Consider the following 115,343-nt stretch of genomic DNA (forward strand, 5'->3'; position numbering starts at 1 on the left):
AAGTCGTCGCCGACGGCCACCTCCTGGTCCTTGAGCGCGGTGAACGTGGCGACCGTCCCGCCGATGGTGGCCTCGACGGTCTCGCGCGTGACCTTCGGTCGGCGCTCGGTGACCGTGACCTCGCCCGTCTCGGGGTCGGTCTCGGTGAGGGGCTCGCGGGGCTCCTCGAGGGTGACCTCGAGGAGGGACGCGCCCGCCTGGACCACGTCGCCCGGCTTGGCGAGCACCGCCGTGACCACCCCGCGCTGCGTCACCTTCTGCGGAGCGGCCGGGTCGGCGACGACCTGCCCGGTCAGCTTCACGGTGTTGGTGACGTCTCCTGTGGAGACGGCCACGCGGGGTTCCACGAGCTCGGCCGTGGGGAACGCGGGGTCGGTCGCGGGCTCGGGTGCCGAGCGGAACGCGATCACGGCGAGCAGGGCGGCGATCGCCGCCCAGATGACGATGCGGAGGGCGGGGAAGACGATCCGGCGGGTGATACCCACGTGCGGGCTCCTGGGACGACGGTGGCGGGACGGCGAGCGGGCGCTCCTGGCGGGGCCGACGACGGCCCGGCCCGAGGCTAGGGCGGCGACACGGACGGTGTCGTCATCCCTGGGGAGGAGTTCTGCCGCGGCTTCGTCACTGACGGGTCACCGACCGGTCAGGTCGACGTGACCACGTGGGGCGGGCGTGCGCTCCCGGCGGACAGCAGCGCTCTGCCCGGGCAACGGGGGCGGCGTCGCAGGTCAGGGGTATCGCGCGCGAGATGTGGGCAGGGCGGAGCGGCGGCGATGCCACGACACGATCCCCCTCACCGGCCCGACGGCCGTCCCCCCGGACGAGATGCGGGCGAGACTATACCGTGGCGCGCGGAAAAGACAGGAAAAGGACGGTGAAAGACCGGCTGACGTCCGCAGGCCGCGCGTCAGACGACGGTGACCCCGAGCGACCGCCCCGCGAGCCCGCGGGGCCGGCGCGCGAGACCCGCGGCGACGTCGCGCAGCGCGGCGGCGGCGGGGGAGCCCGGGTCGGAGAGCACGACCGGGGTGCCGCCGTCGCCCGCCTCGCGCAGCGACACGTCGAGCGGCACCTGGCCGAGGAGAGGGACGGTGGTCCCCGTGGCGCGCGACAGGTTCGCCGCGACGCGCTCGCCGCCGCCCGCGCCGAACACCTCGAGGCGCGACCCGTCGGGCTGCTTGAGCCACGACATGTTCTCGACGACGCCGACGACGCCCTGCTGGGTCTGCGTCGCGACCGACCCGGCGCGCTCGGCGACCTCCGCGGCGGCGACCTGCGGCGTCGTGACGACGACGATCTCGCTGCCGGGCAGGAGCTGCGCGACCGAGATCGCGATGTCGCCCGTGCCGGGCGGGAGGTCGAGGAGCAGCACGTCGAGGTCGCCCCAGAACACGTCCGCGAGGAACTGCTGGAGCGCGCGGTGCAGCATCGGGCCGCGCCACACGACGGGCTGGCCCGGGGGCACGAACATGCCGATCGAGACGACCTTCACGCCGTGCGCGATCGGCGGCAGGAGCATGTTGTCCACGCGCGTGGGCTGCCGGTCGACGCCGAGCATGCGCGGGATGGAGAACCCGTAGATGTCGGCGTCGACGACGCCGACCTCGAGGCCCTGCGCGGCGAGCGCGACCGCGAGGTTCGCGGTGACCGACGACTTGCCCACCCCGCCCTTGCCCGACGCGATCGCGTACACCTTCGTCAGCGACCCGGGCTTGGCGAAGGGGATCTCGGGCTCGCCCACGCCGCCGCGCAGCATCGTGCGCAGCTCGGCGCGCTGCTCCGCGGTCATGACGCCGAGGTCGACCCGGACGTCCGCCACGCCGTCGACCGCGCGCACCGCGGCGTCGACGTCGCGCGCGAGCGTGTCGCGCATCGGGCACGTGGCGACCGTGAGGTCGACGCCCACCGTCACGACGGCGCCCGGCGCGCCGGGCTCGACGTCGACCGAGCGGATCATGCCGAGGTCCGTGACGGGGCGGCGGATCTCGGGGTCCAGGACCGTGGTGAGGGCCTGCCGGACGGCGTGCTCGAGCGGGTCTGCGGCGGGGTCGGGCATGCCCCCATCGTAGGCGCGGCCGGAGCCCGGTCGGCCGGGTCGGAGGTCCCGGACCGGACGTGAGCCCCGTCGCACGACGAGCGCCGCGGATCGGCGCTACCGTGCACGGATGGACGCCCTGGCCTCCCTCGCGCGGGACAGCGAGCTGTTCGGCGACGCCGTGCGCAGCGCCCCGCCCGACGCGCGCGTGCCCGCGTGCCCCGAGTGGACGGGCGCCGACCTGCTCTACCACCTCGCCGAGGTGCAGGACTTCTGGGCGCGCGTCGTCGGCCCGGCTCCCGGGGAGGGGGTCGACGGCGACGAGGTCGAGCCGCTCGCGCGGCCGGCGTCCGACGCCGAGCTGCCCGCGCTGCTCCAGCGCTCGACGAGCCGGCTCGTCGCGGCGCTCACCGGTCGCGACCCCGACGAGCCGTGCTGGTCGTGGCACGACGACGGCCGGCACGTCGGCTGGGTGCTGCGACGCCAGGCGCACGAGGCGCTCGTCCACCGCGCCGACGCGGAGCTCACGGCCGGGCGCGACGTCACGCCCGCCGACCCGGCCGTCGCGGCAGACGGGGTCGACGAGGTGCTGTCCGTCATGGTCGACGGGGTGCCCGGGTGGGGCGTCTTCACGCCCGACGGCGCGACGGTCTCCGTCGTCGTCGACGGGCCGGGGGAGCGGCCGCGGAGCTGGGAGCTCGCGTTCGGCCGCTTCACGGGGACCGGTCCGGAGTCGGGGACGGCGTACGACCTCGACGTCGCCCAGCTCGTCGACCTGCCCGGCTCGACGACCACGCAGGTGGCCGGCCCGGCCTGGGCGCTCGACCTGTGGCTGTGGGGCCGGGGCCCGGCGGACGGGCTCGCCGTCGCGGGCGACCCCGCCCTCGCCGAGCGGCTGCGCCGGGTCGCGGCGGAGGGCACGCAGTAGGGCCCCGAGGTCAGCGGTCGGCGACCTCGTCGTCGGGCTGACGCGCCGCCTTCTCCTCCAGCTCCTCGAGCAGGTTGCGGATCTCGGACCGCACGAAGTCGCGCGTGGCGACCTCGCTCAGCGCGATGCGCAGCGCGGCCATCTCGCGCGCGAGGTACTCGGTGTCCGCGAGGTTGCGCTCCGCGCGCTGGCGGTCCTGCTCGGCGGTGACGCGGTCGCGGTCGTCCTGCCGGTTCTGCGCGAGCAGGATGAGCGGCGCGGCGTACGACGCCTGGAGCGAGAGCATGAGCGTGAGCGCGGTGAACCCGAACTCGGCCGAGTCGAAACGCAGCCCCTCCGGGCCCCACGAGTTCCACGCGATCCACAGCGCGCAGAAGACGGTGAGGTAGACGAGGAACCGCGGGGTGCCGAGGAAGCGCGCGATGCCCTCGGTCGAGCGGCCGACGGCGTCCTGGTCGACCCTGACCCGCGGGAAGAACGTGCGGCGCGCGGTCTTCGGGGTGTCGAGACGGTCAGCCACGGGCCACCCCCGCGGTGCCCGGACGGCCGGGGGTGCCCGCGGTGGGCGTGCGCCCGCTCGCGACGGCCCGGCGCGCGGCCTCGGTGTCCTCGTCGTCGGTCTCGCGCCAGTCGTCGGGCAGCATGTGGTCGAGCACGTCGTCCACGCTGATCGCGCCGAGCAGGCGTTTCTCCGCGTCGAGCACGGGCACGCACAGCAGGTCGTAGGTCGCGAGGATGCGGGTCACGCGCCCGAGCGGCGCGTCGGGCGTGACGCCCTCGACGTCGGAGTCGAGCACCGAGCCGACGGCCGCGTGCGGGGGCTCGCGCAGCAGGCGCTGGAAGTGCGCGACGCCGAGGAACCGGCCCGTGGGCGTCTCGAGCGGCGGGCGCGCGACGAACACCATCGACGCGAGCGCGGGCGCGAGGTCCTTGCGGCGGATCTGCGCGAGCGCGGTCGCGATGGTGGTCTCCGGGCCGAGCACGACCGGGTCGGACGTCATGAGCCCGCCCGCGGTGTCCTCGGCGTATGACAGGAGACGGCGCACGTCGCGCGCCTCGTCGGGCTCCATGAGCTCGAGGAGCTGGGCGGCCTGGGCCTCGGGGAGCTCGTGCAGCAGGTCGGCCGCGTCGTCGGGCTGCATCGCCTCGAGGACGTCGGCGGCGCGGTCCGTGTCGAGCCCGGAGAGGATCGCGACCTGGTCGTCCTCGGGCAGCTCCTCCAGCACGTCGGCGAGCCGCTCGTTGTCGAGCGCGCCCGCGACCTCGAGCCGGCGCGTGTCGCCGAGGTCGTGGATGACGTCGGCGAGGTCGGCGGGCTTGAGGTCGTCGTAGGCGGCGAGGAGCATCGCGGCGCCCTGCGCCTCGGTGCTCCCGGCGAGCCCGGTCACGGCGTCGACGTCGACGACGAGCGCGTCGCCCCGTCGGCGCAGCCCCAGCGTCCCCTTGTGCTGCGCCTGCCGGCGCACGTACAGCTTGGTGACGAGCCAGTCGCCCGTGCGCTGGCGCTCGATCGCGAGGTCCTCGACCGTCGCCGAGCCCGACCCGTCGACGAACTGCACCGTGCGCTCCAGCAGCTCGCTGACGGCGAGCGTCTCCATCGCGCGCTGCTCGAACCGGCGCATGTTGACGAGCCCGGTGGAGATGACCTGGCCCGCGTCGATGCTCGTCACGCGCGTCAGGGGCAGGAAGACCCGACGCCGGCCGGGCACCTCGACGACCAGGCCCACCGCGCGCGGGGCTCCCTTGGGCCGGATGAGCACGACGACGTCCCGCACCCGCCCGACCTGGTCGCCGATGGGGTCGAACACGCTGGTCCCGGCCAGGCGCGCGACGAAGACGGTGGTGGCTGCACTCACGCCGCCAGCCTACGCACGCGCCCCCGTCGCCGCGCTCCGTCCCGGCAGGTGGCGGGCGTCACCGGTCGCCTGCCGGCCGTCCGTCGCGGGCCGGGGACGGGGACGGCCCTCGCGCGCTCCGCCCGGGTAGGACAGACTGGGCGAATGAGCATGTCACGCCCGGGCGCCGTCCCCCGTGTCCCCACCCCGCCGCGCGGCGAGGAGGTGGCGTCGTACGCGACCTACCTCGAGGCGCAGAAGGCGGTCGACTTCCTCTCGGACAACAAGTTCGCGGTCGAGCTCGTGACGATCGTCGGCACCGACCTCAAGATGGTCGAGCGCGTGACGGGCCGTCTCACCTACGGTCGCGTCGCGATCGCGGGTGCCGCGTCCGGCGCGTGGTTCGGCCTCTTCGTCGGCCTGCTGCTCTTCATGTTCTCCGGCCAGGGCGGGTTCGTGCTCACCGCCGTCGGGATCGGCGCCGGGTTCGGCCTGCTCTTCTCGGTGCTGTCGTACGCGCTGACGCAGGGCAAGCGCGACTTCACGTCGCAGAGCCAGATCGTCGCCTCGTCCTACGGCATCCTCTGCGCGCCCGAGCGGGCGGGCGAGGCGCGCCAGCTCCTGGGCCGCATGCCCGAGGGCGCGGGCGGTGTCCGCGGGCCCGCCGCCCCGGCCAACCCCGGCTGGGGCACCCCCGGCACCCCACCCCCCGCCGCTCCGCACGCGCCGGCCCCGGAGCCCTCGGCGGGCGTCCCCGCGCCGACCCCTCCGGCGGCGCCCCCGACCCGCACGCCCGACCCGCGCTGGACGACGCCGTCGGGCGAGCCGCGCTACGGCGCGATGCGGCCGGCGTCGGACCAGCCGACCGACGCGCCCGCGCCCGACGCCGCACCCGGGCAGGCACCCGCCCCCGGTGCGCACCCCGACCAGCCCGAGCGCCCGGCCTGACGCACCGCTCGCGGGGCGACCGGGACGTCTCTCGGAGGAGACGACGAGGGCCGGCCGTCGGACGTCGTCGTCCGTCGGCCGGCCCTCGGCGGAAGCGCCGCTAGCGCTTCCGCGACTTCACTGCGGTCTCGGCAGCCCTCTCGCGCTTCTGGGCGCGCTTCTCCTTGATGGACATCGACGCTTCCTTCTTGATGCTCTTCGCCACGTGAGTTCACCTCCCCTCACCGGTGGATGAACGGGCCACCATAGCCCAGTTCCTCCGCCGGTGAGCCGGGCCCGCTCAGCCGCGCAGCCGCGCCATCCAGGCCTCGACGTCCTCGGGCCGACGGGGGAGCGCGGCCGACAGGTTCTCGTTGCCGTCGGCGGTGACGAGGACGTCGTCCTCGATGCGGACGCCGATCCCGCGGTACTCCGCCGGGACGGCCAGGTCGTCCGCCTTGAAGTACAGCCCCGGCTCGATCGTGAAGACCATGCCCGGCTCGAGCACCCCGTCGAGGTAGAGCTCGCGGCGCGCCTGCGCGCAGTCGTGCACGTCGAGGCCGAGGTGGTGGCTCGTGCCGTGCACCATCCAGCGGCGGTGCTGCTGGCCCTCGGGCGAGAGCGACTCGGCGGCGCTCACCGGGAGCAGGCCCCACTCCTCCAGGCGCGCGGCGATGACCTCCATCGCGGCGGCGTGCACGTCGCGGAAGCGCGCGCCCGGCACCGCGACCGCGAACGCGGCGTCCGCGGCGTCGAGCACGGCCTGGTACACGCGGCGCTGGACGTCGGTGAACTCGCCGTCGACGGGCAGCGTGCGCGTCACGTCGGCCGTGTAGAGCGAGTCGACCTCGACGCCCGCGTCGAGCAGCACGAGCTCGCCGGTCCGCACGACGCCGTCGTTGCGGATCCAGTGCAGCGTCGTCGCGTGCTCGCCGGCTGCGGCGATCGTCTCGTAGCCGACGGTGTTGCCCTCGAGGCGCGCGTGGGCGTCGAACGTCGTCTCGATGACGCGCTCGCCGCGACGGTGCCCGACGGCGCGCGGCAGGCTCCGCACGACCTCCTCGAAGCCCGCGATCGTCGCCGCGACGGCCTCGCGCACCTGCTCGACCTCGTGCGCGTCCTTGACCAGGCGCAGCTCGGAGACCGCCTCGACCAGCGCGGCGTCCGTGCGGCGGTACGCGGCCTCGGCGCGCGCGAGCCACTCGGCCTCGGAGAGCTGCTGGTCCTCGGCGGACGCGGCCGCCTCGACGTCGTCGACGCCCGCCTCCGCGCGGATCGCCTCGACGAGCGCCTCCACGGCCTCGTCCGCGCCCGCGACGACGAGGAGCGTGACCCCGCCGGCGCCGACGTCCTTCGCGAGCGCGTCGCGCAGCTCGTCGACGTGCCGGGCCTCCACGCCGGTCGCGGTCGTGACGTCGTCGAGCGACGGGCGGGCGCCGACCCAGAACTCGCCGTACCGTGCGTCGGCGTAGAACTCCTCCGTGTCGCGTGCGGCGAGCGGGCGGACGTACAGCACGGCGTGGTGGTCGGACCCGGCGTCCCCGGTGCCCGGCTCCACGGGGTGCAGCACGAGCACGGCGTCGGGCTCCTGGTCCGTGCCGTAGCCGGTGAGGTGCGCGAACGCCGAGTGCGGGCGGAAGCGGTAGTCCGTGTCGTTCGAGCGCGTCTTCAGCGGGCCGGCGGGCACGACGAGGCGCGCGCCCGGGAACCGGGCCGACAGCGCGGCGCGGCGTGCGACGGTGAACGGCGCGGCCGGCAGGGGCTCGACGTCGAGCGCGGCGCGCGGCGCCCAGCCGCTCGTGATGAAGGCCTTGAACGCGTCGGAGTCCGGGCGCTGGGAGCGGTTGCTGCCGCGCGCGGCCAGGTCCTGGGTCTCGCCGGGGCCGGCGTGCTCGGCGGCCTGGTCGGGCGTCTCGGACAGGGGCGCGGGCGTGACGGGGGTGGCGTCGGTCATGCCCCCAGTCTCGCACCGCGCACGCGGCCGAAGTCCGCGAGCGCGCGCCCGAGCACGCGGTTGAAGGCCTCGGGGGCCTCGCTGTTGACGTCGTGGCCGGCGCGCGGCACGACGACGAGCGCCGCGTCCGCGGCCGCGGCCAGGTAGCGCTGCTCGTCGAGGCGCATGTGGTCGCGCGCGCCGTTGACGAGCCACACCGGGACGTCGACGTCGCGCACGTGGGCGAGCCACGAGCGGCCCGCGAGCTGGGTGAGCGCGTCGGTGACGACGTGCCAGCCCGGCGCGACCGGCGTCGGCGGCCCGGCGTCGGCCGGCCCGGCCAGCGCGTACGACGACGCGGCACCGCCCGGCAGGCCGCGCCCGCCGCGGGCGATCGTGCCCCACGCGGTCGCGGTCGTGCGCGCGGCCCAGCGCGCGCCGCGGCCGACGGCGCCGCCCCCGGCGACGACGAGGCGCGCGACGTCGCGGTACAGCGCGACGGGCTTGCCCTTGGGGTCGGACGTGCAGGCCGCGGCCACCACGCCCGCGAGGTTCGCGGGGCGTCGGGCCGCCCAGGCGAGCGACGTGTAGCCGCCGAGCGAGAGGCCGACGAGCGCGACCCGGCGGTCGGGGCCGAACGACGCGGCCGCCTCGTCGAGCACCTCGAAGGAGCGGTCGAGCGTGAAGCGCTCGTGCGCGCGGGCGCCGTGCGCGGGCAGGTCGACCGCGACGGCGTCGTGCCCGAGGGCGCGCACGTGCTCGACCTGGCGGTCCCAGATCGCGCCCGAGGTGCGCATGCCGTGGACGAAGACCACCGCGGGCGCGGCCTGCGCAGGGTCGGGGGACACCGGCGTCGAAGGGGTCGAGGGGGAGGTCGGGGCGAGGGCTGCCGTGGGGGGCGTCGTGAGGGTCATCGCTCCCGACTCTGGCACCCCAGCCTGGGACGACCGTGGGGAGGGGCCGCGCCCCGTGTGGACATCGTGTGGGGGTCCCGTGCCGCCGCCTCGGTGCGTCGTCACTATCCTGGTCCCCGTGCGCATCGACCTCCACACCCACTCGACGGCGTCCGACGGCACGGACGCCCCGGGGGCGGTCGTCGAGGCCGCCGCCGCTGCCGGGCTCGACGTCGTCGCGCTGACCGACCACGACACGACGGCGGGCTGGGCGCAGGCGACGGACGCGGCGCTCGCGCACGGGGTCGCGCTCGTGCGCGGCGCGGAGATCTCGGCCCGCTCCGGCGGCATCAGCGTGCACGTGCTGTCCTACCTGCACGACCCCGCGCACGCCGCCCTCCTCGCGGAGCTGGACCGCACGCGCGACGCGCGCACGAGCCGGGCCCGGCGGATGGTTGACCTCATCGCCGAGGACTACCCGATCACGTGGGAGGATGTGCTCGCCCAGACCGTCGTGGGGACGACGATCGGGCGACCGCACATCGCCGACGCGCTCGTCGCGGCCGGGCTCGCGCCCGACCGCTCCGCCGCGTTCGCGACCATCCTCGCCACGGACACCCCGTACTACGTGCCCCACTACGCGCCCGACGCCGTCGTGGCCGTGCGCGGGATCCGCGCCGCGGGCGGCGTGCCCGTCTTCGCCCACCCGGGCGCGGACGGTCGCGGCCGCGTCGTGGCCGACGCCGTGATCGAGGAGATGGCCGAGGCGGGGCTCGCCGGGCTCGAGGTGTTCCACCGCGACCACGACGAGCGTCAGCGCGCACGGCTCGAGGACCTGGCCCGGACCCTGGGCCTGTTCGTCACCGGGTCGAGCGACTACCACGGGGCCGGCAAACCGAACCGGCTCGGGGAGAACACGACAGCACCGACCGTGCTGGAGCAGATCGAGGAGCTGGGACAGTTGGACGTGATCCGATGATCGGACGATGAGCGAGTTCTTCGACGTCCGGCTCTTCACGGAGGTCTTCGTCACCCTGTTCGTCATCATGGACCCGCCCGGCACGGTGCCGGTGTTCCTGGGCCTGACGAGCGCGATGGGCGCCAAGCAGCGCAACCAGGCGGCGCGCACCGCGATCCTCGTGGCGTTCGGCGTGATCGTCGCGTTCGCGGTGTTCGGCCAGCAGATCCTCAGCTACATGCACATCTCGCTGCCCGCGCTCCAGACGGCGGGCGGCCTGCTGCTGCTCCTCGTGGCGATGGAGCTCCTCACCGGCAAGATGGAGGAGCCGCAGCCGTCGGGCAACAAGGGCGTCAACGTCGCGCTCGTGCCGCTCGGGACGCCGCTGCTCGCCGGCCCGGGCGCGATCGTCGCGACGATGGTCTTCGTGCAGCGCGCGGGGGAGCGCGGCGGGGGCGTCGCCGAGTGGGTCGCCATCGCGGCGGGCGTCGTCGCTGTGCACGTGTGCCTGTGGCTCTCGATGCGCTTCGCGAACGTCATCAACCGCGTCCTCGGCGACTCGGGCACGATCCTCGTGACCCGCATCGCCGGTCTGCTGCTCGCAGCCATCGCCGTGCAGCTCGTCGCCGACGCCGTGATCGAGTTCGTCCAGACCGCCTGACCTCGCGTCCCGCCGTCCGGGGCGACCGGCGTCCGAGGGCGAGGCCCCCCGGACGCCGGTCGCGTGCGCGGTGGTGACCCGCTCGTCAGGGCCAGTACGCGTCGAAGCTCCGGGAGAACTCGCCGCCGTTGAAGCGGTCCCAGTTGATCGACCACGTCATGAGGCCGCGCAGCCCCGGCCAGCGCCCGTGGGTCCGGTACGACCCGCAGCCCGTGCCCTTCGTGAGGCAGTCCAGGGCCTGGGCGACCTGCGCGGGCGGGGTGTGGCCGTTGCCCGCCTGCGTGCTGGCCGGCAGGCCGATCGCGACCTGGTCGGGGCGCAGCGGGGGGAACATCTTCGTCGTGTCGCGCGCGACCGGGAAGCCGGTGAGCAGCATGTCCGTCAGCGCGACGTGGAAGTCCGCGCCGCCCATCGAGTGGTACTGGTCGTCGAGCCCCATGATCGGCCCCGAGTTGTAGTGCTGGACGTGGAGCAGCGTCAGGTCGTCGCGCAGGGCGTGGATGACCGGCAGATAGGCGCCGCAGCGCGGGTCCTGGCCACCCCACGGGCCGGAGCCGTAGAACTGGTAGCCGTTCTGGACGAAGAAGGTCTCCGGCGCCATCGTCAGCACGAAGTCGTCGCCGTACCGCGCCGTGAGCGACTTGAGCGCGGAGATGAGGTTGACGATCACGGGGGTGGTCGGGGAGCGGAAGTCCGTGTCTCCCGGGTTCAGGTACAGGGAGTGCCCCTCGAAGTCGATGTCGACCCCGTCCAGCCCGTAGGTGTCGATGATCGAGCTCACGGAGGCGACGAACGCGTCCCGCGCGGCGGTCGTCGTCAGCTGGACCTGGCCGTTCTGCCCGCCGATCGACAGGAGCACCTTCTTCCCGGCCGCGCGCTTGGCGGCGACGGCGGCCTTGAACTCCGCGACCGACTCCACGTTCGGGCACTCGGTCCGCGGGCAGAGGCTGAACCGGATGTCGCCGGACGTGACGCTCGTCGGCTCGCCGAACGCGAGGTTGATGACGTCCCACGAGTCCGGGACGTCCGCCATCCGGACGTAGCCCGAGCCGTTGGCGAACGACGTGTGCAGGTAGCCGACGAGCGCGTGCGCCGGCAGCCCGGCGCCGGGTCCGCCCCCGGTGCCGCCGGTCGCCGTGGTGACGGCGACGGCGGCGGAGCGGGGCGACTCGCCCGCGCCGTTGGTCGCGGTGACCTGGAAGGAGTAGGCGGTGGCGGCGGTGAGCCCGGAGACGGTGGTGGACGGGGCCGTGGTCGTGGCGACGCGCGTGCCGTCGCGGTAGACGGCGTAGCCGGTGGCGCCGGCGACGGCGCCCCAGGTGAGGGGCACGCTGGTGGCGGTGGGCGTCCCGGCGGTGAGGCCGGTCGGGGTCGCGGGCGGCTGCGCCGCGCCGCCGCCCGGGCCCACGAGGCTGACGTCGTCGACGACGTAGGCCGGCTGGCCGTACCAGCCGTGCACGAAGACGGTCGCGGACGTCGCCGTCGCGGTCGTCGTGAAGGTCACGCTGAGCCGCTGCCAGGTCGCGGCCGAGGGCGTCCAGGTGGTGACGTCCTGCGCCGTCGCGCCGCTCGCCCCGAGGTACGCGTAGGAGCCCTGGACCCACGCGCTGAGCGTGTAGGTCGAGGAGGGCCGGACGGCGACGGTCTGCGAGCAGCGCGCGGTGTCGGTCCCGGCGGGCGTGGCCCGGAGCGCCCCGCTGCCGGTGCGGACCGGGCTCGTGACCTGCTGCCCCGTGGAGCCGGAGCAGGTCCACCCGGACAGTCCGGACTCGAACCCGCCGTTGACGGCGAGCTCGGTGTCCGCGGCCGCGGCGGTCGTGGTGCCGGTGAGGAGCGTCCCGACGAGCGTGGCGGAGGCGACGAGGGCGAGGAGGGCGAGGAGGCTGCGCAGTCGTCGGCGTCGTGACGGGGTGGGGTCCATGGTGGTCTCGCTTTCGTCGTCGAAGGAGCGGTCCTGTCGCAAGGTCCTCGCGGTGCCGCGCGCTGGTCAACCCCCGTACGCGAGACCCCGTACGCCCCGTCTCGTCACCGAGCCAAACAGGGGATGTTAGGTTCTTTCGGTGGACCAGCCGATCATCCCTCCCCGCAAGGTGTCGGAGCTCGTCGTCGAACGGCTCATGCAGCGCGTCGAGCGCGGGGAGTGGCCCGTCGGCACCCGCATCCCGGCCGAGCCGGAGCTCGTCGCCGAGCTCGGCGTCGGGCGCAACACCGTGCGCGAGGCCGTGCGCGCGCTCGAGCACGCCGGGATCCTCGAGCCGCGGCGCGGCGACGGCACCTACGTGCGCGCGGCCGACGGGCTCGACGCCGCCCTGACCCGGCGGGCCCGCACCACGGACGCGCTCCACGTGCTCGAGGTGCGCGAGATCCTCGAGCGCGGCGCGGCGCGCGCCGCCGCGGGACGGGCCGACGCCGACGCGCTCCACCGTCTCGACGCGGCGCTCGCCGCCCAGGTCGCGGCACGCGACGGTGACGAGCAGGCCTTCCAGGCCGCCGACGTCGCCTTCCACGGCGAGGTCGTGCGCGCCGCGGGCAACCCCCTGCTGGCCGACCTCTACGACGGCCTCGACCACGCGCTCGTCCGCACGCTCCCGTCCGGCGGGCAGCGTCGGCACCACCGCGACGTCCCCGGCCACGAGGAGGTCGTCGCGGCGGTCCGGGCGGCCGACGCCGACGCGGCCGAGGCTGCCGTCGTCGCGACGATCGACGCCGTGCGGGCGCAGCTCGTCGAGGCCGCCGCGGCCGGTCGCGGCGACGCCGACGCCGGCGAGGTCGAGGCGTGAGCGGGCTGCGCCGTCCGCTGGGGCTGGCCGCCGTCGTCGCGATCGTCCTCGCGGCGCTCAACCTGCGGCCCGCCGTCGTCGCGATCTCGCCCGTGCTCGGCGAGATCCGCACGGACCTGGGCCTCAGCGCGACGGCGGCGGGCGTGCTCACGACGCTCCCCGTCCTGTGCTTCGGGCTCCTCGCGCCGCTCGCGCCCGTGCTCGCGCGGCGCTGGGGGCTCGAGCGCGCGCTCTTCGTGAGCCTCGTGCTGCTGTGCGTCGGCTTCGGGCTGCGCCTCGTGCCCTCGACCGCGGGGCTGTTCGCCGGGACGGTCGTCGCGGGGTGCGCGATCGGGCTCGGGAACGTGCTGCTGCCCGCGCTCATCAAGCGCGACTTCGCCGACCGCATCGGTCTCATGACCGGCCTCTACTCGATGGCGCTCTCCGGCGGGGCGGCGCTCGCGGCGGGCCTGACCCTGCCCGTCGCGTCCGCGGCCGGCCTCGACTGGCGCGGCGCGCTCGCGACCTGGGGCGTCCTCGCCGTGCTCGGGGCGATCGTCTGGGTGCCGCGCGCGCTGCGGCCCGACCCCGCCGGCACGGTGGCGTTCGGACCCGGCACGGGACCGGCCGCCGCGCGGTCGGTGGTGTGGCGCTCCCCGCTCGCCTGGGCGGTCACCGTCGTCATGGGCATGCAGTCGCTGTCGTTCTACGCGGTCAACGCCTGGCTGCCCGAGATCATGGTCGCGCTCGGCCGGACGCCGGAGGCGGGGGGCTGGCTCCTCGCGCTGTGCAACCTCGCGGGGATCGTCGGCTCGTTCGTGACCCCGGTCCTCGCCGGGCGCATGCCGCGCCAGCGCGGCATCGGCCTCGTGCTCGTGGTCCTCGTCGGCTCGGGGCTGCTCGGGCTCGCCGTCGCGCCCGGCGCAGCGGCGCTCTGGGTCGTGCTCGTCGGCCTCGGGCAGGGCGGCGGGATCAGCCTCGCGCTCACCCTCATGGCGCTGCGGGCGCGCGACGCCGCGCACACGTCCGAGCTCTCCGGCATGGCGCAGAGCGCCGGCTACCTGCTCGCCGCGACCGGCCCGCTCGGCCTCGGGCTCGCGCACGACGTCACCGGCGCGTGGACCCTCCCGCTCCTGCTCCTCGTCGCCGCGGCGGCCGTCCAGGGCGCCGCGGTGTGGTTCGCCGGGCGCGACGCGCACGTGCACTGACCCCGGACGCGACGGACCCCGGGTCGCGTCCCCCACGGTCCGGTGACCGTGAGGGCGCGACCCGGGGTCCGGCGTCGGGCCGTGGAGCGACTACTCGGCGGGCTGGGCGGTCGCCTCGGCGCCGCCGCCCTGCTGCTCGACCGGGCGGCCGCCGCGCGTGCGGCGACGGCTGCGGGACCGACGGCGGCGCTCCCCGCCCTCGGTCGCCGGGGCGCCCTCGGCCGCCTCGGTGCGCTCGCCCTCGGCGCGAGCGCCCGTGCGCTCTGTCTCGCCGCGACGCCCGCCCGAGCGGCCCTGGCCCCCGGACCGGCCCCGCTCGCCCTCGGAGCGGCCACGGCCGCCGTCGGACCGGCCGCCCTGGCGACCGCGCGACCCGCCCGCGGGCGTGTGCCGCTTGCCGGTCTCGCCGAGGTCCTCGATCTCCTCCGCCTCGAGCCCCGCGAGCGTGCGGCGCTCCTTGGGGAGGCGGCCCTTCGTGCCCTCGGGGATGTGCAGGTCGGTGTACAGGTGCGGCGAGCTCGAGTACGTCTCGACCGGCTCGGGGATGCCGAGGTCGAGGGCCTTGTCGATGAGCGACCAGCGGGGGATGTCGTCCCAGTCGACGAACGTCACCGCGGTGCCCTTGTTGCCCGCGCGACCGGTGCGGCCGGTGCGGTGCAGGTACGTCTTCTCGTCCTCGGGGCACTGGTAGTTCACGACGTGCGTGACGTCCTCGACGTCGATGCCGCGCGCCGCGACGTCGGTCGCGACGAGCACGTCGATCTTGCCGTTGCGGAACGCGCGCAGCGCCTGCTCGCGTGCGCCCTGGCCCAGGTCGCCGTGGATCGAGCCGGCCGCGAAGCCGCGGTCGACGAGCTCGTCCGCGACCTTCGCCGCGGTCCGCTTGGTCCGCGCGAACACGATCGTGCGCCCTCGGCCCTCGGCCTGGAGGATGCGCGCGAGCATCTCGACCTTGTCCAGCGCGTGCGCCCGGTAGACGACCTGCTCGATGTTCTTGACCGTCTGGCCGCCGTCGTCCGGGTCGTTCGCGCGGATGTGCGTCGGCTGCTTCATGTAGCGGCGCGCCATCGAGACGACGGCGCCCGGCATGGTCGCCGAGAAGAGCATCGTGTGCCGCTGCGCGGGCGTGCGCGCCAGGATCTTCTCGACGTCCGGGAGGAACCCGAGGTCGAGCATCTCGTCCGCCTCGTCGAGGACGACGGTCGCGGCGCGCGTGAGGTTGAGGTGGCCCTGGTTCATCAGGTCGATCATGCGGCCGGGCGTCCCGACGACGACCTCGACGCCGCGCGTCAGCGCCTCGACCTGCGGCTCGTAGGCGCGACCGCCGTAGAGCTGGACGATGCGCACCGAGCGGCGCTTCGAGGCCGTGGTGAGGTCGTTCGCGACCTGGACGGCGAGCTCGCGCGTCGGGACGACGACGAGCGCCTGCGGCTTGCCGGGGGAGGGCAGCTCGTCGAAGCCGGGCTCGCCCGGGGCGACGACGCGGTGCAGGAGCGGCACGCCGAAGCCGAGGGTCTTGCCGGTGCCGGTCTTGGCCTGGCCGATGATGTCGTGGCCGGACATGGCGACGGGGAGCGTCATCGCCTGGATGGGGAAGGGCTGGACGATGCCCGCGTCGGAGAGCGCGTCGACGATCTCCTGGCGCACGCCGAAGTCCGCGAAGGTCGTGTTGTCCGCGTGGACGCTCGCGGCGACGGACGTCGCGTCCGCGCTCACGTCCGGCGTCGCGTCGGTGGTGGTGGCGTCTGTGGTGGTCACTGGTGCCTCTGTCTCGTTCGGGCACGCGCGACCGTCGGCGGGCCGTCGGGGCCCGGAGCCGGGGAGGTTCCCGGTCGCGGTCGTGCGCACCTCGTGGCCGGCAGCCGATCGTGGGATGTCGTGGCCAGGCCCGCGCTGCGGACCGTGCCGTGCCGTCGTCGTACGCGTGACGAGCGTGAGGTCTGGACGACCGGGCAACCGATGTACGTCGGCCATGATATCGGAGAACTATCCTGGCCCGATGAGCGACGCCGAGCACGCGAGCCCCACGACCCTGCCCCCGGCGGACCACACCGACGCGGTGGAGCTGCTCGGCCTCGTCGCGTACACCGAGCTCGCGAGCTTCGGGCGCCTCGCGGGCGACGCCGCGCACGCGCCCACGCTGCGCCAGCGCCAGGCCCTGTCCCGCCTCGCGGCCGCGATGCTCGACCGGCAGGAGCGCGTGCTCGTGCGCGTCGAGGAGCTGGGCGGCGACCCGGCGGACTGCATGAGCCCGTTCGACGGCCTGTTCGACGACTTCGACGCGCGCACGAAGCCCAGCACGTGGTGGGAGGGCATCCTCAAGGGCTACGTGGGCCAGGGCGTCGCGGACGACTTCTGCCTCCTCGCGGCCCAGGGTCTCGACGAGCGCTCGCGCGACGTCGTCGTGGAGGCGCTCACGCACGACACCCCGTCGCAGCGCTACGCCCCGGTCATCGCCGAGGTCGCCGCCGAGGACCCGGTGCTCGCGTCGCGCCTCGCGCTGTGGGGTCGGCGCCTCGTCGGGGAGGCGCTCGGCGTCGTCGGCGACGTGCTGTCCAGGCGTCCCGCGCTCGCCCGGCTCGTGGCGGCGGGGGCCGAGCCGGTCGCCGCCGGCGGCGGGAGCGGGCCCGCGCCCGCGACGCAGTCCTGGGTGTTCGCGCGCCTCACGGCGGAGCACTCCCGGCGGATGGACCGCCTGGGCCTCGCGGCATGACGAAGCCGCCGCCGCGCCCGGGGGCGCGACGGCGGCACGTGACGGTCGGGGCCCCGAGGGTCGCCCGACGCTCGGACCTGCAGGCTCAAAGCGAGCCGAAACCGACCCGGCGCTGCTCCTCGGTGCCGATCTCGACGTAGCCGAGCGACGCCGTCGGGACGATCACGCGGCGACCGCGCGAGTCGGTGAGCTCGAGGGCGGGGGCGCCGCCGAGCGCGTCGGCGACCGCCGTGGCCACGGCCTCGGCGGTCAGGTCCGTGTCGACGACGATCTCACGGGCCAGGTTCTGCACACCGATCGTGACTTCCACTCAGCTCTCCTCACAGCGGCTGCGCCAGGCGCAGCGACGACGGGCCTCGGGCCGCCGGCGGGCGTCCCACCGGCGACAACGCGATCGATAGTAGTCAGATTCCCGTCGCCGACCCGCCGGGCGCGCTGGGGGCGCCCGACAGCGGCCGCCGCAGCATGCCGCGCACCCCGCGCCACACGAGGCGCGGCACGAGCCGGGTGACGTCGTCGGCCGTCGCGCCGCCGTCCGGGCGCACGACCTCCGTCGCGGCGGCCCGCCCGACGGCGGTGCACGTCCGGGCGACGACGAGCGCCTCGTCGGTGTCGAGGTCCGTGATGCGCACGAGCACGTCGGCGAACGCGCCGGCGATCGTCGTGTCCGGCGCGAGCACGCGCGCCCGGACGACCGGGTCCCGCATGACGTCGGACTCGAAGAGCAGCGCGGCCGAGCGGCCCGCCGCGCGCGCGTACGCGACGTAGGCCCGCACGATGCCCTCGATCACGGCGAGGCCGTCGACCGCGAGGGCGTCGAGGTCGCCCGCGCGGTTCCCCGGCGCGGGCTCGCGGAACGGGTCCAGCGTCGCGTGCACGGCTCCCACGAGGCGTTCGCCCTGGTCGTCGACGATCGCGAGGTAGAGGTCGAGCTTCGACGGGAAGTGCCGGTACAGCACGGGCTTGCCGACCCCGGCACGGTCGGCGATGTCGTCCATCGAGATGTGGTGGTAGCCGTGGGAGGCGAAGAGCTCCTCGGCGATCGTGAGGAGCTGCGCGCGGCGCTCGTCGCGCGGCATCCGGGTGCGCAGTCCCGGGGGAGCGGCGGCCGCGCCGCGCGTGCGTCCCTCGGTGGCTCCCATGGGGGGAGGATACGGAAACCGCGGTTCGTGTCGACCTCGCGTCGCGAGGAGTGGGACGATGGGCGGGTGCCCGACAGACATACCCCCCCGAACCGCCTCTCGACCGCCCGTGCCGGGGGTCGCGCGACGGGTCTGCGGCACGGGGCCGCGGTCGCCGCGTGCCTCGTCGTCGGCCTCGGCGGCGGTGCGGCGACGGCGGAGGTCTGGGACCTGGGCGGGGCGGCGGGCACCGCGGCCGCTCCCGCCGCAGACGTCCGCGTGGAGCCGCCGGCCCCGGAGCGCGACGAGTCGGCGGCCGTGAGCCGGTCGTCCGTCGAGCGCGCGGGCGCCGTCGAGCGGGGCCCGGGCCTCCTCGGCCCGATCGCGCCGCGCCCGGACGCGGTCACCGCGCCCGAGCCCGTCCCGACGACGGCGCCCGAGCCCCTCGCTGAGCCGGCACCCGTCGAGTCGCCCGAGGCCCCGGTCGCGGAGCCGGGCTCCGGCCTGCTCGGGACGGTCGTCGTCGCGCCGGACCTCGGCGGCTCGCTCGTCGTCGTGCCGGGGGAGAGCCCCGCGCCCGGGACGGGCACCGTCCGTTCCGTCCGGGTCGAGGTCGAGGCCGGGCTCCCCGTCGACGGCGACGTGTTCGCCGCCGCGGTGCTCACGACGCTCAACGACCCGCGCGGCTGGTCGGTCCCCGACGGCGTGACGTTCTCGCGGACGGCGGCCGAGGACGCGTCGATCCGGGTCGTGCTCGCGAGCCCCGCGACGACCGACCGCCTGTGCGCCCCGCTGGCGACCGAGAGCCGCTACTCGTGCGGGAACTCGGTCACGGGTGCTGCCGTGCTGAACTTCGAGCGCTGGGTCCTCGGGGCGCCCGACTTCGGCGACGACCTCGCCACGTACCGGCAGTACCTCGTCAACCACGAGGTCGGGCACGTGCTCGGCCACGGCCACGAGGACTGCCCCGCGCCGGGCGCCGTCGCCCCGGTGATGGTCCAGCAGTCCATCTCGGCCCAGGGCTGCCTGACGAACGGCTGGCCCGTCCCGTAACCGCCCGGCGCCACGCCACGCCGGGCGCACGACGGTGTGGGTGGCGCGTGATGGGATCGGGTCCGTGCCCCGGACGACGACCGCCCCCCGCCTCGTCGCGCGGCCTCGCGAGCTCGAGGCCGACGCGGTGCTCGACGACTCCCAGCGCGCGGCGCTCGCCGCCGCGGCCGGCCCCGGGGCCACCCTCGTGGTGGGCGCACCCGGGACGGGCAAGACCCTCGTCGCGCAGGAGGTCGTGCTCGCGGCCCTGCGCGACGGCGTCGCGCCCGAGCGCGTGCTCCTCCTCGCCGCGTCGCGCCGCGCCGCCGCCGCGCTCCGTGACCGCCTGTCGGCCCGCGCGCGCCGCACGGTCGGCGCGCCTCTGGTGCGCACCGCCGCGTCCGCGGCCTTCGCCGTCCTGCGCGAGCGCGCGGCCGCGCTGGGCGAGCCCGCCCCCACGCTGATCTCCGGCCCGGAGCAGGACCTCGTGCTCGCCGAGCTCCTGGAGGGCCACCTCGACGGCGGCCTCGCGCACCTCGGCACCCCGCTCGCGCTGCCCGCGGGCCTGCCCGAGGAGGCGCTCGGTCTCCGGGGGCTGCGCCAGGAGCTCCGCGACCTCCTCATGCGCGCGGCGGAGCGCGGCCTGACCCCGGCCGACCTCGCCGCCCTCGGCGAGCGCTACGACCGCCCGGAGTGGTCGCTCGGCGCCCAGCTCTTCGCGGAGTACCTCGACGTCACCGCCCTGCGCACGGGCACGCCCGACGCCGGGTCGCGGTTCGACCCGGCGATCGTCGTCGACGAGGCCGCGGAGGCCCTGCTCGCCTGGGACGACGAGGTGCCCGACGCCGCCCGGCCGCGCTGGGACCTCGTGGTCGTCGACGACTACCAGGAGGCGACGGTCGCGACCGCGCGCCTCCTGCACGTGCTGCACGACGACGGCGCGCGCCTCGTGCTGCTCGGCGACCCCGACGCCGCGGTGCAGACGTTCCGCGGCGCGAGCCCGGGGCTCGTGGGCCGGGCGTCCGCCCCGGCACGGCGGGACGGCGTGCGCCGGGGCGAGCTGGGCGCGCGCGTCGCCGTGCTGGGCACCGCCTGGCGCCAGAGCGCGCCGCTGCGCGAGGTGACCCGCCGCGTGACCGCGCAGGTCGGCACCGTCGCCGGGGCGGTGCACCGTGGCGCCGCGCCGCGCGCCGCCGACGGGCGTCCGGGCGAGGCGGCCGACGTCGGCCCCGGCGCCCCGCCCGTGCAGGTCGCGGTGCTCTCGGCCGTCGCGCAGGAGGCCGCGTTCGTCGCCCGGGAGCTGCGTGCGGAGCACCTGCTGCACGGCACCCCCTGGCACCGGATGGCCGTCGTCGCGCGCACGGGGACGCGGCTCGCGGCGCTGCGCCGCGAGCTCGTCGCCGCCTCGGTCCCCGTGACGCTGCTCGGCTCCGACGTCCCGCTGCGCGACGAGCCGGCGGTCGCGCCGCTCCTCGCGGCCGTGCGCGTGTGCGTCGCCGACGCGGAGGACCCCGAGGCCCTCGACCCGTTCACCGCGGCGGCGCTGCTCACGTCGCCCGTGGGCGCGCTCGACGTCGTCGCGCTGCGCCGTCTGCGCCGCGCGCTGCGGGCCGAGGAGCTCGAGGGCGGGGGCGGGCGCTCGTCCGACGCGCTGCTCGTCGAGCTGCTCCTCGACCCGGCGCGCGCCGCGACGCTGCCGCCCACGGTGCGCCGCGGGCCGGTCGCGGTCGCCCGGGCGCTCGCGGCGGGGCGGGCTGCGGCGGCCGAGCCCGGCGCGACGGCGCAGACGGTCCTGTGGGCGGTGTGGGCCGCGACCGGTCTCGCGGAGCGCTGGCGCTCGGCGGCGCTCGACGGCGGCCCCGCCGGGGCGCGCGCGGACCGTGACCTCGACGCGGTGCTCGCGCTGTTCCGCGCCGCGGAGACGTTCGTCGACCGCATGCCGGGCGCGCCCGCCGGGGCGTTCGTCGAGTACCTCGCCTCGCAGGACCTGCCCGCCGACTCGCTCGCGGCGAGCGCGAGCGGGGCCGACGCCGTCGCGGCGCTCACCCCGGCCGGTGCGGCCGGGCGCGAGTGGGACGTCGTCGTGGTGGCGGGCGTCCAGGACGGCGTGTGGCCCGACCTCCGGCTGCGCGACTCGCTGCTCGGCTCGCAGGCGCTCGTCGAGCTCCTCGCCGGCCGCGCCCAGGACGCGCACGGGGTCGGTTCGCAGGCGCGCGCCCAGGTGCTCGCCGACGAGCTGCGGGCCTTCGTCGTCGCGACGTCGCGTGCGACGCGTCGCCTCGTCGTGACGGCCGTGCAGGACGCCGAGGAGGCGCCGTCGGTGTTCTGCGACCTCGTCGTGCCGCCGTCGGCGCCCGAGGGCCCCGACGGCACGGACGGTCCCGACGGGCGTGGTCCCCAGGACGGCCCGGGCGCACCCGCGGCGGGCGCCGGCCCGGTACCCGCCGGTCCCGCGGCGAGTTCTGGTCCGGCGCCGGTCGGACGCGCACCCGTCGGCCCGGGGCTCGCGGACGTCGGGGGCGGGCAGGTCGAGCCCGCCGAGCGGAGGCACGTGCGCGTCGGGGCGCCGCTCGACCTGCGCGGGCTGGTCGCCGCGGCCCGTGGCGTCCTCGTCGAGGCCGCGGCGCGCGAGGCCGGCGGCGCCGGAGCGTCGGGGCCGGACGAGCGCGCCGTCGCGGCGGCGACGCTCCTGGCGGACCTCGGTGCGCTCGGCGTCGCGGAGGCCCGCCCGGAGACGTGGTACGGCGTGGCGGGCGTGTCGAGCACGGCGCCGCTGCGCGGTGCGGAGGAGACCGTCACGGTGTCGCCCTCGAAGGTCGAGACGGTCTCGACGTGCCCGCTGCGGTGGTCGCTCGAGGCGGCCGGCGGGACGGCGCCCGACGCGACGCACCAGAGCCTCGGCACGCTCGTCCACTCGATCGCCGAGACCCACCCGTCCGGGTCGCTCGCCGAGCTGCGCGCGGAGCTCGACCGCCGGTGGGCGGAGCTCGCGCTGCCCGACGGCTGGCCCGCGCGCCAGCTCCGGCGCCGGGCCGAGCGCATGGTCGAGAAGCTCGCGGCCTACGTCGCGCAGGCGGGCGAGCCGCTCCTCGTCGAGCCGTCGTTCGACGTCACCGTCGGCCGCGCCCGGCTGCGCGGCACGATCGACCGGGTCGAGGCGGCGGGGGAGGGCTCGGTGCGCGTCGTCGACCTCAAGACCGGTCGGCGCACCGCGACGAAGGCGGAGGGCGCAGAGCATCCCCAGCTCGGTGCCTACCAGCTCGCGGTCGAGGCGGGCGCGCTGGACGTGCCGGAGGGCACGCGCAGCGCGGGCGCGCAGCTCGTCTACGTCGGGAGCACCCACGTGGGCCCTGCCGTCGTGGCCCAGCCCGCGCTGGAGCCGGAGCCCGACGGGTCGAGCTGGGCGCGCGACCTCGTGGAGGAGGCCGCCGGCACCATGTCGGCGGCGACGTTCACCGCCCGCCAGAACGGGCTGTGCGAGATGTGCCCCGTGCGCCGGGCGTGCCCGGTGCAGCCCGAGGGCAGGAGGGTGGTGGCGTGAGCAGCGAGCTGTTCGAGCTCCCGGAGGCGGGCGCGAGCGGGCCGACGGTGCGTCTCGTCGCGGCCGACGGCCTCCCGGTCGAGAGCGCCGACGCCCCGGGCGACGGGCACCGGGCGGCGGAGCCGCCGCAGCCGACGCTCTCCGCGACGCGGATCGCCGACCTCCTCGGACGTCCCCGCCCGACCCCGGAGCAGGTCGAGGTGATCGAGGCGCCGCTCGAGCCGACGCTCGTCGTCGCCGGGGCCGGCTCGGGCAAGACGGAGACGATGGCGGCGCGCGTCGTCTGGCTCATCGCGAACGAGCTCGTCCCGCCGGACGCGGTGCTGGGCCTCACGTTCACGCGCAAGGCGGCGGGGGAGCTCGCGGAGCGCGTCCAGGTGCGGCTCGCCCAGCTCGCGCGCGCCCGGGGCGGGGCGGCGTCGGCGCTCTCGCTGCTCGACCGGCCGACCGTCGCGACGTACAACGCGTACGCCGCGTCGCTCGTCGGCGACCACGGGCTGCGCGTCGGCGTCGAGCCGGGGGCCCGCCTCCTCGGCGAGGCGCAGCAGTGGCAGCTCGCGTCCGAGGTCGTGGAGTCCTGGGACGACGACCTGGGCACCGACCGCGCGCTGAGCACGGTCGTCGCGGCGGTGCTCGGCCTCTCCGGCGCGCTCGGCGAGCACCTCCTCGACCCCGCCGAGGCGCGGGACCGCCTGGCCGAGATCGTCGAGCAGCTCGACGCGCTCCCGCTGGGGCCGCGGCAGAAGGCCCGGACGAAGGAGGTCGAGAAGCTCGTCGGCGACGTCGCGGAACGGGTCCGCCTGCTCGACGTCGTCGCGGAGTACCGCCGCCGCAAGCGCGCGACCGACTCCCTCGACTTCGGCGACCAGGTGGCGCTCGCGGCGCGGCTCGCGCGCGAGGTGCCTGTGGTGGGGGAGACCGAGCGCGCCCGCTTCCGCGTCGTCCTCCTGGACGAGTACCAGGACACGTCGCACGCGCAGGTCGAGCTCCTCGCGGGGCTGTTCGGCGGCGGGCACCCCGTGACGGCCGTGGGCGACCCGCACCAGTCGATCTACGGGTGGCGCGGCGCGAGCGCGGGCGGCCTCGCGCGGTTTCCCGACCGCTTCCCGCGCGCGGGCGGCGACCGCTCGGCCGTGCGCTTCCTCTCGACGTCGTGGCGCAACGACGCCGCCGTCCTCGCGGCGGCGAACGTCACGGCCGGTCCGCTGCGCGGTGCCGTCGCCGGCGGCCGGGGCGACCGGGTCGAGGTGCCGCCGCTCGCCCTGCGCCCCGGCGCGGGCCCGGGCGCGGTCGCCGCGCACGTGGCGGCGACCGCCGAGGAGGAGGCCGCGGCCGTGGCCGAGCGCGTCGCCGCGCGCTGGCGCCCGGCGAGCGCGCCCGGGGGGCGCGTCACCGCGGCCGTGCTGTGCCGCAAGCGCAGCCAGTTCGCGGCGGTCGAGGTCGCGCTGCGGCGGCGTGGGCTCCCCGTGGAGGTCGTCGGCCTCGGCGGACTGCTCACGACGCCCGAGGTCGTCGACGTCGTCGCGCTGCTCGAGGCCGTGCACGACCCCTCGCGCGGCGACGCGCTCGTGCGTCTCCTCACCGGGCCCCGGCTCAACCTCGGCGCCGCCGACCTGCACGCGCTCGGGAGCCGCGCGGCGGACCTCGCGCGGCTCGAGGGCGCGCTCGGCTCGCGCCGTCGCACCCCCGCCGCGGAGGACGCCGAGTCGGGGCTCGTGGTCGTCGAGGGCGACGTGGCCGACCACCGCTCGATCGTCGACGCGCTCGACGACCTCCCGGACCCGGGCGAGCCGGCGGCGGACGGGCGCACGCTCTCCGCCGAGGGTCACGCGCGGCTCTCGGCGCTCTCCCGGACCCTGCGCGCGCTGCGCGGTCTCACCTACCTGTCGCTCCCGGAGCTCGTCGTCGAGGCGGAGCGGGCCCTGGGGCTCGACGTCGAGGCGGTGACGAACGAGGCGCTGCTCGCGTCGCGGCGGCTCGTCGACCCGGAGGCGGTGAGCGACCGGGCCCGCGAGCACCTCGACGCGTTCCGCGACGTCGCCGCGACGTTCACGCAGACGGCGGACGTCGTGACGCTCGGGGCGTTCCTCGCCTGGCTCGGGGTCGCCTCGACCCGGGAGAACGGGCTCGACCTGCCCGTGCGCGAGCCCGACCCGGACGCGGTGCAGGTCATCACCGCGCACGCCGCGAAGGGCCTCGAGTGGGACGTCGTCGTCGTGCCCGGGCTCGTGGACGGCGTGTTCCCGACCACTGCGCAGTCGTCGTCGGGGGTGCGCGCGGACAGCGGCTGGCTCACCGACGTGAGCCAGCTCCCGTACCCGCTGCGCGGCGACGCCGCCGACCTGCCGGAGTTCCGCTTCGACCTCGCCGCGGACACGAAGGAGCTCGTGGCGCGGCGCGACGAGTTCCGCGCGGCGAGCGGGGAGCACCAGCTCGCCGAGGAGCGACGGCTCGCCTACGTGGCCTTCACGCGCGCGCGGCGCGAGCTGTACCTCACGGCGTCCTGGTGGCAGACGGGATCGCGGCCGCGCGCGCTGTCTCCGTTCCTCGTCGAGCTCGTCGAGGCGGGGGTCGTGACGGCCGACGGGTGGTCGGCACCTCCCGGCCCCGACGACTCCAACCCGCTCGAGGACGTCGAGGTGACCGGGACGTGGCCTGTGCCCGACGACGCTCCCGGCGGGTCGGCGCGGTCCGTCCTGCGGGACACCGCGGCGGCCGTCGAGCGTGCGGCGGCCGAGCGTGCGGCAGCCGAGCGTGACGCGGCAAGGCGTGGCGCGGCGGACCGTGCCGCGCACGCCGGGGCCGGGGCGGTCGACGCCGTGCCCGGGAGGGCGAGCGTGGCCGGCACGGGCGGCCCCGCCGGGCTCACGGCGCCCTCCGGGGTCCTCGTCGACGCCGAGGGCCGCGACCTCGTCGCGCTCGCGCGCGTCCTGCTCGCGGAGCGTGCCGAGCGCTCGGGCCGGGAGGTCGAGCTGCCGGCGCACGTCTCGGCGTCGAGCCTCGTGCGGCTCGCGGCGGACCGCGACGAGTACGCGCTCCACCTGCGCCGCCCGGTCCCGGTCGAGCCCACGGTCCACGCGCGCCGGGGCACGCGGTTCCACCTGTGGGCCGAGCGCTACTTCACGACGTCGTCCCTGCTCGACGTCGAGGACCTCCCCGGGGCGGACGACGACGACCTCGACCCCGACGCCGACCTCGAGACGCTCCAGCGGACGTTCCTGGCCTCGGAGTGGGCCACGCGCACGCCGGTCGCGGTCGAGGTCGACGTCGAGACGCCCGTCGGGTCGACGGTCCTGCGGTCGCGCATCGACGCGGTGTTCCCCGAGCTCCCGGAGCACGCGGGCGGGGCGCGCGACGCGGTCGTGGTGGTCGACTGGAAGACGGGGCGTGCGCCGTCCGACCCGGAGGCGCGCAGCGTGCGCGAGGTGCAGCTCGCGGTCTACCGGCTCGCGTGGTCGCGCTGGACGGGGGTGCCGCTGGAGAAGGTGAACGCGGCGTTCTACTACGTCGCGTCCGACGAGACCGTGCGTCCGCGCCGCCTGCTGGGCGAGGCCGAGATCGAGGCGCTGCTGGTCGCCGACTGAGCCGGCGACGCCTCAGTCGTCGGCGTCCTGCGTCGCCTCGTCGAGATCGGCCAGCATGTCGAGGGCGTCGGCGACCACGTCGTCGAGCCCGTTGCGCACGCCGTGCAGGAGCCAGCGCGCGAGCGCGAGCTCGCCGACGAGGAGCGCGCGGTCGAGCAGGTGCTTGTCGGTGAGCTCGGTACGGCGCAGCTGGTACGCCTCCATGATCGAGTCGACGGCCTCGGGCGGTGCCGAGACGAGCAGCCACGCGAGGTCGTCGGCGGGGTCCGCGACGCGCGCGCTCGCCCAGTCCGTCACCGCGACGACGCGTCCGCGGGCGACGAGCACCTGCTCCGGGCCCAGGTCGCCGTGCACGACGACCGGCTGGAACCGCCACAGCGAGACGTCCTCGAGCGCGGTCTCCCAGCGGCGCAGGAGCGTCGGGGGGACCTTGCCCGTGGCCGCGGCCTCGTCGAGCTCCGCCATGCGGCGCGCGCGGTACTCCTCGACCTCGTAGCCCGGCAGGCCGGCGTCGTCGACGATCGCGCGCGGCAGCTCGTGGACCGACGCGAGCACGCGGCCCAGGTCGGCCGCGAGGCCCGGTCCGGGCCGCAGGCTGTCGACGTCGAGCGGCTCGCCCTCGAGCGCGGGGTGCACGACGGCCCGCCCGCCCTCGGGCAGGAGCGCGGTGCCGCTGACGCGCGGCACGGCGAACGACAGCACCCCCGACTCGGCGTAGTGCTGCAGCGAGCCCAGCAGCTCCGCCTCGGCCTCGAGCGCGGCGCCGGCCTGGAGGCTGCGGGGTGCGCGCACGGTCCAGCGGGCGCCGTCGGCGTCGGTCACGACGGCGGTGTCGTAGTCGCCCGGGTCCTCGACGGGCCGCGCGCTGCGGGCGTCCAGGCCGGGCACGGCGGCGGTCGCGAGCGCGGCGAGGGTCAACGGAGAGCGAGGCACGCGACCACGGTAGTCGGTCCCCGCACGCGCCCGGTCGACCCACGCCGTCCGACGCCGCACCCCGCCCCGCGGCGCCGCGCGCAGGCGGGTGGCTCGGCCGGGGGTGGCCTACGGTCGGGGGGTGAGCACCCCTGCCGCCCGGCCGTCGTCGGGCACGAGCGACCCCGCCGCCCCGGACCGACCCACGCCCGCGCCGACCAGCACCCCGGCCGACACCGGGACCGGCACGGCCACCGGGCCGGGCACCCTGCCGCGCACCCCGCTGGACCGCCTCCCGCTGCCGCTCGACGGCGCGTTCGTCGACCGCGCGGAGCACCGCCGCGCGGAGCCGGACCTCGTGCGCACGCTGCGGTCGCAGCCGACGACGCGCGTCCTGCTGGTCCACCGCGGCCGGCTCGCGCTCGGCGGCCCGGGCGCGGCGGACGGCGTCGCCCTCCTGGACCCGGCCGAGCTGCGCGACGTCGACCCGGCGACCGACGACGACCAGGGCCGCTGGCTCTTCCTCGGCGAGGGCGACGGCACGGCGTACCTCGCGCTCGTCCTGCCCGACGACGCCGACGCCGAGGAGGTCGACATCGAGGGCGTGGACGCCTCCGAGCCGTTCGCCGTGCTCGCGCGCGAGCGGACGTGGTCGGGGCTGCGGGACCTCGTCGGCGAGGTCGGGGCGCCCGTCGCGGGGCTCGCGACGGAGGCGGTCGCGCTCGCGGCGTGGCACGCGAACCACCCCCGGTGCCCGCGCTGCGGCGGTCGGACGACCGTCGAGAAGGGCGGCTGGACGCGCCGCTGCGTGGCCCAGGGCGTCGAGCTGTACCCGCGCACGGACCCGGCGGTCATCATGACGGTCGTGCACGGCGAGGGGGCCGACGAGCGCCTGCTGCTGGGGCACGCGGCGCACTGGCCGGAGCGGCGGTTCTCGACCCTGGCGGGCTACGTCGAGCCCGGGGAGTCGCTCGAGAACGCGGTGCGGCGGGAGGTCGCGGAGGAGGCGGGCGTCGTCGTCGGCGACGTGGCCTACCGGGGGAGCCAGCCCTGGCCGTTCCCGGCCTCGCTCATGCTCGGGTTCTCGGCGCGCGCGCTGACGACCGAGCTGCACGTGGACGGCGTCGAGCTCACCGACGCGCGCTGGTTCACGCGGGCCGGGCTCGCCGACGCCGTCCGGTCGGGCGAGGTGCTGCTGCCGGGCCGGTCGTCGATCGCGCGTGCGCTCGTCGAGGACTGGTTCGGCGCGCGCCTCGCCGACGACTGAGGGTGGCTCAGGGCCGCTCAGGGCCGCTCAGGGAGGCGGGTGGCGAGGAGCGGCGCGACGCACGCCGTTGCGACGGCTGCTCGGGGACGCGGAAGGGCCCGGTCCGGACGTCCGGACCGGGCCCTCCTGCGGCCGCGTCAGGCGGCGAGGCGCTTCTTGACCTCCGCGAGGGACGGGTTCGTCGCGGCGGAGCCGTCCGGGAAGACGACGGTCGGCACGGTGCGGTTGCCGTCGTTGACGGACTCCACGAACTCGGCGGTGCCGGGCGTCTCCTCGATGTTGACCTCGGTGTAGCCGATGCCCTCGGAGTCGAGCTGCGTCTTGAGGCGGCGGCAGTACCCGCACCAGGTCGTCGAGTACATGACGATCGAGCCGGCGTCGGGAAGGGTCGGGGCGGTGCTCATCGAGGGCTCTCCTGCTGCGGTTCCGGGCGGCGTGTGCCGCGGGCGGTCGGGTCGTGACGGTAACACCGGGGGAGCGCGGGCTGTTCCCCGCCCGCGTGTCACCGGGGGCTGCGAGAATCGCGGGTGATGTCCACGCCACCGGTCTCACGCCCGCTCGCCCACCGCTCCGCCGACGAGATCCTCGACGCGCTCGACCCCGACCAGCGCGACGTCGCGGTCGCGCTGCGCGGGCCTGTGTGCGTGCTCGCCGGCGCGGGGACGGGCAAGACACGCGCGATCACGCACCGCATCGCGTACGGGGTCCGCACGGGCGTGTACGTGCCGACGAGCGTGCTCGCCGTGACGTTCACGGCGCGCGCGGCGGGCGAGATGCGCACGCGGCTGCGCGAGCTCGGCGCGACGGGCGTCCAGGCGCGCACGTTCCACGCGGCCGCGCTGCGCCAGCTCGGCTACTTCTGGCCCAAGGTCGTCGGCGGGGCGCCGCCGCGCATCCTCGAGCACAAGGCGCCCGTCGTCGCGGAGTCGGCGCGGCGGCTCGGCGTCGGGGTGGACCGCGTCGCGGTGCGGGACCTGTCGTCCGAGATCGAGTGGGCCAAGGTCTCGCTCGTCACCGCCGACGACTACGTCCGGGCGTGCGAGGCGATCGACCGCGAGCCCCCCGCCGGCTACGACCACCAGACCGTCGCGCGCCTCCTCACGGCCTACGAGGACGTGAAGACCGAGCGGTCGGTCATCGACTTCGAGGACGTGCTCCTCATGCTCGGCGACATGCTCGCGACGCAGGGCACGGTGGCCGACGAGGTGCGGCGCCAGTACCGCCACTTCGTCGTCGACGAGTACCAGGACGTGTCGCCCCTGCAGCAGTTCGTGCTCGACCAGTGGCTCGGGGGGCGCGACGAGCTGTGCGTCGTCGGGGACCCGTCGCAGACGATCTACTCGTTCACCGGCGCGACGCCGCACCACCTGCTCACGTTCTCGCGCACGCACCCCAAGGCCCAGGTGATCCGCCTGGTGCGCGACTACCGCTCGACGCCGCAGGTGGTGAACCTCGCGAACCAGCTCCTCGCGCGCGCGGGCCGCGCGGGCGGCGCCCACCAGGCGCTCGAGCTCGTCGCCCAGCGGCCGGCCGGGCCGCCCGTCGCCTTCACCGCGTACGACGACGACGAGGCCGAGGCGAGCGGGATCGCGCAGCGCATCGGGCGGCTCCTCGCCGCGGGCACGCGCGCGAGCGAGATCGCCGTGCTCTACCGGACCAACGCGCAGTCCGAGGCCTTCGAGTCGGCGCTCGCCGACGCGGGCATCGGCTACCTGGTACGGGGAGGGGAGCGCTTCTTCCAGCGCAAGGAGGTGCGCGACGCGATCGTCCTCCTGCGCGGCGCGGCGCGCTCCGCCGACCCGGACGTCCCCATGCCCGAGACGGTGCGCGACGTCCTGGCCGCCGCGGGCTGGGCCCCGGCGCCGCCGGCGGCGCGGGGCGCGGCGCGCGAGCGCTGGGAGTCGACGCAGGCGCTCGTCGCGCTCGCCGACGACGTCGCGGGGCTCGCCGCCGCGTCCGACGCCCCGGCCCCGACCGTCGCGGCCTTCGTCGCCGAGCTCGACGAGCGCGCCGCCGCGCAGCACGCCCCAACGGTCGAGGGCGTCACCCTGGCGTCGCTGCACGCGGCCAAGGGGCTCGAGTGGGACGCCGTCTTCCTCGCGGGGATGAGCGAGGGGCTCATGCCGATCTCCCTCGCCGAGACGGACGAGGCGGTCGCGGAGGAGCGCCGGCTGCTCTACGTCGGCATCACGCGGGCGCGCGAGCACCTCGAGCTCTCGTTCGCGCGCTCGCGCAACCCGGGCGGCCGGGCGACGCGCCGGCGCACGCGCTTCCTCGACGGGCTCTGGCCCGACGAGCCCGGCGCGCGCGGGACGCGGCGTGCTCGCGCCGGGCAGGCGAAGGTCCGGCTCACGGGGGAGTACGACCAGGCGCTGTTCGAGGAGCTGCGCGAGTGGCGTCGCCAGGTCGCGCAGGAGACGGACAAGCCGGCGTTCACCGTGCTCGTGGACTCGGCGCTCGCCGCCATCGCCGAGACGCGCCCCACGAGCCCGGCCGGGCTGGCGCGCATCAACGGTCTGGGGCCCGCGAAGATCGAGCGGTACGGGGCCACGATCCTCGAGATCGTGCGCCGCGCGGAGGGCTGACGAGGCGCTCTGCCCGGCCCTCGACGAGGGTCGGGTGAACTCGTCGAAGAAATTCCCGTAAATAAGTTGTGCCTCCTGCGAAGGGCGGCATATGGTCGACGAGTCCTGTTGGGAAGGGGCGCGCCGAGAGGCGGGCGCCTGATGGAGAGAGGGGGTGGGAGAGCTGATGAACAACCAGATCGCCATGGCGAACCTGCTGGATCACGCGTCCGTGTACACGGGCACGCCAGGAGAGCTCCGTCCGCGTGCCATCGCGCACCGCGGCGGCACCTTCATCGCCCGCCCCGCTCCCGACTCCGCCCCCAGGACGAACCCGGTCTGACCGACCGGAACCTTCCAGGCCGCGGAGTCCCTCTAGGACCCGCGGCCTTCGTGTTCTCCGAGCACGTCCGCCGATGAGGATCACCGGCACCACCCGTCTCCACGAGACGGGGCCGCTGTCCTCAGGGTCCTGTGACGACGACGTTCACACCCACGACAGGACATCACTGGAGGACATCGTGCGGCTCACCGCGCTGCTCGACAACATCACCGCTCAGGGGGGATCCGGCCCCTGGGTCCCCCACCAACCGCTGGCCACGCCGCTCGGCGAGAACGACTCCGCGGAGTTCGACCGCCTGCTCGCGGGCCTGCTGCCCTGCCGCACCAACGACCCGGAGCTCTGGTTCGCCGAGCGCACCGCCGAGGTCGAGGAGGCCAAGGCCCTGTGCCGCACCTGCCCGCTCGTCGAGGGCTGCCTCGCCGGTGCGGTCGAGCGCCGCGAGCCCTGGGGCGTCTGGGGCGGCGAGGTCTTCGTGGACGGCGTCGTGGTCGCGCGCAAGCGCGGCCGCGGCCGTCCGAGCAAGGCCGAGGTGCTCGCCCGCGAGGCCGAGCGCCAGGCCCACGAGGCCGCACGGACCGAGGCGTCAGTCGGCGCCTCGACGGCGGCCTGACATGGGCAGCGGCGCCCCGTCCGGGGGCGTGCGCGCCAGCTCGCCGCACCCGCAGCGCGGGTGGCGGCTCGACCCGCGCAGCCGCGGCACGGCATCGGGAGCAGGAATCTCGATGCCGGCCGTGGCTGCGCGGGGCACCAGCCCGTCCAGGGCTGCCAGGACCTGACCGAGTGCGACGGCCGCCGCCGACGCCGCGAGGAGCGTCTCCTCGCCCCGGTGCACCGACGCCTCGCGCAGCTGTCGCGCGACCTGCGGCCAGCAGGGGTCCACGTCCGCGCGGTGCAGGTCCGCGCACGTCAGGCACGGGTCGAGCCCCGGTCGGACGAACGGCCCGACCACGACGTCGGCCTCGCGCACCACGACCGACAGGTGCGCGACCCCTGCACCCACCAACCTCCGGACCCGGACCGGGTCCGCGGCTCCGTGCTCGACCACGACGACGACGTCGGGCGCGGGTGCCCGTGCCTCCTCCGGCGTGACCGGGGTCGAGGCCGTCACGACGCCCGGGGCGACCTCCTCGACGATCCGCCGCACTGCGCCCTCGCGCGGCGACCCGACGTCCCGCAGCCGGTACGCCCCGCCTCCGACGTCCGTGGCGAGCACGGTGCCCGGGTCGTCGAGCACGAGCACGCCCACCCCCGCGGTCGCGAGGTGGACGGCGAGCGCGGCACCCACCCGGCCGAGCCCGACGACCCCGACGGTCGCCCGGGCGCGCGCCGCGAGGACGCGGTGCCCCGCGCCGTCGGGCAGCAGGGCCGACAGCACCGCGAGATCCGCCGCGCCGTGGCCCGGGGCGGGCGACGCCGGCCGGCGCCGACGCGCCGCCACGAGGAGGTGCGCCTCGTCGAGCAGGCGGACGAGCGCGGCGCGGCGCGTGCGCTGCGCCGGGGAGCCCGGGACGTCGGGTGCGTCGCCGCGCCGAGCGGGCCCGGCGAGCGCGCGCAGCCAGCGCTCGTCGTCGGCATCGAGCCCGGTGAGTCGCACCGACCACCGGGGGTCGGAGCCGACCTGCACCTCGCCGGGGCCGCGCCGCAGGAGCGGCGCCTCCGGTCGCAGCACACGTCGTCGCTGCACGGCTCCTCCGTCCGTCGTCGTCCGGGCGCCCGACCGGACGCCCGCCGTCAGCCTGGCACGGCCCCGAGGCGCGCCGACGGTTGTCCACAGGCTCCTCGCGATGGTCCCGCGGGGAGGATTTCTTTGCCGTCGCCACAGGTCTCCACGTCGTCCGCTCGACCGAACGTCGCGGGAGAGCGCGCCACTCCGGGCGCGCCCCTGCCATTTCGTGGCGAGAACCACTACGGTCTGAGGCGTGGTCCGGGAGACGATCGTGGAGGTTCGGCGCAGCCGCCGACGCAAGAGCACGGTGAGCGCCTACCGCGACGGCGAGCGCACGATCGTCGCGATCCCGGCGCGGTTCACGCGCGCGCAGGAGCGCGAGTGGGTCCAGCGCATGCTCGACCGCCTCGCCGACTCCGAGCGTCGGCGGCGGCCGTCGGACGCCGAGCTGGCGCGCCGCGCCGTCGAGCTGTCCGACAAGTACCTGGACGGCCGCGCCCGCCCCACGAGCGTGCGGTGGGCGGGGAACCAGGACCGCCGCTGGGGCTCGTGCACGCTCATCGACGGCACGATCCGCATCTCGACGCGCGTCCGGGGGATGCCGTCCTGGGTGCTCGACTACGTGCTCCTGCACGAGCTCGCGCACCTGCTCCACGCCGGCCACGGCCCGGGGTTCTGGAAGCTCCTCGAGGCCTACCCGCGTACCGAGCGGGCACGAGGATTCCTGGAGGGCGTGTCGTTCTCGCGCGACGCGGACCTCGAGCCGGACGACGCGGACCTCGAGCCGGGCGACGTCGAGGCGGGGGACGGTGCCGCGGGAACCGCGGCACCGCCCGCGGACGCCGGGAACTGACGCCCAGGTCAGGTCAGCGCGGCGCGCCGCCCTGGCCGGTCGCCTCGCCCGTCCCGCCGTCGTCCGTCGGTCCGGCCGCGTCCGGGTCGTCCGCGGACCCGTCGGTGACCGGGGCGTCGTCGTCCGAGCCGTCGGCCGTCGCCTGCGCCGACTCGGTGGTGGGTGACCCCTCCGCGGCGCGGAAGATCTCCTCGAGCGCGCGGTCGACGTCGGCCTCCTCCGCGCGGGTCGCGGCGCGCCGGCCCTCGTAGCCGGACGGGTCGTCGAGGTCGGTCCCGTCGGGGAGCAGGTCGGGGTGGTCCCACACCGCGTCGCGCGCACCCGCGCCGGACTGCGCCGCGATGAGCGCCCACAGGGCGGCCGCGTCGCGCGAGCGCCGCGGGCGCAGCTCGAGGCCGACGAGCGTCGCGAACGTGTGCTCCGCGGGCCCGCCCGCCGCCCGACGACGGCGCAGCATCTCGCGCAGCGGGACGGCGTGGGGCAGGTGGGGGAGCGCGGCGACGGCGGTCACCTCGTCGACCCAGCCCTCGACGAGCGCGAGCGTCGTCTCGAGGCGCAGCAGGGTCGCCTGCTGCTCGGGCGTGTTCTGCAGGCCGAAGACGCCGCCCGACAGCGCGCGCTGGAGCGCGTCGGTGTCCGCGAGGTCGACGTCCGCGAGCTGCGACTCGAGCGCGGAGAGGTCGATGGTGATGCCGCGCGCGTAGGCGTCGACGAGCCCGCGCAGGTGCCCGCGCAGCCACGACACGTGCGTGAACAGGCGCGCGTGGGCGGCCTCGCGCAGGGCGAGGAAGAGGCGGACCTCCTCGGCGGGGGCGTCGAGGCCCTCGGCGAACGCCGCGACGTTCGTGGGCAGGAGGACCGTCGCGGGCCGGTCGAGCAGCGGCAGCCCGACGTCGGTCGCGCCGAAGACCTCGCGCGAGAGCGTCCCGGCGGCCTGGCCCACCTGCATGCCGAACACCGCGGAGCCGAGGCGCCGCATGAGCGCGGCCGGGTCGCCCGCGGGCAGCCCGAGCGCACCGGCCGGCAGACCGGGCAGCGTGAACCCGACGCCCGGCAGGGCCGAGGTGTCGTCCCCCATGCCCTCGGGGAGCTGGTCGCGCAGGACCGTGGCGAGCGCGTCCGCGACGGAAGCGGCGACCGGGGCGACGAGCTCGTTCCACGCGGGGAGCGTGTGCTCGACCCACTCGGACCGGCTCCACGCCTGGCTCTTCCCGCCCGACGGCGGCAGGTCGGTGACGGCGTCGAGCCAGAGCTCGGCGACGGACAGCGCCTCGGTGACCGCGCGCTGCTGCGCCGGCGAGATCGACGGGTCGCCCTCGGCGACGGCGACCTGGCGCGCGACGTCGTGCGAGACGTCGGTGTTGACCGGGCCGTCGCTCGGCGTCGAGAGCATGCGCTGCACCTGCGCGAGGACGTGCTGGAAGAGCTGTGGGTCGGCCGCGCCGCCTGCAGCGAGCGCCTGCGGGTCGAGCCCGCGGGCGCGCAGCTCGCGCAGCGCCTCGTCGGCGTCGGGCCCGAGCATCGAGCGGAGCAGCTCCTCGAACCGCGGGTCGAAGGGCGTGTCGTCGTCCGGTCCGGGCGTGCGGTCGGGGGGAAGGCTGCTCATGGCGACTCCTCACGGTAGCGTCGGTGATCACCGTAACCACGATCGAGCGCCGAGAACGGGGGCTGGGCCATGTCCGAGGGCCGGGTTCGCTCACGGCGCAGCGAGGCGCTCCCCGCGGCGGGCGAGCCCCCGGCCGGTCCGGGGGAGGACCCCACGGCGAGCGCGGTGACCGCCCCGGCGGACGAGGTCGCCGATCCCGACCCGGTGGTGGTCGTCGGCGTCGGGCAGGTCGCGGACGCGGTGCGCGCGGGCCTGGGCGCCGCCGAGGCGTCGCCCGTGGACGCGCTCGTCTGGCCCGCCGGGGCGCGACGGCTCGTCGTGGTCGCGCCCGCGGGGGAGTTCGGGACGCCGCGCGCACGGACGGACGCCGAGCAGCGCGCGCGCCTCGCGCTCCTGGGCCGTCGTGCGGGGGAGGCGGCGGTCGCGGCCGGGATCGAGCACGTCGTCGCCGTGTCGTCGGCCGCGGTGCACGGCGCGTCGCCCGAGCGGGGCGTGATCGACGACGACGACCCCGTGGCCGCCGACGACGGGCCCGGCTTCGCGGGCGACCTCGTCGCGTTCGAGGACGCGCTGCGCGACGCGCTCGACGGGGTGCCGCTCGCGCTCGTGCGGCCGGCGGTCGTCGTCGGGCCGGGCGTGGACACCGTGCTCACGCGGCACTTCGAGGCCCCGCGCCTGCTCACGGTGCGCGGCGGCGGCCGCACGTGGCAGCTCGTGCACGTCGACGACGTGGTGGGCGCGGTGCGCGTCGCGCTGGACCAGGGTCTCGTCGGCGGACTGACGGCCGGGCCGGTGCGCGACGGCGAGCCCGACGCGCTCGACTCGGAGACGGTGGCCGCGGCGGCCGGGATGCGCACGGTCCAGCTCCCGCCCGCGACGGCGTTCGGCACCGCCGAGCGGCTGCACCGGGTCGGTGCGCTCCCGTCCCCGGCGAACGACCTCGCGTTCGTCGTGCACCCGTGGTCGGTCTCGGCGCGGCGCCTGCACGACGCCGGGTGGCGCCCGGAGTGGTCGGGCGCCGCGGCGCTCGAGGTGCTCCTGGCCGAGGTGCGCGGCCGCACGGGTGTCGGGGGCCGCCGGTTCGGCGGCCGGGACGCCGCGGCGCTCGGCGCGGCCGGGGCGGCCGTCGCGGTCCTGGGCACGGCCGCCGTCTGGCGGCAGGCCCGCTCGCGCCGCCCGTAGGGGCGGCCCGCGGGCGGCGTCCACGCCGCCGGCAGGGAGATCCCAGCAACCTCGGGGATGATGTCCCGGTGAGCGACGCCCCCTCCTTCGACGCCCTCCTCACCGAGGACGAGCACGACCCGCCGCCCGTGACCCGGCGGTCGCTGACGTTCGGCATCTCCCTGCTCGCGACGACGCTGCTCGTCGCGGGCCTCGCGATCCTGCCCGCGCCGTACGCGGTGCGGTCGCCGGGCCCGACGGAGGACACGCTCGGCCAGCAGGACGGCACGCCCCTCATCTCGATCACGGGCGCCGAGACGTACGACTCGACGGGCGAGCTGCTCCTGACGACCGTGTCCGTCGCCGGCGGCCCGGGCTACCCGGTGAACCTCGGCCAGGTGGTGCAGGGCTGGTTCGACCGGTCGCGCAGCGTGCGCCCGGTCGAGGAGGTCTTCCCGACGGGCCGCACCAAGGAGGAGACCGAGCAGCAGGGCCAGGCCGAGATGATCAGCTCGCAGGAGAACGCGACGGTCGCCGCCCTCACCGAGCTGGGGTACGACGTGCCCGCGACGCTCACGGTCGAGGGGACGGTGCCGGACAGCGGGTCCGACGGCGTCGTCGAGCCGGGCGACGTCATCGTCGCGCTCGACGGCGCGCCCGTGCGGACGTACCAGGACCTCATCGACGGGCTGGCCGCGGTCGACCCGGGCGACGACGTGACGCTGCGCGTCCAGCGCGACGGCGCGGAGACGGACCTCACGGTCGCGACGACCGACGGCGGCGACACCGCGCTGCTCGGTGTGTTCATCGACCCCGCGTTCGACTTCCCCGTCGACGTCGAGATCCAGATCGAGGACATCGGCGGCCCGAGCGCGGGCACGATGTTCGCGCTCGGGATCGTCGACCAGCTCACGCCCGAGGACGAGGCGAACGGCGTCGTCATCGCGGGCACGGGCACCATGAGCGTCGAGGGCGACGTGGGGCCGATCGGCGGCATCCAGCAGAAGCTCTACGGCGCGCTGCGCGACGGCGCGACGTGGTTCCTCGCCCCGCAGGCCAACTGCCCCGAGGTCGTGGGGAACGTGCCCGACGGCCTGCACGTGGCGGCGGTCTCCACGCTCGCCGACGCGCGCTCGGCGATGGAGGCCATCGGCGCGGGCGAGGGCGACTCGCTGCCCACGTGCGAGGCGCGCGGCTGACGACGCCGCGCGCCGTCAGTCCTCGAGCGTCGCGCGCAGCGCCTCGACCAGCCCCGGCACGAGGTCCGGTCCGCCCGCGACGTCCGTCGCCGAGTCGTGGGCGCGCGAGCGGACGGCGCACCACGTGGTGCCGTCGCGCAGCACGCCGACGGCGAGGCGCACGTCCTGCCGGTCAGGGTGGTTCGTGAGGTAGTCGAGCGCGGCGTCCGGGTCGTCGGGGACGCCCTCCTCGGCGGCCGGCGGCAGCACGATCCGCTCGACGACGAGCGCGGCGCCGTCGACCGTCGCCGGCCACGCGACGCGGGCGAGCCCGTCCTCGAGGTCGCCGTCCACGGCGAAGCCCTCCTGCTCGATCGACAGCAGGTGGTGCGGGTCCGCCTCGGCCGCGGCCACGACGTCGGGCGGGAGCCGGTCGGCGAGCGTCGGGTCGGCGCCGAGGGCGCCCGCGGTCCCGACGAGCGCGAACAGCCGGGGCGGGACGTCCCAGCCCGCGTCGGCCGCGTGCGACTCGATCTCGTGCACCGCGAGCGCGAGGGCGTGCTGCGGGGTGGGGCCGCCGGGCGCGACCGGGTCGGGACCGGGCGCGGGGGTGGTGGCGTCGGGACCGGGGGCGGCGTCGTCAGGCTGGGGCATGACCCCATCGTCCCTCATCGGCGCCGCCCCGCGCCGCCGCGGGCCGGGTGCCGGCCGTCCCCCACGAGGCGCCGGACCGTGGGAACCTTGGGGGAGGACCGGGCGTTGACCCCGGTGCACGCCCGAGCCACGACCGAAGAGGTATACCCACCGTGTCATTCGCCGCAGCGCCCCGCCGGCCGTCCTCCGGGGGGCGGCCCGCCCGGCGCCGGAGCCCGATCGGGATCGCGATCGCCGTCGTCGGCGCCCTCGTCGTCCTCCTGCTCCTGCTCGCCCAGTTCTGGACCGAGGTGCTGTGGTTCCAGCAGCTCGACTTCGCGAACGTCCTGTGGACCCAGTGGGGCGCGCGCATCGCCCTTTTCGTCGCGGGCTTCCTGGTCATGGGCGGCCTCGTCTTCCTGTCGTTCTCGCTCGCGTACCGGTCGCGGCCCATCTACGCGCCGTCCACCCCCGAGCAGGCGACCCTCGACCAGTACCGCGAGGCGATCGAGCCGCTGCGCAAGGTCGTCATGGTCGTGGCCCCGGCGCTCGTCGGCTTCTTCGCCGGCGCGGCGGCGTCCTCGCAGTGGCAGACGGTCCTCCTGGCGCTCAACTCCGTCCCGTTCGGCACGACGGACCCGCAGTGGGGCATCGACCTGTCCTTCTACGTCTTCACGCTGCCCGCCCTCCGGTTCGTCGTGAGCTTCCTCATGGCGGTCGTCATCATCGCGGGCATCGCCGCGGTCGCGACGCACTACCTCTACGGCGGCCTGCGGATCGGCGGCGGCTCCGACGCGGGCCCGCGCACGACGACGGCCGCGCGCGTCCAGCTCTCGGTGATCGCGGCGCTGCTGCTCGTCCTCATCGGCGCGAACTACTGGCTCGACCGGTACTCGATCCTCACGTCGGGCGGCGCGAAGTTCGACGGCGCGTCGTACGCGGACGTGCACGCGGTGATCCCGTCCAAGGCGATCCTCACGGTCGTCGCGCTCTTCGTCGCGGCCCTGTTCGTGGTGACCGCGGTGCGCGGCAACTGGCGCCTGCCGGCCATCGGCGTGGGCCTCATGGTGGTCTCGGCCATCGCGATCGGCGGGATCTACCCGGCCGTCGTCCAGCGCTTCCAGGTCACGCCGAACGCGCAGGACTTCGAGGAGGAGTACATCCAGCGCAACATCGACGCGACGAAGGCCGCCTACGGCATCGACAACGTCGAGACCGAGCAGTACAACGCCAAGACCGAGGCCGAGGCCGGCGCCCTGCGCGAGGACGCGGACACGACGGCGTCGATCCGCCTCCTGGACCCGGAGATCGTCAGCCCGTCGTTCAGCCAGCTCCAGCAGAACAAGCAGTACTACCAGTTCTCGAGCTCGCTGTCGGTGGACCGCTACACGATCGACGACGAGAGCCGCGACACCGTCATCGCGGTGCGCGAGCTCAACCAGGACGGGCTCGGGGCCGACCAGCGCAACTGGGTCAACGACCACACGGTCTACACGCACGGTTTCGGCGTCGTGGCGGCGTACGGCAACCAGATCGGCCCCGACGGCAGGCCCGCGTTCTACGAGGGCTCGATCCCGTCGACGGGTGCGTTCACGGACGCGGGCGGCTACGAGCCGCGCATCTACTTCTCGCCCGAGGCGCCCGAGTACTCGATCGTCGGTGCGCCCGAGGACCGTGAGCCGTGGGAGCTCGACTACCCGGTGGACGACGCGGGCGGACAGGTCAACAACACCTTCCCCACCGACGAGGTCGCGGCCGGTCCCAGCGTCGGGTCGTTCGTGAACAAGGTGCTCTACGCCCTGAAGTTCGGTTCCGAGCAGATCCTGTTCTCGGACCGCGTGACGAACGAGTCGCAGATCCTCTACGACCGCAGCCCGCGCGACCGCGTCGCGAAGGTGGCGCCGTTCCTCACGCTCGACGGCCGCGTGTACCCGGCGGTCGTCGACGGCCGCGTGAAGTGGATCGTGGACGGCTACACCACGTCGAACGCCTACCCGTACTCCACGTCGGAGTCGCTCGAGGACTCGACGCGTGACTCGCTCGTCGCGGCCAACTCGGTCGAGGCGCTCGCGCCGCAGCAGGTGAACTACATCCGCAACTCGGTCAAGGCGACCGTCGACGCGTACGACGGCTCCGTCGACCTCTACGCGTGGGACACGGAGGACCCGGTCCTCCAGGCGTGGACGCAGGTCTTCCCGAACGCCGTGCAGCCGCTGTCCGAGATCTCGGGCGACCTCATGAGCCACCTGCGCTACCCCGAGGACCTGTTCAAGGTGCAGCGCACGCTCCTCGCGAGCTACCACGTCGACGACGCGAACGAGTTCTTCTCGGGCCAGGACTTCTGGCGCAGCCCGGAGGACCCGACGGCGAGCGGGGACAACAAGCCGCTCCAGCCGCCGTACTACCTCACGCTGCAGATGCCGAGCCAGGAGGCGCCGACCTTCTCGCTCATGTCGACGTACATCCCGGGGGGTGGCTCGGACCGCAACATCCTCACCGGCTTCCTCGCGGTCGACGCGGAACCGGGCAGCGAGGCGGGCGTGCGGTCGGAGGACTACGGCACGCTGCGGCTCCTCGAGCTGCCGCGCAACGCGACGGTGCCCGGACCGGGTCAGGTGCAGAACAACTTCAACACCGACCCGACGGCGGCCGACGGCCTGCTGGCACTGCGCCGCGGTGACTCGACGGTCATCAACGGCAACCTGCTGACGCTGCCGGTCGGTGGTGGCCTGCTCTACGTCCAGCCGGTGTACGTGCAGTCGACCGAGGGCACGCGGTTCCCGCTGCTGCGCAAGGTGCTCGTCTCCTTCGGTGACGAGATCGGCTTCGCCGACACGCTCGACGAGGCGTTGGACCAGGTGTTCGGCGGCGACTCGGGCGCGAACGCCGGTGACGCGGACGGCGGCGTCGAGACCGAGGTCCCGGACCAGCCGGCCGACGGCGAGTCGCCGGACGCGGGCACGACCGACCCGGGCACGACCGACCCCGGCACCGAGCCCCCGGCGACCGAGGAGCCGGCCCCGCCGGCCGACGGCGGCACGGTCGACGGCGGCGCGCGCGCCGAGCTCGACCAGGCGCTGCGCCAGGCGCAGCAGGCCATCGAGGACGGCCAGGCGGCGCTCGCCGAGGGCGACTTCGCGGCCTACGGCGAGGCGCAGGACCGCCTGCAGCAGGCGCTCGAGTCGGCCCTCGCGGCCGAGCAGGCGCTCGACACCGAGTCGTCGGCGGGCTGACGCACCGGTCGCGCGAGCGACGCAGCGCCACGGACGGGCGGGGACACCAGCGGGTGTCCCCGCCCGTCCGTCGTCTGCGGCCGTCCGGGACGGAGTTGTCATTTCCCGGCCCGGGCGGGAGGATCGCTCCTCGTGACTTCTGCAACGGTTTGCAGCAACGCTTTCAGCGCGGCGGGCGACGACACCACGACCGTGCCGGCGGTGCGGCTGCACCACACGTCCGGCGCCGAGCTCGTGGTCGCGCTGCGTGGCGCCGCCGTCCTCGCGTGGCGCGCCCCCTGGCGCGGCGCCGACGGCATCGAGCGCGTCGAGGACCTCGTCGACGGGTACGCCGACGAGGCGGAGGTCGCCGCGCACGACGCCGCGCGGTCGGCGCTCATGGCGCCGTTCGTCAACCGCCTCGCGGGCGGCGAGTACGTGTTCGACGGCGTCCGGCACCACGTGCCCCCGGTGCTCCCCTGGGAGCCGCTCACCATGCACGGGTTCGCGCGCACGCTCGACTGGGCGGTCGTCGAGGATGCGGGGGAGGGCGGGGTCGCTGCGCGCGACGCGGTGACCGCCGGCGGGGCGGAGCGCGAGTCCGTGACGCTCCGGACGGTCGTGCACCCCGACGCGCACGCCGGCTACCCGTTCGCGCTCGTGCTGGAGGTCCGGTACGTCCTGGGCGCCGGATCCCTCGACGTCACGCTGCGCGCCCGCAACGTCGGGACGACCGCGGCCCCCGTCTCGCTCGGCTGGCACCCCTACCTCCGGGTACCCGGGCACGGCACGGTCGACGCGCTGGAGCTCACGGTGCCGGCCCGCCGCGCCGTCGTGACTGACGCGGGGATGCTCCCGCTCGCGGGGGAGGCCGCGTTCGGGGCGACCGACGGCGTCGGCCCGCTGCCGCTCGCGGGCGTGCGCCTCGACCACGCGTTCGCCGACCTCCGGGCCGACGCCGACGGCCGCGCGCGCACGGTCGTGCGCGACCCCGCCACCGGGCAGGGGCTCGCCGTCTGGCAGGAGCGCGGCCTCGTGCACGTCTACACGGGCGACGGCCTGGCACGGCGCGGTCGCGCGGCGATCGCGGTCGAGCCGGTGGAGACGCTGACCGACGCGTTCAACCGGGCGGACTGCGCCGCCGACGTGCGGCTCGAGCCGGGGGCCGTCCGCGAGTTCGCCTTCGGGGTCGAGGTCCTGGCGTGACCCACGTCTCGTCCACCCGATTTGGCCTGGTCCGGAACCTCACGTAGAGTAGTGATCACCGACGCGGGGTGGAGCAGCTCGGTAGCTCGCTGGGCTCATAACCCAGAGGTCGCAGGTTCAAATCCTGCCCCCGCTACTCCTGAGAGGCCCTCGGTCAGCAGAATGCTGACCGAGGGCCTCTTGCTTTCTCCCGTGCACGGGCGGTGCCCTCGTGCTGTGACGCGCCCCACCCGGCCGAGGCGCGGGCGGGGGAAGCCACGGCCCACGGCCCGGCGTTATCGTCAGTGGCCGGCGCCCACCACTCCCGCGGGCGCCCGACACCCGGAAGGTCACCATGCGCCGTCTGCGTCCCCGTCCCGCCGTCCTGACCGCCGTCACGGCGGTCGCCGCGCTCACGCTGGCGGCCTGTTCGTCGGGTGCCGACGACGGCGGCGACGCCGCGAGCCCGAGCGAGAGCGCGTCGGGTGACGCGCAGTGCGAGCCCGGTGCGCTCCCGACGCTCACCGACGGCGTGCTGACCGTCGGTGCGGGCGAGCCGTACTCCCCGTGGTACGTGGGGGAGCAGGACTCGGGCGAGGGCTTCGAGTCGGCCCTGATCTACGCCGTCGCGGACCGCCTGGGCTACGCGGCGGACGACGTGGTGTGGGAGACGGTGACGTTCGAGCAGATCATCAGCCCGGCGGTGAAGCCGTTCGACGTGGCGGCGTACCAGACGTCGATCACGGACGAGCGCAAGCAGGCCGTCGACTTCTCGAGCCCGTACCTCACGACGCGCCAGGGCGTCATCGTCATGGAGGACGGCCCGTACGCGGGCGCGACGACGCTGGCCGAGCTCGACGGCGCGCGCATCGGGGTCACCGCCGCCCAGACGAGCCTCACGCTCGCCGAGGCCGCGTGGGGCGAGGACGCCGACATCTCGCCGTACAGCGCCGCGGGCGACGGCATGCAGGCGCTGCAGTCCGGCACGATCGACGCGATGGTCATGGACGTCGACCAGGGCGTCGCCGCCTCGACCGAGTACTTCCCGGACTCCGTCGTCATCGGCACCCTGCCCGACGAGGGCGTCGTCGAGCAGTACGGCCTCGTCCTGGACCTCGGCTCGGAGCTCACGGACTGCGTGTCGCAGGCCGTCGACGACCTGGAGGCGGACGGCACGCTCGCCGAGCTGCGCACGACATGGCTCAAGTCGGACGACATCCCCGTCCTCCAGTGACCCTGCCATGACCGTGCCCGACGACGCGCGCCCGCCCGGAGGCGTCGGGTCGCCCGACGCCGTCTCGGCCGCCGCGTGGTCGCCGTCGCCGCTCGCGCTCGACCGGGCTGCGTTCCGGCGTGCGCAGCGGCGGCGGTCGCTCCTCGTCGCGCTCGTGAGCACGGTGCTCGTCGTCGCGGCGGTCGTGCTCGTCGTCGTCAACGCGCCGGGCTGGGAGCGGGCGCGGACCGCGTTCTTCGACCCGGCGATGGCGTGGGAGTCGCTGCCCGCGATCCTCGAGGGGCTGTGGCTCAACCTGCGCGTGTGGGTCGTCGCGGGCGTCGTCGGCACGGTGCTCGGGCTCGGTCTCGCGGTCGCGCGCACGAGCCGCATCCCGGCGCTGTTCCCGCTCCGGGCGTTCGCGACGGTGTACGTCGACCTGTTCCGCGGCGTGCCGCTCCTGCTCGTGCTGCTGCTCGTCGGGTTCGGGCTGCCGGCGCTGCGGCTGGAGTGGCTGCCGACGTCGGGCGCGTTCCTCGGCGCGCTCGCGATCGTCCTCACGTACACCGCGTACCTCGCGGAGGTGTTCCGCGCGGGCATCGAGTCGGTGCACCCGTCGCAGGTCGCGGCGGCGCGCTCGCTCGGGCTCACGCGCGCGCAGACGACGCGGCGCGTCGTGCTGCCGCAGGCGGTGCGCAACGTCACCGCGCCGCTCGCGAACAACCTCGTCTCGCTGCAGAAGGACTCGGGCCTCATCTCCGTCCTCGGTGCCGTCGACGCGATCCGCGCCGCGCAGATCGCGACGACGGGCAGCTACAACTTCACGCCCTACGTCGTCGCGGGGATCCTGTTCTTCCTCGTGTCGTTCCCGCTGACGCGCGCGGTCGACGCGTACCAGGCGCGTCGCGGCTGGGGCCGGTCGCTCGCGACGGTGAGCGGGGCGGGGGACATCCGATGAGCGCGTCCGCGACGTCCGGCGCGATCCCCCAGGACGCGCGTCACCTGCTGTCCCTGCGCGGCGTGCGCAAGACGTACCCGGCCGCGGGCGCCCCGGGCGGGCGGCGGGTCGTGCTCGACGGCATCGACCTCGACGTCGACGCGCACCGGTGCGTCGTGCTCGTCGGGTCGTCCGGCTCGGGCAAGTCGACGCTGCTGCGCGTCGTCAACCTGCTCGACGAGGTCGACGACGGCCAGATCCTGCTCGACGGCGAGGACGTCGCCGACCCGCGCCTCGACGCGAACCGCGTGCGGGCGCGCATGGGCATGGTCTTCCAGGCGTACAACCTCTTCCCGCACCTCACGGTGCTCGACAACGTGACCCTCGCACCCCGGCTCGTGCACCGGCGCTCGCGCGACGAGGCCGAGGCGGCGGCGGTCGAGATGCTGGGTCGCGTCGGGCTCGGTCACAAGGTGACGTCCTATCCTGACCAGCTCTCGGGCGGCGAGCAGCAGCGCGCGGCGATCGCGCGCGCCCTCGTCAACGGCCCCGAGCTGCTCCTGCTCGACGAGGTGACGTCCGCGCTCGACCCCGAGCTCGTGGGCGAGGTGCTCGACCTGCTCGCCGAGCTGCGCGCGGAGGGCCGCACGATGCTCGTCGCGACGCACGAGATGGGGTTCGCGCGCCGCGTCGCCGACGAGGTCTGCTTCCTCCACGAGGGCCGCGTCCACGAGCGCGGCACGCCCGAGCAGGTGCTCGGCGACCCGCAGCGCGAGCGGACCCGCGCGTTCCTGCGCCGTCTGCACGCCTGACCGCGCCCTCGGGACCGCGCCGAGCACCGCTCGACCCGGCCCGGACCCCGGTCAGCCTCGCAGCACGAGCACGACCGTGGCAGCGATTGACGCGCAGGCGACGAGGACGTACGGCCACGTCCACGTGCGCTGCCCGGCGACACGCAGCACCACGGCCACCGCGAGCGCGGCCAGGCCGAGCACGGGACCGTCGACGAGCGGGGCCAGGTCGACCGAGACACGCAGGGTCTCCAGGAGCTGTGGCGGCAGGGGGACGAACGGCTGGCTCTGGCGGGCCGCGCCGTCGGGCACGAGCCACAGCGTGCGCAGCACCGCCAGGACCGCGAGGACGCGCGGAAGGGCCCGCAGGAGCGCGCCTCCGACCCGAGAACGGTCCCAGGACGACGACGCGGCGGGTCGGACGGGACGTGCGGACCGCGCGGCGGACGCCGGGGCCGCCTCCTGGCGCGGCCCCGGCGTGGCCGCGGACGTGCCGGCGGCGCGCGGGGCCGGGGCGCTCGCGACCGCCGCACCGGTGATCCGCGGCCGGACGGACTCCGGACGCACGGCGGGCGACGACGGCGTCGGGCCGAGGTGCCGGACGGGGCTCCGGCGCGGCGGGACCGACGGCGGGACCGGCCGGCCGACCTGCGTGGCGACGAGGTCGGGGGAGTCCATGACGCGGGTCCGTCCGACGGCGGGCGGGACCGGCTCCGGCCGGGGCCGCCCCGACGGACCACGACCCAGCGTGGAGACGCGCTGCACGGGCACCGGCCAGGGACGCGGGTCCGGGGAGCCGGACGCCGGCACCGGGACGGGGCCGTCCGTCCGCGCCCGCGCGGCCCGGGCCACGGGCTCGGCGCCGGAGCCCGGCACGGCGAGCATCGGGTGCGTCGGGCGACGGTACGCGCGCCATCCGCGGAGGGTGTCGGCGTGTCCCGCGGGCGGTGCCGCGGCCTGCCACCGCATCGCCTGCCAGAGCCAGTCCTTGAGCTCCGCCGGGGTCCGGCCGTCGGCCACGTCTGCGCCGATGCTCGCGACGTGGTCCGCGATCACCTCGGCGGCCGCGCCGTCGAACCCGTCGCCGTGCACCTCGGCCAGCACGCTCATCAGCGTCGCGTCGTAGACCAGGGCGTGCCACGGCTCCCGGACGCGGGCCGCGTCGGCCGCCCTGCCGACCGGCGTGACCTCCGCCGCCCGCTCGGCCCGGACTGGTGCGCCGGTGGCGGCGGCCAGCCCGGCGACGGGGCCCAGCGCGCGCTCGGCCGCGGTGGCGCCGTCGGCCACGATCCGTGACGTGAGGAGCAGGGTGTCGTCGGGGGCCTCCCCGGCGAGCCGAGCGCGCAGCACCGCGACGACGCTCTCGAGCGCGGGGCGGTGGTTCGGCTGGTAGCGGGTCGCCGACAGGATCAGGTCCTGGAGGTGGGGGTCGATCTCGGGCAGCTCGGCCGGGGACGGGGCCGGCTCCGTCCCGGCCGGCACCCCGACCAGGTCGTCCGGGACCTCCCGCACGAGGTCGCCGGCCTCGAGGTCGCGGCCGAGGAAGTTGAGGTCCGCCGGCACGACCCCCGTCGTGGCGAAGATCAGGAGCAGGCCGAGCGCGTACACGTCCGAGCGAGGGTGCACGCGACGGGCGAACAGCTCCGGCGCCATGTACGCGAGCGTCCCGACGGGCTGGGTGGACGTCGCCGTGTCGAACAGCTTGGCGATGCCGAGGTCGATGAGGACCGCCCGGTCGCCGTCGACCATGATGTTGGCGGGCTTCAGGTCGCGGTGCACGCAGTGCTGCTCCTGCAGCACGAGCAGGGCCTCCGCGACGTGCGACGCCAGCCGCAGCGCCTGCCGTCCGTCCAGCGGGCCCGACGCGCGGACCTGCTCGCGCAGCGTGGTGCCGGGGACCAGCTCCATGGCGAACCACGGCTGGTCGTCGTCCAGGCCCGAGCGCACGAACGCGGGGAAGCCGCGCCCGCCCACGGCCTCCAGCAGCCTCGCCTCCTGCGCGAAGCGCTCGCGGGAACCCTCCTGGAGACCCGTGAGCACCTTCACGGCGACCTCCGCGCCGTCGGCGTCCGTCGCGCGGTAGACGTGCGCGAACCCGCCGTGCCCGAGCACGTCGGCGAGGGTGAACGGGCCCTTGCGGTCACCGCTCGCGGGCACCTGGCGGACGGGCCGGCGGGGCAGCGGCGCGGGGCCCGGCCCGGCGTCCGGATCGGCGGCAGGTCGGACGGAGACGTCGGTCGCCACCGCGAGGGCGGGCTGCTCGGGGCCGGGCATGGGCGCAACGTTACAAGCGCGCCGCTCCAGGACGGAGCAGACAACTCCGACGGCCCGGGCCGCGAGCGGCGCGTCGACCTGGGAGGCTGGACGTCATGGTCAACCGCCTCGCCGCCGCCGTGAGCCCGTACCTGCGCCAGCACGCCGGCAACCCGGTCGACTGGTACCCGTGGGGCGCCGAGGCGTTCGCGGAGGCGCGCCGCCGGGACGTGCCGGTCATGGTCTCGGTCGGGTACGCCACGTGCCACTGGTGCCACGTCATGGCGCGCGAGAGCTTCTCGGACCCGGACATCGGCGCGCTCCTCGCGCGCGGGTTCGTCGCGGTGAAGGTCGACCGCGAGGAGCACCCCGACGTCGACGCGAGCCTCCTCGCCGCGGCGAGCGCGTTCACCCCGGACCTGGGGTGGCCGCTCACGGTGTTCACGACGCCCGACGGCGCCCCGTTCTACGCGGGCACGTACTGGCCGCCCGTCCCCGTGGCCGGACGCCCCGCGTTCCGGGACGTGCTCGACGCCGTCGCGCAGGCCTGGGAGCAGCGGCGCGACCAGGCGGTCGAGACGGGGGAGGCGATCCGCGCGGCGCTGCGCGACGCGGCGGCGGGCCGCCGGACGGGCGTGCCGCGCGCGGCCGCGACGGCGGTCGACGGCTCGGGAGCGTCCGCCGGCGCGGACGCCGGGCCGGTCGCCGACCCGGCCGAGCACGCCCGACGGGTCGTCGAGCGGCTGGAGGCGGCGGAGGACCGCGTGCACGGCGGCTTCGGGGGCGCTCCCAGGTTCCCCGTCGCCCCGACGCTCGAGCTCCTGCTCGACGTCGCGGCGTCGTCCGTCGTCGACCCGGAGGTCGCGCGGCGCGCGCTCGTCCTGGCGGGGCGCACGGTCGACGCGATGGCGGCGAGCCCGCTGCGCGACGTCGACGGCGGCTTCTTCCGGTACGCGACCCGGCCGGACTGGTCGGAGCCGCACTACGAGCGGATGCTCTACGACAACGCGCAGCTGCTCTCGGCCGCGACGACGCTGGCCGTGCTGCGCCGGACCGGGCCCGTGGACGGACCGCTGCGCACGCCCGCCGAGGCGCCCGGCACGCCCGACCCGGGCGAGGACACCGCCGAGGTGGCGGGCGACGTCGGGCGCTTCCTCCTGCGCGTGCTGCGCCTGGCCGACGGCGCGTTCGCGAGCGCACAGGACTCGGAGTCCGTCGTGGACGGCGAGCGCGTCGAGGGCGGGTACTACCTGCTCCCGCCGGGCGAGCGCGCGCACCACGAGCCGCCGCCGCTGGACACGAAGGTGCTCACCGGGTGGAACGGGCTCGCGATCGAGGCGCTCGCCCGCGCCGGGCACCACCTGGCGCTGCCCGACCTCACCGACGCCGCGCGGGCGGCCGCCGACCGGCTGCTCGCGACCCACGTCCGGGCCGACGGGTCGCTCGTGCGCGCGTCGGAGGGCGGGGTCGCCTCGGACGCCGTCGCGACGCTGGAGGACCACGGCGCGCTCGCCACGGCGCTCCTCGTGCTCGGAGGCCTGACCGGGGATGCTAGGTACGTGCGCGAGGGCCTGCGCGTCGTCGACGCGACGGTCGGCCCGGGCGGCGACCTCACGCCCCCGCAGGGCACGGACCCGGTGCTCACCGACCTCGGGCTGGCGGCCGGGGCGGCGGCCGACCCGTCGGAGGGCGCGGTGCCCTCGGGCACGACGGCGGCCGCCCGGGCCGCGCTGCTCGCCCACCTCGCGACGGGCGAGCCGCGGTACCGGGACGCGGCGCTCGCGCACGCCGCCGCGTCCGCTGCGGCGAGCGAGCACCCGCTCGGCGCGGCGGGGGTGCTGCGCGTCGCCGTCGGGCTCGCGGAGCCGCCCCACCAGCTCGTGGTCGTCGCCGACGCCGACCGGCACGCGGGGTTCCTCGCCGCCGCGCGCGACTGGTACCACCCGGGTGCGCTGCTGCTCGCCGCGACGCCCGACGACGCCGCGACCCTCGCCGCCGACGGCGTCGCCCTGCTCGCCGACCGCGGGCCGGGCGCCTACCTCTGCGCGGACTTCGTGTGCCGGCTCCCGGTGCACGACCCCGCGGCGCTGCGGGACCAGCTCGGCGCCCGGACACCCTGAGACCGGGGGTGCAGCGCACTCCCGGCGGTCGCATGATGGAAGGACGGTGCGGCACGAGGAGGAGCCATGAGGGCATCGGTCGGGGACAGGATCGTGACCGCCTCGGGCGTCGTCGGCGGGGCGGTGCGCGACGGGGTCGTGGTCGAGCTGCGGCACGAGGACGGCTCGCCGCCGTACCTCGTCGAGTGGGCCGACACGGGCGAGCGGACGCTCGTCTACCCGGGGTCGGACAGCTACGTCGAGCACGTCCCGGGAGCGGAGACGGGCGACGGCACGGACACCACGAAGGTGTGGCGCGTGCAGGTGAGCGTCGTCGAGTCGGAGGGCCGGACGACGGCGGAGGCGGTCCTCGTCGCGGAGACGCCGGAGCACGTGCGGACCGTCGGGCGGGCGCGGCGCGACCCGCACGACCGCGACGTCCCGCTCATCGGCGACGAGATCGCCGTCGGGCGGGCGCTGCGCCGGCTCGCGGACCGGCTGCTGGACGACGCCGAGTCGGACATCGCGTCGTCGACGGGCGCCCCGGCGCACGTGCACCAGTGACGCGCCCGGGGGAGGGCGCGGCGCCCGGTGCCGCGGACGCCGCCGTGCGAGCGCGCGTGCACGGGCGCGTGCAGGGCGTCGGCTTCCGCTGGGCGACGCGCGAGCGGCTCGCCAGGCTCGGCCTCGACTGCACCGCGACCAACCGGCCCGACGGCACCGTCGAGGTCGTCGCGTCCGGGGCGCCGGACGCCGTCGACCGCCTCGTCGCCTGGCTGCGCGACGGCCCCACGCCGGGCGACGTCACGCACGTCGACGTCGAGCGGGCGCACGCCTCCTGAGGACGCGCCCCGGCGCTCCCGGGGTCCCCGGCGCGACCGGCGGCGGGCTCAGCCGTCCGCGCGTGCCAGCACGGACTCCCAGTGCCAGGGCTCGGGCACGCGCCCGTCGGGCTCGGCGAAGTCGGGGTGCGTCCAGCCGTAGGTCTCGGCGTGCTGCTTGAGCCACTCGTACTGCGGGGTGCCGAACGCCTGGACGCCGCCGCCCAGGTCGACGGCGAACCCCAGCCCGTGGTTCGAGCACCCGGGCGGCGCCGCGATGGGCGACGACGGGTCGTACAGGCCCTGCTGCTCCTCGAAGGTCCGGTAGGAGGAGTTGATCGTCAGGTGCACGCCGAACCGCTCGACGTACGCGGCGTCGAGGGCGACGAGCCCGTCCAGCACGTCCGCGCGCACCCGGTCGCCGGGCGACCACGGGATCGGCGCGAGAGCGGCGTCGGGCACGCGGCCGCCGTCGGGGTCCCACACCTGGTCCGGCGCCGGGCACGAGACGGCGTCCTGCGCGACCGACGTCTCCTCCGTCGACGTGCGCACGACCCCGAGGCCCGCGCCCAGGTCGAGCACCGCCTGCTCGAGCCTCGCGAGGTCGTCGCCCGCGAGCCCCGCGTCGGCGGCGGCGTCGGCCGCGGCCGCGGTGTCCAGCGCGTCGCGCAGCCGGGCGCGGACCGCCTCGTCGGCGCCGAGCCCCTCCGTCGCGGCGTAGATCTTCTCGCCCAGCGCGCTGGCGGTCGCCAGGCTCGCGCGCGCCGCGGTCACCTCGCTCCGCGCGTGGTCGAGCATCGAGGCGTGCACGGCGTCCGAGGCCGACACGAGCGACCGGTCCGTCGCGTCCGTGCCCGTGGTCATCCGGTCGAGGAACGGCGCCGCGAGCAGGGCGCGGGCGTCGTCCACCTCGGTCGTCAGCGCGGTCCGCACCGCCGGGTCCGCGACCTTCCCGTCCGACGCCGCGAGCAGGTCCTCGGCGGTCGCGGTCCGGTCGGCCAGCGCGTCGTACTCGGTGTCCCGGTACCAGGCGAACGCGCCGCCGCCCCCGCCCAGCACGAGCACGAGCGCCACGACGGCCGCGATCCACGCAGCCCGGTGCCGACGCTGCACGCGTGCGTGCCGACGCTCCCGGCCGCCCGGCGGGTGGTCCGCGGGGCCGGCGGGCGGGGCGGTGCTCGTGGCGGTCACACCGCCAGAACCTACGGCACGACGGCGACCCTCCCGGACGGATCCGGGGGTGCGCACGGACACGCTCACGGCTTGCTCACGAACCCCGACCGGTCCGTGCGTCGGCGGGCGCCGTCGTGCATCAGCCGGGGCGCGACGACCCTCCCCAGATGGTGTCCCCGACGCGCCGCCGGGGGCGGATCGAGGAGGGACCATGAAGCGGCTGGTGCTGTGCTGCGACGGCACGTGGAACTCGCCGGTGAACGCGAGCGTGTCGAACATCGAGAAGATCGCGCGCTCCGTCCGCACCGGGATCGGACCGGACGGCGTCCAGCAGATGGTGTTCTCCGTCGAGGGCGTCGGGGCGCAGGGCTACCTCGTCGACCGGCTCCTCGGCGGGGCGTTCGGCTACGGCCTGACGCGCAACGTCGTCGCGGGGTACCGCCACCTCGCGCTCAACTACGAGCCCGGCGACGAGGTCTACGTGTTCGGGTTCAGCCGCGGGGCGTACACCGCGCGCAGCGTGGTCGGGATGGTCGCGACCGTCGGCCTGCTCACCCAGGACGCGCTGGCGCGCGACCACCTGTGCGAGGCGGAGGAGGTCTACCGCGATCGCGACCCTGCCCGCCGCGCCGAGCGTGCCCGCACGTTCCGCGCCGCGTACTGCCACGACCACGTGCCGGTAGCGTTCCTCGGGGTGTTCGACACGGTCGGCGCGCTCGGCGTGCCGGGCCTGTCGCGCCGCCGGAGCCGGTTCCACGACCTGCGCCTGTCGACCGACGTGCGGTGCGCCCGCCAGGCGCTCGCCATCGACGACCGCCGCATCACCTTCGAGCCGTGCCTCTGGGACGTGCCCGTGGCCATGGCGCCCCGGGTCAAGCAGGTCTGGTTCCCCGGCGGGCACAGCGACGTCGGCGGCGGCGCGCGGGCGCGCGCCCTCTCGGACACCGCGCTGCTGTGGATGCTCGGCGAGGCCGTCGCGCGCGGTCTCGTCGTCGACGAGGAGCGCCTGCGTGCGCAGCTCCACCGGGACGACGAGCTCGTCTGCCGCGTCCGCCCCGGGCTGCTGTTCGGCGCGCTCAACCTCGTCAAGCGCCTGCACCACCGCCCGCGCTTCCGCGGCGCGCTGCGCGTCCTCGCGGGCGTGCCCACCCCGCCCGAGACCGTCGACGCCGTCTACCTCGCCGAGACGGCGGTGACGCTCAGCGCCGACCCCGCGTCGGTCTACGCGCGCCACGCGCGGAACCTCGCCTGGTGGCGCGACAGCGTGGGCCCGGACCTCGCGCGTCTCGTGGAGCCCGTGCCGGGCGCGGCCCAGGAGACCCGGCCGCTCGTGCTCGCCTGACCACGGGCGCCGCGCCCGTGCCATGCTGGGCGGCGTGAGCGAGCAGACTCCCGACCGCGTCCCGGCCGAGCAGCTCGTCCCCGCCGACGCGCACGTCCTCGGGGACCCGGCCGCGCCCGTCACCATCGTCGAGTTCGGCGACCTCGAGTGCCCGTACTGCGCCGCCGCCGCCCCGGTGCTGCGGCAGGTCGTCGAGTCCTCCGGCGGCCGGGTGCGTCTCGTGTTCCGCCACTTCCCGCTGTTCGAGATCCACCCGCACGCGCTGTCGGCCGCGCTCGCCGTCGAGGCGGCCGCCGCGCAGGGCCGGTTCTGGGAGATGCAGGCCGCGCTGTTCGCGCACCAGGACCAGCTCGGCGAGGCCGGGCTCGCCGAGCGGGCCGAGGAGCTCGGGCTCGACGGCGCGTCGGTCGTCGGGGACGCGGCCCAGCAGTACGCCGCGCCGGTGCAGCGCGACTACGCCGACGCGCTCGCGGTCGGCGTGCAGGGCACGCCGACGCTCTTCGTCGAGGGCGTCCGCTACCGCGGGCGCGTCACCGCGGAGGGCCTGCGGGCCGCCGTCGCCGCCGCCGCGCGGCCGTAGGGCGCTCGCGGGGTCGGGGCTCCCGGGCGGCGACCACGCTCGTACCCGTGGGGTGCCGTGCCGTGCGCTCGGGCGCGCGGTCACGTGGTCGCGGGCGGGTGCCAGGGGAGCGGCGGGAGCTCGGGCGGCGGACCGTCCGCGCCGGGCGAGCACAGGGGCCAGCGCTCGCCGAAGAGCCGGAGAGCCACGGACCCGAGCACGGCGGCGACGAGCGAGCCCGCGAGGATGCCGATCTTGGCCTGCTCGACGAGCGCCTCGTCGTCGAACGCCAGCTCGGCGATGAAGAGCGAGATGGTGAACCCGATGCCGGCGAGGATCGCCCCGCCGAGCAGGTGGGAGTACCGCACGCGCCCCGGCAGGTCGCCGAGGCCGAGGCGCAGGGCCAAGGTCGCGGCCCCGAAGATGCCGACGGCGTTGCCCACGACGAGCGCGACGGCGACGCCGATCGTCACGGGCGACGTGGCCGCCGCGCGCAGCGACTCGCCGTCGAGCTGCACCCCCGCGTTCGCGAGGCCGAAGACGGGCACGACGACGTACGCGCTCCACGGGTGCAGCACGCGCTGGAGGCGCTCGCTCGTGGGCACGGCCGCGCGCGCCGCGAGCTCGGTGAGGTGCTCACGCTCCGCCGTCGTCTCCTGCGCGAGCCGCTTGGCGTACTTCGGCACGACGGCGACGTCCACGGGCCGCGACGAGCGCGACGGCACGAGCAGTCCCACGAGCACGCCCGCGAGCGTCGCGTGCACGCCCGACGCGTAGACCGCGCCCCACAGCGCGATCCCGGCGAGCGCGTACGGCGCGAGGCGCCAGACGCCGAGCCAGCGCAGCACGAGGATCACGACGACGAGCGCGGCGGCGACGAGGAGGCCCGGGAGCCAGAGGTCGTCGGTGTAGAAGAGCGCCATGACGGTGATGGCGCCGATGTCGTCGACGACGGCGAGCGTGAGGAGGAAGAGCCGGAGCTGGTCGGGGCAGCGCGGCCCGAACAGGGCGAGGATGCCCACGAGGAACGCGGTGTCCGTCGACATGACGATGCCCCACCCGTGCTCCGCGGGAGACCCCGCGTTGAACGCGACGTAGATGAGCGCGGGGACCGCGAGGCCGCCCAGCGCACCCAGCGCGGGGACGGCGACGGTGCGGCGGTTGCGGAGCTCGCCGCTCGTGACCTCGCGGTTGATCTCGAGGCCGATGACGAGGAAGAACACGGCCATCGCGGCGTCGTTGACCCAGTGGTGCAGGTCCATCTCGAACGCCCACGGCCCGACGCGCCAGCCCGCCTCCGTGGACCAGAGCGCGTCGTAGGCGCCCGACCACGCGGAGTTCGCCCACACGAGCGCGACGACCGTCGCGGCGAGGAGCAGGACGGCGCCGCCCGCCTCGGTCGCGAGGAACGAGCGCAGCGAGGGCGCCACGGGGCGGAGCTGGAAGCGCAGCGGCGGGCCCGGTCGGGCGGGGACGCGGACGACGGGGAGGGACGACGGCGGAGCGGGCTCGGTCACTGGGCCTCCGGGTGGGTCGGGACGGGGCGACGCCCCGGGCGTCGGACCTGCGCTGGGACAACTCTTCCGGGCGGCAGATCCTTCCGCAACAGTCCTCGCGGGGGGCTCCGGGCGCGGACCCCCGGTGGCTTCGTCCATATCGTGGAAAAGTTCTTCCGAAACCCTTGTGGCGTCCGTCACGCGCTGCTAGCGTCGAGCGTGCCAACGGCGGGCCCGGGCCGAGCGACACGCTCGGTGGTCGACACGTTCGATCCGACACCGGCAGCTACCTACCAGGCGGACGTGACAACTCGCCTGCAGCGGCCCGCCGGCCGCCTCCTCCCGGCTCACCGACGAGCCCGGACGCCGGAGGCGGAGCACCCGGCGTCGCTGCCCGAACCGTGGAGACTCACCATGGACACTCTTGTCGTGGACACCGCACACCTGGACCGAGCCGTCGCCCTCGCGGTCGACAGCGTCGCGCACGCCGGAGGACCCTTCGGCGCCGTCCTCGTCACCGCCGACGGGCGGGTGTTCGAGGGCAACAACCGGGGCACGCAGGACAACGACCCGACCGCGCACGCCGAGGTCACCGCGATCCGGCGCGCGTGCGCCGCGCTCGGCACCTTCGACCTCACGGGCGCGACGCTCTACTCGAGCTGCGAGCCGTGCCCCATGTGCCTCGCGTCCGCCCTCTGGGCGCGCGTGCACGCCGTCCACTACGCCGCCGACCGGTACGACGCCGCGCGCGCCGGCTTCGACGACGCCGCCTTCTACGACTTCTTCGACGCCGACCCGGCCGACCGGGTCATGCAGGTCGTGCACGAGCGCACGGCCACCGCCACCGCGCCGTTCGACGCCTGGCGCGCCCTCGAGTCCCGGGTCGAGTACTGACCGGCCGCGCGGCCGGTCAGTACCTCAGGAAAGGGACAAGGACGTGACTCTCCTCGGCATGCGGCGGGAGACCGCCGGGAACGACGACGCACGCGGCACCGGACCGGCCCCCGGCCGGCTCGACCGCTTCTTCCGGATCACCGAGCGCGGCTCGACCACCGGGCGCGAGCTCCGCGGCGGGCTGGTGACCTTCTTCGCGATGGCGTACATCGTCATCCTCAACCCCCTCATCCTCGGCGGGACGAGCGCCGAGAACGCGCCCGTCGACGTCGCGGGCGGGTGGCTCCAGACGGCGCAGGTCGGCGCGATGACCGGCCTCGCCGCCGGTGGTCTGACCATCCTGTTCGGGCTCGTCGCGAACCTCCCGTTCGCGCTCGCGGCCGGGTTGGGCATCAACTCGTTCCTCGCCGTCGCCGTCATCGGCGACGTCACGTGGCCCGAGGCGATGGGGCTCGTGCTGGTCAACGGCCTGCTCATCGTGCTGCTCGCCGTGACGGGCGCGCGGTCGGCGATCTTCAACGCCGTCCCGCGCCAGCTCAAGGCCGCGATCACGGTCGGCATCGGCCTGTTCATCGCGTTCATCGGGTTCGTCGACGCGGGGTTCGTCACGCGCACCCCGGGCGGGCCGCCGGTGCAGCTCGGCGACGGCGGGTCGATCACCTCGGTCCCGACGCTCGTGTTCGTCGTCGGGCTGCTCACCATGGGCGTCCTCGTGGCGCGCAAGGTCAAGGGCGGGCTGCTCATCGGGCTCGTCGCGACGACCGTCGTCGCGATCGTCGCCGAGTCCGTGCTGCACCTCGGCCCGGCGTCGGAGACGAACCCCGGCGGCTGGCACCTCACCGTGCCGGCGATGCCGAGCTCGCTCGTCTCGGTGCCCGACCTCAGCCTGTTCGGGCAGCTCTCGTTCGGCGCGTTCGACCGGATCGGGGCGCTCGCGGCGACGATGCTCGTGTTCACGCTGTTCTTCACGAACTTCTTCGACGCGATGGGCACGATGACGGGGCTCGCCAAGCAGGGCGGCCTCGCCGACGCGGACGGCAACTTCCCGCGCATCAAGTCGGCGCTCGTCGTCGAGGGCGTGGGGGCGGTCGTGGGCGGCGCGACGTCGTCGTCGTCGAACACGGTGTTCGTCGACTCCGCGGCGGGCGTGGGCGAGGGGGCGCGGACGGGCCTCGCCTCGGTCGTCACGGGCGGCCTCTTCCTCGTCGCGATGTTCCTCACGCCGCTCACGGCGGTGGTGCCGATCGAGGTCGCGAGCGCGGTGCTCGTCGTCGTGGGCGCGATGATGATGGGCCAGATCAAGGAGATCGACCTCACCGACTTCACGGTGACGCTGCCGGTGTTCCTCACGATCGTGACGATGCCGCTCACGTACTCGATCGCGAACGGCATCGGCATCGGGTTCGTCACGTGGGTCCTGCTGCGGACCGCGTGCGGGAGGGCGCGCGACGTCCACCCGCTGCTGTGGGTGGTCGCGGCCGGGTTCGTCGTGTACTTCGTGCGCGGTCCGCTCACCGCGGCCGTGGGAGGCTGAGCCTCGACATCGACCGCACGGCCGACGGGTCGCCCGCTCCTGGGGGTGGCCCGTCGGCGTGCGGGGAGCGGGAAGGCGAGGCATGGCAAGAACAGCACGGGTGAGCGTCGACGAGCACCGCGCGGACGTCGCGGCCCTCCTCGCCCCCCTCGTGGACGCGGCCCGACGCCGCGCCCGCACCCAGGACGTCGACCTCGCCGACGCGCTCGGCCGGGCCCTCGCGGGAGACCTCGTCGCGCCCGTCGCCGTCCCGCTGTTCCGCAACGCGCAGATGGACGGGTACGCCGTCCGCGCCGCGGACGTCGCCGGCGCGCGGACGGAGGCTCCCGTCCGGCTGGCCGTGGTCGCCGAGATCGCGGCGGCGCCGGGCGTCCCGCCCCGGCTCGCGCCGGGCACGGCTGCCCGCATCATGACGGGCGCGCCCGTGCCCGAGGGGGCGGACGCCGTCGTGCCCGTCGAGGACACCGCGACCGGGACGTTCGCCCGCACGCCCGCAGGCACGGCGCGGGAGGGTGCCACCGACCCGGTTGCCGGACAGGCCTCCACGACGCCGGCCGACCCGGAGTCCGTCGAGGTCCGGGTGCCGCGGGCGGCGGGCGACTTCGTGCGCGAGGCGGGCTCCGACGTCCGCCCGGGCGACGTCCTGCTGACCGACGGGACCGTCCTCGCGCCGCACCACCTCGCGGCCGCCGCGGCGTGCGGGGTCGGGCGCGTCCGGGTCGTCGCACGCCCACGGGTCGCGGTCCTGTCGACCGGGTCGGAGCTCGTCGGCCCGGGGGAGGCCCCGGGGCCCGGGCAGGTCTTCGACGCCAACGCCGACGCGCTCGGCGCCGCCGTGCGGCGCACGGGGGGCGACGTGGTGCTCACGGCCCGCTGTGGCGACGACGCCGAGCGGTTCGCCGCCGTGCTCGCCGAGGCCGCGGCGGTCGCGGACCTCGTCGTGACGTCGGGAGGCGTGTCGCAGGGCGCGTACGAGGTGGTCAAGGACGTCCTCGGCGGTGGTGCGTCGTCGGACGTGACGTTCCGCTCCGTCGCGATGCAGCCTGGCGGGCCGCAGGGGTTCGGCACCGTGCACGGGACGCCCGTGCTCACGTTCCCGGGCAACCCGGTGAGCGCGCAGGTGTCGTTCGCGATGTTCCTGCGCGTGCCGCTCGAGCGGGCCGCGGGGCTGCCCGGCGTCGAGCGCGTGCGCACGGCGGTGCTCGCCCAGCCGCTGACGTCGCCCGCGGGCAAGCGGCAGCTCCTGCGAGGCGCGACCGGCCCCGGGGGCACGGTGCGCGTCGTCGGGGGAGCGGGCTCCCACCTGGTCGCGTCGATGGCGCGCGCGGACGTGCTCGTGGACGTCCCGGCCGACGTGACAGAGTGGGCCGCCGGAACCGAGGTGGAGGTGCGGGAGCTGTGACGCAGACGACGGACGGCGGCGCGCCGCCCACGGACCCCAGCCGTGTGACGACGGACGTGCTCGACGACGCCGTGTCGCGCGCGGTCGAGGACGCCGTCGGGGGCCCCGAGTGCGGGGCCGTCGTGACGTTCCGCGGTGTGGTCCGCGACGTCGACGGCGGCCGGGGCGTGACGCGGCTCGACTACGAGGCGCACCCCGACGCCACGGCCGTGATCCGGCGCTGCGTCGCGGACGTGGCGGCCGAGACGGGGCTGCGGGTCGCCGCGGTCCACCGGTACGGCAGCCTGGGGATCGGCGACGTCGCGCTCGTCGCGGCGGCCGCCGCGGGCCACCGCCGGGAGGCGTTCGAGGCCTGCTCGCTGCTCGTCGAGCGCATCAAGGCCGAAGTGCCGATCTGGAAGCGTCAGCACTTCGACGACGGCGTCTCGGAGTGGGTCGGGCTGTAGGACGCGACCCTGGACCGCCCGCGAGACGACGAGAGGCGAGAAGTGGCCCCCGGCCGGAGCCGGGGAGGGGCCACTTCTCGCCTCTCGTGAGTTCCTTCTGATCCGCCGGGCGACGACGATGTCGGGCGGGGACCCGGCGGTGCGGGCCGGGAGGGGAGGTCGGGTCAGCGCTCGGCGGGGCGGTTGTCGAGCAGCATGCCGATGCCGAGGCCGACGGCGGTGCCGAGGACGAGGCCGAACCAGCTGAGCACGACGACCCCGACGACGGCGCCGACGGCCGCGCCCAGGACGCTCTTGGTGCCGGCCTTCCAGGCGGCGGAACGCTCGTCGGTGCGGTAGATCGGGAGCGCGGACGCGGCGTTGTCCGGGGTCGTCGAGGACGCGCCGGAGATCGAGGAGGAGGGGCGGTTGGTGGGTGCAGGAGAGATCGTCGTCACGACATCCATGGTAGGAAGAGACGGCTGCTCTGACCTGGGCTGATGCACCGAGGTGACCGGCTTCACCCTATGATCTGCGCCACCGCCGGCCGCCCGCCTCAGCCGCCGATCGCGCCCATGCTGCGGGTCGTCGCCGCGAAGGCGTCGGCGGCGAGCGTCGGGGCGTCGCTGCCGTGCGCGAGCGGCTTGCGCCACATCGCGCCCTGCCACGCGCGGGCGAGGGCGTCGTCGCGCTCGTCCTCGGCGAGGTCCGCAGAGCGCAGGATCGCGCGCAGGTCGGTCTCGTCGTCGCCGAACAGGCACGAGCGCACGGTGCCCTCGGCGGTGAGCCGGGTGCGGTCGCACGCGCTGCAGAACGAGCGCGTGACGGAGGCGATGACGCCGACCGTCTGGGGTCCGCCGTCCACGAGCCACTCCTCGGCGGGCGCCGACGGGTCGTCGCGCCCGACCTCGAGCAGGTCGAAGCGGGTGCCCAGCACGGCCAGGAGGTCCGTCGCCGACACGAGGTCGTCGCGCGTCCAGCGCCCGTCGGCGTCGAGCGGCATCTGCTCGATGAACCGCAGGTGGCAGCCGTGCTCGACGGCCCACGCGAGGAGGTCGGCCGCGCCCGCCAGCGTCTCGGGCATGAGGACGGCGTTGAGCTTCACCGGCGCGAGGCCGGCGTCGAGCGCGGCGCGGATCCCGGCGAGCACGTCGGGGAGGCGGTCGCGCCGGGTGAGGCGCGCGAAGTGCGCGCGGTCGACCGAGTCGAGGGAGATGTTCACGCGGTCGAGCCCGGCGTCGACGAGCCCGCGGACGCGCTTGTCGAGGCCGATCGCGTTGGTCGTCAGCGAGAGGGACACGCTCGGCGCGGCGGCGCGCGCGACGCGCAGGATGTCGGCGAGGTCGTTCCGCAGGAGCGGCTCGCCGCCGGTGAACCGGACGTCGGTGATGCCGAGCCGCTCCACCGCGACCCGCACGACCCGGCCGATCTCGTCGGGCGTGAGCAGGTCCTCGCGGGGGATCGCGGGCAGCCCTTCGGCGGGCATGCAGTACGTGCACCGCAGCGAGCACTTCTCGGTGATGGAGATGCGCAGGTCGCGCGCCACGCGGCCGTACCGGTCGACGAGCGCGTCGGTCGCCGGGCGGGCCGGGTCCAGGTCTCCCGGGGCGCCGGAGGGCACGGCGGGCCGCACCCTGGGCATCCCGAGCGAGACGGCGGTCATGGGCCGATCGTAGTCGTCCGTCGCTCCGGGACGGTGACCTGCGCCTCACCGCGTGCTAGCGTGGAGTCCGTCGAATGGAACTGCAATTCCATCAGACGGAACTTCTCTCCGTGAGTCGGAGGGGGTCCACGGCGGATTCAAGCCCTGTGTTTCGGGCGCGTCACAGCGGACGCGGGCCAGGACACGCAGGGGACTCACCGCAAGGGTTCACTGGAAGGACGCCGGTACGCCGGCACCCTGCGGAAGCGAGGCCACGATGCTCCACATCGTCGACCGGCTCGCCCCCTGGCTCGGTCCGGGGCAGCCGCCCTTCGCCGTGGCGACCGTGGTCGCCGCGTCGGGGTCCGTGCCGCGCCCGGTCGGCACCGCGATGGCGGTCCGCGCCGACGGCGCCGTGCTCGGCAGCCTGTCCGGCGGGTGCGTCGAGGGCGCCGTCCACGCCGCGGCGCTCGACGCGATCGCGTCCGGCACGAGCCACCGCGAGACGTTCGGGTACAGCGACGACGACGCGTTCGCCGTCGGGCTGAGCTGCGGCGGGACGCTCGACGTCCACGTCCAGCCCGTGCTCCCCGACGACGACGCGACGCGCGCCCTGCACGCGCTCGCGGCGCGAGCCGAGCCCGCCCCGCCCGTGGCGCTCGTCCGCCGCATCGACGGCGGCGCGCGCACGGCCGTCGTCGTGGACGGCCCGGGCGCCGCCGACGAGGCGGCGGTCGCCCGGGCGCTGCGCGGCCTCGTCGGGCCCGACAGCCTGGCCGCCGCCGCGGCGCAGGTCGTGGCGGTGCTGCGCGCGGGCGGCACGGCGACCGTGCACGCGGCGCACGGCGGCCCGGGCGCGTCGCCGTCGGCGGGGCGCGCCGCCGCACCGGCCCCGGCAGGAGCAGCCGCCGATGCGTGCGACGCGGCCGAGCCCGTCACGCTGCTCGTCGAGACGCGGCTGCCCGCGCCGCGCTTCCTCGTGTGCGGGGCCAACGACTTCGCGGGCGCGCTCGTGCGGCACGTCCGGCTCCTCGGCTACCGCGTGACGCTCGTCGACGCGCGCGAGGTGTTCGCCGACCCGCGCCGCTTCCCCGAGGCGGAGGTCGTCGTCGAGTGGCCCGACCGCTACCTCGCCGCCGAGGCCGCAGCGGGGCGGCTCGACGCACGGACCGCCGTCGCCGTCCTCACGCACGACGCGAAGTTCGACGTGCCGCTCCTGCGGCTCGCGCTGGACCTCCCGCTCGCGTACGTCGGCGCGATGGGCTCGCGCCGCTCGCACGCCCAGCGCGTCGCCGCGCTGCGTGCCGAGGGCGTGGGCGAGGCCGCGCTCGCGCGCCTGCGGTCGCCCATCGGGCTCGACCTCGGCGCCGTCACGCCGGAGGAGGTCGCCGTCTCCATCACCGCGGAGCTCGTCGCCACCCGCCACGGGCGCTCCGCCGTCGTCCCGCTCAGCAGCAGCTCGGGCCCGCTCCACGCGGAGCCCGCAGCACGACCGGACGGTGCACCGACGCACCGCCCCCACCCCGAGGAGGCCCCCTGATGGACCTGGGCACCGTCACCGACCTCGTCCCGACCGCCGACCCCGCCGACTGGCGCGAGGGCGACGCGTGGCTCGCGGGCGGGACCGTCCTGTTCTCCTACGGCAGCGAGACGCTCCGGCGCCTGCTCGACCTGACGAGCGCGGGGTGGCCCGCGCTGACCGTCTCCGACGAGGGCCTCGAGATCGCCGCGACGTGCACCGTCGCCGAGCTGTGGGCGTTCGAGGAGAGCGCGCAGGCCGCGTCCGTGCGCGACCGGTGGCGCGCGCTGGACCTCGTGCGGCCGTGCTGCGACAGCTTCGTCGCGTCGTTCAAGATCTGGAACGCGTCGACCGTCGGGGGCAACGTCTGCACGTCGCTGCCGGCCGGGCCGATGATCTCGCTCACCGCGGCGCTCGACGGCGTCGCGGAGGTCTGGGGGCCGGGCGGCACCCGCCGGGAGCAGCCCGTCGTCGACCTCGTCACGGGCGAGCTGCGCAACACGCTCGCGCCCGGGGAGCTCCTGCGCGCGATCCGTCTGCCGGACCACGCGCTGCGCTCGCGCACCGCGTTCCGCCGCCTGTCGCTGTCCAACCTCGGGCGCTCCGGCGTGCTGCTCGTGGGCCGGGTCGACCCGCCCGACGCCGGGGGCGCGTTCGTCCTCACGGTCACCGCCTCGACGCGCCGGCCTGTGCAGCTCCGCTTCGCGGCGGACGCGCTGCCCACCGCCGCCGACCTCGTCGCCACGCTCGACGCCGCGGTCCCCGCCGACCTCTACCACGACGACATCCACGGGCTGCCCGAGTGGCGCCGGGACATGACCTACCGCCTCGGCGAGCAGATCCGCGCGGAGCTCGTCGACGGCACGACCTCGGACGGAGGCCTCCGATGACGACGACGCCCGCCCCCCACCCGGCCCCGCCGGTGACGATCGACGGCCGCACGGCCCGCACCGAGCCCCGCGCGGGCCAGTGCCTGCGCACGTACCTGCGCGAGCAGGGCGCGCTCGGCGTGAAGAAGGGGTGCGACGGCGGCGACTGCGGCGCGTGCACCGTGCACGTCGACGGCGTCCCGGTGCACTCGTGCGTCTACCCCGCGCGGCGCGCGGCGGGCCACGAGGTGACGACGATCCAGGGGCTCGCGGCGACGTCGTGCCGGGGCGGTGCCGCCGGGGACGAGGCGGCGGGCACGTGCGACCACGACCCCCACGGGCCGCAGGACGCGCTGCACCCGGTGCAGCAGCAGTTCCTCGACGCGCAGGGCTTCCAGTGCGGGTTCTGCACCGCCGGGATGATCATGACCGCCGCGACGTTCGACGACGCGCAGCGCGAGAACCTGCCGCGCAACCTCAAGGGCAACCTGTGCCGCTGCACGGGGTACCGCGCGATCGAGGACGCCGTGCTCGGGCGCGGCGACACGACCGGGACCGCGCCGGGCACGGGCGAGCGTGCGCCGTCGGGCGGCGACCGGGCCTCTACCTCGCCGGACCGGGGCTCTACCTCGGGGGACCAGGGCTCTGGCGAGGCGGGCCGGGCGTTCGGGCGCGACGTGCCCGCGCCCGCGGGCCGGGGGATCGTCACCGGGACCGTGCGGTACACGCTCGACGTGGACCCGGCCGACTACCCGGGCCTGCTCCACCTCAAGCTCGTGCGGTCGCCGCACGCGCACGCGCGCGTCGTCGCGATCGACACGACGGACGCGCTCGCGGTGCCCGGCGTGCACGCCGTGCTCACGCACGAGGACGCGCCCGCGACGCGGTTCTCGACCGCGCAGCACGAGCTGTTCACCGACGACCCCGACGACACGCGGATCCTCGACGACGTCGTGCGGCACGTCGGCCAGCGGGTCGCGGCCGTCGTCGCCGAGACCGTCGCCGCCGCCGAGGAGGGGGTGCGCCGGGTCCGCGTCGAGTACGCGCCGCTGCCCGCCGTCGTCGACCCGGAGGAGGCCATGGCGCCGGGGGCGCCGCTCGTGCACCCCGAGCTCGACGCCGCGGCCGCGCGCGTCTCGCGGCCGGAGGCGAACGTCGTCGCCGAGGTGCACAGCGAGCTCGGCGACGTCGAGCGCGGGCTCGCGGAGGCCGACGTCGTGCACGAGGCCACGTACCGCACCCACCGCGTGCAGCACGCCGCGCTCGAGACGCACTGCGCCGTCGCGTCCCTCGACGACGACGGGCGGCTCGTCGTGCGGTCGTCCACGCAGGTCCCGTTCCTCGCGCGCCGCCACCTGGCGCGCGTCCTCGACCTCGACCCGGAGCGCGTGCGCGTGCACTGCGAGCGCGTGGGCGGCGGGTTCGGTGGCAAGCAGGAGGTGCTCACGGAGGACGTCGTCGCGCTCGCGACGCTGCGGCTCGGCCGGCCCGTGCAGCTCGAGCTCACGCGCCGCGAGCAGTTCGTCGGCACGACGACGCGCCACCCGTTCCGCATCCGCGTGCGCGCGGGCGCGCGCCGCGACGGCACCCTCACTGCGCTGCACCTCGACGTCCTCAGCAACACCGGGGCGTACGGGAACCACGGCCCGGGCGTCATGTTCCACGGGTGCGGCGAGTCCCTCGCCGTCTACCGGTGCGACAACAAGAAGGTCGACGCCCACTGCGTCTACACGAACACGGTGCCCGCGGGCGCGTTCCGCGGGTACGGGCTGTCGCAGATGATCTTCGCCGTCGAGTCCGCGGTCGACGAGCTCGCGCGGCAGCTCGGCATGGACCCGGTCGAGCTGCGGCGCCGCAACGTCGTGCGCGACGGCGACCCCATGCTCTCCACGCACCCGACGCCCGAGGAGGACGTGCTCTACGGCAGCTACGGGCTCGACCAGTGCCTCGACCTGGCCGCCGACGCGCTCGCGCGCGGCCGGGCGCGCGACGTCGCCGCGTACGGCGCGGGCGCCGGGTCGGGTCCGGACGTGCTCCCGGACCTCGGCCCGGAGTGGGGCGTCGGGGAGGGGACGGCGCTGTCCATGATCGACACCGTCCCGCCCCGCGGGCACTACTCGCACGCGCGCGTGCGGCTGCGGCCGGACGGGGTCGTCGAGGCCGAGGTCGGGACCGCCGAGTTCGGCAACGGCACGACGACCGTCCACGCCCAGCTCGTCGCGAGCGCGCTCGGGCAGGACGCCGCCGACGTCGTCGTGCGGCAGTCCGACACCGACCTCGTCGAGCACGACACCGGGGCGTTCGGGTCCACCGGCACGGTCGTCGCGGGCAAGGCGTCGCTCGCCGCCGCGCAGGACCTGGCCGAGGCGGTGCTCAAGGTCGCGGCCGGGGTCGCGGGCGCCGCGCCCGGCGACTGCCGGCTCGTGCCCGGCGGCGTCGACTGCGCCGGGACGGTGCTGCCGCTGGCCGACGTCGCGCGCGCCGCCGACGACGCCGGGATCGCGCTCGTCGCCGAGGGCCGCTGGGGCGGCACCCCGCGCTCGGTCGCGTTCAACGTCCACGGCTTCCGCGTCGCGGTGCACCGCGGGACGGGGGAGATCCGCATCCTCCAGTCCGTCCAGGCCGCCGACGCCGGGGAGGTCGTCAACCCCCGCCAGTGCCGCGGCCAGGTCGAGGGCGGCATCGCCCAGGCCCTCGGCGCGGCGCTCTACGAGAACGTGGTGGTCGACGAGACGGGCCGCGTGACGACGGACATTTTCCGCCAGTACCACCTGCCCACGTTCGCGGACACCCCGCGCAGCGAGGTCTACTTCGCGCGGACGTCGGACACGGTCGGCCCGATGGGCGCGAAGTCGATGAGCGAGAGCCCGTTCAACCCCGTCGCACCCGCGCTCGCCAACGCGATCCGCGCCGCGACGGGCGTGCGGTTCACCGAGCTCCCGCTCGCGCGCGACCGCGTCTACCTGGGCATCAAGGCCGCCGCCTCCACCCGCTGAGTGCGGGAAGCAGTCCCGTCCGACGCCGGTCGGCGCGACTGCTTCCCGCACTCAGCGGGGCGTGGGGTCGTCCAGGAGGTCGAGGTCGGCCGCGGTGTCGAGGTCGCGGCCGTCGCCGGGGTGGTCGACGACGTCGACCAGGTCGGCGTGGGTGCGCAGGAAGTCACGTGCTCCGTGGTCGCCGCGGGCGCTCGCGGCGGCGGGCGCCGCGAGCGTGGCGTCGAGGACGAGCGGGTGCGCCCACCGAGGGCGGTCCGCCCCCGCAGCGTCCTCCGCGGCGCCCCCGGCGAGCCACCGCGACGCGGTCACGCGCCCGGGGCGGTGCGCGGCGAGGAGGCGCGCGACGTCGTCGGGCCCGACGCCGGGCTGGTCCACGTGCGCCACGACGACCCGGGCGGGGACGAGGTCGAGAGCGGCGGCGACGCCGACGCGCAGGGACGACGCCATCCCGGTGGCCCAGTCGGGGTTGTCGACGACGCGCACCCCGGGCCCGTCGAGCGACGACCCGGCCCGCACGCGCGCGGCCTCGGCGCCGAGCACCACGACGACGGCGTCGCACCCGCCCGCGAGCAGGGTCGCCGTCGCGTGCTCGACGAGCGCCGCGCCACGGTGGGGGAGCAGCGCCTTGGGCCCGCGCCCGAGGCGCGTCCCGGCCCCCGCCGCGAGGAGGACGGCGACGGTGGGTGTCGCGGGCGCGGTCGTCGGCGGCTTCGGCACCTGGCCAGGATAGGTCGCCGCCGACCCGGGGTCGGCGGCCACCGCGATCCGGCGGGACGTCGAGCGCGACATCGGCGGTGACGAGCAGCGGGCGGCGTCGGTCCGCACCGCGTACGCCGACGTGATGTTCAAGCTCGTGCTCCTGCCGCTGCGGGTCGCGACGTACGTCTACGCGGGCAGGCAGTGGCAGGTGATGGTCAAGGCGAACACGGGACAGGTGGTCGGGCGGCGTCCCTACAGCGTCGGCAAGATCGTGCTCGCGGTCGTCGCGGGCCTGCTCGTGGTCGCCGCGCTCGTCTGGTGGTACCTGCGCTCGCAGACGTGAGCTGGTCAGTCCCGGCGCGCGTCGTACGCGCGCTGGGACGCCGACACCTCGTCGACCGCGCCCTCGAGGACGTCGATGAGCCCCGAGAGGCTGTCCGCGACGCGGCGCCCGAGGTCGGTGAGGGAGTACTCGACGTGGGGCGGGATGCTCGCCCGCACCTCGCGCACGACGATGCCGTCGCGCTCGAGGGACTGGAGGGTCTGCGCGAGCATCTTCTCGCTGACTCCGTCGATGCGGCGGCGGAGCGCGTTGAAGCGCACCGCGCCGTCGCGCAGGCCGGCGACCGTGAGCACGCCCCAGCGCCCGGTCACGGCCTCGAGCACGTGGCGCGAGGTGCAGCCGCGCTGGAAGACGTCGGCCACCATCGCGTCGGTGGGTCCGGTGTCCTCCGCGGGGCGGGCGTCGGTCGTCATCGCCCCAGGATACGGTGCGCTCGTGCGGACAGCACTGTGAGATAGGTCGCACTCACTCATGGTTGGCACTTACGAAAAGTAAGTGCATGCTGGTGGTCGTGCGGCCGACCGGCCGCGCACCCCGCACTCGAAGGAGCCCGCGCATGTCCATCGCCGTCACCGGAGCCAGCGGCCACCTCGGCCGCCTCGTCGTCGAGTCCCTCCTCGCCCGCGGGGCCGACGCGTCCCAGGTCGTCGCGCTCGCGCGCACGACCGCCAAGGTCGCGGACCTCGCCGACCGCGGCGTCGAGGTCCGCGAGGCCGACTACGCACAGCCCGAGACGCTCGCCCCGGCGCTCGCCGGGGTGGACGTCCTCGTGCTCGTCTCCGGCTCCGAGGTGGGGCAGCGCGTCGAGCAGCACCGCAACGTCGTCGACGCCGCGCGGGCCGCCGGGGTCGCGCGCGTCGTCTACACGAGCGCGCCGCACGCGACGACGTCCGCGCTCGTCCTCGCGCCCGAGCACAAGGCGACCGAGGAGCTCCTCGCCGCCTCGGGTCTCGCCACGACGGTGCTGCGCAACAACTGGTACACCGAGAACTACGTCGGCGACGTGCTCGGCGCGCGCGAGTCCGGCGAGATCGTCGCGAGCGTGGGCGACGGCCGCGTCGCGAGCGCGAGCCGCGCGGACTTCGCCGAGGCGGCGGCCGTCGTCGCGCTCGCCGCGCACGAGGACGCGTCCGCGCACGCGGGCGCCGTGTACGAGCTGAGCGGTGACGTCGCGTGGACGTACGACGACCTTGCCGCCGCGGCTGCCGAGGTGCTCGGGCGCCCCGTCGTCTACCGGCGCGTGTCGCCCGACGAGCACCGCGCGCTCCTGCAGGGCGCCGGCCTGGACGAGGGGACGGCGGGGTTCGTCGTCGCGCTGGACGGCAACATCCGCGACGGCCTGCTCGCCGAGGTCACCGAGGACCTGCGCCGGCTCCTGGGTCGCCCGACGACGCCGCTCGTCGACGGGCTGCGCGCCGCCGTCGCGCAGGGCTGAGCCGGACGGCGCGGCCGTCCGGGCGACCGGGCGGCCGCGCGACGGCGTCCGTCAGTGGGACGCCTTGACGACGAGCACGGGGACGGGCGAGTCCAGCAGGACGCGCTGCGTGGTGCTGCCGAGCAGGAACTTGCCGACGGGTGAGCGCTTGCGCGCCCCCACGACGACGAGGTCGGGGGTCGTGCGCTCGGCCTCGTCGATGATCGCCTCGGCCGGGTCGCGGTGCTCGGGGCGGTACGACACCTCGGGGCGCGCGACCTGGGCGGGGAGCGTGTCGAGCAGGTGGGCGAGGCTCGCGGGGACGCCCGCGTCGGCGTCCTGCGGCGTGAGCACGAGGACCGCGAGCGCGGTCGAGCGGTGGACCGCCTCGGCGACGGCCGCCCGGAATGCGGTCTCGCCCTGCGGGGAGTCGTTGTACGCCACGAGGACGGTCATCGCGCGGGCCCTTCCGTCATTCCGTCGTGCTGCGGTTGAACTCTCTCACAGCGCGGCGTCCGTCGCCGGTCGGCGGGTCGCCCCGTCGCCGGAGCCGCGGAGCACCGCGTCGGGCACCGCCAGGGTCGGGGGCAGCAGGGGCGGCACGACCTCCCGCAGGACCGTCTCGATCTCCCGCCGCCGTCGGGGGCCGAGCCGCTCGGCGGGCGCCGTGACGCTCACGGCGGCGACCGGCTGCCCGGCGCGCAGGACCGGGACGGCGACGCAGCTGATGCCCGGCTCGTTCTCCTCCGTCTCCGTGGCGAACCCCGTCGCGCGCGTGGCCTCGCACGTCGCCCGCAGCGCGGCGGGCGTGACGGGGTGGTCCTCGGGCGCGGCGGCGGCGTACCAGGCGAGCGCGCCGTCGTCGAGGGTCCGCTGGGAGAGCAGCGCGCGCCCGAGCGCGGTGGTCGCCGCCGGGCGGCGGCGCCCGACGGCCGACCAGACGCGGACGGCGCGGGCCGGCTCGACCTTGTCGAGGTAGACGATCTCGGTCCCGGCGAGGGTGCCGAGGTGCACGAGCTCGTCGGTCGCGCGGCACACCGCGACGAGCACCGGGTGCAGGAGCGCGGGGAGGTTCTCCTCGCCGAGGTAGACCGTCGCGAGCGCCGTCGCCGCGGGGCCGAGGCGGTAGTCGCCGGTCGTCGCGTCCTGCTCGGCGTACCCGCGGAACCGCAGGGCCGCGAGCGTGCGGTGCAGCGACGCCTTGTGCAGCCCGAGCGAGCGCGCGAGGTCCCCGAGCGCGACGCCCTCGGGGCCCGCCGAGGCGAGCGCCTCGAGTGCGACGAGCGCCTTGTCGACGCTGCCGAGCGGGCTCTCCGCCGACCCCGCGGTGCCCGACGGCGCACGGCCGGCTTCCGCCATGGTGACTCCTTCGCCTAGAGTGCGTTCCGTAGTGAACAACAGGTGTTCACCATAGCGAAACGGAGCCTGGATGTCATCCCTGGGACCCCTGGAGGGGATCGCCCGTGCCCGCGTCGTGCCGGTCGTCGTGGTCGACGACGCGGCGCAGGGCGTCCTCGTCGCGAGCGCGCTGCGAGACGGCGGTCTGCCCGTCGCCGAGGTCACGTTCCGGACCGCCGGGGCGCGCGCGGCGATCGAGGCGATCGCGCGCGAGGTGCCCGACGTGCTGGTCGGGGCGGGCACCGTCGTCACAGCCGCCCAGGTCGACGAGGCCGTCGACGCCGGGGCGCGGTTCCTCGTCTCGCCCGGCCTCTCCGCCGCGGTCGTGCGTCGTGCCCAGGAGCTCGGCGTGCCCGTCGTCCCGGGCGTCGCGACGCCGTCGGACGTCATCGCCGCGCTCGACCTCGGCCTCGACGTCGTCAAGCTGTTCCCCGCGAACGTCGTCGGCGGGCCTGCCGCCGTCAAGGCGTTCTCCGCGCCGTTCCCCGGCCTGCGGTTCGTGCCGACCGGCGGCGTGAGCGCCGCCAACCTGCTCGACTACCTCGCCCTGCCCGCCGTGCTCGCCGCCGGCGGCTCCTGGATGGTCGACGCCGCGCTCGTGCGCGCGGGCGACACCGTCGAGATCACCCGCCGCACGCGCGAGGCCGTCGCGCTCGCCGCGACCGCCCCCCACCCCGCCGAAGGAGCCTGACCCATGACCGACACGACCACCGCCCGCGCCCCGCTCGCCGTCCGCCCCGCGGCCGACTGCGCCTACGACGTCGTCGCGCTCGGCGAGGTCATGCTGCGCCTCGACCCGGGGGAGCGCCGCATCAAGACGGCCCGCCGCTTCGACGTGTGGGAGGGTGGCGGCGAGTACAACGTCGCGCGCGGTCTGCGCCGCGCGTTCGGCCTGCGCGGCGCGATCGTCACCGCGCTCGCGGACAACGAGGTCGGGCGCCTCGTCGAGGACCTCATGCTCACGGGCGGCCTCGACACGCGCTGGGTCCGGTGGCGCGAGGACGACGGCATCGGCCGCACGGTGCGCAACGGGCTCAACTTCACCGAGCGCGGCTTCGGGGTGCGCGGCGCGGTCGGCGTCTCCGACCGCGGCAACACCGCGATCGCGCAGCTCCGGCCCGACGACGTCGACTGGGACGCCGTGTTCGGCAGCGGCGTCCGGTGGTTCCACACTGGGGGGATCTTCGCCGCGCTGTCGGAGTCGTCCGCCGACGTCGCGGAGGCGGCGATGGCCGCCGCGCGCCGCCACGGCACGGTCGTCTCCTACGACCTCAACTACCGCCCCTCGCTGTGGAAGGGCATCGGCGGCGTCGAGCGCGCGCAGGAGGTGAACCGCCGCCTCGCGCGGTACGTCGACGTGATGATCGGCAACGAGGAGGACTTCACCGCGTCGCTCGGGTTCGAGGTCGAGGGCGTCGACGAGAACCTCACCGACCTCGACACGTCCGCGTTCCGCGCGATGATCACGCGCGCGGCCGAGGAGTACCCGAACTTCCAGGTCGTCGCGACGACGCTGCGCGGCGTGCGGACCGCGACGGTCAACGACTGGGGCGCGATCGCGTGGTCGCGCGTGCAGGGCTTCGCGGAGGCGACGCACCGCCCCGGCCTGGAGATCCTCGACCGCGTGGGCGGCGGCGACTCGTTCGCGTCGGGCCTCGCGTACGGGCTCATGGAGCTCGGCTCGATCCAGGAGGCCGTCGAGTACGGCGCGGCGCACGGGGCGCTCGCGATGACGACCCCCGGCGACACGTCGACGGCGTCGCTCGCCGAGGTCCGCAAGCTCGCGTCGGGCGGCAGCGCGCGCGTGCAGCGCTGAACCGTCGGCCTCCCGTCTCCCGCCGTGCCGGGCCGCACGTCCAGGGTTAGTGTGGGCGCGCTGTCGGCGGGAGGCGGGAGGTACGGCGTGGTTGGTGGGGCCTTCGTGCCCGGGCTGCCCCGCCGCGGCGCCGAGGAACCGCCGGACCTGGGCCGAGCCCTGGAGCACGCGCGCATCCTCCGCGCGGCGGGAGACCCGGCCGGTGCCGCCCAGGTCCTGGACCGGGCCTTCGCCGCCGAGGGCGTGCGGACCCGCACCGTCGCCGAGCGCGTCCGGTTCCGCGCCCTGGTGCTCCGTGCCGACCTCGCGCTGGCCCTGCACGACGACGCGGCCGCCGCACGGTTCCTCGAGGGCGTGGAGTGGTTCCGCGCCGGGGCCGACTTCCTCCCGCGCGTGGCCGACGCGCTCGCCGCCCTCGACGACGAGGTGCACCTCGCGGACGAGCTGCGCGACCGCCTCGCGAGCGAGCGCCGCACGGGCTGAGCCGCACCGGCAGACCTGCCCGGCCGGGAACCGCTCGCGCGGGAGCCGCGTTGGACTGCGCAGTACCGGTGCGGGCGCCGACCGCGCCCGGCCCATCTCGCGAGGAGGCAGACATGCTGTGCCCCACCGACCAGACCGTGCTCGTCATGACCGAGCGCAAGGGCGTGGAGATCGACTACTGCCCCACGTGCCGCGGCGTGTGGCTCGACCGCGGCGAGCTGGACAAGATCATCGACCGCTCGGTGGAGAGCGAGATCGCCGCCGAGGCCGCGGGGCCGGCCGCCGCCGTGCCGCCCGCCCCCGCCGCGCCCGCCCCGACGTCGTACCCGCCGGCCGCCGCCGTGGACTACGGCAGCCCCGCCCCGCGCTTCGGGGAGCGGTACGGCGACCGCCGCGAGGACGACCGCGACCGCTACCGCGACGACCGGTACCGCGACGACCGCTACGACGAGCGCTCGCGCGACGACCGGTACCGCGACGACCGGGACCGCCGGTACGACGGCCGCGACGGCTACGACCCCCGCTACCGCAAGCGCAAGAAGAAGGAGTCGTGGCTCGAGGACCTCTTCGACTTCTGACGCGCCCCGTGGTCGACTGTCCCGCGTGACCGTCCTCGACTCGTTCTCGCTCGTCGGCCGCACGGCCCTGCTCACCGGCGGCAGCCGCGGCATCGGCCGCGCCGTCGCCCGCGCGCTCGGCGAGGCGGGGGCGCGCGTCGCGGTCACGGCGACCACCGCGGCGGCGGCCGACGAGGCCGCCGCCGCGCTCCGGGACGCCGGCACCGACGCCCGCGGCTACGTGCTCGACGTCACCGACCGCGAGCAGGTGGACGACGTCGTCGCGCGCGCCGCCGCCGACCTCGGCACGGTCGACCTGCTCGTCAACAACGCGGGCGTGTCGATCGGCGGCGCGGCCCTCGAGATCGGCGACGACGTGTGGCACCGCACGCTCGCCACCAACCTCGACGGCGTCTGGTACTGCTCGCGCGCCGTCGCCCGGGAGCTCGTCGCGCAGGACCGGCCGGGGACGATCGTCAACGTCGGCTCGATGTCCGCGTCGATCGTCAACCGGCCCCGCTGGCAGCCCGCGTACCTCGCGTCCAAGGCGGCGGTGCACCAGCTCACCAAGGGCCTCGCCGCCGAGTGGGCGCCGCACGGCATCCGCGTGAACGCGGTGGCGCCCGGGTACGTGCGCACCGAGGCGTCGCCGGTCGACCAGCCGGAGTACTACGACGACTGCGTCGCGCCCGCCGCGATGCAGCGCTGGGCGGAGCCGGAGGAGATCGGGCCGCCCGTCGTCTTCCTCGCGAGCGCGGCGTCGAGCTTCATGACGGGCGCCGTCGTCACGGTCGACGGCGGCTACACGCTGTTCTGACCGGGCGGGTGCCGTCCCGGGTCGTGCGCCGGGCTAGGCTCGGTCCCCGTGCGCGCAGTCCTGGGCAGGTGGGTCGACCCCTTCGTCGTGACGCTGCTCGTGGTGCTCGTGCTCGGGCTCGTCGTGCCCGTGGGGCCGGGCGCGCAGCGCGTGGTCGACGCCGCCGCGGACGTCGCGGTCACCGTCCTCTTCCTCGTCTACGGCATGCGTCTGTCCACGCGGGAGGTCTGGGCCGGGCTGCGCAACTGGCGCCTGCAGGGCGGGATCCTCGCCGCGACGTACGTCGTCTTCCCGGTGCTCGGGCTCGTCACGGCGTGGGCGATCGAGCCGCTCGTCGGGGCGCCGCTCGCCGCCGGCATGCTCTACCTCTCCCTGCTCCCGTCGACCGTGCAGTCGTCCGTGGCGTTCACGTCCGTCGCGCGCGGCAACGTCGCCGGGGCGATCTGCGGCGCGACGGTGTCGAACGTCGCGGGCATGGTGATCACCCCGCTGCTCGTGCTGTGGCTCATGACGGGGACCGGCGGGGGAGCCGACGGGCCCACGGGCGGGCTCGGCGGCCTGCGCACGGTGCTGCTCCAGCTGCTGCTGCCGTTCGTCGTCGGGCAGCTCCTCCAGCCCTGGGCGGGGGACTGGGTCCGGGCGCGGCGCTGGCTCACGCTCGGCGTCGACCGCGGCACGATCCTCGTCGTGGTGTTCGGCGCGGTCGCGGCGGCGTCCTCGGCGGGCGTGTGGTCGAGCGTGTCCGGGTGGTCGATCGTCGCGCTGCTCGTGGTCAGCGCGATCGTCCTCGCCGTGATGCTCGCGGCCACGTGGTGGGGCGGCGCGGCGCTGGGGCTCTCGACCGAGGACCGGGTCGCGCTGCTCATGTGCGGGTCGAAGAAGTCGCTCGCGACGGGCCTGCCCATGGCGAGCGTGCTGTTCCCCGTCGCGGTCGCCGGCGTCGTCGCCGTGCCCGTGATCGTCTTCCACCAGCTCCAGCTCGTCGTCTGCGCCGTCCTGGCGCGGCGCCTGGCCCTCCGCGACTGACGCCCCTGGCCCGCCTACCGAGCTGACCATGCGGAGGCGTCCCGTCGTGGCGGCCGGGCGGGCGACGACCACATGCTCGGCGGGTTCGGAAGGGGCCTCCCGTCAGCCGCGGGCCGCGACCTGCTCGCGGACCTGGCGCTTGGCGCGCGTGAGCATGCCGTTCATGCCGCCGATGCGCAGCGGGCTCACCGCGCGCGTCAGGCCGATCGACATCGGGAAGTCGTCGGGCACGTCGAGCACCTCCTGCACCGTCAGGCCCGAGAGGCCCTGCGCGAGGATCGACGCGAAGCCGCGCGTCGTGGGGGCCTCGGCCGGGGCGGTCGCGTAGAAGTGCACGACGCCCGCGTCGTCGACCTCCGCGAAGGCCCGCACCGGCGACTGGCACTCCTCGATCCGCTCCAGCAGACCGGGCGCGCTCGCGTAGCGCTCGGGGAGGTCGGGAAGCTCGTTCGCGAACTCGAGCAGCAGCTGGAGGCGCTCGCGCTCCGGCATCGCGAGGAAGTCCTCGCGGATCTCCGCGAGCGTCGCGGGCAGGTCGGGCGAAGCGTCGGAGGGGGAGCTCATGGGGGCGATCCTCGCATCGGGGCCGGGGCGGCGGGACGGTAGTCCCACCGTGCGGAACGCTCCGCGGACGCGTCGTATGCCCGCGGCACGCCGACGGCGCGCGGCCCGTCGTGGAGGACGGGCCGCGCGCCGTCGGGCACGCTCGCGCGGGACGCGGGTCAGTTGAGCGACGCCGGGGCCTCGCCGGGCTCCTCGCCCTTGACGATCGGCACGCGCACGGCGTTGCCCCACTCGGTCCACGAGCCGTCGTAGTTGCGGACCTTGTCGAAGCCGAGCAGGTACGTGAGCGCGAACCACGTGTGGCTCGACCGCTCGCCGATGCGGCAGTACGTGACGACCTCGTCGTCCGTCGCGAGGCCGAGGCCGCCCTCCTGGTAGATCGCCTCGAGCTGCTCGCGCGACTTGTAGGTGCCGTCCTCCGCGACCGCCGTCGCCCACGGCACGTTGCGCGCCGTCGGGATGTGGCCGCCGCGCAGCACGCCCTCCTCCGGGTAGTCCGGGATGTGCAGGCGCTCGCCCGTGTACTCCTGCGGGGAGCGGATGTCGACGAGCGGCCCGTTGCCGATGTGGGCGAGGACGTCCTCCTTGAACGCGCGGATCGTCACGTCGTCGCGCTCGACGACCGGGTACTCGACCGCGACCGGCTCGGGGACGTCCGTCGTGACCTCGCGGCCCTCGGCGATCCACTTGCCGCGGCCGCCGTCGAGCAGGCGCACGTCCTCGTGGCCGAACAGCGTGAAGACCCACGCCGCGTAGGCCGCCCACCAGTTGTTCTTGTCGCCGTAGACGACGATCGTCGTGTCGCGCGCGATGCCCTTGCTGCCGAGGAGCTGGGCGAAGCCCTTGCCGTCGATGTAGTCGCGCGTGTCGGGGTCGTTGAGGTCGGTGTGCCAGTCGATCTTCACCGCGCCGGGGATGTGCCCGGTCTCGTAGAGCAGCACGTCCTCGTCGGACTCGACGACGACGACGCCCGGCTCGCCCAGGTGCTCGGCGAGCCAGTCGGTGCTCACGAGGCGGTCGGGGTGGGCGTACTGCGTGATCTTCTCGCTGGTGTCGAGCGGTGCGGGCATGGTGTCCTCCGGGCGCGTGGTGGGCGTTCGCTCGTCAGGCTAGGTCGGCCGTCCGCATCACGGAAGGCTCGTGACGCATGCTGAGACGGTGTAAACGCACGCTGCGGACGCTCGCTTCGGTGGCCACACTGGACGGGTGACCGCCACCGTCCCGGAGCGCGTGCGGCGGGCCGTGGCGCTGCTCGACCTCCGCGGCGACGAGGCCGTGCTCGAGATCGGCCCCGGTCCCGGGGCGGCTGCCGAGCTCGTGCTCGCCACCCACCCCGGCGTGCGGTACGTCGCGCTCGACCGGTCCGCCGTGGCGGTCGCCCGCACGACCGCGCGCAACCGGGTCGCTGTCGACGACGGCCGCCTCGTCGTGCGGCGTGGGGAGCTCGCGGCGACCGGTGGTCCGAACGTCTCCGGCGGCCCGTTCGACGTCGCGTTCGCGGTGGACGTCAACGTCTTCTGGACGCGCGTGGGCCATGCCGAGGCGAGCGCCCTCGCCGCGCTGCTCGTCCCGGGCGGAGCGCTCTGGCTCGTCCATCAGACGCCGGACGGAGGCGACGACCGGGTCCTCGACGGCGTGCGCGCGTCGCTCGACGTCCCCGCGCTGGGCCCGGTGACGGTCGTGCGCGACGGGGTGCTCGCCGTCGGCGCGCGACGGGTGGCCGACCCGCCCGGGTGACCGGCGGTCAGCCCAGGAGCTCGCGCGTCGCGTCGCCGAGGGCCTGGTCGAGCAGCTCGAGGCCGAGGTCGAGCTCCTCCTCGCTCACGGTGAGCGGCGGGGCGATGCGGAACACGCCGCCCATGCCGCGGAGCTGCACGACGTTCATGTGGAGCCCGAGCTCGAGCGCCCGCCGGGTGACGAGCGCGCCGAGGGCGTCGGCGCCCTCCTTCGTCTCGCGGTCGAGCACGAGCTCGATGCCCTGGAGCAGCCCGCGCCCGCGGACGTCGCCGATCGTCGCGTGGCGGTCCTGGAGGTCGAGCAGCCCGGCGCGCAGCCGGTCGCCGAGCACCCGGACGCGCGCGTCCATCCGCTCGGCCTGGAGCACGTCGAGCACGGTGGTGCCGACCGCCGCGACGAGCGGGTCCGAGACGTGCGTCGTGAAGAAGAGGAAGCCGCGCTCGTGCGCGCGCGCCTCGATCTCGGCGCTCGTGACGACGGCGGCGAGCGGGAGCCCGGCACCGAGGGTCTTGGAGAGGGTGAGGATGTCCGGCACCACGGGCTCCTCGCCGTCGCGCCCCTCGAACGCGTACCAGGAGCCGGTGCGGCACAGCGCCGTCTGCGCCTCGTCGAGGATCAGGAGCATCCCGCGCTCGTGGCACTTGTCGCGCAGCGCCGCGAGGTAGCCCGGTGGGAGCTCGACGATCCCGCCCGAGCTGAGGATCGGCTCGACGAGGCACGCCGCGAGGCTGCCCGTCGACTGCACGTCGACGAGGTCGAACGCGAGGTCGAGCTGGCGGCGCCAGTCGTGCGTGCCGTCGGGCGCGAGGTGGTCGGGCCGGTACGCGTTGGGGACGGGGACGACGAGGTTGCCGGGCGCCGTCGGGCCGTAGCCGCGGCGGCCCGCGCTGTACGTCGCGGCGGCCGCGGCGTGCGTCATGCCGTGCCACGACCCGGCGAGCGAGACGACCTCGTGCCGTCCCGTGACGAGCTTCGCCATCCGGATCGCGGCCTCGTTCGACTCGGCCCCCGTGGTCAGCAGAAGCACCTTCTCGAGCGGGTCGGGCAGCGTGTCCGCGAGCCGGCGGGCGAGGTCGACGACCGGGCGCGACAGCATCCCGGAGAACAGGTGGTCGAGCGTCCCGACCTGGCGGCGCACCGTCTCGACGATCGCCGGGTGGCTGTGCCCGAGGATCGCGCTCATCTGACCGGACGTGAAGTCGAGGACGCGGCGCCCGTCCGTCGTCGTGACGAAGCTGCCCGCCGCGCTCTCGACGATCTCGGGCGTGAACGGCCCGCCGTACCGCACGAGGTGGCGGTCGGCGTCGGCCCAGAACCGCGCGGCGTCGTCCGCGGCGGCCCGGCCCCCACCGGGGGACGGGGCGGACGGCGGTGCGGGCGCGGGGGAGGGCGGGAACGTCATCCTCCGAGCGTAGGGACGCGCCGCTGTGCGCGACCAGCGCGAGTCTGCGTACAGTCTGTGCGGAGAAACCGCACAGAGAGGAGCGCACGTGCTCAATGCGGCCCGGCTGCAGATCCTCGCGCGGCTCGAGAGCCTCGGGACCGTGCGCGCCGTCGGGACCTCGCTCCACCTGAGCCCGTCCGCCGTCTCCGCGCAGCTCGCCGCGCTCGAGGCCGAGACCGGCGCGCGCCTCCTGGAGCGCACGGGTCGACGCGTCCGCCTCACGCCCGCCGGCCGCACGCTCGCCCGGCACGCGCGCGTCATCCTCGACCAGATGGCGCTCGCCGAGGCCGAGCTCGCCCACCCCGACGGCGAGCCGGCCGGCGTCGTGCGCGTCGCCGCGTTCTCGAGCGCGGTGCGCGCGCTCGTCATCCCGCTCGCGACGCGGCTCGCCGTCGAGCACCCGCGCGTCGAGGTGGAGGTCGACGAGCTCGACCCGCGCGAGAGCGGGCCCGCGCTCCGGCGCGGGGACGTCGACGTCGCGGTGACCGCCGACCTGCTCGACGGCGCGCTGCTCGCCGGGCCCGACGTCGCGACCGTCCCGCTGCTCGAGGACCCGGTCGTGCTCGTCACGGCGCGCGGCGACCGGGCCCCCGGCGAACCGGTCGACCTCGCGCGCCTCGCCGACGCGCCGTGGGCGGCCGACCTCCCCGGGCGCTACCTGTCCACGCTCGTCGAGAGCGCGTGCCGCGAGGCCGGCTTCGAGCCGCGCGTCGTCGCCCGGCTGCCCAGCTACGAGCTGCTGCTCGCGCACGTCGAAGCCGGGCTGTCCGTCGCGCTGCTGCCGGGCCTCGCCGTCGACCCGCGGTACGCCGTCGACGCCCGCCCGCTCCGCGCGCCCCGGACCCGCCCGGTGTACGCGGCCGTGCGCCGCGGGGCCGCGCCGACGGCCGCGACCACCGCCGTCCTCGGCGCCCTGCGCCGCGTCGCGCGCGAGGTCGCCGGTCCCGCGCCGCCCGGCACCGACTGACGCCCGCTCGCGCCGGATCCCGCGCGACCTACACTGGCCCCAGCACCGCACGACGACGTGGAGGTCCCGTGCCGCGCACTCCCGCACCGCCGCCCCGCTCCGAGGAGCACCCGCGCCGCCCCGACGCGCGCCGCGACCCGCGCTCCGTGCGCGCCGCCTACCGTTCGTTCCTCGACCACGGCGTCCTCCCGCGCGGCGTCCACCCGCTCGTCGCCGACTCGTGGCGCCGGTCCGTGCACAGCGGTGTCGACCCGGAGGCGCCCCGCACCGACTCGGGCCTCGCCCACGACGACCTCGTCGCCTACCGCGAGGCGCACCCGCTCGCGGGCGTCATGCCGGTCGTGCGCGAGCTCGTCGTGGACGCCGCCGCCGACGACGGCCTCGTCGTCGCCGTGTCCGACGACGCGGGCCGCCTCCTGTGGGTCGAGGGTGACCGGGCGCTGCGCGACGCCGTCGACCGCGTCGGGTTCGTCGAGGGGTCGGTCTGGCGCGAGGAACGGGTCGGGACGAACGCGCCCGGCACCGCGCTCGCGACGCGCAGCCCCGTCCAGGTCCTCGGCGCCGAGCACTTCTCCCGGCCCGTGCAGGCGTTCAGCTGCACGGCCGTGCCCGTCCACGACCCCGCGAGCGGGCGCGTCCTCGGGGTGCTCGACGTGACGGGGCGCCAGTCCGCCGCGTCGGGCGTCGTGCTCTCGCTCGTGCGCGCGACCGTGCTGAGCCTCGAGCGCGAGCTCGCCCAGCGCGCCGCGGCGACGGGTCCCGACGACGGCCCGGGCCGGCTCCCGGGACCGCCCCGCGACGGCGCGCCCGAGCTGCTCGTGCTCGGCACGGCGCCCGTGCTGCGCTCGCCGGACGGCCTCGACCACCGCCTCTCGCTGCGCCACGCCGAGATCCTCGTGCTCCTCGCGACGCACCCCCGCGGGCTGTCCGCCGACGAGCTCGCCGTCCTCCTGCACCCCGGCGAGCTCTCCGACGTGACCGTCCGCGCCGAGGTGTCGCGCCTGCGGCGCGTCGCGGGCGCGCTCCTCGCGGGGTCGCGCCCCTACCGGCTCGCGCGACCCCTGCGGACCGACGCCGACGTCGTGCGCGACCACCTCGCGGTGGGCGACGTCCGCGGCGCCGTCGCCGCCTACCGCGCGCCGCTCCTGCCGCGCTCGGGCGCGCCCGCCGTCGAGCACCTGCGCGCGGAGCTCGCGGCCGAGCTGCGCACCGCCGTCGTGGCCGCGGGCGGCGCCGACGTGCTCGACGCGTGGACGCGCACCGACGACGGCGCCGAGGACCACGCCGCGTGGACGCGGCTGCAGCGCGTCGCGGACCACGGCAGCCCGCTGTGGCTGCGCGCCCGCGCCCACCTCGACCTGCTCGACGACGAGCTCGCCTGAGGTCCGGGGGAGCCGCCCGCTGCAACGGTCCTGCAACCCTGCGCCGCCTACCGTCGGCCGCACGGCGCGACGAGGCGCCGGGCCGCGCACCGGCGTCGGACGCTCCCCGCCCGACGGCGACCTCCCCCAGGGCGCGGCGAGGACCAGCACTGCGAGTCAGCACTGCGAGGAGGCAGACGATGACGGTCTACGCAGCCCCCGGCACGGACGGGGCGATCGCCGAGTACAAGGCCCGGTACGACCACTGGATCGGCGGCGAGTACGTGGCGCCGGCCGGCGGGCAGTACTTCGAGAACCCGAGCCCCGTGACGGGCCGGACCTTCACCGAGGTCGCGCGCGGCACCGCCGACGACATCGAGCGCGCGCTCGACGCCGCGCACGGCGCAGCCCGGTCGTGGGGCCGCACGAGCGCGACCGAGCGCGCCAACGTCCTCAACAAGATCGCCGACCGCATGGAGGAGAACCTCGAGCGGATCGCCGTCGCCGAGTCGTGGGAGAACGGCAAGCCCGTCCGCGAGACGCTCGCCGCCGACATCCCGCTCGCGATCGACCACTTCCGCTACTTCGCGGGCGCGATCCGTGCGCAGGAGGGGTCGATCTCCGAGATCGACGAGGACACCATCGCGTACCACTTCCACGAGCCGCTCGGCGTCGTCGGCCAGATCATCCCGTGGAACTTCCCGATCCTCATGGCCGTGTGGAAGCTCGCCCCGGCGCTCGCGGCGGGCAACTGCGTCGTGCTCAAGCCCGCCGAGCAGACGCCCGCGTCGATCCTCTTCCTCATGGACATCATCGGGGACCTGCTGCCGCCCGGGGTGGTGAACGTCGTCAACGGGTTCGGGGTCGAGGCGGGCAAGCCGCTCGCGTCCAGCCCGCGCATCCGCAAGATCGCGTTCACGGGCGAGACGACGACCGGCCGCCTGATCATGCAGTACGCGAGCCAGAACATCATCCCGGTCACGCTCGAGCTCGGCGGCAAGTCGCCGAACATCTTCTTCTCCGACGTCGCCGACGCGCGCGACGACTTCTACGACAAGGCTCTCGAGGGGTTCACGATGTTCGCCCTCAACCAGGGCGAGGTGTGCACGTGCCCGTCGCGCGCCCTCATCCAGTCGTCGATCTACGACACGTTCCTCGGCGACGCGATCGAGCGCACGAAGGCCGTGCGGCAGGGCAACCCGCTCGACACCGAGACGATGATCGGCGCGCAGGCGTCGAACGACCAGCTCGAGAAGATCCTGTCGTACATCGAGATCGGCAAGGCCGAGGGCGCGAAGGTGCTCACGGGCGGATCGCGCGCCGAGCTCGGCGGCGACCTCGCGGGCGGGTACTACGTGACGCCCACGATCTTCGAGGGCAAGAACTCGATGCGGATCTTCCAGGAGGAGATCTTCGGGCCCGTCGTCGCGGTGACCGACTTCTCCGACTTCGACGACGCCATGACGATCGCCAACGACACCCTGTACGGGCTCGGGGCCGGCGTCTGGTCGCGGTCGGGCAACACCGCCTACCGCGCGGGCCGCACCATCGAGGCCGGGCGCGTGTGGACGAACTGCTACCACGCGTACCCCGCCGCCGCCGCGTTCGGCGGGTACAAGGGCTCCGGCGTCGGGCGCGAGAACCACAAGATGATGCTCGACCACTACCAGCAGACGAAGAACCTCCTCGTCTCCTACTCGGCCCAGAAGCTGGGCTTCTTCTAGACCAACCCCACCCGCCCTGCCCGCCTACCGACCACGGGCTCGGCCCCCTCTCCCCCCCGGCCGCCGAGCAGGTGTTCCTGGCTCGTCCGGCCGTCCGGACGGACCAGGACCACCTGCTCGCGGCGCCGGGATCGCCTGGTCGGCCTGACACGTGGAGGGTTTCGTGGTCGACGACGTCCCCTCGGTCCGTCCGGTGGGCGCGCCACCCGCGCGGGTCGCGCTCACCGACGACGCCGCGGCGCTGCTCGCGCGGCTGCGGACGGTCCACGGCGAGCTCATGTTCCACCAGTCCGGCGGGTGCTGCGACGGGTCGTCGCCCATGTGCTACCCGCAGGGCGACTTCCTGCTCGGCGACGCCGACGTGCACCTCGGCGATCTCGTCGTCGACGCGCCCGGTCCCGGCGCGCCCCGTCCCGGTGCGGGCGGCCCTGCCGCGGACGGCCCCGCCGCGGCGGACGGCGCAGCGGGGCGGTTCGTCGTGCCCGTGTGGATGAGCCGCGCGCAGTTCGAGTACTGGAAGCACACCCACCTGACGATCGACGTCGTGCAGGGTCGCGGCGCCGGGTTCAGCGTCGAGGCACCCGAGGGCGTGCGTTTCATCATCCGGTCGCGCCTGCTCACCGACGACGAGTGGGCGGCGCTCGACGCCCTCGCGGGTCCCTAGAAAGTCCAGGCGTCCTCGACCGTCGTGTAGACGACGTCGACGTGGTCCCAGTCGAGCGAGACGTTCATGGTGAGGTCGGCCGGGTCCGTGACTCCGAACCCCTGCTTCCAGGTGATCGACTGCCCTGGGAGGACCGGGGCCGTGGGCGCGCCGCCGTAGCCCTGGCCGGAGTCGAACACCTCGTCGCCTGCGGCGCCCCCGCTCGTGACCTGGGTGTACCCCGACGAGGACCAGGTGGTGGCCGTCCCGTTGGTGACGGTGAACGTGAAGCTGAGGTAGGTGGGGAAGTCCCCGACGGCCGCCCACTCGCTCGGGGTGAAGTAGCCGTCGTTGGTGACGGTGAGCGTGAGACCGTCCTCCCACTCCATGGGCGTGCCGAACGACGTCACGGGGTTCTGGTGCGCGGCCTCGGCTTCGTCCTTGCCGGTGGAGTAGCCAGCCTCGTAGCCGTCGTTGAACTCCTCGGTCCGCTCGGCGAGGAAGTCGGCACCCGCGCGCGCGCCCGTCGTCGACCCATGCTCGTACCCGAGGTCGTAGCCCTCCTGGTACGTGCCGGTCAGGGTGGGTTCGGCGCCGGTCGGCTCGGCGGAGGTCGATGACGCGGCCGGGGTCACCTCCGGGCCCACCGGCGCCGCGAGACCGCACGCAGTGACCGACCCGACGAGCGCGAGGGCGGCGGCGACCGCGCGAGCGCACCGCAGCGGGGGCACGGACAGGGGATGGCCGTACGGGGACATGGTGCTCCTTCGGTTCGGCACGGTGTCGATGGGTCGGGGCGCGCTCAGTGGCGGGGGAGGTGCAGGAGGTTGTCGGTCTCGCGTCCGTTCGCGACGGACGTGATGTAGCGGGTCCCACGCGGGCTTACGCGGGCGACGACGTCGGCCTGGTTGTGCGTGCGCTCGTCGAACGTGCGGAAGCGCTCGCCGCGGCGGATGGCGGCGTGCACGGCCTCCCGGGTCCCGGCGCGGAGCGGTCCGGTCGTGGTGGTCGAGTAGCGGACCTCGACGACGTGCTCGTTGGTGGTGCCCGGGTGCGCGACCCGGACGGAGCGGATGAACGGCACGGTGATCTCCTTCTCGTGTGGTGCGGGTGCGTTGTGACGGTGGGCGACGGAGCTCAGTCCTCGTCGGCGTCCGGCTTGGTCGCGGCGCGGTCGCTGGGCGGGGTGAGGGACACGCAGTGCGGGCACAGTCCGCGTCCGTCGCGGAGGGGGTACACGCACCCGCACCGGCACCTCACGTGGCTGATCGGGGTCATGCGAGCTCCTTCGCCTGTGCCGGCCTGCGGTGGCCGGTCATGGAGGAGCGTCCTCGATGCGAATGCCAGCGGACGACGTTGTAGGCGATAAGAGGGGTTATCGAAAGAAGCGCGAGCAGCGAGCCGGATCGCGATAGTGTTCGGGACCTCGATGACGAACACGACGAGGAGGTGCCTACCGTGACGACGTCTCCCGCGATCCCCGCGCCGCGGCCGCTGCTCGCGGACCTGCGCCTCACGCTCGCCGACGTTGCCGAGCTCGCCCACGTACGACGTCCAGTGGTGTCGGTCTGGCGCCGGCGCCACGCCTCCGGCCCCACGCCGTTCCCCGCGCCGGTACGGCGGGCGGTCGCTGTCGCGGGTCGAGCGGGCTCCGACGCCCTGCTGTTCCGTGCGTCGGACGTGGCGGACTGGGTCGAGACGAGCGGCCTCGGCAACAACCGCGCGTTCCGCGCGGACGTCGCGCTGCGGGCGGTGCTCGACGACGAGTCCGGCCCGGACCGCGACGTCGCCTTCGCCGGGCTCACCGCGCTCCTCCGCCTCAAGGACTACGTGTCCGAGCCCCTCGCGTCCCTCGACGCGGACGAGGTCCTCGACCTGGCGGACGAGCTCGACCCGGACGACGACGTCCTCTATGCGGAGATCGAGGCGCTCGGCCAGCATCTCGACCGGTTCGCCGCCCTCGCGGATCTCGCCGCCGGGTCGGCGTACACGCCCGGTGCCGCCGTGGAGGCACTGCTTGCCGACCGGTTCCGCACGGGCCGTGATGAGCTCTCCCGATCAGCGCTCGCACCCGCCGCGCTTGCGCTCATCGCGGACCTGGCGGGTGCCGTCGGGGGCGACCACGCGGCGTCGGGTGTGACGGTGGAGCGTGCCGTCGCCGACCCGTACCCGGGCTGCGGAGACCTCCTGGCCGCCGTCCTCGGCCGCGGCGAGGTCGTCGAGTCCCCGACGGCCCACGTGCCGACGGGCGACGCCCACCGCCTCGTGCGGCGTCGGCTCGGCGCGCACGGCTGGTCGGTGCGGCCACTGGAGGCCGAGCCCGTCGCCGGTGCTCCCGGGTCGTGCGAGCTCCCGCTCGTGGTGACCCAGGTCCCTCCCGTCGGCTCCGGTGTGCTCGACGACGTCGCCGTCCTCGACCTCGTCGACAACCTTGTCCTCGGCCTCGCCGATGGCCAGTTCGCGCTCGTGATCGGGCCTGCGAGCGCGCTGATCGATGCGTCGTCGTCCCACGAGGCGGAGTCGGTGCGCTCGGCCCTGCTGCGACCGAACCGCCTGCGCGCGGCGGTGCTCCTCCCCGTCGGCCTCCTCGTGGAGCGCTCACGTGAGCGCCTCGCGCTCTGGGTCCTCCGGGGCGGCGACCCCGACCCGGACCTCGACATCGCGGACCGCTGGACGACGGTGGCCGACCTCTCGGGGGTCTCGCCGGTGCGCGGTACCTTCTCGCCGGGGGTGGTCGAGGACCTCGTGACCGACGTCGTCGCAGCCCTCGGCACGCGGGACGACGTGGCGCGGCACGCCTTCCGGTTCTCCCGGTTCGTGCACGTCCGCGAGCTGCTCGCCGCCCGGGGAAGTCTCGTCGAGGTCGTCCGACCGCTGGCACCGGTCGCACGTGACGACGGCGGTGCTGCCGCCGCGCGCGCCGCCGAGCTGGTGGGCGTGCTCGACGGTGTCGAGCGCCCGGCGCTCGACGTCCGGGTCGATCGCGGAGACGCCGCGCCGGTGCGGCGGGCGCGGTTGGGAAGCCTCGTCGACGGGGGTGTCGTGTGCCGCGTTCCCGGCAACCGGCTCGACGGCGCCGACGTGCGTGCGCCCGGCGGCGACCCGGCGGGTGAGTCGCGGGTCCTCGGTGTGCCTGAGCTGCTCGGCGACCTTGAGGTCGGGGCACGTGTCGTCGACCGGCTCGGGTTCGCCGCCCGGTATCCGGCGGGACGTCTCACCGAGCCGGGCGACGTCGTGTTCTGCACGACGCCGCGCCCCGCCGCGATCGTCGACACCGCGGGCTTCTCCGTGGTCGCCTTCCCGGCCCGGGTACTGCGCCTGCGGGCACGCGGTCCTGCCGAGCCGCGCGGTGCGGTCGGGGCCGACGTGCTGCTCGTGCCCGAGGTGCTCGCGCGCGACGTCGCGGCGCAGGCCCGGGGGACCCGTTGGCGGTCCTGGGACGTGCGGCTCGTCCCGGCCGACCAGGCGGACGACGTCGTCGCGGCGCTCGCGCGGGTGCGTGCACGCCGCGCCGCGGCACGCGCCGAGCTGGCGCGGCTAGAGGAGCTGGAACGGGTGCTGGTCGACGGCGTCACGACCGGTGTCGTACGCATGCGCAAGGATGAGCCCGGCTCGTGAGCAGGGCTGTTCACGAGGACCATTCGAGGAAGCGAGCAGAAGTGCCCCCGAGGACGAAGCAGGCGGTGGCGACGCCGAGCACGGCGACCACCATGAAGGAGCTCAAGGACACGCTGTGGAAGGCCGCGGACAAGCTCCGCGGCTCCATGGACGCGAGCCAGTACAAGGACGTGGTCCTGGGGCTCGTGTTCCTCAAGTACGTCTCCGACGCGTTCGAGGAGCGGCGCGGCGCGATCCTCGCCGAGTGCGTCGCGGACGGCCTGAGCGAGGAGGACGCGCAGCCGTTGCTGGAGGACCAGGACGAGTACCGCGGTGCGGGCGTGTTCTGGGTCCCGACGCGCTCGCGCTGGGCCTACCTCGCGCGGCACGCCAAGGGGCGGGCGGCCACGCCCGAGGAGCCCGGTGCGACGATCGGCGAGCTCGTCGACGACGCGATGGTGCACATCATGGGGTCGAACCCGGCGCTCGCCGCGACGCTCCCGACGATCTTCAACTCGAACAGCGTGGACCAGCGTCGCCTCGGCGAGCTCGTGGACCTGTTCAGCTCGGCGCGGTTCACCGGCGTCGGCGCGATCCGGGCCCGCGACGTGCTCGGCGAGGTGTACGAGTATTTCCTCGCGAAGTTCGCCGCCGCCGAGGGCAAGCGCGGCGGCGAGTTCTACACGCCCCCCGGCGTGGTGCGCGTGCTCGTCGAGATGCTCGAGCCGTACGCGGGCCGCGTGTACGACCCGGCGTGCGGGTCCGGTGGCATGTTCGTCCAGGCCGAGAAGTTCCTCGAGCGGCACGGCGCCGACCCGCAGGCGATCTCCGTGTACGGGCAGGAGCTCAACGAGCGCACCTGGCGCATGGCGAAGATGAACCTCGCCGTGCACGGACTCACCGGCCAGCTCGGCGCGCGCTGGGGCGACACGTTCGCGCGCGACCTGCACCCCGACGTGCAGATGGACTACGTCATGGCCAACCCGCCCTTCAACATCAAGGACTGGGCCCGCGCTACCGACGACGCCCGCTGGCGCTACGGCGTCCCGCCCGCCGGGAACGCCAACTACGGCTGGATCCAGCACATCCTGTCCAAGCTCGCGCCCGGGGGGTCCGCGGGTGTGGTCATGGCCAACGGGTCCATGTCGTCCAACTCTGGCGGAGAGGGCGAGATCCGCGCCCAGCTCGTCGAGGCCGACCTCGTGTCCTGCATGGTCGCGCTGCCTACGCAGCTCTTCCGGTCCACCGGGATCCCCGTGTGCGTGTGGTTCTTCGCGAAGGACAAGACGGCGGGGGACCGGGGTTCGATTCCCCGCACCGGGGAGGTGCTCTTCCTCGACGCCCGGAACCTCGGTCACATGGTCGACCGCGCCGAGCGTGCGCTGTCCGACGACGACATCGCCACCATCGCCGGCACTTTCCACGCCTGGCGCGGGACGAAGTCGGCCGTCGACGCCGGGCTCACCTACGAAGACGTCCCCGGCTTCGCCTACTCCGCGACCCTCGCCGAGATCAAGGACGCCGGTTACGCCCTGACCCCCGGCCGCTACGTCGGCGCCGCCGAGGTCGAGGACGACGGCGAGCCCGTCGAGGAGAAGATCGCGAGGCTCGCCAAGGAGCTCTTCGAGCAGTTCGAGGAGTCGGCGCGGCTCGAGCGGGTCGTGCGTGAGCAGTTGGGCCGGATCGATGGGTGAGTGGCACGACACGACCCTCGGTGAACTTGTCACGTCGTCCGGCGGGGGAATCCAGACCGGACCGTTCGGTAGTCAGCTTCATGCTTCCGACTACGTCGCTGATGGCATCCCGAGTGTCATGCCCGCCAACATCGGTGAGAATCGGATCGTCGAGGACGGTATCGCTCGGATTACCGAGGACGACGCCCAGCGGCTTTCCCGGCATCGGCTCGTACCCGGTGACATCGTGTACTCGCGCCGAGGCGACGTCGAACGCCGAGCCTTGGTGCGCGAGGAGAATGCTGGCTGGCTCTGCGGCACAGGTTGCCTGCGCGTGCACTTCGGACCCGAGCCGACTGCTGATGCAGCGTTTGTGTCCTACGCGCTGGGTACTGAGTGGACTCGCTCGTGGATCGTGCAGCAGGCAGTCGGAGCGACGATGCTCAATCTCAACACCGGGATCCTGGCGTCGGTGCCGCTCTCGGTTCCTGAGCTTGGCGAACAGCGGGCGATCGCTGAGGTGCTCGGTGTGCTCGACGACAAGATCGCGGCCAACACCCAACTCGCCGCCACTGCGGAAGGGCTGCTCCGTGCCGAGTTTGAGTGCACGCGTGTCGACGTTGAACCGTGCAGCAGCGATGAAGCGGTGAGCGTGGCAGACCTCTTCGAAGTCAATCCTCGCCGAGCGAGGCCATCGGCAGATGAGCCGGTGTACGTGGACATGGCGAGATTGCCCACGAACTCCTTCTCGGTATCGGAGTGGACTCGACGTGCACCTCGCGGCGGGGTTCGATTTACGAATGGAGACACGGTCATGGCGCGTATCACTCCGTGCCTCGAGAATGGCAAGGTTGGATACATTGATTTCCTCGCTAGCGGCGAGGTGGGGCTCGGATCGACGGAGTACATCGTCCTGCGATCTCGCGCGGAGCGAGGCGTACCTCTCGAATTGTCGTATTTTCTGGCGCGTAGTCCGCGGTTTCAGGCCAACGCGGTCCAGCACATGGTCGGATCATCGGGCCGTCAGCGTCTCGCGGGCGACGACATCAAACCGTTTCCGCTTCGCCGGCCGGATCCGTCAGCGCTGGCGAGGTTCGGTGAGATGGCTAGCCCGATCTTCCATCACGTGCGGTCACTGATCCGTGAGAACGTGACCCTCGCCGCGACCCGGGACACGCTGCTGCCGCAGCTCATGTCGGGGAAGCTCCGGGTCCGCGAGGCGGCAGAGATGGCAGGGCTGTGACGGTGCCGCACGTGGCGCCAGGGTTCAGCACGCCCGTGCCCGCGTCGTCCGCGGGCCGGGGGTGCCCGGCGTGCGGACGCGCGCTCGCCGCGAACCCAGACAGGTCGTGGCCGCCGCACCTGGACGCGAGCAGCACCGCCGTCTGCCCCGGCCCGCGGCGCACCGCGAGGCGAGGCGCCGCGCGGACGGAAGCTGCGCCGTCGGGCACGACTGCCCCGGACGCCCTCGCCGAGACCCCGCGCCGTCGCGCCCGGGACGAGGCGGACGAGGATCGCCCGACGTACCTCGAGCGTCGCGAGGCCCGCTTCCGCGAGCGGGCGATCCTCGACCTCGACGACGGCCCGGCCGGCGAGGACCTCGACGACACGCTCTACCGCGCCCGCGAGTGCGGCGGCGGCCTCCCGACTCTTGGCCGAGGCCATCGATGAGGGGCCGGTCGGTCATCGGACGCAAGACGGGCGCGCGGAGCGGGGCCCGGGGGCGGGGCGTATGAGCGCCACTCGAGAAGGGAAGATCTTGCCCGGGTGGTTCGCCGATCCCACTGTCGGTGCACCGCTTCGTTGGTGGGACGGGCGTGCGTGGGCGAAGGAGCCAGGGAACCACCCGAGCCTCCGGCCAGGTGTTGAGCTTCCCGGCGGGCGACGAGTGCATTTCTGTGTTCCATACGGGTGGTTGGACTCGCACGTCGGTGCGTTCCCCGGTCCGGGCTTCCGACCTGTGGCGGACGCCGGATACGACCCTCGGCATCAGTGGTGGTGCGTCGAAGACCCGCGCCCCCACCAGCGGACGGGTGGGGATCTCGCTCACAGCGCATTCGACGTCGAGATCCGGTACCTGCAGTTCGCTGACGACCTCGCGCGGACCGCATCGACGATGTGGACTCCTCCTCCCTCGTGGCCCGTGCCCCCGTCCGGCTGGAGGCCTGCGGACGGATGGGTCGCCCCCGTGGAGTGGGGTCCCGCACCTCGGGACTGGATGTTCGAGCGCCCCGATCTCGACCAGGTGCGAACCCATCTTGCCGCGCGGGACTGGGTCCTCGGTGGGCGAAGTGCGTCCATCGAGGCGGTGCTGAACCGGATCGAGCAGGCTGTCATGTGGTCGGCGGCACAGGCGCGCGCGACGCGTCAGGCCTGGGCACCCGATGAACGGCGACTCGACTGCGAGCAACCGGTGGACTTACGCGAGTTGACACGCGTCGCCGAGGGCGTTCGCTCGAGCGGGACCAACCTCCGGACCTACCTGCTCCACGTGCTGTACGGGGTCTCTGGGCTCGACGAGTACTTCGCCCCGCTGCGGGAAGTGTTCGCTCGAGCGACGAACAGGGCTATGGCCGTCAATGCGAAGGTCCTGCTCGCTCGGGGCGATGAACTGCGCAGTTCCCCAGGGGCCGAGGCGCGCGCGAAGTGGGTTGCCGCCGTGGAGCTCCGTGAGCGCTTCAGGCCGACGCTGGCGTGGACCGGACTCGAGCTTTCCACCGCGAAGCATGGTAGCTCCCGCGATTGGGAGACCGCGGAGGAGATCTCGGCGGCTGCACTTCGACGCTGGGGATTCGTCGACGTGAGGAGAACTCCTCCCGGTGCCGACGGGGGCGTCGACCTTGAAGGGCGAGGTGTCGTCGGGCAGGTGAAGTACCACGCGCAACCTGCTGGCCGCGAGGCGCTGCAACGGCTCGTCGGAGCGAACCTGCACGGCGCGCGCGCGGTGTTCTTCTGCCGCGCCGGATATACGGCTCAGGCTGTTCGGTACGCGGACCTGGCCGGGGTCGGGCTCTGGACGGTCGATGTCGACACGGGGTCGGTGGCGGCTGCGAACGATGTGGCCCGGCAGATGGAGCAGTGAGGTAGCGGTTGAGGCGGTCGGTGGTCGCGACCGCTGGATCCCGGACCGGTGTGGACAGCGAGGAGAGCCTGAATGAGGGGGAACGAGTGACAACGCAGGGTTACCGATGGAGCTCGCCGCCGAACTGGCCGGTGCCGCCGGAGGGGTGGGCGCCGCCGGACGGGTGGACGCCCCCGGCGGACTGGCCACCGCCCCCGCCGGGCTGGAAGTTCTGGGTGCCGATCGCACCGGAGCCTGCTCCGAGCTCCGTGCACGCTCCGGTCGGTCCCGTTGCAGTGCCGTCGGCTGTGCCACCGGCCGTGCCGTCGAGCACCGCGACCGAGCGGACTGGTGGTGACCCGGGGATCCCGCTGTTCGGCGCGAGGCGACGCGCGCGGGAGCTCGCGGCATCGGCCGACGGTCTGCGGGCGGAGAACGAGCGCTTGCTGGCCGAGCTCCACCGGGTCGGAGCCCTGGATGCGGTGACGATCGAGCGCGAGCGGGAGGATGCCAGGCGCAGGTACCAGGACGAGGCGATTGCGCTGGAGGTCGAGCGACAGGCGTCGCGAGAGAAGTTCACCGCAGAGATCGCTGAACTCACTGCGCGTCGCGATGCGCTCGGCGCGAGAGTCCGAGAGTTCGACGCGAAGGTCGTCCACCTCGAGGAGACGGAGATCCTCCAGGAGGTCGGCGTGTACGAGTACCAGCACCCGCTCGCCGACGTCGAGGCGTACAAGGCCCGGCTCACCACGCTGCGCGGTCACATCATGGAGATGGCGAAAGCCGACGGCGGGGCGATCCTTGCGGCATCGGGCTGGACGGTGAACGGCTCCGTCGCGCAGGGCAGGAAGATGGTGAGTCAGACCTCGAAGCTCATGCTGCGCGCCTACAACGCCGAGGCGGACGCGCTCGTGCGAGCACTGAAGCCGCACCGCCTCGCGGCGAGCATCGACCGCCTCGAGAAGACGGCGACCACGATCGAGCGGCTCGGCACCACGATGTCGATCCGGGTCTCGTCGGCGTACCAGCGGGCCCGCATCGACGAACTTAGACTCACCGCCGACTATCTCGCCAAGGTCGAGGAGGAGAAGGAGACCAACCGTGCGGCGCGCGAGGCCCTGCGCGAGCAGCGCAAGGTCGAGCAGGAGATGGCCCGAGCCCGGGAGAAGCTCGAGAAGGAGAAGAGCCATCTGGCGAACGTCCTGGAGACCCTGAGAGCGAAAGGTGATCTGGAGGCCGTCGCCCGGTACGAGGCCCAGCTCGCCGACGTCGATCGTGCGATCGAGGACGTCGACTACCGGGCCGCGAACCAGCGTGCGGGCTACGTGTACGTGATCTCGAACCTCGGGGCCTTCGGCGAGGGGATGATCAAGATCGGCATGACGCGTCGGCTCGAACCGATGGACCGGGTCCGAGAGCTCGGTGACGCATCGGTGCCGTTCGGGTTCGACGTCCACGCGCTCTTCTTCTCCGACGACGCGGTCGGTATTGAGGCCGAGATGCATCGTCGTCTGGCGGAGAAGCGGGTCAACCGGGTGAACCTGCGGCGCGAGTTCTTCTACGCGACTCCCCACGACGCGCTCGTCCAGCTCCGGGACCTCGCGGGCGACGTGCTGCAGTTCACCGAGCTGCCCGAAGCGCTGGAGTACCGGCAGAGCCAGAACCTCCGGACGACTGGCTGAGAACGTCCTGGCGCCGTCAGGATGCGGCGCGTGCGGCAGTCGCTGATCGGGCGACCGCGGTCGCTCTCTCGGCCACGCGTTCCGGAACCTGGGCGTGTGGGACATCGGCCGGGACTGCATCGAGGCCGTGCAGAACGGCGTCCGCTATCGAGGCGATGGTCTCCACCGCCGTCGCGCGTCCCATTCCCCATGTCACCGCTTCCTCGACCAGAAGTGCACCCGTGACGAGGTCGAGCCGGTTCCGGCCTGCGACGGCGAGCCCGGAGTGCCGGTACGCGGAGGAGACGAGGTAGACCGGCGCGGCGTCGTACAGCGGCGCGACGCTGTACGACGCCTCGGTGTCGACGAGCAGCGAGTAGTTCTTCGCGTGTGCGTCGCCGTTGCCGACGATCGTGTTGAAGGTGACGAGCCGGAGCAGGTCGTGGCGGAGGGTCGCGGGGTCGACCGCCTCGGCCGAGGCCGTGCGTGCGACGCTCGCGAGTCGTCCCGGCGACCGTCCGGACGGCTCGTACTTGTCCTGCGCGGCGAGACCGAGCGCCTGAGCGAGGTCCTCCTGATGCGTTCGTCGCCCGCCCGTGCGGTCGTACCGCTCGACGACGATCACGTCCCGCCCGTCGACCGCGATCAGCTCGCTCCGAGCGGCCGGGACACCGCTCGCCTGGGCGAGGCGCAGCGTCCAGTGCTCGAGGCGCACCAGGCCGTTGATCCCGGTTCCGCCGAGGGGATCGGGCTTGACGATGTGCGTCGAGAGCGCGCCGTCCGCGGGCCACGCCCAGCCCGACTCGGTGCGGTCCAGCAGCACCTTCGCCTGCACCCCACCGAGCGACGCGGTCACGGTGAGGTCGTCCGGTGGATCGAGCGTCGGCAGCTCGGACACGAGCCGTACGAACTCGGCGTCGTCCAGGGGTCGGAGGTACCCGTGGTCGAGCGTGGTTCCCTCCGGGGTGAGCTGCACGGCTCCGGCGCACTCGGCCCCGACCCGGGCGAGGAGGCCGAACGTGTCCGAGGGGGCGACGTCGTGCTCCCGCTCGAGCGCAGCTCGCACCGGTCCTTCGGGGAGCAGGTTGTCCAGGAACCGATGCACCTCGGGTCCATCGAGCCGACGCGGGGTGAGCGGGAGCGACAAAGAGAGCGGCCGGCTGCCCTCGCCCCAGCGGTGGAGCGCGTCGTCCGAGAACTGCAGACGTAGGCGTCCGTTCCGTAGGCGTCGTACCTCGCCGACCAGGTCACCGCGCAGGCGCACGGCGAGGACGTCGGGCGTGGCGTTCACGACTCGCCGTCGCTCGTGCCCGTGGTGACGGTGAGCCTCGCACCCCGAGGGACGAGGACGAGTTCGTAGCCACACGTCGCTGCGACGTCGAGCAGGGTCGAGGTCGCGACGGCCGAGCCCCGTTCAAGGCGCGAGACGGTGGGCCTCGACGTCGCCGCGCGGCGAGCGAGCTCGTCCTGCGACAGCACGGCAACCTGCCGGGCGCGGCGCACGGCCGAGCCGAGGGCGCCCGGGGTCCGCGCACGGAACCACGGCATCGATGCGCTCATATCTGATTCATCCTGTCCTCAATACGGATGTGAATCATTCCTGATTCAGAGTCAGGTTACCCCTCGAGTGAATCAGATGCGATGCAGGCAGCTCGTCGCGATCAGCGCGGGTCGAGCGTCAGAGCATCCGCGAGCTCGTCCTCGGTGACCTTCTCCGGGACGACGATCGCCTCACGCAGGATCGTCTTCTGCTGCAGGAGTCGGTCGAGATTGAGGTCGAACGACGTCATGTCCGGGTGCAGCGCCGCGGGCAGGTACACCGAGACCGGTCTCGTCTGGCCGATGCGATAGATCCGGTCGGTCGCCTGCGCCTCCTTCGCCGGGTTCCAGTGCCGTTCGAGATGGATCGCGTGGTTCGCGCCGACGACGGTCAGCCCGACCCCCACGGCCAGGGGCGACATGATGATGACGTTGAACCCCGGGCGCTGCTCGAACCTCTCGATGATGCGCTTGCGCGTCGGTGACGAGCCGGTGGACACCGCCGCCGTGTCGCCGTTCACGACCGACACCGGGAGGCCGTACCGGTCCTGGAGCCAGAGGGCGAGGCTGCGCTGGACCTTCTTGTTGATGACGAAGACGATCGCTTTCTCACCCTTGTCGCGGACCGCGTCGAGGACCTCGAGAGCCGCCGTCATCCGAGCGGAGAGCGCGAGCGAACCGGGATCGGTCCCGAGCTCACCGTCGCCGCGCGCCGCGGGGTGCAGGCTCACGGCACGCAGCCCCTGGACCGCCTTCAGCGCAGCCCCCTGGGCGCCCGCGCTGCGCTGGTAGTCGCGCAGGACGTCGTCGTACACCTCGCGCTGTCCCGCCGGCATCGGGACGCCGAGGTCCGGCCGGGCGACGCGCGACGGGCCCTCTTCGGGGCCGTAGACGGTCTTCGGCGGGAGATCGGCGAGGTGGTCCTCCTTCACACGTCGCAGCATGAACGGCCCGACGAGCGCGCGGAGCTCCTCGCCGATACGCATCTTCTCCTGCGGGTCGGCGTCCTTCATCGGAGCGACCCACCGCGACCGGAAGTCGGACCACGAGCCGAGCAGCCCGGGCTGGGCGGTGTCCATGAGGCACCAGAAGTCCAGCATGGAGTTCTCGACGGGGGTCCCGGTCGCGAGCAGCTTGAACCGGGCCTTGAGCGCCTTCGCCGCTCGGGTCGCGAGCGTGTCAGGGTTCTTCACCGTCTGCGCCTCGTCGAAGACGACGGTGCCCCAGTCGACCTGGGCCAAGGAGAGCTGGTACGAGCGAAGGGTGTCGTACGTGGTGAGCACGAGGCGCCCCGGCACATCGAGCCGACGGTCCCCGTGGTCGGGGCCGACGCGCAGCGAGAAACGGATGGCGTCGTCCCGCATCATCCCGCGCTCGTCCAGCGACGTGACGGTCGTCGTCGTCTCCCGGCCCGCACCCGCGAGTCGGAACCGCGGCAGGTCGCGACCGCCCTGGAGCACGACGACGTCGCCGAACGGCAACTCCGGAAAGGTCGCCGCGAGCTCCGCCTCCCAGTTCTCGATGAGCGCGACGGGCAGGACGGCGAGGGTCGGGCGTGGATCCTCGCCCAGCGCACGCTCCGCAGCCATGAGCTCGCGCAGCGCGACCAACGTCATGTAGGTCTTGCCGAGACCCATGTCGTCCGCGAGGACCGCTCCCTGGACGCGGGTGGCCGAGGACTCGGGGGCGCGCGTCGAGGCGGCCATGAGCGCCGCCATCCACTCGACGCCGTCACGCTGGTGCGGATAGGGCGACCGTGCCAGCGAGTCGTAGTCGACCGGCCGGATCGGCCGCGCTGCGACGGCTGTTCCGCGCAGGGCGTCGGCGACGTCCTGCGCGTCGGCGACGTGCACGCCCACCTGCACGCGTCGGGCAGGTTCTTCGGGAGCAGGGGCGTCGGCGTCCGCGGAGGACGACGCGTCCGACGATGCACGCGCCTCCTCCTCGAGGCGGTCCCGCGCCTCGTGCAGGGCGGCGGCGGTGGCCCGCTCGTCGCCGATGTCGACGACCTGGTCCCCGACTGCTACCGCGGTCCGCCCGGCCTCGCGGGCAGCGGTCACGTCGCGCTCGACCTGCTCGAGCCTCGGGAGGGAGTCGATGAGCCCGGCGAGCACGTCCGTGGGCCGCAGGGTCGGGTCGCCCCCGAACCACGAGATCCCGGACTCGCTCGCGTCTGTGAACGTCTGCGGGACGATGACCCCGATTCCGGCGACCCGCACGCCGAAGTGCAGGTCGACGTCCACCCGGGTGGGATCGTAGAAGTCCCCCGGGGCGCGGTAGAAGTCCTGCTTCTCCTCGGCGGGGATGTGCGGGCGGCGCAGCACCTCGCGGACCCCCTCCGCCTGGTCCTCCTCGAGCATCACGAGCTGGTTGCCCACCCGGAGCACGCTCGGCCCCTCGTCCTCGACGTGATGGCGTCGTGACGAGACCGCGCTCGGGTCGACCTCGGCACCCAGGTCGGGGCTGATCGCGAGGGACCCGTCGGGCTGCTCCTCGACGAGCAGGCTCACGGACGCGGGCGACACGGTGCTGAACTCGTCGATGTGCCCGAGCGAGAAGGAGACGCCGTCGAGCGGTGCCGCGTCTCGCTGAGCCGCCTGGATCTCCGCGATCAGTCGCACGTTGTCCGCCTCCGTCCGGCGGCCGACCTCCAGGGCAGCGTGCCGTTCGACGGCGCGGATCACCCGGAGCGCGCGTGGAGACAACCGGTACCTGGTCTCGCTCCCGATGGTGACCACGGGACCTGTGCGGCGGCAGGGCTCGTCACCGTCCTCGAGCACGACACGCAGCGACACGTCGAAGTGCCGGGACGTCGTGTTGTGCCGGACCTTCGGCTCGAGCCGGCCCGGGAGAAGCGGGGGAAGTCCGAGGATCGCAGCCTCCTCCGGACCCATCGCCGCGACGTCCCGGGACCGGACCGCGTACCCGTTCGGCAGAGGCAGTGCGGCACCGGCCTCCTCCATCATCTCCAGGACCAGAAACTGCTCCTGCGTCGACCGCTGTCCGTCGCCCTGCCGCAGCAGGCCGAGGTCCTCGGGCGTCGTGACGAAGTTCGCGCCGTCGTCGTCGAACGAGACCTGGAACCGCCGCATCGGCGCCGTCTCGTCGTCGGGCCGCATGCGCAACCTGGAGAGCATGTCCTTCAAGCCCACGGTCTTCACCTCCGGAGTGGTCGTGAGCCGACGACCGGGATGCCGAACCGGCGTTTCAGGTCGTGGTAATCCTCGTGGGTCAGAACGGTCGAGAGATCGAGCGGGACCCCGACCTGCTCGACGATGAAGTCGAGCGCGCGGCGCTGCCACAGCCCTTGGTGCGGAATCCCGACATGCCCGTCGAAGCCGCTCGCGTGCCGACGGGCGTGCTCGGCCGGGACGACGAGACGTAGCTCCTCGCGAGTGAAGTATCGCTTGCCACGGTCGGTGAGGAGACCGACCGGCCGACCGTCATAGATCCACAGCTTGAACAGGTGGGAACCCTCGACGAGGTGGAACCGGCCGCAGTCGACGTAGATGATCGCCGTGTCGGAGGCTTTCTCCAGGGTGGAGACGTCCGCGCGCAGCCTTCCGAGCTGATGGTGGACGGAGGCTCGGGCCTGGCTCCCGAGGATCACCCGCGTCTCACGGATCAGACCCTGCTCGTACAGACCCCAGAGGAACTTCTTCCGCGCGGGGAACATGCGGATCATGTCCAGGTTCCGCGTCTCGCGCCCGTACGTGTCGACCGCTTCGAGGAAGAGGCGCAGGTCCTCGACGCTCATCCAGCGCACCGCCCGCTCGCGAGCGGACGGAGGAAGGGGTTCCCACCACCGGTTCCACTGCGCCGAGCGCTGCAGGCGAGGATCGCCCCCGATGTCCACGAGCGCCGCGAGCCACTCGTCGCAGGGCGCACCGTTTCCGGTCCGGGTCGTCATCGCCTCGAGGACGTCGTGGCCGAAGTAGCGGCCCGCGCTCCCGGGCGCCTCGATCACCGATCGTGCCGTGATCTCCGACAGGAACTCGAGACCGGCCGGGGTCGAGTGGTCCACGCGCGTGAGCCGCTCGAGGTACACCGCCTGCCGGACGAGCAGACCGAACCGGCCGGACTCGTACCCCTGCAGCCCCCGGGCGCGGACCCAGTCGTCCAAGGGGCGGGGGATCCCGTCGGCGCCGGAAGCCACGAGCAGCCCCGCGACGCGCCGTGGCGCGTCGCGGACGAGCAGCTCCTCCGGGTGCTCGCGCGCGACGTCCGCGACATCGACGACGACCGGGGCGCGGCGGGGCAGCGGAGCGAGCCGTGCGGCGCGCCGTGCCGCCGCGGACGTCGCGTCGAAGAGTCCCGCCGTCCAGGAGTCGAGCAGGTCGAAGTGCCGGAGCACGAGGTCGACGAGCGCGCGGACGAGGAGCCGCGACGGATGGGGGTCCTGACGTTCGACGACCGCCCGGACGAGGTCCGGGGTCATCGAGACCCGAGCCCGCTCCACGTCGTGGCTCCACACCGAGACGAGTGCGCGTGCCACGCGACGCTCGTGGAGCCGCGTCACGATCGCATCGATCTCCCCGTGGTCGATCGCGGCGCGGATCTCGTCCATCAGCACTCCGAAGGCGCGTCCACCGCCGGCCTCACGCCGCTGCCGAGAGGCTCGCGCCACCAGGCCGGTCCACGAGCCGGTCATGCTCTCCGGCCAGTGCGGGAGATCGAAGGTCGCGGTGGGACGCACGATCAGCCTTCCTCGGCAGGAGCTTCGTCCAGGAGTCGGGAGAGATCCTCCGCGGTCGGGCGGATCACCGTGAACCGGATCTCGATGCGGCGGTTCGCGGCCCGCTCGGCGTCCGTCGTCTGCTGCGAGGTCACCGGCCGGGTCTCTCCGTACCCGGACACGGAGAACAGGGGGCTCCCGTCCGAACGCTGGAGCGTCGCGAGCCGGTGGTCGGCGGGAAGCGCCGTCTCCCAGTAGCGCCACAGCGAGATCGCGCGGAAGGTCGACAGCCCCCAGTTGCCGGTTCCCTCGACGCCCTCGAACTGGTTGTTGTCGGTGTGCCCTTCCACGAACACGGTGTCGATGTAGCGGAAGCGGTCGTCCGTGCGGAGCGCCGCAGAGATCGTCTCGCCGATCTGCAGCGCGACCGCCTGGTGCTCGGGACGCAGCTCCCACTCGGAGCTCTCGAAGCCCAGCAGCTCCGTCGGGATGCTCAGCACCGAGTTGTCCTCGCTGACGTGCACGGCGAGACCTTGGGACTGGAGCCCGTCGGCGATCTCGAGCAGCATCTGCGCCCTGACGTCCTCGGCGCGGCTCAGGTCGGCGATGTGGCTGCTGAACTCGTCACGCTCCTGCTCCGCGGCCTCCTGCTGCGCCGCGAGCGCCTGCTGCTCCTGGGTGACCTGGAGGACGAGCGCCACGACGGCGAGCATGAAGACCGCGAGCAGCGCGGTCATGAGGTCGGTGAAGGAGACCCAGTACGGGTTGTCGGCGTCCGAGGTGTCGCCAGGTCGCCGCCGTCCCCTACGCACGTGCCGACGCCTTCGCCTTCGCGTCGATCTCGTCGACGACCTCCGCGAGGGCCTGGCTGGTCTGCAGCATGTGCGCGGCGAACTCGCGCGTGTGCGCGTCCCAGGTCTCGAGCCGGTCCCGGGTCTGGTGATGGACCTTGTCGCCGTACTCGTCGAGCCAGTCGCGCAGCACGGCGCTCTGGTTCTCGACCCGCTGCTGGAGGTCGTCGAGGAACTGGCGCTGCGACGCGCGCAGGGTGTCGAACGCCGTGTTCGCGGACTGCGCGGCGGTCAGGAGCTTCCCGGCCGTCGCCGCCGTGGTCTCGGTGAGCCGGTCGAGCTCGGTCGTGTGCCGCTCCAGCAACCGGGCCGCCTCTTGGTGCGACTCGGCGGTCCCGGCGAGAGCGGCCGCGCCGGCGTCGAACGACTCCTCGAGGCGCCGGCTCGTGGTCTCGAACGCACGGGACGTGGAGCCGAGCAGCTCCGAGGACTGCTGCAGCCCGGTCGTCGCGGCCCCGAGCTTGCCGGCGGCGGCGTCCATCCCGGCGGCGAGGGCGCTGAGCGACCCGTCCAGGATCTTCGCCTGGCTCGTCACGAGCTCGGTCAGCGTCGACATTTCCGCTTCGAAGGCCTGCGTGCGTTCCGACATCTGGGAGCGGAACGACTCCTCCTGCTCCGCGATCTGGCGCTCCTGCGCCGCGGTCTGCGCGGTGGTCGCTGCCGCCTGAGCAGCCGCCGCCTCCTGCATGGAGGCCACCGCGGCACCGACCCGGTCCGAGACTCCCGTGAGCGCGCTGTCCAGCGTGGCCGACGCCGAGCCCAGCTCTGCCGCCTGCCGCTCGCCGATCCCGCGGAAGCTCTCTGTGAACTTGTCCACGAGGTCCTCGAAGACCTGGGCCGACTGGTTCGAGGTCCGCTCCGCCAGCGCGTTCATCGACGGCGCCACCGCGGTCTCGATCGCTCGCGTGAGGGCCGACTGCATCTCCTCGGACAGGCCGGTGACCGCTTCCTGGAGCTTGGTGCCGATCTTCTCGTGCAGCTCTGCCAGGGCCGTTGCCGAGTCCTGGGTGAACTGCTCGATCCGGACGAGCGAGTGCTCCGGCGTCTGCAGGAGGAACACCTGGTCGACCTGGTCGCGGACCTCTGCGGCGTGCTTGGAGATCGACCGCGAGCAGATCTTCTCGAGGATGTTCACGACGAGGCTGCAGAGCACGCCCCACACGGACGCGATAAAGCCGAGACCTGCTCCCTTGACCAGGGCCTCGATACCCGTCCGCATCTCGTCGGCAGTCGCAGCCTGGCTGAGGTTCAGTCCGTTGAGCCCGACGGCGAGCCCGATGAACGTCCCGAGCAGTCCGAGTGCAGTGAGGATCGACGGTGCGGCCCCGAGCAGCCGGTTGCGCACGAGCTCGGGCGCGAAACGGTCGGGACTGAAGTAGTGCTCCGCCTCGACCGTGTTGCTGAGCCGGTCGTGATCCAGGACGACGAGGGTCTCGTCGAACTCGCGCCACAGCGCGTTCCCTCGGCCGGGTGCCATGGCGCGTCCGCGCAGCTCCCGACGGACGGAAGACGCGTTTCCTGCGTCCAGCACGGAGATGAGGGTGCGGACCTGTGCGATGGCCTTGACGCCCAGCATGTAGGCGCGCACGGTGTAGGCAACCGCCCAGAGGGCGACGAGGACGATCAGGGCGACGGCGACGCAGATGATGATCGCGTGACCATCACCTTCGAGCGCCTCGGAGATCAGGGTGACCGGGTTCACTCGTCGTGGCTGCCTCTCGTGCGTGGCCGTGCGTTGAGCGACCGAAGCGGCCGAGCACGGACAAGGGTGGTGAGCACCGGACGGCTCGACTGTGCGGCGCGACCGGATCGTACGGCCTGGTCGGCGACGTCGAGAAGTCCGTCCAGGGTGAAGTTCGAGGTTCTTCCCGGCGCCGGTCCGGCCTCGGTGCGCAAGAGGCTCGCAGGACGATCGGTCGAGCATGGGCGTTCTTCGTGATAACCCCCTCTATCGGCGCGCAGCACGCGTTTGCGACCGCACCTACGGCACCCTGGCGTAGGACGAGCCACCGGCCAGTAGTCTCACGACCAGTCGTCGACCGGGACGTAACCGAGACTGGCCAGGCACCGACGCCACGGAGGATCAGTGCGCAGCAACGAAGCCGAGTGGGAGCACCTCGCGCTCGACCACCTCGCCGGGATCGGCTGGCAGCACCTCGACGGGCCGGCGATCGCGCCCGGCGCGGCGTCCGCCGTCGGGCACCCCGGGTACGCGACGGGTGGTGAACCGCTGCCGCAGCGCGAGTCCTGGGACGAGGTCGTGATCCCTTCTCGGGTGCGCGCCGCGCTGCGACGCCTCAACCCGGACGTCCCGCGGGACTACCTCGAGCAGGCGCTCGTCGAGATCCTCCGCCCGACGTCGCAGGACGCGATCACGGAGAACAAGCGGGTCCACGACGTCCTCGTCGACGGGTACCGCGGCGTCACGTACGTCGAGGACGGACGTCAGCAGACTCCGACGATCCGTCTCGTCTCCTCGCGCGAGGACGAGAACGAGTGGCTGGTGGTCAACCAGGTCCGCGTGGTCGACGGCGACGTCGAGCGACGATTCGATGTCGTGCTGTACCTCAACGGGCTGCCGGTCGTGGTCATGGAGCTCAAGGACGCAGGGAGCGCGAGGGCTGACGTCGCCGCCGCGCACGCACAGCTCACGACGTACGTGCGGGAGCTGCCGATGGCGTTTCGCGCGTGCGTCCTCACGGTGATCAGCGACGGGATCGTCGCGAAGTACGGGACGCCGTTCACGCCGCTCAACCACTACTCCCCGTGGAACGTGGACGACGACGGCCGGGTCGTCGGTCCGACCGGTGCACCCGTCCCCGCGGTCACCGACGCGGACGAGGCGGCGGACCGGGACGGGTACGCCGTCGACGGCATCACGGACGACATCGCGGAGGGTGAGGTGACCCTCTCGTCGCCGCTCGAGACGATGCTCGACGGGCTGTTCAACCCGCAGCGGTTCGTGCAGCTGCTGCGCGGGTTCGTGGCGTTCGACGAAGGCGACGACGGGCTCACCAAGCGCGTCGCCAAGCCGCACCAGTACTTCGCGGTGAGCCGAGCGCTCGAGGCGACGATCCGGGCGGTCGAGACCGACGGTCGCGCGGGCGTCGTCTGGCACACGCAGGGCTCCGGGAAGTCCATGGAGATGGAGCTCTACGCGGCCCACGTGGCGCGGCACCCAAAGCTGTCGAACCCGACCATCGTCGTCGTCACCGACCGCACCGAGCTCGACGGGCAGCTCTACGAGACGTTCGCGCGCTCGCAGCTGCTCACCGAGGCACCCCGGCAGATCAGGCGGAGGGCCGAGCTGCGCGACGAGCTCGCGTCGCGCAGGACCGGGGGCATCTACTTCACGACGCTGCAGAAGTTCGGCCTGACCGCGGAGGAGAAGCACGCGGGCGCCAAGCATCCCGTGCTGTCCGATCGCCGCAACGTCGTGCTCGTCGTCGACGAGGCGCACCGGTCCCACTACGACGACCTCGACGGCTACGCGTGGCACCTGAAGAACGCGCTGCCGAACGCGACGCTCATCGCGTTCACCGGCACGCCGATCTCGACCGCCGACCGCAACACCGAGAAGGTCTTCGGCGACGTCATCGATGTGTACGACCTCACGCGCGCCGTCGAGGACGGCGCGACGGTGCCCGTCTACTTCGAGCCTCGGCTCGTCAAGGTCGCGTTCGCGGACGGTCTGGACGCGGAGACGATCGACGCCGCCGCAGACGAGGCGACCGCCGGTCTCGACGACGTCGAGCGCGACCGCATCGAGAAGTCGGTAGCCGTCGTCAACGCCGTGTACGGGGCGCCGGCGCGGTTGCGTGAGCTCGCGGCCGACCTCGTGCAGCACTGGGAGCGGCGGCGTGAGGCGATGGCCGAGCTCGTCCGGGGCACGTCGGCGTCCGACGGCGCCGGGGCGGAGAGCGCTCCGGGCAAGGGGATGATCGTCGCGGCGACGCGCGACATCTGCGCGCGGCTGTACGACGAGATCGTCGCGCTCCGTCCCGACTGGCACTCCGACGACCTGCGCGCGGGGAGGATCAAGGTCGTCTACTCCGGTACCGCGGCAGACCAGCCACCGATCGCTGATCACGTCCGTCGGGCCTCGGAGAACGCCGTCGTGAAGAAGCGCCTGAAGGACCCCGATGACGAGCTCGAGCTCGTGATCGTAAAGGACATGATGCTCACCGGGTACGACTCGCCCCCGCTGCACACGCTCTACCTCGACCGACCCATGCGCGGAGCGCTGCTCATGCAGACGCTCGCCCGCGTCAACCGCACGTTCCGCGGTAAGAACGCCGGCCTGCTCGTGGCGTCCGCCCCGATCGCGGAGAACCTGCGCGCGGCGCTCGCGGAGTACACGGTGCGTGACCAGGGTGCGCGACCGGTCGGACGCACCGTCGATGACGCGGCCGAGGTGGTGGCGGACCTCGTCGCACGGCTGCGCGAGCTCGTCGACCCGTCGGGATGGCGGGGACGCCTGACGAGTGCCCGCGCGGCGAGGTCGCGTCGTGGCTACCTCGACACGGTTCTCGCGACCGTCGCGTGGCTGCGGGACCCGCGCACCCCCGGCAACGTCACCACGGCAGACGGCGAGGAGTCGCGCGGGGCCGAGTTCCGCCGTCGGGCCGCTGCGCTCGCGAGGGCCTGGGCCATCGCCGGTCGGTCCGACGCCGTCACGGATCTCGCGGACGACGCCCGGTTCTACGAGCAGGTCCGCGTGTGGATGGGCAAGCTCGACGCCGAGGAGCGCCAGGCTCGGGGCGAGCCCGTGCCCGACGACGTCCAGCGGCTCCTCAACCAGCTCATGGCGACAGCGGTGGTGTCCGGGGAGGTCGTCGACGTGTACTCCGCTGCCGGGCTCGAGCACCCGCGGCTCGACCGCATCGACGACGACTTCCTCGCGACCGCGCAGGCGGCACCGAACCCCCAGCTGACCATCGAGGCGCTGCGCCGGCTCGTCACGGAGGAGTCGAGGCGGTTGACGCGCGGCAACCTCGTGCGGCAACAGGTGTTCTCCGAGCGCCTCCAGGCGATCATGTCGAAGTACGTGAACTCCAATCTCACGTCGGCCGAGGTCATCGCGGCGCTCGTGGAGATGGCACGGGAGGTTGCCGCGGAGGAGACGCGTGGGCAGCGGTTCGAGCCCCCGCTGAACCGTGACGAGCTCGCCTTCTACGACGCCGTGTCGACGAACGAGTCGGCGGTCGACCTGCAGGGCGAGGACGTCCTCGCGCAGATCGCCCGGGACCTCGTCGCCGTGATGCGTCGCGACTTCAAGACCGACTGGACCGTCCGGGACGACGTCAAGGCCAAGCTCCGGTCGTCGATCAAGCGGCTCCTCATCAAGCACAAGTACCCGCCGGACCGGCAGTCCGGCGCGATCGTGCTCGTCATGCAGCAGATGGAATCGATGGCGCCGCGCTACGCGGCGTGACGGAGGAATGATGATCGAGCTCGTCGCCGACACCGTCTGGCGGTCCCTCGAGTCCGCGCCGTTCGTGTCCCCCATCCGGGCAGCGGTGGCCTACCTGGGTGCGGAGGCACCCGAGATCCTTCCGCTGGGTACGGGCGACGTCCTGGTCGTGGACGGATCTGACGCCGCGCTCGCGGCCGGCTCGACGAGCCCGGCCGCGGTCAGGCGCTACGTCGAGTCCGGCGCTGTCGTCGTCTCGCTCGCCGGCCTCCACGCCAAGGTGGTGCTGGAAGGCGGGCCGGCGCCACGCTGCCTGGTCGGGTCCGCGAACGTCTCCACGCACTCGCGGGACGACCTCCGCGAGGCCGCGATCCTCTGCGACGACCCGGCGCTCATCAACCAGATCGATGCGCAGCTCGACCTGTGGGTCGGCCACCCGTCCGCCGTGGTGGTCGACGAACGATGGCTCACCCGGGCCGAGGGCATCTTCCGTTCCCCTCGTGGGCGGCGGGCCCGACGTACGGAAGCGTGGCAGGACACCGGTCGGCCGCTCCGGCTCGTGGTCGTCGAGGACGACGAGATACCACCCCAGGACGTGCTCGACACGGTCGACCTTCTTCGGGCCCAGCACCGGGATCGCGAAACCATGGTGTACCGGACCACGGACGAGGGGCCCGCCGAGGGGGTGGGTGACTCCGTCCTGCTCTACTGGAGCACGCGAGCCGGACGCCTCCCGCACGGGAACTCGAAGGCTCTCCCCTTGTCACGAGTGGCACGCGTTGTCGAGAGCGGCGGGAAGCGCTACTGCGTCGTCACGGTGGATGCGGGCGGGACCCGGCCGTCGTTCTCTGAGCTCGGAGGTGCCCTGGCTGACGTGGGAACGGCGATCGAGGACGTGGTCGACACGGTGTTCCAGGGACCTGCTCGAGACGCGGCGCTGTCCCTGCTGCTCCCGTCGTCAGAGAGGTCTGGGTCGCGCACGACTGCCCGAGGTGTGCGGCGACGATGAGACGTGTGGTCTAGGGAATGCTCCCCTGCCCGCCCGACTCGACGCGCTTCGACGTCGGGGGGGGTCCCGGCCCCAGGCAGCCGTCCCATCGGTGCCGGGAGTGCGGACACGAGGCATGGCGGCTCTCCGTCGAGTCGGAGACACACTTCGAGACGCTCGAGGAGTTGCTCGAGGAGCACGATGTGGCGGATCTCGAGAGCCTTGCCGTGCGGGTCACGGACACCATCGACCACGATCCGGTGACGATCCAGGTGATGGCGGACCGGGAGGACGGTTCACCAGCCGTGATCGACATCTTCATCGGCTCGCGGACGGCGGTCCTCCAGTTCCCGTTCAGCAGGGGCGAGTTCTGGGCGGGGTGCGAGTTTCTCTACGACGTCATGATGATCGAGGCCGAGGAGACCTTCGCGGACGACTGACAGCGGGCCTGGCCAGGGGCCCGCCGCGCGTGCGAGGGTGTCGGGTATGACCGATATGTCCCCGTACCGCGACGGCGAGGGCGACGTCGAGGTCCCGTTGCTCGGCGGCGACGTGTCCGACGGGATCGTCCGGCGCGGCGGCACCGTCCGTCGTCCGCGCGGTCCCCACAGCCCCGCGGTCGAGGCCTACCTGCTCCACCTCGAGCGGGCGGGCTTCGAGCGCGCGCCGCGCTTCCTCGGGATCGACGACGACGGTCGCGAGGTCGTGTCGTTCCTGCCCGGGGAGATGGGCGGGCGACCGCCGCACGCGTGGGCGACCGCGGAGGGCGTGCTCGTCCAGCTTGGCGGGTGGCAGCGCGCGCTGCACGACGTCTCGCGCGACGTCGTCCCGCCCGACGGCGTCGCGTGGCCCGCACGCGTGCAGTTCTGGCCGCGTGTCACAGCGCCGCGAACCGGCCGACGGCGACGAACACCGCGAGGGCGAGCAGCACCACGTTCATCGGGACGGCCTTCGCCTCGCCGAGGCGCAGGTGCAGCGGGATCGCGCCGACCTGCGTGAGGGCGAGCCCGACTGCCGCGATCGGCGTGAGGACCGGCGCGACGCCGAGCGCCCAGGGGAGGATCACGCCCACGGCTCCGGCCACCTCGAGCCACCCGATGACGCGCACGCCCGCCGCGCGCTCGGGCGTCACCCAGCGCATCTGCTCCTGGAGCACAGGGATCGGGCGCAAGGCCTTCATGAGCCCCGCGCCGAGGAAGGCGAGGGCGAGCAGACCGGAGGCGATCCACAGGGCGACGTCCATGCGTGAGTCCTTCGAGAGGAGGCGGCGACGGCCCAGGATGGCCGGTCACTCTTTGTGCCTGGGCACATGATGGGTAACCATGAGCACCGGTACAAAAGGCACACCGGTGTGCGTGAGGCACACGGAGCAGCACCCGGAGAAGACGGAGACTCCCATGACGACGACGCCCAGCACGGACGTGCCGGTGGTGCGCGAGCTCGCCGAGCGCCACGGCGTCCCGGTCGACCGCGGCTGCGCCGCGGCGGAGGCGACGAGCGAGGTGCGCTCGGTCCTCGACCGGGTGGGCGACAAGTGGAGCGTCCTCATCCTGGGGATGCTCTCCGGCGGCCCGCAGCGCTTCACCGAGCTGCTCCACGGGATCGACGGCATCTCGCAGCGCATGCTCACGCTCAACCTGCGCCAGCTCGAACGGGACGGTCTCGTGAGCCGCACGGTGCACGCCGTCGTGCCGCCGCGCGTCGACTACGCGCTCACAGGGCTCGGCGAGACGCTGCTGCCGCCCGTGCTCGCGCTCGTCGAGTGGGCGCTCGCCCACACGCGCACCATCCGCGAGAACCGCGACATGTTCGACGCGCGGCGCCCCGCGGGCTGACGGGGCCGTCCGGCACGCGGGGGACCGAGCGGGTCGGACGCAGGGCGGTCAGCCCGCGAGCGGGTCGGCCGCGCGCAGGTACCAGGGCTCGTACCGCTCCAGCGAGAGCGTCCAGAGGCCGGGGGCGCCCGCCGGCACCGCGAGGCACACGTTGCCGGTCACGGTGTCGCCCGAGCCGATGAGGCCCGTGCTCACGAGCGCGTGCGGCACCGCGCCGCACCCGCCCTCGGCGTGGACGCCGTCGTCGCCCACGAACCCGATGTCGACGGCACCCCACGCGGTCACCTGCGAGCTGGACCCGGTGTACGTGGCGGTCACGGGCACGATCCAGTACTCGACGCCGTCGGGCGGCGGGGCGTTGACGTCGTCGTGCGCGAGCACGTCCGCGGTCGCCTCGTAGGGCTCCTCGAGGAGGACCTCCCACTCCTCGCCGCCGATCGTGTACCCGTCGAACAGCCACGGGTCGTCGCGCGTGCCCGTGCCCTCCCAGTCGCCCTCGGGCCAGTCCTCGTCCGACCAGCCGTCGCCCGGCCACTCGTCGTCGTACGCGTCGTCGGTCGGGGCCGTGACCCACGCGGCGATCCGGGCGCCCGCGTCCGTCGCGACGCCCGCGGCGAACCCCGTCCCGCCGCCGACGACGAGGCACACGACCCCGACGAGCAGCCCGACGGCCGTCCGAGACAGACCGCCACGCCCCGGTGCCGCGCGCGGCGGGGCCGGCGTCGGGGCGTGGGGGTGCGGCGGTCCCGGGTGCGGTGCGAGGGGCTGCGGGGCGCCCGCGTGCGGAGGGCCGGGGTGCGCTGCGGACGGCGGCGCCGCGTACGGGTTCGGGTGCGCGGCCGGGCCGGGGGAGGAGGGCGGCGGGCCGGGAGGAGGTGTCGGCGAGGACGGCGGCGTCACAGGGGTGCTCATGGTGCTCCGGTGTCGTGCGGGCGGGCGCCCGGACGACAGGTGCCACCGTGCGTGGCCGGATGCTCCCACACTGCGCTCCCCGCCGTCGAGGGCGATGGCACGCGCCCGTGGGCACGCCCTCGGTGCCGCCGCCGGGTGGGCGACGGCACCGAGGCCGTGGAGGGCGGGAGACCGCGCTACGGCTGGTCCACCTCGGAGCCCACGAGGAACTGCGAGTACGCCCCGATGGTGAGGAACGTCGGGAAGTCCTCGGCGAGCGCGACGGCGCGGAACACGTGCGCGGCGTCGTCGATCCGGTTCCCCGGGGTGCGCGGCAGGTCGTCGACGATCTCCGCGAGCAGCGCCTCGACGCGCTCGCGCGTGATCGGCACTCCGTTCTCGGTGCGCGTGCCGGACGCGATCCACTGCCACACCTGCGACCGCGAGATCTCGGCGGTCGCCGCGTCCTCCATGAGGTGGTCGATCGCGGCGGCCCCGACGCCGCGCAGCCACGACTCGAGGTACCGCACCCCGACGGAGACGTTCGAGCGCAGGCCCGCCGCGGTGACGGTGGCCCCGGCCCGGCGGGCCGACCCGATGTCGAGCAGCTCGTGCTGGCCCACCCGGACGTCGTCACGCTGCCGCGAGACCTGGTTCGGCGCGTCCCCCAGCACCGCGTCGAACTCGGTGCGCGCGACCTCGATGAGGTCGGGGTGCGCGACCCACGTGCCGTCGAACCCGTCCGTCGCCTCCCGGCGCTTGTCCGCCCGCACCTGCTCGAACGCGCGCTCGGTGACGTCCGGCCGACGGCGGTCCGGGATGAACGCGCTCATGCCGCCGATCGCGTGCGCGCCGCGCCGGTGGCACGTCTGCACGAGCAGCTCGGTGTACGCGCGCATGAACGGCGCGGTCATGGTGACCTGCGCGCGGTCGGGCAGCACGTACGAGTCGCCGCGCGTGCGGAACGCCTTGATCACGGAGAACAGGTAGTCCCAGCGCCCGGCGTTCAGCCCGGCGCAGTGGTCGCGCAGCTCGTGGAGGATCTCCTCCATCTCGAACGCCGCGGGCAGCGTCTCGATGAGCACCGTGGCGCGGATCGTGCCCTGCGGCAGGCCGAGGTACTCCTGGGCGAGCACGAACACGTCGTTCCACAGTCGGGCCTCGCGGTGGCCCTCGAGCTTGGGCAGGTAGAAGTACGGCCCCCGCCCGCGCGCCACGAGCGCGTGCGCGTTGTGGAACAGGTACAGCCCGAAGTCGACGAGCGACGCCGACGCCGAGACGCTCACGCCCGCCCGGTCGACGTACCGCATGTGCTTCTCGATGAGGTGCCACCCGCGCGGACGGAACACGATCGTCGGGAGGTCGGTGAGCGCCGTCGAGCGCAGGCGGTACTCCTTGCGGTGGTCGCCCGAGCCGGTCGTGTGCGTCAGGGTCCCGCGGATCGCGTCGTGCAGCGCGAGCTGGCCCTCGATCACGTTGCGCCACGTCGGGCTGGAGGCGTCCTCGGCGTCCGCGAGCCACACCTTGGCGCCGGAGTTGAGGGCGTTGATCGTCATCTTCGGGTCGGTCGGGCCGGTGATCTCGACGCGGCGGTCCTCGAGGCCCGGCGCGCCGGCCGAGCCCGCGACGCGCCACGACGGGTCGTCGCGCACGGGCCGCGTCGACGGACGGAAGTCGGGGTCGATGCCGTCGGCGACGTCCTGGCGGCGCTGCTGACGGTCCATGAGGAGCTCGTGGCGGCGTGCCACGAACCGGTCGTGCAGCAGCGTGAGGAAGTCGAGCGCCTCGGGCGTGAGGATCTCGCGGTAGCGCTCGCCGAGCGTGCCGGTGACGCGCAGGGTCCCGGTGACGCGAGGGCCGCTCGCGGGCGCGGGGGTCGACGGGGGAGAGGTGGTCGTGGTCAGCGTGGTCATGGCGTGCTCCGAAGGTCGATGTCGCGAGGTAGAGGTCTGGTCTGCCGAGGGAGAGCCCTGGTCCCGCGAGGTAGAGGCGTGGTCATGACCAGGCCTCTACCTCGCGGGACCCCTCCTCTACCTCGCGAGGGGCTTAGTGGAACTGGGCGGTCTCGGTGGACCCGGCGAGCGCGAGGGTGGCGGCGTCGGGGTTGAGAGCCGTGGCGACCCGGTCGAAGTAGCCGGTACCGACCTCCCGCTGGTGGCGGGTGGCGGTGTAGCCGTCGGCCTCGGAGGCGAACTCGGCCTCCTGCAGCTCGACGTAGGCGGACATCGCGCGCTCGTTGTAGCCGCGCGCGAGCTCGAACATGGAGTGCGAGACGGCGTGGAAGCCGGCCAGCGTGATGAACTGGAACGCGTAGCCCATCGCGGCGAGCTCCTTCTGGAAGCTCGCGATCTGGGCGTCGTCGAGGTGCTTCTTCCAGTTGAACGACGGCGAGCAGTTGTAGGCGAGCTTCTTGCCCGGGTGCTGCGCGTGGATCGCCTCGGCGAACGTCCGCGCGAGCTCGAGGTCGGGCTCGCCCGTCTCGACCCAGATGAGGTCGGAGTACGGCGCGTACGCGAGGCCGCGCGCGACGACCGCGTCGAAGCCGGGGCGCACCCGGTAGAAGCCCTCGGACGTGCGCTCCCCGGTGAGGAACGGCTGGTCGCGCTCGTCGACGTCGGACGTGAGGAGGTCCGCGGCGAGCGCGTCCGTGCGGGCGATGACGATCGACGGCACGCCCGCGACGTCGGCCGCGAGGCGCGCGGCGTTGAGCGTGCGGATGTGCTGGCTCGTGGGCACGAGCACCTTGCCGCCGAGGTGCCCGCACTTCTTCTCGGACGCGAGCTGGTCCTCCCAGTGCACGCCCGCCGCGCCCGCGGCGATCATCGAGTGCATGAGCTCGTAGGCGTTGAGCGGGCCGCCGAACCCGGCCTCGGCGTCGGCGACGATCGGGGCGAGCCAGTCGCGGTCGGGCGTCTGCCCGTCCGACGCCGCGCGCTCCGCCGTCTCGATCTGGTCGGCGCGCAGGAGCGCGTTGTTGATGCGGCGCACGACGGCGGGCACGGAGTTGGCGGGGTAGAGCGACTGGTCCGGGTACGTCTGGCCGGAGAGGTTGGCGTCGGCCGCGACCTGCCACCCGGACAGGTAGATCGCCTTGAGGCCTGCCCGCACCTGCTGCACGGCCTGGTTGCCGGTGAACGCGCCGAGCGCGGCGACCCACTCCTCGGTGTGGATGAGGTCCCACAGCGTCTCGGCGCCGCGGCGGGCGAGCGTGTGCTCCTCGCGCACGGAGCCGCGCAGCGCGACCACGTCCTCGGCCGTGTAGTCGCGCTGCAGGCCGGCCCAGCGCGGGTCGGTCGCCCACTGCTCGGCGAGCTCGGCGGCGCTCTGCGTCTGGTCGCCCGGACGGGCGGACGGGCGCGCGGCGTCGCCGGAGGTCGGGGCGGCGCCGGGGCCGGTGACCGTCGCCGTCGTCGCGACGGCGCCGAGCGGGCGGGCGCCGCCCGCGTACTCGGACGGGGAGCGGCGGCTGACGATGGTGGGCCTGTTCACGGGTGCCTCCTGGTGGTGCGCCGGCCCACGTGGTGCGGGCCGGCCGGGCCGGTCGGTGGACCTCGGCGAGGTCCGTGCTTCGACCTTCCTCCCGCCCGCAAGCCCTTCTCAAGCCAGATCGAACGAAAGAAACGCGGTTCTTCTCTTGTGCGCAAGGAGTGGCGCGTGTCACTCTCAGTCATGGCTATCCCGACGACGCGACCGGCCGGAATCGCGGAACATGCGGAAATCCCGCTCGAGAGCGAGCCCGACGCCCTGACGATCGGCCGCAGGATCCGGCACCTGCGCACCGCGCGCGGCATGACGCTCGACGAGCTCGGCGCCGCGATCGGCCGCGCGCCGTCGCAGGTGTCGCTCCTCGAGAACGGCAAGCGCGAGCCGAAGTTCGGCCAGCTCCAGGCGGTGGCGCGCGCGCTCGGCGCGAGCCTCGACGACCTGCTCTCGCCGGAGCCGCCGTCGCGCCGGGACGCGCTCGAGATCGAGCTGGAGCGCGCCCAGCGCGGCCCGCTCTTCGACGCGCTCGGCCTGCGGCCCGTGCGGGTGGGCAAGTCGCTGCCCACCGACGCGCTCGAGACCATCGTCGCGCTCGAGCGCGAGCTCCAGCGCCTGCACACCGAGCGCGCCGCGACGCCCGAGGAGGCGCGCCGCGCGAACGCGGAGCTGCGCGCGACCATGCGCGCGCAGGACAACTACTTCCCCGAGCTCGAGGACGCGGCGGCCGGGCTGCTCGACGGCGTCGGGCACGCGGGCGGGCCGATGCCGCAGCGCGTCGCGGCCGACCTCGCCGCCCACCTCGGCTTCACGCTGCACTACGTCGGCGACCTGCCGCACTCCACCCGGTCCGTGCTCGACCTGCGCCACCGCCGCGTGTACCTGCCGAGCAACGGGATGCGCGGGCGGTCCAACGCGACGTCGGCGCTGCTCCAGGCGCTCGCGCCGCACGTGCTCGGGCACGCGGAGCCGCGCGACTACCGCGAGTTCCTCCGCCAGCGCGTCGAGGCCAACTACCTCGCCGCGGCGCTCCTGCTCCCGGAGCGGCACGCGGTCAAGGCCCTGCGCGCCGCGAAGGACGCGCGCGAGATCTCCATCGAGGACCTCCGGGACGCGTTCGCGGTGTCGTACGAGACCGCCGCGCACCGGTTCACCAACCTCGCGACGAAGCACCTCGGCATCCCGGTGCACTTCATGAAGGTCCACGAGTCCGGGGTGATCCACAAGGCGTACGAGAACGACGGCGTGCGCTTCCCCGCCGACCCGCTCGGCGCGGTCGAGGGGCAGTACGTGTGCCGGAGCTGGACCGCGCGCACCGTGTTCGCCGTCGAGGACCGGCTCAGCCCGTTCAGCCAGTACACGGACACCCCGAGCGGCACCTACTGGTGCACGTCGCGCGTGCAGGCGTCGGCCGACGGCGAGTTCTCCGTGAGCGTCGGCGTCCCGTTCGCGCACGTCAAGTGGTTCCTCGGGCGCGACACGACCGAGCGGCTCGTGTCCCGCTGCCCCGACGGCGCGTGCTGCCGCCGCCCGCCCGACGACCTCGCCGACCGCTGGGCCGGCCACGCCTGGCCGAGCGCCCGCCCGCACGCGTCGATGCTCGCGGCGATGCCGACCGGCGCGTTCCCCGGCGTCGACCAGACCGAGGTCTTCTCGTTCCTCGAGGCCCACGCGCCGGGCTAGCCGGCCCGTGCCTGCGCGCGCTCCGCCCGGTCCGCACGGTCCGCGCGAGCCGCGAGCCGCGCGAGCCGGGTCGGCGGACGCCGGTCGGCCGTCAGCCGATCGAGCCGCCCTCGACGGGAGCGACCATCGCGTCCTTGAGGCGCGCGGTGTCGGCGTCGGTCCAGCCGTCGGGTGCGTGCAGCGCGGCGAAGCCGTCGGCGTACTCGAGCTGGTAGACGTGCCCGTGGCCCGGCGGGATGTCGGACGCGGCCGCGACGAAGAGGTCGCCCGTGAGCTGCCAGAACGTGACGAACGGGTACCAGCGCACGTCGCCGAGCACGTCGGGCCCGC

General features: G+C 74.6%; 98 protein-coding genes, 1 tRNA gene and 1 pseudogene (2 of these 100 running past the window's edge). 60 read left to right on the forward strand and 40 right to left on the reverse strand.

Features of this window, described 5'->3' with window-relative positions; genetic code table 11:
• Both BXA05_RS12070 and BXA05_RS12075 read right to left on the reverse strand, forming a co-directional pair.
• Positions 1-485 carry the 5' end (the start) of an efflux RND transporter periplasmic adaptor subunit gene (locus tag BXA05_RS12070; protein WP_061266897.1) on the reverse strand. Its footprint begins 544 nt before the window's first position, so 485 of the gene's 1,029 nt are visible here — the first part of the coding sequence; its start codon is at positions 483-485; its stop codon lies off the left edge, out of view.
• A 422-nt stretch (positions 486-907) separates the two neighbouring features.
• Entirely contained in the window at positions 908-2,056 is a 1,149-nt protein-coding gene (locus BXA05_RS12075; RefSeq protein WP_076405142.1) for an Mrp/NBP35 family ATP-binding protein, read from the reverse strand.
• A 109-nt stretch (positions 2,057-2,165) separates the two neighbouring features.
• Between BXA05_RS12075 and BXA05_RS12080 the strand changes: the two genes are divergently transcribed.
• A complete protein-coding gene (locus BXA05_RS12080; protein WP_076405143.1) occupies positions 2,166-2,963 on the forward strand; it encodes a maleylpyruvate isomerase N-terminal domain-containing protein in 798 nt (265 codons plus the stop codon).
• Between the two features lie 10 nt (positions 2,964-2,973).
• Here BXA05_RS12080 and BXA05_RS12085 read toward each other — a convergent pair whose 3' ends face one another.
• Together BXA05_RS12085 and BXA05_RS12090 are read right to left on the reverse strand one after the other, a co-directional pair.
• The gene (locus BXA05_RS12085; protein WP_034655412.1) at positions 2,974-3,483 is read right to left on the reverse strand and encodes a DUF1003 domain-containing protein; all 510 of its coding nucleotides are present in this window, start codon (positions 3,481-3,483) and stop codon (positions 2,974-2,976) included.
• On the reverse strand, positions 3,476-4,819 hold the full coding sequence (locus tag BXA05_RS12090) for a magnesium transporter MgtE N-terminal domain-containing protein (protein WP_051027750.1): 1,344 nt from the start codon (positions 4,817-4,819) through the stop codon (positions 3,476-3,478). The genes BXA05_RS12085 and BXA05_RS12090 overlap by 8 nt, the downstream gene beginning before the upstream one ends.
• Positions 4,820-4,963: 144 nt before the next feature.
• Between BXA05_RS12090 and BXA05_RS12095 the strand changes: the two genes are divergently transcribed.
• Positions 4,964-5,746, forward strand: coding sequence for a YflT domain-containing protein (locus tag BXA05_RS12095; protein ID WP_076405144.1), 783 nt, complete (start codon positions 4,964-4,966; stop codon positions 5,744-5,746).
• 280 nt (positions 5,747-6,026) lie between these two features.
• Here BXA05_RS12095 and BXA05_RS12100 read toward each other — a convergent pair whose 3' ends face one another.
• Positions 6,027-7,679, reverse strand: a complete 1,653-nt coding sequence (locus BXA05_RS12100; RefSeq protein ID WP_083711839.1) for an aminopeptidase P family protein — start codon at positions 7,677-7,679, stop codon at positions 6,027-6,029.
• Positions 7,676-8,572 (reverse strand): alpha/beta fold hydrolase, encoded by an 897-nt coding sequence (locus tag BXA05_RS12105; protein WP_083711840.1) that lies wholly within the window; start codon positions 8,570-8,572, stop codon positions 7,676-7,678. The genes BXA05_RS12100 and BXA05_RS12105 overlap by 4 nt, the downstream gene beginning before the upstream one ends.
• A gap of 118 nt (positions 8,573-8,690) precedes the next feature.
• Here BXA05_RS12105 and BXA05_RS12110 point away from each other — a divergent pair, with 118 nt between their 5' ends.
• A complete protein-coding gene (locus BXA05_RS12110) occupies positions 8,691-9,530 on the forward strand; it encodes a PHP domain-containing protein (protein ID WP_076405145.1) in 840 nt (279 codons plus the stop codon).
• A 7-nt stretch (positions 9,531-9,537) separates the two neighbouring features.
• Positions 9,538-10,170, forward strand: coding sequence for a MarC family protein (locus BXA05_RS12115; protein WP_021482981.1), 633 nt, complete (start codon positions 9,538-9,540; stop codon positions 10,168-10,170).
• A gap of 85 nt (positions 10,171-10,255) precedes the next feature.
• On the opposite strand, the gene BXA05_RS12120 is transcribed toward BXA05_RS12115, so the two are convergent.
• Positions 10,256-12,091 (reverse strand): chitinase, encoded by a 1,836-nt coding sequence (locus BXA05_RS12120; protein ID WP_076405146.1) that lies wholly within the window; start codon positions 12,089-12,091, stop codon positions 10,256-10,258.
• A gap of 139 nt (positions 12,092-12,230) precedes the next feature.
• Here BXA05_RS12120 and BXA05_RS12125 point away from each other — a divergent pair, with 139 nt between their 5' ends.
• Positions 12,231-12,950, forward strand: coding sequence for a FadR/GntR family transcriptional regulator (locus BXA05_RS12125; protein ID WP_143311139.1), 720 nt, complete (start codon positions 12,231-12,233; stop codon positions 12,948-12,950).
• On the forward strand, positions 12,947-14,137 hold the full coding sequence (locus BXA05_RS12130; protein ID WP_076405147.1) for a CynX/NimT family MFS transporter: 1,191 nt from the start codon (positions 12,947-12,949) through the stop codon (positions 14,135-14,137). Before BXA05_RS12125 ends, BXA05_RS12130 begins: the two co-directional genes overlap by 4 nt.
• A 90-nt stretch (positions 14,138-14,227) precedes the next feature.
• On the opposite strand, the gene BXA05_RS12135 is transcribed toward BXA05_RS12130, so the two are convergent.
• On the reverse strand, positions 14,228-15,895 hold the full coding sequence (locus BXA05_RS12135) for a DEAD/DEAH box helicase (protein WP_076405148.1): 1,668 nt from the start codon (positions 15,893-15,895) through the stop codon (positions 14,228-14,230).
• 241 nt (positions 15,896-16,136) lie between these two features.
• Here BXA05_RS12135 and BXA05_RS12140 point away from each other — a divergent pair, with 241 nt between their 5' ends.
• Positions 16,137-16,850 (forward strand): ferritin-like fold-containing protein, encoded by a 714-nt coding sequence (locus tag BXA05_RS12140; RefSeq protein WP_061266904.1) that lies wholly within the window; start codon positions 16,137-16,139, stop codon positions 16,848-16,850.
• A gap of 85 nt (positions 16,851-16,935) precedes the next feature.
• Here the strand turns inward: BXA05_RS12140 and BXA05_RS12145 are convergent, their stop codons facing one another.
• Positions 16,936-17,160 carry a DUF3107 domain-containing protein gene (locus BXA05_RS12145; RefSeq protein WP_034654117.1) on the reverse strand — a complete coding sequence of 75 codons (225 nt, stop codon included), beginning with the start codon at positions 17,158-17,160 and terminating at the stop codon, positions 16,936-16,938.
• A 94-nt stretch (positions 17,161-17,254) separates the two neighbouring features.
• Positions 17,255-17,992, reverse strand: coding sequence for a TetR/AcrR family transcriptional regulator (locus tag BXA05_RS12150; protein WP_076405149.1), 738 nt, complete (start codon positions 17,990-17,992; stop codon positions 17,255-17,257).
• Positions 17,993-18,058: 66 nt separating this feature from the next.
• On the opposite strand from BXA05_RS12150, the gene BXA05_RS12155 reads away from it, so the two are divergent.
• The 3 genes from BXA05_RS12155 (at position 18,059) to BXA05_RS12165 (ending at position 26,128) form a co-directional block, all read left to right on the forward strand.
• On the forward strand, positions 18,059-19,024 hold the full coding sequence (locus BXA05_RS12155) for a DUF3152 domain-containing protein (RefSeq protein WP_244550446.1): 966 nt from the start codon (positions 18,059-18,061) through the stop codon (positions 19,022-19,024).
• 64 nt (positions 19,025-19,088) lie between these two features.
• Positions 19,089-22,544: a PD-(D/E)XK nuclease family protein gene (locus tag BXA05_RS12160; protein ID WP_076405150.1), complete on the forward strand. Its 3,456-nt coding sequence runs from the start codon at positions 19,089-19,091 to the stop codon at positions 22,542-22,544.
• The gene (locus BXA05_RS12165) at positions 22,541-26,128 is read left to right on the forward strand and encodes an ATP-dependent helicase (RefSeq protein WP_083711842.1); all 3,588 of its coding nucleotides are present in this window, start codon (positions 22,541-22,543) and stop codon (positions 26,126-26,128) included. Before BXA05_RS12160 ends, BXA05_RS12165 begins: the two co-directional genes overlap by 4 nt.
• 12 nt (positions 26,129-26,140) lie before the next feature.
• Here the strand turns inward: BXA05_RS12165 and BXA05_RS12170 are convergent, their stop codons facing one another.
• Positions 26,141-27,061, reverse strand: a complete 921-nt coding sequence (locus tag BXA05_RS12170; RefSeq protein ID WP_076405353.1) for a phosphotransferase — start codon at positions 27,059-27,061, stop codon at positions 26,141-26,143.
• A gap of 121 nt (positions 27,062-27,182) precedes the next feature.
• Here BXA05_RS12170 and nudC point away from each other — a divergent pair, with 121 nt between their 5' ends.
• Positions 27,183-28,307, forward strand: coding sequence for an NAD(+) diphosphatase (gene nudC, locus BXA05_RS12175; protein WP_244550447.1), 1,125 nt, complete (start codon positions 27,183-27,185; stop codon positions 28,305-28,307).
• A 137-nt stretch (positions 28,308-28,444) separates the two neighbouring features.
• Here the strand turns inward: nudC and BXA05_RS12180 are convergent, their stop codons facing one another.
• A complete protein-coding gene (locus tag BXA05_RS12180) occupies positions 28,445-28,711 on the reverse strand; it encodes a mycoredoxin (RefSeq protein ID WP_076405151.1) in 267 nt (88 codons plus the stop codon).
• Between the two features lie 126 nt (positions 28,712-28,837).
• Between BXA05_RS12180 and BXA05_RS12185 the strand changes: the two genes are divergently transcribed.
• From BXA05_RS12185 to BXA05_RS12190, 3 genes are all read left to right on the forward strand, one after another.
• Positions 28,838-30,892 carry an ATP-dependent helicase gene (locus tag BXA05_RS12185; RefSeq protein ID WP_076405152.1) on the forward strand — a complete coding sequence of 685 codons (2,055 nt, stop codon included), beginning with the start codon at positions 28,838-28,840 and terminating at the stop codon, positions 30,890-30,892.
• A 166-nt stretch (positions 30,893-31,058) separates the two neighbouring features.
• Positions 31,059-31,214, forward strand: a complete 156-nt coding sequence (locus BXA05_RS20075) for a hypothetical protein (RefSeq protein ID WP_157464294.1) — start codon at positions 31,059-31,061, stop codon at positions 31,212-31,214.
• A gap of 178 nt (positions 31,215-31,392) precedes the next feature.
• A complete protein-coding gene (locus BXA05_RS12190) occupies positions 31,393-31,824 on the forward strand; it encodes a WhiB family transcriptional regulator (RefSeq protein WP_082774246.1) in 432 nt (143 codons plus the stop codon).
• Here the strand turns inward: BXA05_RS12190 and BXA05_RS12195 are convergent.
• Positions 31,798-32,898, reverse strand: a complete 1,101-nt coding sequence (locus BXA05_RS12195; protein WP_143311140.1) for a ThiF family adenylyltransferase — start codon at positions 32,896-32,898, stop codon at positions 31,798-31,800. The genes BXA05_RS12190 and BXA05_RS12195 overlap by 27 nt on opposite strands.
• Before the next feature lie 235 nt (positions 32,899-33,133).
• On the opposite strand from BXA05_RS12195, the gene BXA05_RS12200 reads away from it, so the two are divergent.
• Positions 33,134-33,733 carry a YgjP-like metallopeptidase domain-containing protein gene (locus BXA05_RS12200; protein WP_076405154.1) on the forward strand — a complete coding sequence of 200 codons (600 nt, stop codon included), beginning with the start codon at positions 33,134-33,136 and terminating at the stop codon, positions 33,731-33,733.
• Between the two features lie 13 nt (positions 33,734-33,746).
• On the opposite strand, the gene BXA05_RS12205 is transcribed toward BXA05_RS12200, so the two are convergent.
• Positions 33,747-35,339: a zinc-dependent metalloprotease gene (locus BXA05_RS12205; protein ID WP_076405155.1), complete on the reverse strand. Its 1,593-nt coding sequence runs from the start codon at positions 35,337-35,339 to the stop codon at positions 33,747-33,749.
• A gap of 69 nt (positions 35,340-35,408) precedes the next feature.
• Here BXA05_RS12205 and BXA05_RS12210 point away from each other — a divergent pair, with 69 nt between their 5' ends.
• Together BXA05_RS12210 and BXA05_RS12215 are read left to right on the forward strand one after the other, a co-directional pair.
• Positions 35,409-36,521, forward strand: a complete 1,113-nt coding sequence (locus BXA05_RS12210; protein WP_076405156.1) for an NAD-dependent epimerase/dehydratase family protein — start codon at positions 35,409-35,411, stop codon at positions 36,519-36,521.
• 68 nt (positions 36,522-36,589) lie between these two features.
• Positions 36,590-37,699, forward strand: coding sequence for a YlbL family protein (locus BXA05_RS12215; protein WP_076405157.1), 1,110 nt, complete (start codon positions 36,590-36,592; stop codon positions 37,697-37,699).
• Positions 37,700-37,714: 15 nt separating this feature from the next.
• Here the strand turns inward: BXA05_RS12215 and BXA05_RS12220 are convergent, their stop codons facing one another.
• Positions 37,715-38,332 carry a PPA1309 family protein gene (locus tag BXA05_RS12220; RefSeq protein ID WP_083711843.1) on the reverse strand — a complete coding sequence of 206 codons (618 nt, stop codon included), beginning with the start codon at positions 38,330-38,332 and terminating at the stop codon, positions 37,715-37,717.
• A gap of 152 nt (positions 38,333-38,484) precedes the next feature.
• Here BXA05_RS12220 and BXA05_RS12225 point away from each other — a divergent pair, with 152 nt between their 5' ends.
• From BXA05_RS12225 to BXA05_RS12250, 6 genes are all read left to right on the forward strand, one after another.
• The gene (locus BXA05_RS12225) at positions 38,485-41,544 is read left to right on the forward strand and encodes a UPF0182 family membrane protein (protein WP_061266920.1); all 3,060 of its coding nucleotides are present in this window, start codon (positions 38,485-38,487) and stop codon (positions 41,542-41,544) included.
• A gap of 132 nt (positions 41,545-41,676) precedes the next feature.
• Positions 41,677-42,729, forward strand: coding sequence for an aldose 1-epimerase (locus tag BXA05_RS12230; protein WP_076405158.1), 1,053 nt, complete (start codon positions 41,677-41,679; stop codon positions 42,727-42,729).
• A 62-nt stretch (positions 42,730-42,791) separates the two neighbouring features.
• Positions 42,792-42,865: transfer RNA gene (locus BXA05_RS12235), tRNA-Met, on the forward strand.
• 198 nt (positions 42,866-43,063) lie between these two features.
• Positions 43,064-43,942, forward strand: coding sequence for an ABC transporter substrate-binding protein (locus tag BXA05_RS12240; protein ID WP_076405159.1), 879 nt, complete (start codon positions 43,064-43,066; stop codon positions 43,940-43,942).
• Positions 43,943-43,949: 7 nt separating this feature from the next.
• A complete protein-coding gene (locus BXA05_RS12245; protein ID WP_076405160.1) occupies positions 43,950-44,879 on the forward strand; it encodes an amino acid ABC transporter permease in 930 nt (309 codons plus the stop codon).
• Complete coding sequence (locus BXA05_RS12250) at positions 44,876-45,670, forward strand: amino acid ABC transporter ATP-binding protein (protein ID WP_076405161.1); 795 nt, start codon at positions 44,876-44,878, stop codon at positions 45,668-45,670. Before BXA05_RS12245 ends, BXA05_RS12250 begins: the two co-directional genes overlap by 4 nt.
• Positions 45,671-45,721: 51 nt before the next feature.
• On the opposite strand, the gene BXA05_RS12255 is transcribed toward BXA05_RS12250, so the two are convergent.
• Positions 45,722-47,923, reverse strand: coding sequence for a serine/threonine-protein kinase (locus BXA05_RS12255; protein ID WP_076405162.1), 2,202 nt, complete (start codon positions 47,921-47,923; stop codon positions 45,722-45,724).
• Positions 47,924-48,018: 95 nt separating this feature from the next.
• Between BXA05_RS12255 and BXA05_RS12260 the strand changes: the two genes are divergently transcribed.
• From BXA05_RS12260 to BXA05_RS12270, 3 genes are all read left to right on the forward strand, one after another.
• Positions 48,019-50,022 carry a thioredoxin domain-containing protein gene (locus BXA05_RS12260; RefSeq protein WP_076405163.1) on the forward strand — a complete coding sequence of 668 codons (2,004 nt, stop codon included), beginning with the start codon at positions 48,019-48,021 and terminating at the stop codon, positions 50,020-50,022.
• Positions 50,023-50,088: 66 nt separating this feature from the next.
• Positions 50,089-50,565, forward strand: coding sequence for a dsRBD fold-containing protein (locus BXA05_RS12265; RefSeq protein WP_061266925.1), 477 nt, complete (start codon positions 50,089-50,091; stop codon positions 50,563-50,565).
• Positions 50,562-50,843, forward strand: a complete 282-nt coding sequence (locus tag BXA05_RS12270; RefSeq protein ID WP_076405164.1) for an acylphosphatase — start codon at positions 50,562-50,564, stop codon at positions 50,841-50,843. The genes BXA05_RS12265 and BXA05_RS12270 overlap by 4 nt, the downstream gene beginning before the upstream one ends.
• A 48-nt stretch (positions 50,844-50,891) precedes the next feature.
• On the opposite strand, the gene BXA05_RS12275 is transcribed toward BXA05_RS12270, so the two are convergent.
• Positions 50,892-52,013, reverse strand: coding sequence for a M15 family metallopeptidase (locus BXA05_RS12275; protein WP_076405165.1), 1,122 nt, complete (start codon positions 52,011-52,013; stop codon positions 50,892-50,894).
• Positions 52,014-52,206: 193 nt separating this feature from the next.
• On the opposite strand from BXA05_RS12275, the gene BXA05_RS12280 reads away from it, so the two are divergent.
• Both BXA05_RS12280 and BXA05_RS12285 read left to right on the forward strand, forming a co-directional pair.
• A complete protein-coding gene (locus tag BXA05_RS12280; protein WP_076405166.1) occupies positions 52,207-53,337 on the forward strand; it encodes a T6SS phospholipase effector Tle1-like catalytic domain-containing protein in 1,131 nt (376 codons plus the stop codon).
• Positions 53,338-53,371: 34 nt separating this feature from the next.
• On the forward strand, positions 53,372-53,917 hold the full coding sequence (locus BXA05_RS12285; protein WP_076405357.1) for a DsbA family protein: 546 nt from the start codon (positions 53,372-53,374) through the stop codon (positions 53,915-53,917).
• 80 nt (positions 53,918-53,997) lie between these two features.
• Here the strand turns inward: BXA05_RS12285 and nhaA are convergent, their stop codons facing one another.
• Positions 53,998-55,413, reverse strand: coding sequence for a Na+/H+ antiporter NhaA (gene nhaA / locus BXA05_RS12290; RefSeq protein WP_076405167.1), 1,416 nt, complete (start codon positions 55,411-55,413; stop codon positions 53,998-54,000).
• A gap of 393 nt (positions 55,414-55,806) precedes the next feature.
• Between nhaA and BXA05_RS12295 the strand changes: the two genes are divergently transcribed.
• From BXA05_RS12295 to BXA05_RS12310, 4 genes are all read left to right on the forward strand, one after another.
• Complete coding sequence (locus tag BXA05_RS12295) at positions 55,807-56,286, forward strand: nucleoside deaminase (RefSeq protein ID WP_076405168.1); 480 nt, start codon at positions 55,807-55,809, stop codon at positions 56,284-56,286.
• Between the two features lie 58 nt (positions 56,287-56,344).
• Positions 56,345-57,820, forward strand: coding sequence for an NCS2 family permease (locus tag BXA05_RS12300; RefSeq protein WP_076405169.1), 1,476 nt, complete (start codon positions 56,345-56,347; stop codon positions 57,818-57,820).
• A gap of 100 nt (positions 57,821-57,920) precedes the next feature.
• Entirely contained in the window at positions 57,921-59,222 is a 1,302-nt protein-coding gene (locus BXA05_RS12305; protein ID WP_244550448.1) for a molybdopterin molybdotransferase MoeA, read from the forward strand.
• Entirely contained in the window at positions 59,219-59,668 is a 450-nt protein-coding gene (locus BXA05_RS12310; RefSeq protein WP_082774251.1) for a molybdenum cofactor biosynthesis protein MoaE, read from the forward strand. Before BXA05_RS12305 ends, BXA05_RS12310 begins: the two co-directional genes overlap by 4 nt.
• A 164-nt stretch (positions 59,669-59,832) precedes the next feature.
• On the opposite strand, the gene BXA05_RS12315 is transcribed toward BXA05_RS12310, so the two are convergent.
• Together BXA05_RS12315 and moaA are read right to left on the reverse strand one after the other, a co-directional pair.
• Positions 59,833-60,105 carry a hypothetical protein gene (locus BXA05_RS12315; protein ID WP_061266931.1) on the reverse strand — a complete coding sequence of 91 codons (273 nt, stop codon included), beginning with the start codon at positions 60,103-60,105 and terminating at the stop codon, positions 59,833-59,835.
• A gap of 98 nt (positions 60,106-60,203) precedes the next feature.
• Positions 60,204-61,310, reverse strand: a complete 1,107-nt coding sequence (gene moaA / locus BXA05_RS12320; RefSeq protein WP_076405171.1) for a GTP 3',8-cyclase MoaA — start codon at positions 61,308-61,310, stop codon at positions 60,204-60,206.
• A gap of 256 nt (positions 61,311-61,566) precedes the next feature.
• Between moaA and BXA05_RS12325 the strand changes: the two genes are divergently transcribed.
• From BXA05_RS12325 to BXA05_RS12335, 3 genes are read left to right on the forward strand one after another with little or no spacing between them, the layout of a single operon-like run.
• Positions 61,567-62,829, forward strand: a complete 1,263-nt coding sequence (locus tag BXA05_RS12325) for an XdhC family protein (protein WP_076405172.1) — start codon at positions 61,567-61,569, stop codon at positions 62,827-62,829.
• A complete protein-coding gene (locus BXA05_RS12330; protein ID WP_076405173.1) occupies positions 62,829-63,698 on the forward strand; it encodes an FAD binding domain-containing protein in 870 nt (289 codons plus the stop codon). Before BXA05_RS12325 ends, BXA05_RS12330 begins: the two co-directional genes overlap by 1 nt.
• Positions 63,695-66,673 (forward strand): molybdopterin-dependent oxidoreductase, encoded by a 2,979-nt coding sequence (locus BXA05_RS12335; RefSeq protein ID WP_076405174.1) that lies wholly within the window; start codon positions 63,695-63,697, stop codon positions 66,671-66,673. Before BXA05_RS12330 ends, BXA05_RS12335 begins: the two co-directional genes overlap by 4 nt.
• Positions 66,674-66,724: 51 nt before the next feature.
• Here BXA05_RS12335 and BXA05_RS12340 read toward each other — a convergent pair whose 3' ends face one another.
• Complete coding sequence (locus BXA05_RS12340) at positions 66,725-67,522, reverse strand: nucleotidyltransferase family protein (RefSeq protein WP_342065194.1); 798 nt, start codon at positions 67,520-67,522, stop codon at positions 66,725-66,727.
• Between BXA05_RS12340 and BXA05_RS12345 the strand changes: the two genes are divergently transcribed.
• Positions 67,515-67,715 carry a hypothetical protein gene (locus BXA05_RS12345; protein ID WP_076405175.1) on the forward strand — a complete coding sequence of 67 codons (201 nt, stop codon included), beginning with the start codon at positions 67,515-67,517 and terminating at the stop codon, positions 67,713-67,715. The two genes, BXA05_RS12340 and BXA05_RS12345, sit on opposite strands and share 8 nt — an antisense overlap.
• Positions 67,716-67,720: 5 nt before the next feature.
• Here the strand turns inward: BXA05_RS12345 and BXA05_RS12350 are convergent, their stop codons facing one another.
• Positions 67,721-68,128 carry a winged helix-turn-helix transcriptional regulator gene (locus tag BXA05_RS12350; protein WP_031316645.1) on the reverse strand — a complete coding sequence of 136 codons (408 nt, stop codon included), beginning with the start codon at positions 68,126-68,128 and terminating at the stop codon, positions 67,721-67,723.
• 143 nt (positions 68,129-68,271) lie between these two features.
• On the opposite strand from BXA05_RS12350, the gene BXA05_RS12355 reads away from it, so the two are divergent.
• Positions 68,272-69,150 (forward strand): SDR family oxidoreductase, encoded by an 879-nt coding sequence (locus BXA05_RS12355; protein WP_076405176.1) that lies wholly within the window; start codon positions 68,272-68,274, stop codon positions 69,148-69,150.
• Positions 69,151-69,201: 51 nt separating this feature from the next.
• Here the strand turns inward: BXA05_RS12355 and BXA05_RS12360 are convergent, their stop codons facing one another.
• Positions 69,202-69,585 (reverse strand): universal stress protein, encoded by a 384-nt coding sequence (locus BXA05_RS12360; RefSeq protein WP_034653722.1) that lies wholly within the window; start codon positions 69,583-69,585, stop codon positions 69,202-69,204.
• Between the two features lie 45 nt (positions 69,586-69,630).
• Entirely contained in the window at positions 69,631-70,488 is an 858-nt protein-coding gene (locus BXA05_RS12365; protein WP_076405177.1) for an IclR family transcriptional regulator, read from the reverse strand.
• A 70-nt stretch (positions 70,489-70,558) separates the two neighbouring features.
• Between BXA05_RS12365 and eda the strand changes: the two genes are divergently transcribed.
• The 6 genes from eda to BXA05_RS12395 all read left to right on the forward strand — a co-directional run bounded on the left by eda (position 70,559) and on the right by BXA05_RS12395 (position 75,226).
• Positions 70,559-71,218: a bifunctional 4-hydroxy-2-oxoglutarate aldolase/2-dehydro-3-deoxy-phosphogluconate aldolase gene (gene eda, locus BXA05_RS12370; protein WP_076405178.1), complete on the forward strand. Its 660-nt coding sequence runs from the start codon at positions 70,559-70,561 to the stop codon at positions 71,216-71,218.
• Between the two features lie 3 nt (positions 71,219-71,221).
• Positions 71,222-72,343 carry a sugar kinase gene (locus tag BXA05_RS12375; protein WP_034653729.1) on the forward strand — a complete coding sequence of 374 codons (1,122 nt, stop codon included), beginning with the start codon at positions 71,222-71,224 and terminating at the stop codon, positions 72,341-72,343.
• An 87-nt stretch (positions 72,344-72,430) separates the two neighbouring features.
• A complete protein-coding gene (locus BXA05_RS12380; RefSeq protein ID WP_170963173.1) occupies positions 72,431-72,826 on the forward strand; it encodes a DUF8817 family protein in 396 nt (131 codons plus the stop codon).
• A 113-nt stretch (positions 72,827-72,939) separates the two neighbouring features.
• Positions 72,940-73,404: a TFIIB-type zinc ribbon-containing protein gene (locus tag BXA05_RS12385; protein ID WP_076405179.1), complete on the forward strand. Its 465-nt coding sequence runs from the start codon at positions 72,940-72,942 to the stop codon at positions 73,402-73,404.
• Between the two features lie 25 nt (positions 73,405-73,429).
• Positions 73,430-74,200: an SDR family NAD(P)-dependent oxidoreductase gene (locus BXA05_RS12390; RefSeq protein ID WP_076405180.1), complete on the forward strand. Its 771-nt coding sequence runs from the start codon at positions 73,430-73,432 to the stop codon at positions 74,198-74,200.
• 48 nt (positions 74,201-74,248) lie between these two features.
• Entirely contained in the window at positions 74,249-75,226 is a 978-nt protein-coding gene (locus BXA05_RS12395; RefSeq protein ID WP_076405181.1) for a bile acid:sodium symporter family protein, read from the forward strand.
• Between the two features lie 102 nt (positions 75,227-75,328).
• Here BXA05_RS12395 and BXA05_RS12400 read toward each other — a convergent pair whose 3' ends face one another.
• Both BXA05_RS12400 and BXA05_RS12405 read right to left on the reverse strand, forming a co-directional pair.
• A complete protein-coding gene (locus BXA05_RS12400) occupies positions 75,329-75,790 on the reverse strand; it encodes a SufE family protein (protein ID WP_021482841.1) in 462 nt (153 codons plus the stop codon).
• Between the two features lie 158 nt (positions 75,791-75,948).
• Complete coding sequence (locus BXA05_RS12405; protein WP_021483735.1) at positions 75,949-76,860, reverse strand: sulfurtransferase; 912 nt, start codon at positions 76,858-76,860, stop codon at positions 75,949-75,951.
• Between the two features lie 136 nt (positions 76,861-76,996).
• Here BXA05_RS12405 and BXA05_RS12410 point away from each other — a divergent pair, with 136 nt between their 5' ends.
• Complete coding sequence (locus tag BXA05_RS12410; protein ID WP_076405182.1) at positions 76,997-77,527, forward strand: SAM-dependent methyltransferase; 531 nt, start codon at positions 76,997-76,999, stop codon at positions 77,525-77,527.
• Positions 77,528-77,534: 7 nt separating this feature from the next.
• Here the strand turns inward: BXA05_RS12410 and BXA05_RS12415 are convergent, their stop codons facing one another.
• Positions 77,535-78,929, reverse strand: a complete 1,395-nt coding sequence (locus tag BXA05_RS12415) for an aspartate aminotransferase family protein (protein WP_083711847.1) — start codon at positions 78,927-78,929, stop codon at positions 77,535-77,537.
• Positions 78,930-79,017: 88 nt separating this feature from the next.
• Between BXA05_RS12415 and BXA05_RS12420 the strand changes: the two genes are divergently transcribed.
• The 4 genes from BXA05_RS12420 (at position 79,018) to BXA05_RS12435 (ending at position 83,687) form a co-directional block, all read left to right on the forward strand.
• Entirely contained in the window at positions 79,018-79,938 is a 921-nt protein-coding gene (locus BXA05_RS12420) for a LysR family transcriptional regulator (RefSeq protein ID WP_076405183.1), read from the forward strand.
• Positions 79,939-80,006: 68 nt separating this feature from the next.
• On the forward strand, positions 80,007-81,320 hold the full coding sequence (locus tag BXA05_RS12425) for a sigma-54-dependent transcriptional regulator family protein (protein WP_082774259.1): 1,314 nt from the start codon (positions 80,007-80,009) through the stop codon (positions 81,318-81,320).
• A gap of 179 nt (positions 81,321-81,499) precedes the next feature.
• Positions 81,500-83,023 carry an acetaldehyde dehydrogenase ExaC gene (exaC, locus tag BXA05_RS12430; protein ID WP_034653685.1) on the forward strand — a complete coding sequence of 508 codons (1,524 nt, stop codon included), beginning with the start codon at positions 81,500-81,502 and terminating at the stop codon, positions 83,021-83,023.
• A 163-nt stretch (positions 83,024-83,186) separates the two neighbouring features.
• Positions 83,187-83,687, forward strand: coding sequence for a DUF779 domain-containing protein (locus BXA05_RS12435; RefSeq protein WP_244550449.1), 501 nt, complete (start codon positions 83,187-83,189; stop codon positions 83,685-83,687).
• Here BXA05_RS12435 and BXA05_RS12440 read toward each other — a convergent pair.
• Both BXA05_RS12440 and BXA05_RS20080 read right to left on the reverse strand, forming a co-directional pair.
• The gene (locus tag BXA05_RS12440; RefSeq protein WP_076405184.1) at positions 83,684-84,424 is read right to left on the reverse strand and encodes a FliH/SctL family protein; all 741 of its coding nucleotides are present in this window, start codon (positions 84,422-84,424) and stop codon (positions 83,684-83,686) included. The two genes, BXA05_RS12435 and BXA05_RS12440, sit on opposite strands and share 4 nt — an antisense overlap.
• 44 nt (positions 84,425-84,468) lie before the next feature.
• Positions 84,469-84,750, reverse strand: a complete 282-nt coding sequence (locus tag BXA05_RS20080; RefSeq protein WP_076405185.1) for a DUF3892 domain-containing protein — start codon at positions 84,748-84,750, stop codon at positions 84,469-84,471.
• A gap of 374 nt (positions 84,751-85,124) precedes the next feature.
• Here BXA05_RS20080 and BXA05_RS12450 point away from each other — a divergent pair, with 374 nt between their 5' ends.
• From BXA05_RS12450 to BXA05_RS20305, 7 genes and pseudogenes are all read left to right on the forward strand, one after another.
• A complete protein-coding gene (locus BXA05_RS12450; protein ID WP_083711849.1) occupies positions 85,125-87,284 on the forward strand; it encodes a hypothetical protein in 2,160 nt (719 codons plus the stop codon).
• A gap of 92 nt (positions 87,285-87,376) precedes the next feature.
• Positions 87,377-88,957, forward strand: a complete 1,581-nt coding sequence (locus tag BXA05_RS12455) for a class I SAM-dependent DNA methyltransferase (protein WP_425291924.1) — start codon at positions 87,377-87,379, stop codon at positions 88,955-88,957.
• Positions 88,929-90,179: a restriction endonuclease subunit S gene (locus tag BXA05_RS12460; RefSeq protein WP_211435858.1), complete on the forward strand. Its 1,251-nt coding sequence runs from the start codon at positions 88,929-88,931 to the stop codon at positions 90,177-90,179. The genes BXA05_RS12455 and BXA05_RS12460 overlap by 29 nt, the downstream gene beginning before the upstream one ends.
• Positions 90,180-90,190: 11 nt before the next feature.
• Positions 90,191-90,607, forward strand: a complete 417-nt coding sequence (locus BXA05_RS12465; protein WP_143311142.1) for a hypothetical protein — start codon at positions 90,191-90,193, stop codon at positions 90,605-90,607.
• Between the two features lie 61 nt (positions 90,608-90,668).
• Positions 90,669-90,761 (forward strand): annotated as a pseudogene (locus BXA05_RS20785) (DUF2510 domain-containing protein); the annotation flags it as partial.
• A 393-nt stretch (positions 90,762-91,154) separates the two neighbouring features.
• A complete protein-coding gene (locus BXA05_RS20560; RefSeq protein ID WP_244550450.1) occupies positions 91,155-92,018 on the forward strand; it encodes a restriction endonuclease in 864 nt (287 codons plus the stop codon).
• Positions 92,019-92,317: 299 nt separating this feature from the next.
• Positions 92,318-93,679, forward strand: a complete 1,362-nt coding sequence (locus BXA05_RS20305; protein WP_244550451.1) for an SNIPE associated domain-containing protein — start codon at positions 92,318-92,320, stop codon at positions 93,677-93,679.
• A gap of 16 nt (positions 93,680-93,695) precedes the next feature.
• On the opposite strand, the gene BXA05_RS12480 is transcribed toward BXA05_RS20305, so the two are convergent.
• The 6 genes from BXA05_RS12480 to zorA all read right to left on the reverse strand — a co-directional run bounded on the left by BXA05_RS12480 (position 93,696) and on the right by zorA (position 102,425).
• Positions 93,696-94,949 carry a type II toxin-antitoxin system HipA family toxin gene (locus tag BXA05_RS12480; RefSeq protein WP_076405190.1) on the reverse strand — a complete coding sequence of 418 codons (1,254 nt, stop codon included), beginning with the start codon at positions 94,947-94,949 and terminating at the stop codon, positions 93,696-93,698.
• The gene (locus BXA05_RS12485; protein ID WP_083711853.1) at positions 94,946-95,218 is read right to left on the reverse strand and encodes a type II toxin-antitoxin system RelB family anti-toxin; all 273 of its coding nucleotides are present in this window, start codon (positions 95,216-95,218) and stop codon (positions 94,946-94,948) included. The genes BXA05_RS12480 and BXA05_RS12485 overlap by 4 nt, the downstream gene beginning before the upstream one ends.
• Before the next feature lie 101 nt (positions 95,219-95,319).
• Positions 95,320-98,334, reverse strand: a complete 3,015-nt coding sequence (locus tag BXA05_RS12490; protein ID WP_076405372.1) for a DEAD/DEAH box helicase — start codon at positions 98,332-98,334, stop codon at positions 95,320-95,322.
• Between the two features lie 20 nt (positions 98,335-98,354).
• The gene (locus BXA05_RS12495; RefSeq protein ID WP_170963174.1) at positions 98,355-99,764 is read right to left on the reverse strand and encodes an EH signature domain-containing protein; all 1,410 of its coding nucleotides are present in this window, start codon (positions 99,762-99,764) and stop codon (positions 98,355-98,357) included.
• Positions 99,765-99,895: 131 nt separating this feature from the next.
• Positions 99,896-100,684 carry an OmpA/MotB family protein gene (locus BXA05_RS12500; RefSeq protein ID WP_076405193.1) on the reverse strand — a complete coding sequence of 263 codons (789 nt, stop codon included), beginning with the start codon at positions 100,682-100,684 and terminating at the stop codon, positions 99,896-99,898.
• The gene (gene zorA, locus BXA05_RS12505) at positions 100,677-102,425 is read right to left on the reverse strand and encodes an anti-phage ZorAB system protein ZorA (RefSeq protein WP_076405194.1); all 1,749 of its coding nucleotides are present in this window, start codon (positions 102,423-102,425) and stop codon (positions 100,677-100,679) included. Before zorA ends, BXA05_RS12500 begins: the two co-directional genes overlap by 8 nt.
• A 384-nt stretch (positions 102,426-102,809) precedes the next feature.
• On the opposite strand from zorA, the gene BXA05_RS12510 reads away from it, so the two are divergent.
• The 3 genes from BXA05_RS12510 to BXA05_RS19745 all read left to right on the forward strand — a co-directional run bounded on the left by BXA05_RS12510 (position 102,810) and on the right by BXA05_RS19745 (position 107,564).
• Positions 102,810-106,157 (forward strand): type I restriction endonuclease subunit R, encoded by a 3,348-nt coding sequence (locus tag BXA05_RS12510; protein ID WP_076405195.1) that lies wholly within the window; start codon positions 102,810-102,812, stop codon positions 106,155-106,157.
• Positions 106,158-106,167: 10 nt separating this feature from the next.
• Entirely contained in the window at positions 106,168-107,145 is a 978-nt protein-coding gene (locus BXA05_RS12515) for a phospholipase D-like domain-containing protein (protein WP_143311144.1), read from the forward strand.
• Between the two features lie 182 nt (positions 107,146-107,327).
• Positions 107,328-107,564, forward strand: coding sequence for a hypothetical protein (locus BXA05_RS19745; RefSeq protein ID WP_143311145.1), 237 nt, complete (start codon positions 107,328-107,330; stop codon positions 107,562-107,564).
• Positions 107,565-108,001: 437 nt separating this feature from the next.
• Here BXA05_RS19745 and BXA05_RS12525 read toward each other — a convergent pair whose 3' ends face one another.
• Positions 108,002-108,367, reverse strand: a complete 366-nt coding sequence (locus BXA05_RS12525) for a DoxX family protein (protein WP_076405198.1) — start codon at positions 108,365-108,367, stop codon at positions 108,002-108,004.
• A 154-nt stretch (positions 108,368-108,521) separates the two neighbouring features.
• Between BXA05_RS12525 and BXA05_RS12530 the strand changes: the two genes are divergently transcribed.
• Positions 108,522-108,959, forward strand: coding sequence for a winged helix-turn-helix transcriptional regulator (locus BXA05_RS12530; RefSeq protein WP_083711856.1), 438 nt, complete (start codon positions 108,522-108,524; stop codon positions 108,957-108,959).
• A gap of 48 nt (positions 108,960-109,007) precedes the next feature.
• Here BXA05_RS12530 and BXA05_RS12535 read toward each other — a convergent pair whose 3' ends face one another.
• The 3 genes from BXA05_RS12535 to aceA all read right to left on the reverse strand — a co-directional run bounded on the left by BXA05_RS12535 (position 109,008) and on the right by aceA (position 113,339).
• On the reverse strand, positions 109,008-109,871 hold the full coding sequence (locus BXA05_RS12535) for a hypothetical protein (RefSeq protein ID WP_143311146.1): 864 nt from the start codon (positions 109,869-109,871) through the stop codon (positions 109,008-109,010).
• Between the two features lie 176 nt (positions 109,872-110,047).
• Complete coding sequence (aceB, locus tag BXA05_RS12540; RefSeq protein WP_083711857.1) at positions 110,048-111,763, reverse strand: malate synthase A; 1,716 nt, start codon at positions 111,761-111,763, stop codon at positions 110,048-110,050.
• A gap of 133 nt (positions 111,764-111,896) precedes the next feature.
• Complete coding sequence (gene aceA / locus BXA05_RS12545) at positions 111,897-113,339, reverse strand: isocitrate lyase (protein WP_244550452.1); 1,443 nt, start codon at positions 113,337-113,339, stop codon at positions 111,897-111,899.
• Positions 113,340-113,519: 180 nt separating this feature from the next.
• On the opposite strand from aceA, the gene BXA05_RS12550 reads away from it, so the two are divergent.
• The gene (locus BXA05_RS12550; RefSeq protein WP_051028156.1) at positions 113,520-115,013 is read left to right on the forward strand and encodes a helix-turn-helix transcriptional regulator; all 1,494 of its coding nucleotides are present in this window, start codon (positions 113,520-113,522) and stop codon (positions 115,011-115,013) included.
• Positions 115,014-115,104: 91 nt separating this feature from the next.
• Here BXA05_RS12550 and BXA05_RS12555 read toward each other — a convergent pair whose 3' ends face one another.
• Positions 115,105-115,343, reverse strand: partial view of an alpha/beta hydrolase gene (locus BXA05_RS12555; protein ID WP_051028157.1) — the 3' portion only. It continues 1,522 nt past the right edge of the window; the window shows 239 of its 1,761 coding nt (coding positions 1,523-1,761); the start codon falls outside the window, past its right edge; it ends in the stop codon at positions 115,105-115,107.

It is taken from the genome of Cellulosimicrobium funkei (genome assembly GCF_900155925.1).
GTDB lineage: Bacteria > Actinomycetota > Actinomycetes > Actinomycetales > Cellulomonadaceae > Cellulosimicrobium > Cellulosimicrobium funkei.

Coding starts and splice junctions, on each gene's coding strand:
- BXA05_RS12455 (WP_425291924.1), top strand. CDS start 87,377: ATGAAGGAGCTCAAGGACACGCTGTGGAAGGCCGCGGACAAGCTCCGC.
- BXA05_RS12260 (WP_076405163.1), top strand. CDS start 48,019: ATGGTCAACCGCCTCGCCGCCGCCGTGAGCCCGTACCTGCGCCAGCAC.
- BXA05_RS12360 (WP_034653722.1), bottom strand. CDS start 69,585: ATGACCGTCCTCGTGGCGTACAACGACTCCCCGCAGGGCGAGACCGCA.
- BXA05_RS12335 (WP_076405174.1), top strand. CDS start 63,695: ATGACGACGACGCCCGCCCCCCACCCGGCCCCGCCGGTGACGATCGAC.
- BXA05_RS12400 (WP_021482841.1), bottom strand. CDS start 75,790: ATGAGCTCCCCCTCCGACGCTTCGCCCGACCTGCCCGCGACGCTCGCG.
- BXA05_RS12210 (WP_076405156.1), top strand. CDS start 35,409: ATGTCCGAGGGCCGGGTTCGCTCACGGCGCAGCGAGGCGCTCCCCGCG.
- BXA05_RS12345 (WP_076405175.1), top strand. CDS start 67,515: ATGTTCAAGCTCGTGCTCCTGCCGCTGCGGGTCGCGACGTACGTCTAC.
- BXA05_RS12250 (WP_076405161.1), top strand. CDS start 44,876: ATGAGCGCGTCCGCGACGTCCGGCGCGATCCCCCAGGACGCGCGTCAC.
- BXA05_RS12375 (WP_034653729.1), top strand. CDS start 71,222: ATGACCGACACGACCACCGCCCGCGCCCCGCTCGCCGTCCGCCCCGCG.
- moaA (WP_076405171.1), bottom strand. CDS start 61,310: ATGACCGCCGTCTCGCTCGGGATGCCCAGGGTGCGGCCCGCCGTGCCC.
- BXA05_RS12100 (WP_083711839.1), bottom strand. CDS start 7,679: ATGACCGACGCCACCCCCGTCACGCCCGCGCCCCTGTCCGAGACGCCC.
- BXA05_RS12280 (WP_076405166.1), top strand. CDS start 52,207: ATGAAGCGGCTGGTGCTGTGCTGCGACGGCACGTGGAACTCGCCGGTG.
- BXA05_RS12365 (WP_076405177.1), bottom strand. CDS start 70,488: ATGGCGGAAGCCGGCCGTGCGCCGTCGGGCACCGCGGGGTCGGCGGAG.
- BXA05_RS12485 (WP_083711853.1), bottom strand. CDS start 95,218: ATGAGCGCATCGATGCCGTGGTTCCGTGCGCGGACCCCGGGCGCCCTC.
- BXA05_RS12075 (WP_076405142.1), bottom strand. CDS start 2,056: ATGCCCGACCCCGCCGCAGACCCGCTCGAGCACGCCGTCCGGCAGGCC.
- BXA05_RS12265 (WP_061266925.1), top strand. CDS start 50,089: ATGAGGGCATCGGTCGGGGACAGGATCGTGACCGCCTCGGGCGTCGTC.
- BXA05_RS12105 (WP_083711840.1), bottom strand. CDS start 8,572: ATGACCCTCACGACGCCCCCCACGGCAGCCCTCGCCCCGACCTCCCCC.
- BXA05_RS12550 (WP_051028156.1), top strand. CDS start 113,520: ATGGCTATCCCGACGACGCGACCGGCCGGAATCGCGGAACATGCGGAA.
- BXA05_RS12185 (WP_076405152.1), top strand. CDS start 28,838: ATGTCCACGCCACCGGTCTCACGCCCGCTCGCCCACCGCTCCGCCGAC.
- BXA05_RS20075 (WP_157464294.1), top strand. CDS start 31,059: ATGAACAACCAGATCGCCATGGCGAACCTGCTGGATCACGCGTCCGTG.
- BXA05_RS12495 (WP_170963174.1), bottom strand. CDS start 99,764: ATGGACGAGATCCGCGCCGCGATCGACCACGGGGAGATCGATGCGATC.
- BXA05_RS12415 (WP_083711847.1), bottom strand. CDS start 78,929: ATGACGTTCCCGCCCTCCCCCGCGCCCGCACCGCCGTCCGCCCCGTCC.
- BXA05_RS12220 (WP_083711843.1), bottom strand. CDS start 38,332: ATGCCCCAGCCTGACGACGCCGCCCCCGGTCCCGACGCCACCACCCCC.
- BXA05_RS12140 (WP_061266904.1), top strand. CDS start 16,137: ATGAGCGACGCCGAGCACGCGAGCCCCACGACCCTGCCCCCGGCGGAC.
- BXA05_RS12095 (WP_076405144.1), top strand. CDS start 4,964: ATGAGCATGTCACGCCCGGGCGCCGTCCCCCGTGTCCCCACCCCGCCG.
- BXA05_RS20560 (WP_244550450.1), top strand. CDS start 91,155: ATGTTCGAGCGCCCCGATCTCGACCAGGTGCGAACCCATCTTGCCGCG.
- eda (WP_076405178.1), top strand. CDS start 70,559: ATGTCATCCCTGGGACCCCTGGAGGGGATCGCCCGTGCCCGCGTCGTG.
- BXA05_RS12405 (WP_021483735.1), bottom strand. CDS start 76,860: ATGCCCGCACCGCTCGACACCAGCGAGAAGATCACGCAGTACGCCCAC.
- BXA05_RS12525 (WP_076405198.1), bottom strand. CDS start 108,367: ATGGACGTCGCCCTGTGGATCGCCTCCGGTCTGCTCGCCCTCGCCTTC.
- BXA05_RS12150 (WP_076405149.1), bottom strand. CDS start 17,992: ATGGGAGCCACCGAGGGACGCACGCGCGGCGCGGCCGCCGCTCCCCCG.
- BXA05_RS12115 (WP_021482981.1), top strand. CDS start 9,538: ATGAGCGAGTTCTTCGACGTCCGGCTCTTCACGGAGGTCTTCGTCACC.
- BXA05_RS12240 (WP_076405159.1), top strand. CDS start 43,064: ATGCGCCGTCTGCGTCCCCGTCCCGCCGTCCTGACCGCCGTCACGGCG.
- BXA05_RS12120 (WP_076405146.1), bottom strand. CDS start 12,091: ATGGACCCCACCCCGTCACGACGCCGACGACTGCGCAGCCTCCTCGCC.
- BXA05_RS12300 (WP_076405169.1), top strand. CDS start 56,345: ATGCGGCGGGAGACCGCCGGGAACGACGACGCACGCGGCACCGGACCG.
- BXA05_RS12330 (WP_076405173.1), top strand. CDS start 62,829: ATGGACCTGGGCACCGTCACCGACCTCGTCCCGACCGCCGACCCCGCC.
- BXA05_RS12205 (WP_076405155.1), bottom strand. CDS start 35,339: ATGAGCAGCCTTCCCCCCGACCGCACGCCCGGACCGGACGACGACACG.
- BXA05_RS12535 (WP_143311146.1), bottom strand. CDS start 109,871: ATGAGCACCCCTGTGACGCCGCCGTCCTCGCCGACACCTCCTCCCGGC.
- BXA05_RS12355 (WP_076405176.1), top strand. CDS start 68,272: ATGTCCATCGCCGTCACCGGAGCCAGCGGCCACCTCGGCCGCCTCGTC.
- BXA05_RS12530 (WP_083711856.1), top strand. CDS start 108,522: ATGACGACGACGCCCAGCACGGACGTGCCGGTGGTGCGCGAGCTCGCC.
- BXA05_RS12440 (WP_076405184.1), bottom strand. CDS start 84,424: ATGTCCCCGTACGGCCATCCCCTGTCCGTGCCCCCGCTGCGGTGCGCT.
- BXA05_RS12080 (WP_076405143.1), top strand. CDS start 2,166: ATGGACGCCCTGGCCTCCCTCGCGCGGGACAGCGAGCTGTTCGGCGAC.
- aceB (WP_083711857.1), bottom strand. CDS start 111,763: ATGACCACGCTGACCACGACCACCTCTCCCCCGTCGACCCCCGCGCCC.
- BXA05_RS12255 (WP_076405162.1), bottom strand. CDS start 47,923: ATGCCCGGCCCCGAGCAGCCCGCCCTCGCGGTGGCGACCGACGTCTCC.
- BXA05_RS12325 (WP_076405172.1), top strand. CDS start 61,567: ATGCTCCACATCGTCGACCGGCTCGCCCCCTGGCTCGGTCCGGGGCAG.
- BXA05_RS12515 (WP_143311144.1), top strand. CDS start 106,168: ATGATCGAGCTCGTCGCCGACACCGTCTGGCGGTCCCTCGAGTCCGCG.
- BXA05_RS12245 (WP_076405160.1), top strand. CDS start 43,950: ATGACCGTGCCCGACGACGCGCGCCCGCCCGGAGGCGTCGGGTCGCCC.
- BXA05_RS12385 (WP_076405179.1), top strand. CDS start 72,940: ATGCTGTGCCCCACCGACCAGACCGTGCTCGTCATGACCGAGCGCAAG.
- BXA05_RS12180 (WP_076405151.1), bottom strand. CDS start 28,711: ATGAGCACCGCCCCGACCCTTCCCGACGCCGGCTCGATCGTCATGTAC.
- BXA05_RS12350 (WP_031316645.1), bottom strand. CDS start 68,128: ATGACGACCGACGCCCGCCCCGCGGAGGACACCGGACCCACCGACGCG.
- BXA05_RS12490 (WP_076405372.1), bottom strand. CDS start 98,334: ATGCTCTCCAGGTTGCGCATGCGGCCCGACGACGAGACGGCGCCGATG.
- exaC (WP_034653685.1), top strand. CDS start 81,500: ATGACGGTCTACGCAGCCCCCGGCACGGACGGGGCGATCGCCGAGTAC.
- BXA05_RS12295 (WP_076405168.1), top strand. CDS start 55,807: ATGGACACTCTTGTCGTGGACACCGCACACCTGGACCGAGCCGTCGCC.